The following is a 115,343-nucleotide window of genomic DNA, read 5'->3' as shown; positions in this document are numbered from 1 at the left end:
GTATATCCACAGCAGAATCCAACATGCTGACATGCACGTGTGCCCCCGTCTGTTGCATCGCACGACGATACAGGCAAGCCAATACGGCACTACATAGGTTAGAGCCGGCAAACATGTCCACAATGGAAAGTCCCATGGCCACTGGACCATTATTGGCGTCGCCGCTCAACCAGGTCATCCCAGTAAGCGATTGCAATAATAGATCCTGACCAGGTCGCTTAACCCAGGGACCTTCTTTTCCATATCCCGAGATCTCTCCATAAATCACTGTCGGATTGATCTCTCGGACACCTGCATAGTCAAAGCCCAAACGTTCCATGACACCTGGACGAAAATTGTGCAGCACCACATCTGCCCGCGCGATTAAATCACGTATGATCTGTTTGTCGGATTCGCTTTTCAAATCCAAAACCATACTTTCTTTATTCCGATTAATGGCATGAAACACTGTTGAAGTACCATTCAATATCGTATCAGAGGTATATAATTGCCTGCAAATATCACCCGTCTCCGGTTTTTCTATTTTTATAACCCGCGCGCCTAAGTCGGCTAGCCGTAAACTTGCTAATGGGCCGGATAAAAATTGACTAAAGTCGACTACAGTATAACCTGCTAATGGTAACATATTAATTTTCTAAATAATCGTGAACAATTGATGCGGTATGCTGACCCACTTTTGGTGCAGGTTTGTCCGCATATAAACGCTTTCCATCAATCTGGTAAACACTACGGGTGGTGGTTAGTGCGGTACCGTCTTGTAAACTGACTTCCTGCAACATCCCTGTCTCCTTAAAACCTTGCTCCTCAAAAAAATGATGGTAATCGTTGACTGCACCACACCAGATCCCTTCCGATTCCAAACGGGATACCCATTCGCTAGTGGTCTTCTGGCACAATACCATAGCAAAGGCCTCCAATATTTCATCACGTCGCGAAAACCAGGTTGAAGCATCTTGATAAGGCTCACTAGACAGACCTATTGTTTCTGCAATATGTCCCACGTTGCCCATAGCCAAAGCTAGATAACCATCTAGTGTCTTATAAAGTCCATAGGGCGCACTTAAATAAGCATGGCCTGCTCCTCTGACAGCCGAGCGCTGTGGCAACTTACGTCCATCATTGACATGTGTGGTCAGCATTTCAAACTGCATATCCAACACAGATTCAAGCAAACTGACTTCAACAAGAGCGCCCTGTTGGGTACGGGCACGTTTCAACAATGCCGCCAATATACCTTGTGTCAGATGTGTCGCGCAATACATATCGACCACAGCCAATCCAAAAGGTACTGGTCCATCCTGCGCACAGCCCGATAGCCAAGAAAGTCCCGAAAGCGACTGCACAAGTAAATCCTGCCCTGGTTTTTTTGCCCAGGGACCTTCATTCCCGTAGCCCGTTACTGTGGCATAGATCATCTTTGGATTGATTTTCCGTACGTTCTCATAATCCAAACCGATCTTTTCCATCACCCCCGGACGGAAGTTATGTGTCATTACATCCGCCTGACGGATTAATTTCTTAATATTTTCCAGATCATTTTCGTCTTTCAAATTGGCCGCATACGATTCTTTATTTCTATTAATGGTATGAAACACCAGGCTGCTCTCATCTACAAAAATATTTTTAATCGCAATCTGTCGTCCGCCTTCTCCGGTGCCGGGACGCTCAATTTTGACAACTCGGGCACCGAGATCAGCCAACCGCAGGCCAGCGGTTGGCCCTGCCATAAATTGTGAAAACTCGAGAACTAAAAGTCCTTCCAGTGGTTTATTATCCATTGTCTTCTCTGTCCACTAATGATTCCCTATACATCTTGTTCATCTTTTCTAATACGGCAATTTCATCCCCGCCCTGTCTGAGATAGTCAACTACAATATCACCGGCATGATCCTGAAAATACAGATGACCATCATAACGCGGGCGCAGGTAGGCACGCTCCAATGTAGGCAGGGTATTTTTAAAATAGTCGGCCGTATAGGCGTTGACTTGCTCATCTTCCCAGGCACCTAAATGTCCCGGCTGACCACCATTTTCGACATATAATGTTGCCTGAATTTCTGGTGAAGCAACAAATCGGGCGTAATCCATACCCACAGCAATATGTTTGCTCTGAGAGGATACTGCCAATCCCGCACCACCCAGTGTGCTAATCATTGGCGTACCGTTTAACGACACTAAATCATGAAAATGCAATACTTTACGGGCATAACCAGTTCGCGAATAATTGGAATAACCATACGCAAATGGACAATAAGCAATTTCATCCCGCTGCGTCATTTCTTCGAACACTTTGAATGGATTTTTCTCATAAAATCCAGCATCCAATTCATCCGCAAGTGATTTGAATAATTTTAAGACCTGAACCCCAACAACTTCGCTGATTACTTTTTCGTCGTTTTGGCAAGGTTCTTCGCCCAAAGAACAACAAAGACCATAAAAGTGCATCAAAGAATCAATCGGCAACAGTGAAAATCCAACCCGTCCTGCTGTAGCTAAGGCCAAGACTTCTTCAAAGGTACGAGGGAGCGCCACACCTAGAGAACGTAAAATATCAGGGCGGCTTGCAGCCACTGGTGTCGCCGCATCTGTAGCCAAGGCCCATTGCTTGCCTAGAAAGTTGTAGCTTTCATAAGACTTCCCAACACTATTCGCCTGTTGACCGGCCAAAAACTCCGTGGACAGATAATCATCAAATGGAGCCAACATCCCCTTAGCAGCGGCATGTCCCGTCCACGGATGATCGATCACCAACAGGTCATATTCCTTGGCTAAATCCGTTACCGACTTATCAGCGAATTCCTGCAAAGTACGTTTTGTCCAAACAATCTCTACTTCCGGATGTAATTCTTCATAACGTTGTGCCGTTGCAACCATTGGCACAAAACCTCGCGTATGCCCCCAGGTAATCCCCTTTAACCGGATTTTCTCTGTCATTGTATTTATGTATTATTTTATGTAGTCTTGTTGAGATCCTTATCAACCATTTGATTACCAAACTTCAAATTATTCCAATCTCCAAAAACAGTAAAACATAACATTGTAGTTGTAGCTATTTTTATCCTATTCTTCTTGACTAACCAGGCACGATAATATAGCCTAAGCAGCGCAATACTCTAATCTAATGTTGGTATTAAATATGTTTATAATCTTTTTCCCTTCTAATGCTTTTTCGCAATGAAAAAAGCGGTCTATAATATTCAAATATAAATACAATATTTGAATATAAAAATTTAACCTGTTTTTTTGAGGAGCTAAAACGCCGCTTCAAATACTTTTTCTATCTTTAGCCCGATCATTTGTAAGCAAAACATTTTATGACATCAAATAGCTCCGACAAATATAAAGCGCCAGCGCTCGAAAAGGGATTGCAGATTCTGGAATTTCTGGCCTTACAACCCACTGCACAATCACAATCCGAGATCGCCTTGGGTTTACATCGAAGTCCCAATGAGATCTATCGGATGCTTGCATCGCTGGAGTCCAACGGTTATATTCATCGTGACCCAATTTCATCCAAATATTCGCTTTCACTGAAATTGTACTATCTTTCGCACCGTCATTCCTTTATAGAGAAATTAAGGGCAACGTCTTTATTGCCAATGCAGGAGAGCTCCAACGAAATTAAGGATCCATGTCACCTCTGTGTGATTTACGACAATCAAGTCATGGTAATTGCCTATGCCAAAGGATCTTCCCCCATCAGCATCGTTGTTGAAGAGGGGAAGTTATACAATAGTTCACAAACAGCTTCAGGCAAGCTCCTTCTAAGTTTTTCCGAGACCGAAAAAAGAAAATCCATTTTAGAGGCTGATCCTTATTACCGGAGTTTGAAGAAAGCAGATCGCCAACAATTCGACCGTGATTTGGACGATATTAGAATTAAGGGATTTTATGAGATGCCTAGTGCTTACGCAGAGGGCATCATCGATATTTCTGTCCCTATAGGAACCAGCGAAACAGGCACCATCGCCTGTCTCACTGTTTCAAAACTCATCCGACGTCAAACTGAGCATACCGTGTCTACGGAGGACATTGTAACAAGCCTAAAAAAATGCAGATCACAAATTGAATCCAATCTCGGGTTGAGGTGAAAAGGCTACTTAAACACGGTGTACAACAATACCATGACGACAAACAGCATTCCCCAAGCAATTTTGACCCGATTACTCGGTGTTTCCATCCTGATATCAACCATATCTTGATGTGTTAATTCGTAAGCTGATTTTGGGACGAGCAACGATACACCAATTCCAATAAGCAACAATAGAACAAACAAACCGAATGAAAGCATCAAGTAATGCGGCCAAAAAGTATAGACATCTTTAGGAAATATCCAAAGATAACATATTCCTGTACCCAAACTTAGTAAGGCTCCAAAGGTTAAAATGGTATTGATGGTCGTTCGATTAGTCCGTTTCCATAATACAGCCATCAGGAAAGCGACCGCTAAGGGGGGCGCGATAAATCCAAGGATAGATTGGAACACATCAAAAAGATTAAGTCCTTTAATCTGATCAATCGCCAGTGCGACGAAAACCGAAGTTAAACAGCCCACAATAACTGTATATCGCCCTATCTGCGTAATCTGCTGATTGTTTGCTTTTGGTCGAATATGCTTGAGGTAAATGTCCATGGTGAACACCGTACTCAAGGAATTAAGCGACGAACCTATGGTTCCCACCAATACAGCAATTAACACCACGATTACCAATCCATTCAGGCCTGTAGGAAACAGGTTAGTCACCATCGTCATATAAGCAAGTGATGGGTCTTTAAGTCCCGGAAATAAAACCGAACAGATGATACCGGTTAGTATAAACAGTGGTAGAGAGAGTATCTTTAGCCAGGCGATAAAATTAATTCCTAGTTGACCTTGTTCAAGATTTTTGGCTCCCAAGACGGATTGTACCATGGCTTGATCCGTACAGAAAAAAGCGATCGCTGCCACTGGATATCCTAAGGCGATGGCGTACCAGGGATAATCTGGATCACTCGCAGGTCTAATCAATGACCAATAGCTAGTGGGAGTCTGCTGCACCAAAGCACTTAACCCTCCGATTTTGGACAGTCCCAGAAAAGTCAAAAATGCCGACACGGCGATCAGCAAGATCATCTGAAAGATATTGATTTTAGCAACTGTCTTTAATCCCCCCGTATACGCAAACAGACCAGCTAGGGAGACTAAAACAGTAACCGATTGCCACATTGGAATACCTAAAATCTGCCGCACTAAAAATCCGCCAGCAAACAGTCCCAACGACAACCATGAAATAAGCATTTTTACCAATGAATACCAAGCCAGAATAGTCTGCGTATTTGGACCAAACCGCTTGCCCATAAACTCGGGTAAGGTACGTACTCCAGTAGCAATATAGCGGGGTGCGAACACCACCGCTAACAAAAATAAATAGATAAAAGCATACCAATCAAAATTGACTGCGACGATACCTGTTGTATAACCTACTGTAGCGAAAGCGAGCAGCATAGATGGTCCAACATTGGTCGCCCACATATTGAAGCCAATACTGTACCAGCTTAAGGATTTGCTAGCTAGGAAGTGTTCTGCCCCTTCTACCTTTTTACGAGATGACAAGAGGCCGATTGTCAGTAATGCTAACAAATAGGCTACGACGATGCAATAGTCGTAAATGGTTAACTTGTCTAAGATACTGTTCATCTTCCTAAGCTCAAGTCGACACCATATCTTTCCAGCAGTTCTTTTGGACGGACAGGCTTTCCTGTTGTCAATGATTCATCCATAGCTTGCAATAAAGCTATTGTCCCGATACCTTCTTTCATATCTGGATAGGCTTCCTCTCCAGTACGTATGGCTTTTGCAAAATGCTCTAGGTAATTTTGATACTCACCAGCGTGATGGCTTTTTCCTTCAAAACGGAAATAGTGTTTTAGTTTATGCTCCCAAGTCAACATACGTTCTTCACCGGTTTTATCTGTGATCGCATAACGAAGGTCCATATAGTCAGCCTGGCTCGCCCCCTCTGTCCCTCTTAGAATACAGCTCATTTCGCTATCTCGTGTAACAGGCTGTACAGGACCCGTATACGCCCCGCTCACACGGGCGACCCGTCCATCTTCGGCTTTAAAAATAAAATGCATCGTATCAACATTTTGAAGCCCCCCTTTTTTCCCATTAGCACTCAACATGCCATAGCCCATCACCTCTTCAATATTGGGGAGGTACCAGCGGATGAAATCAACCGGATGGCTCAATCCTCCATAAAGCCATTTGAAAGAAGACTGCAAAGACCAAGGTTTATCCAAAAACCAGCGGTGATCAGCATGATAATAACCTTCGATCGTAATTAAGTCACCAATAAGTCCAGCGTCAAAATCTTCTCTTTGCTTTTTTACCGGTTCAAAAAAACGGGAACTCTGTCCGACAAAAACACGTTTATTTTTCTGAGTTGCGAGTTCCAATAAAGCGTTGGCATCGGCAAGATTATCGATAAAAGGTTTGGTACAGATGACGTGTTTGTCATGCGCCAATGCTAGCTCGATGTGCTTCGCATGTAGATGATCCGGAGTATATATGGCAATGGCTTCAATATTCTCGTCATCGAGCATGACCTGATAATCATTGGTATAAGCATGAAAGTCAAACTCTTTCATCCGCTTGCGCCCAAGCTCTTCATTCAGATCGCAAATCTTGACCAATTCGATGTGAGGGCTTTGCAATGCGGCTGACATCGTACTGCGCCCCTCACCTAATCCTAAAATTCCTAATTTTAACTGCTGTATATTTTCCATTTTACTGTTTATAAAAAATCCATGTTTCATTTTTTTGGGTTCCGGGAATACCTTCCTGATAGGAACTCATGAGTTTGTTCCACTCCACAACTCGTGGATTATCCTTTGTTGTCAACGGATCAATTGTTTTAAAATCCTGTCCTTTTGGAAAAGAAATATATAACATCAGCTGACGCCCATTGCGATAGACGAGCACTTCTTCAAATCCAGCGTTACAGAAACCTGCCGCAACCTCGGGCCATTCTTTAAATTGTGTTTTATGTGCGTTGTAATAGGCCTCCTGTCCTTTCTTATCATCGATCAATTGGGCGGTCAGTAGCACAAAATCTGTATCAATCTCTTTTTTACCAGCACAGCGGCTTCGGTCAAAGTCGTAGAACAGATCGGTAAACAACTTGTATTCAACCTCAGGATAATGAGCAATCCACGCACTCGCTAATTTTTTACCAATCTCATCACTCGTCATCACTAGCGTGTAATCGTTCCATCGATATATCTGTTCAGCACCCACTCCTTCTTTTGCCAAAAATCCTTTGATTGCTTGTGTTGTCAATTTCTGTTGCGGATCATAGATCTGGAAAAAAACAGGTTTGGTAAAAGGAATATAGGCATTGAAAGATGCATTTTTAGGAATTGATCGTTTTTCAGGCAACAAATAGGTATAACGCAGACCGATACCTGCTTCGTCTTTGACCCAGGCATCCGCATCGGGACCATTTTTTATCCACTCAACACTCGGCCCATTGGCATTTTGCAATATTTTATTAGATGGGAACCAGTTGTTGCTGACATTCATATAGGCAGAACCCTCATCGGTATAGAGATAAAACCAATGATCAGGAATATGCGCATAAGGTGACACATAGATGCTATCAATATAATTTTCCTGAATTTTTGTTCCGGGTTGTGCCGATAAAGTGTAAATACCAGCTACATCATACATGTATTTGCCATAACGTGTGATCTTATTTTTTAAAACACGATTATTTCGCATAGCATTGACTGTAGGTGTCCAGCCCCAGCCCAAGCTGATTCCTGTGTACGGAAGATCCAGCAATTCATTGTTCGTAATAGCTACATTGCGGACAAATCCAGCGCCAATCCCCACCGTTCCCCAATCCTCATTTCCAATATCTTGGATTAGATTGTTGCTGACGACAACACCATCGGTCAAGATACGCTCGTTGTTGGGCTGAAAAGGCAAATGTGCTTCCATTTGTTCGTCTGAGAACTGACCGAGCAATATTCCGGATCCGCCAATATCCTGAAATAGATTTCCATTTAAACTATCTTTTAAATTGCCCGCCCGATAGTCTATGCCTGTCGCGGCCAAATGGGCAAAATCGCAGGCAGAAATTTTCGTAAACGCGGTATGACTAAGTAGAACCGCAGCTTGCGGCCGACCCAACCAAGCCTGATTTTCCAGCCCAGCTTTATCAACAGTCCCCGGCTTAGCTAATTTATACGCATCCAAAAAATACATACCTGCCTGTAAAGCAACATGACCGTAATAATGAGGTCTTAACCAGGCACTATGCTGAAATTTCAACCCTTCGATATACACATGGCTAACAGGCGTCTCTAATGTACCTTGCATTGTCAGAATTGTCTCCAGGTAAGGAGCCACAACATCTAACTGGTCTAAATTTTCATCAGGTCTTTTGTAATAATATACCTGATGATTTTCTTCATCTAAATACCATTCTCCGGGTTGATCCAAGAATTCAAGCGCATTCACTAAGCGAAAAGCAGAGTTGCCATGTTCTTTGGATAGCCATGGCTTTGGCCAAGGATGTTCGTTCTGAATTTTCCCTTCCGGTTCATGAAAAAATAGTGTGATACTATCTCTAGTAACAATCGTCTCACGAATACGAAGCTGTGCTATTGCCCACCATTGATGGATAAAAAATTCCATTCCGGCTTTATAGTGAAATTTTTCAGGAAATACGTTAGGAATAATAGCAGCCTGCTTCTTAAAATCCCAATTAATAATCCGTGGCAAATGGGCATCATCATGACTTTCTGCACGAATCGCCTTACGTGAGCCAACCCACAATTGGCGGAAAGAAAGGTATTTGCCACCGACCTGGGGTGCATTTGCCACCATAACATATTTGGCAATAGCAGGATCCAATCGCTTGTCATTTTTTACGGGCAGCCAACCTTCAATAGTAACCCCTCCGGACAATATAGCTTCTCTGCCCACTGATTTTATCCATGTGGGACTTTGGGCAGTCCCACTATCTTCAGGTCGGATAAAAATTGTTTGGGAAGGCACATACTGTCCGTCTTGAATCCAGATTGTGATGCCCTGATGCATGCGTGGATCGTTTAATCGTCGCCATTCCCTAGCCTCACGTAGGGCATCCTCCAAACATGAAAATGGAGCTCCCCGGGTGCCATCCCGTCGTTCCTTGTTGCTTTGTTTACCCACATAGATCTCTCCTCCCTGAGCTGAGAATGCAGCTAGCGAAAAAACTATAAGAACCCATATGAGAATTGTCTGCTTCATCTTTAAATAATTTTAAAATATCATACTATTTCGTTTCTGCTTGGCTTATAACCATATAAGAATACTATTAATAGCCATTATTCTGAAGAAATTCACCGGGGTTACTAATGGCGTCCATCTGCCCTTGCGGAATTGGCCGAAGGCCGTGTACACCATCCTTAAAATATTGTCCGACATCAGGATTGACCGCCATCAAATAAGACCGGTTCAATTTGCCCATGCGTTTCAAGTCATACCAACGTGTATACTCGCCGCACAGTTCACGAGCACGCTCATCAAGTATAAACTGGGCAGTGATATCTCCAGCAGTAATCTGCTTGGCCCCTACCCGGTCGCGTAATACATTGATGTAGTTAGCGGCTGTTCCATTTGCACCATTTAAGTGAAAGGAGGCTTCGGCGGCAATGAGGTATACTTCTCCCAAACGCATAACAGTAGCATAAGCATCGCTGGTAAAGCTGTTTGCCTTAGGACTGATTAACGAGCCTGAATTAAATTTCACCAAGGATGGATAGAAACCAATGAACGGGTTGTCCACCTGCCCAGGCTGCTGATTAGTCCTTGTATACTTCATTTTCACCTTGTTATCAACACCATATACATCTTCCAGGTCAAGCCAAATGTAATGTTGTTGAAATTGCATCTTTTTTTCTTCCGCATAACCAGTCTCACCCTCACGGGAAACTTTAAGCGCTAAGGCTCCTTTTGGGAGATTAGTTCCTACAGCAACAGCATTTGCATCACGATCGAACTGCACAATAGCATCCCTGCTCCAATTGTAATCAGCATTGGAAAGCCACTGCGTCTGGAAAGAAATCGCATATCTTGGATCTAAAGTATTATCATCATTTTTAAATACATCAAGCAGGTATTTAGTCGGCATAAATGTTCCTCCGGACCACCGGCCAATTTCGGTTTGAAATCCAGCGGACTGGATCGCTCCAAATGTTGTCGGCGTACAATAGAACCGTTTAAAATCATTGTTGTGATCGTATACGTTGGTGGACCCATACTCCTGAGAATAAGGAATCTGGTAAAGTGCTTCGGCGTTTTTCTTATTATTTACCGCATTAAAATTGTCTATAAAGGAGGCATACAAACGCACATTATAACTCGCTTGATTATCAATCAATTTTTTTGCCGTCTGCAAAGCTTCCCCTAGGTACTGATTGGTATTATATTCTTTTGTCTGCAAACAAACCTTGGCCAATAGACCCAATGCAGCTTTCTGACTTGGTCGCCCGGCTTCTGTAGGTCCTACAGGCAAGTGCTCTGCCGCAAATCTCAGATCGGGCAGGATACATTTTTCATAAATTTCCAACACAGGTGTACGTATGGCGGCAGTATTGGCTGTAGTTGTCTCCGTGAGATTGAGCGGACAAGGACCAAACTGTTCGACCAAATGGAAATAATACAATCCTCTTAAAAAATAAGCTTGGGCAACTTTTTCCAGTTTTTCTTGCTCACTAGAAAAATCTTTGACCTGATCTACCCTACCGATGACAATGTTGCAGTAATTGATGGCATCATAAGCACCATTCCAGTAATCCTTAGCCATGTCTATGGACATGGAGCCACCGGAAGCATATTTTAAATAATTTTGGTTGTTATTTGAATTGAGATCGGAAGTCCATAAATCTGTTCCTCCTTCGGTAACAAGTAAGAAGTTTCGCCCGTAGAAATAACGTGGCAAATCAAAATAACAGCTATTGATTAGTTTATCGAAACCGGCCTTATTTTCTGCGACTTTATCCACAGTGACCCCTGAGGGATTATATTCATCAAGACCACAGGAATTTAGAAAAAGGCCAGCACATAACAGTATATTAAAATAGTTGATTTTCATAACATATTGGCATTAAAAAGTAACATTCAATCCGACAACAAACTGCTTGGTCAAAGGAAAATTATCCGAACCGTTGGATTCGGGATCCTGATACTTTAACAAGTCGCTTTTCGTAAAGATGAACGGATTGTTAGCGGTTGCATAAAAACGGAAACGTTCCATGGAAAGCCGCTTAATAAATGATTTCGGCAAACTATAGCCCAAAGTGATATTTCGAATCTTGAAATAGGATCCATCCACGTATTTCAACGCATCAAACCCGATATAACCACTGGTCGAGGAATGTAATCCTGGTCTTGGCAAATAAGCGCCTGGATTTTCTGGTGTCCAATAATCTATATCGTCGGGACTATTTCCGACACCTGTTGTCGGATCGTAACGTGTGATCAAGTTATTGGACAGCATCTGTCCCCATCTTGCCGTTAAAAAGACCGAAAGGTCCCAGTTTTGATACTTGAAGTTATTCTGAAATCCACCGGTCCATTTCGGAACCGCAGATCCAAGAATACGTTTATCTTTGGCTCCGTAGGCATGCATACCTTCCTCATCGAAGGTACCATCGGTGGCTAACTTGATATCACCAGGTTTGGAATTGAATAAGGACGCCTGCTCCGCTTCACTTTCCTGCCAAATACCGAGGTATTGATAATCAAAAAACGTTTTGATCGGCTGATTTAGAAATAGGTTATTTGAAATCAGGTCTTTCCCCCCCGGTAGTGAGGTCACACGTTCTTTATTCGCCGCAAAAGTCAATGTTGAATTCCAGATAAAACTATCTCCCTGAATATTTTTTGTATTTAATGCGAGTTCAAAGCCCCTATTGTTTGTTGCACCAATATTCTGCCACATCTTGAAAGGGGCACCCCAGGAGCCGCCCAGTGAAGCTGGCATATCTCTCAGAAAGAGTAGATCCTTCGTTTCAGTATTATACCAATCAATGGTCAGGTTGGCTCGTTGGTTCAAAAATTGTGCATCGAGACCAATATTGGTCGTATACGACTTCTCCCAGCCCAGGTCCCTATTCGCCAGTTGTTGATTCAGAATAAAGGCCGGGCCGAGCGTACTTTCACCAAAACCTACCGGTTTAGGTGCATTATATCCCCCTGCTTGCGTACCGTAAGCCCCTACACCACCAGAATTACCGGTGACACCATAACCAGCGCGTAGCTTTAACTCCGATATTTTGCTTTTCAATGGCGCAAAGAACTGCTCGTCGCTCACACGCCAGGCAAAAGCTCCTGCTGGAAATACATCCCATTTGTTGCCTTCGGATAATCGAGAAACACCATCCCAACGGCTGGAAATGGATAGCAGGTACCGGCCTTGATAGTTATAGTTGATCCGACCTACATAAGACATTGACTGTGAACCAATATAAGAAGAGCGGATTACAGACGTTGTGGCCGCACTCAGGTTGTGGAAAGAATAGGAGTCAAGGTCGAATCCCGATCCGCCCGCATAGGCCTGCTCTGCTTGGTTTTTTGACCATGATGTGACTCCAGTAAGCGCAAAATGATGATCTTCACGTAGGTTAAATTCATAATTCAGGATATTTTCCCAACGGTAGTTGTAATTTCTGTCATTGATGATAACAGCTGCAGGCAATTTGAATCCAGCCTCCGGATTTGCAATTGACTGCGAGCCAAAATATCTTCCCGTCCGTTGAGAGCCAATCGTCGCACCAAAAATTGAACGAAAGGAAAATCCTTTGACCGGCGTAAAATCAAGATAGGCATTGCCCGCAAAATAATTGTTCAGGATATTATTTTTATACTGATCCTTAATCTGATCGGATAAAGGGTTGGTGACTCCGTCCACTGGAATATGATTGATATTACCGTCGGCATCAAAAGCATCACCTAAAGGCAAAAAGGTCAAACTGTTACCGAATACATTTTGTGCAGCCTGGTTATTATCCTTATACGTATACTGTAAATTCGTACCTACTTTAAACAGGTCAGAGAGTTTATGATCAATATTTGCTCTTACTGCGTACTTTTTACTATTATCATTTTTGATAAGGCCTTCTTCATCGTTATAGTTGAGCGACAAAAAAGCTTTTGTTTTTTCATTCCCCCCGTTCACTGAAAAGCTATAGTTCTGTTGGATTCCGTCTTTTAAAACCAGGTCCATCCAGTCTACCCATTTGCCATTTTCATAAGCCTCTAGCTGTGCAGGATTTTTAAAAATATTATTGGCAAATTCCGGATAGTTACCATGCTCACCCCGATAGGCTTCCCTTTTAAGTTTCATATAATCGTCTCCCAGCAATCCATGGGGATATTTGGGGAATCCATTATACCCAAAATAGGAATCAAAATTCACAATCGCTTTACCGGCTTTGCCCTGTTTTGTCGTAATAATAATTACACCATTTGAACCCGCTGAACCATAGATTGCCGTCGACGAGGCATCTTTCAGAATGTCTATGGATTCGATATCGCTGGGATTTAAACTCGTAAAATCCCCTGGAATACCATCAATAATATAGAGCGGATTATTATCACCACTGAAAGACCTATTGCCCCGTAGGCTCGCACCGACATTGGCTCCTGCACGTCCGGATGATTTAGTGATATCTAGGCCGGAGACCTTTCCCTGAAGGGCGTCCATCACATTGGCTGTTGGCGTCATCATAATCTCTTCGGATTTAACGGAAGCTACGGCGCCGGTTAGATCCCGACGTTTGGCCGTTCCATAACCGATGACAACGACTTCCTCCAGTGCTTGTTCATCTTTTCTTAATACAACATTGGCACTATTCCCAACTCTTACTGTTAATAAATTTTCCGAATAGCCCATCGAAGTGATTTTGATGGTGCCACTATCCCCTGTTATTTTAAGTGTAAATTCTCCCATCGCGTTGGAAGAGGTAGACTGCGTCGAGTTGACCACTGTTACAGTAGCGCCAACAATAGGATTTCCCTGCTCATCCGTAACTCTACCTTTTATTTCTTTTTCCTGATCTACCGTGACTTTATAAATCGTAGTGGCATGTAACGCAGCATTGGAAATCAATGGACTTCCGAGTATAAAACTGCTGCAAAAGAGCATTAACATCGGATACTTTGAACCGGAAGCAGGGGCCCCCAATGTCATTTTTCCGAGATTAATCTTGTTTTTGTTCATAGTTGAGTTATTAGATTTAATTTGTTTAATATGGTTATTATTTTACTGTCAATTTAGCTGTTCATTCGTGAAAAATATCTAACTGTGCTTAGATCATAATTTGTTGGTCTCCCAAAGCCGAACGGATTATTACAGTGCAAGGCGTATCAGCTATTTTTTGAATAATTCCTAATGCTTTCCCTTTAAATGTTTTTCTGTTGGGACGATGCAATCCCCTTAGATCGGCCTGAAATCCATTGTCGGTTCCCAGAACTTTCGCATCCCCCTTTACAATGAACTCAATTTCCTGATCATTTAGCAAGACGGAGTTTCCTTCCTGATCCACCAGTTCTGCTGTGACAAAGTATAGATCACGGGATTCCCCTGTGGCATATTTTTCATGTTCTAAGGAGACTTTTACCCTATTAGCATCTCCCGCTGTACGCATACTTGTTTCCTGAACAACTTTACCATCTCGTTTTTTAACGACTTTCAATTCCCCCTTTTCAAAAGGCACCTTCCAGCTGGCGTGCAGACGATCTCCGGTTTTAGCTGAAGTTCCCAGACTCTTGCCATTGAGAAATAGTTCGACATCATCAGCCTTATTATAATAGGCCCATACATCTACACTATCGCCAGCTTTCCAATTCCAATGCGGTAAAAGATGAAGGACATCCTGGTTTGTCCATTCAGACTGATACATGTAGTACACATCTTTGGGAATACCAGCAAGATCAACAATACCATAATAAGAGCTTCTTGCAGGATAAGGGTAAGGAACAGGCTCCCCAAGATAATCGAAGCCGGTCCAGACAAATGTTCCCGCCAAAAAAGGACGGTTCTTAACCGCTAGCCAGGCTTTCTCATGGCTTGTACCCCAATAGGCAGCAACATTATCATAGGCCGAAACCGTAAAATCAGGATTACCATTGACGACATATTTGTCCTTTGATGATGCTGGCCACAGCTGAATCGTATCTTGCAATTTGTCATACACCCCTCTAGTCTGTAAGGCAGAAACAGTTTCTGATGCCAACAGCGGTATATTTTTAAATTCTACAGGTAATTTATCATAATCTTCATGTTTGTAGTTGAAGCCCAGTACATCCAAAGCCTCTGCCTGTGCGATAAAGTTCTTTACATAATTATTTTCGGTCAAGGCGGCTGTAACGGGGCGTGTTGGATCCAAAGATTTTACCAATTTGGCCATTTCTTGCGTTAAGGCAATACCCGTGGAGTCAAATTGCTCCCGGATTTCATTTCCGATGCTCCATAGAATAACCGAAGCATGATTACGATCTCGACGCACCCATGTTTCAATATCCTTAAGGTGTTCCGTAGGAAAGTCAATGTGGTAGTCGAACTTATTTTTTCGCTTTTTCCACATGTCAAATGCTTCGTTATAGACCAAAATTCCCATTTCATCGCAGAGATCGAGTAGTTCTTCAGCCGGCGGATTATGCGCAGTACGAATGGCGTTCGCGCCCATTTCTTTCATCATCACAAGCTGCCGTTTTGCAGCGGACTTATTAAAAGCAGCCCCTAACGCACCCAAATCATGATGCATGCAGACTCCTAAGATTTTTAGGGCTTCCCCATTGAGGTAAAATCCTGTTTTTGCATCAAACCGAATTGTCCGGAATCCAATTCGCTTTTCGATTTGATCTTCAATTGTATTATTTTTATTTAAAAGAGCGAGTTGTACACGATATAAGTTTGGCGACTTTGGATCCCACAACTGTGGTTTTTCCACTTGAAGTGATGCATCAATATATCCATCTTTGTCAACACCTGTTTTTTTCAACAGTATATTTCCTTTGGGATCCCATACTGTAATTTGATATTTATTCCCTGCAACGCCTTTAGGTCGCGCCAACTTCTTCAATTTAGAAAGTACTTTCAACTGCCCCAATTCACCATGTGTCTCGGGCGTGGTGATAAAAGTCTCCTGTTCATCGAGTTGTACTGCACCCGTCTTGATCAGGTAAACATCACGGTAGATTCCGGAACCTGAATACCACCGGGAGTTTGGCTGTTTACTATTGTCCACACGAATAGCGATCCGGTTGGGCTGATTCCCAAATTTAAGATGCGGAGTCAGATCCAGTATAAAAGAGAGGTAACCATTGGGCTTTTTCCCAAAATAAACACCATTAATCCATATTTCTGCATAACGGTAAACTCCGCCAAAGTACAACTGTATATTTTTACCCTGATCTGCGGTCGGTAGCTTAAACTCCTTACTATACCAGCCAATTCCGCCAGGCAATGCTCCACCGGCATTACCTGCTGGGTAGCTAGCGGAAAAATCAGCTTTGATACTCCAGTCATGGGGTAATTCCACCGATTCCCAAACTTGGGTATCCCCGTCGTTCAAGCGAAAACCGAGGTGATCCTGCAACGTAAAATGCCAGTTTTCATTAAAGCTGATTGTGGCACGTCCCTGTCCAGATACAAGTTGAAGCTGCAATAAAATGAGCATGGAAATAAAATAACGTAACTTCATATTTAAATGGTGATTTATAAGCACTACTTTCATTGCTGTCAATGATAGTAGTGCATGTTTCTTTATTCATTAATCTATATTGAGGCATGCATCCTGCCTTCGGTTTAAAAACTAACCTGACTCTTGCCCAGATCCTTGGAAGTTGCCACGGCAATACCACGGTTACCTTTACTATCAACGGCACAATAAAAATGATAAACAACTCCCTCCGTTTTCAGCACAAAAGATTTGTGGGCGTATTGCTGATCAAAACTTTCACTTGATTCAATCAGGTTGGCACCTTCCCAATCGGTCCAGTGGATTAAATCCTTGGATGCCGCAAAGCGATTGAATGCCCCTTTACGGTCTTTCCAGAATGCGCCAAAATAAAACATGACCCAAGTATTATGGATCCGCTGAATCATAGGGTCTCCCGTAATTCCTACCGGATGGTGAACCACAGGGTTCGGCTGGAACCTCTTCCAGTTTTCCATATCATCTGACACAGCCATACCGATACGTTCGTACCAACGAGTGGGTTTGTTGTTTGCCAAGGAGTCCCCTACGGCATTGTAATACATCACGAAGCGATGCCCCGTCTGTTTATTAGGATCCTCAATCACATAGCTTTTGAATAGCTTATGCCGATTTTCCCACCAGGAAACATCCGGATCCGTACTGGTCAACACGGGCTTGGACAACCGTTGCCATTCCACAGGTTGTGTTGGTTTTTTAGTTGTATAAGCCATTCCAATCGCCAGCGGCTCAGGTTCGTAACCAGCTGTGGAACCACCGAAATATGACATCCAGTATTTTCCAGCGTAGCTGTTGAGCTTATACTTCCCGCCCCATTTTGTATCTACCAAGGCATTGTATCCTGCTCGCTGCTTAGCATCCCAGCTGCCATCTGGTGCCACGGAGAGTTGTTTCCCCAAGGTCTTCCAGTTCAAAAGATCCGAGCTCTGCGCCAGCCAGGTCTCATAACCACTTCCATCAAACACAATATAGGTCATATACCAATATTTTCCTTCCTTATAAATGGTCGGACAATCCATCAGCTCACCTTTACGCTTTGGGACCAACACGAGCCCATATTTGTAAGGCGTCTTTACTTCTTCATAAATTTTTGTCATTTCCGCACTGGAAACTGCCGGAGTCTGAGCCTTTAATTTAGGGCCGACCAAAGCAATGGATAGCAATAGCATTAATCTTTTCATCTGTCTACTCTTTTTCTTCGTTAGTACAATCTGAACTATTTACGTTATTGTCTAATGGTATATTTTCCCGAACCCAATTGCAATTCAACATGGTTTTCTTTTACATTGACCGTTTGGGCCTCCATAGCCTTTCCATTGACCTGATAAGTTCCCTTTGGCAATACCAAGGTACATTGGCTATTGACAGGGATCTCCAACGTGTACACTTCCGCTTGTTCCCGGTTAAAATAGATCTTCCCATAAGGGCTTTCAAATCTTATTTCGCAATCCTTCAGCAGGTCCAGCATTTTGGGTTCGATTCGAAAATGTTTAAATGCGGTAGAACCTGCAGCTTGCTGTATGCCACCCAGACCGGTATGAAACCATTCCATCAGGTGTCCGAGCATAAAATGATTATTGGAGACGTTTGAAAGGCCCGCCCAGGACTCGGTCAGTGCCGTGGCACCTTTTCGCAGCTGATAACCATATCCGGGCCTGTCATCACGGTGATGCATGGCATAGATCAGATCATCACGGTTGTGGGCTTGCAACACCTGTAATAGGTAACGGTGACCGATATCTCCGGCTGTCAACGCCGTATCGTTTTGACAGACCGTTTTTGTTAATCTGTCAAAGACTGCCTGTTCGGCCTCCTGGGGTACTAAACCAACGTAGAGCGGCATAGCCAACGCCGTCTGACTACCGGAGCCGTAACTATGCCCCTTAGGTCGATAAAATTGCTGATTGAACGCTTTGAATACAGCCTGCTGTAACGTCTCAAATTTTTTGGCATCTTCTTTTTTTCCAAGCTGCGTAGCAATTTCTTTCATCAGTTTGAGGTCATAGTAATAGATTGCCGTAGCCGTGATTCCCGGGGTAGTCAGCTGGGAAACACCGGGACGCTCTGGTCCCAAATCATACCAGTCACCCAAGCCCTGTGTCAAAATATGCCCCTTCGCCTTTGTGCCCAAATAATCGATGTAACGGGTCATCATAGCATAATTATCGGCAAGAAAAGCCTTGTTTCCATACCAGCGATAGGCATACCAGGCCAGGATAATCGAGCTGCTCCCCCACTCGGGTGAGTCCCTGAACATATCGCCCCCCCAGTCAAACTGTACATATTCGGGCGCTATTTCAGGAACCAGACCATCCTTTGTCTGAGATTGTCGCATATCTCGCAGCGACTTGGCAAACAGGCGTTCAGCATCAAAGTTAAATTGTACCGAAGGCCCCATTAAATGTAGCTGCTCCAGCCAGCCCAATTTTTCGCGGTGTGGACAATCGGTAAAGACACTGACCATATTACTCTTAATGGCCCAATTGATCAATCCATGGATCTGATTAAATAGCGTATCGGAGCTTTGAAAGCTTCCTACCTGCGCCGTACTATTCCGGATATGGGCCAACTGTATCGCATCCATCCGAACCGCTTTGCTACCGGCAGGATGCAACTGAACTTCGGCATAACGAAATCCATAATACGTAAAACGTGGCTGCCAGGATACCGTCCCATCTTTTGCAAAAATATATTGATAATAATAGGGGCTTCCTGAATGTTTTTGACTAGGGCGTCCATCCGCAGTCAGCAATTCGGCCGGATACACTCGTACCGTATCTCCCGCTTGTCCGGTCATTTGCATGGTGACAATGCCTGATGCATTCTGTCCAAAATCATAGGTGATCCGTTTCCCCCCATCAGCCTGCTGTAATCCAACGGGTGCGAAGCGCTGCATAATTTTCACCGGATCGATATCCTGTGCCCGTAGATGTGGTCCATCCGTTATGAGCGCTTGCTGCCAGCTGCGGTCATCGTAAGCAGGAGCTGACCAATGCTCAGGCAAAATCCGTGCATCATAATCCTCGCCTCCATACATGCTGGAAAAAGTAATTGGCGACCGATGTGTTTTCCAGCCGGCATCACTAACAATGATTTCTTGCGTCCCGTCCGTGTAGGTATTGACGATCTTAAGTTTAAGCTTTGGCAGGCCAAAAGCCACTTTATGTTTTTGAAATCGGCCTTTAATTGGTGGAATATAATAAAACCCATTTCCTAATAGGGCTGCGATCGTATTCTTTCCCTGTCGCCAGGCTTCTGTAAGATCGTAAACTACATAATAGGCTTCTTTATCGTATTTCGTCCAGCCCGGCTGTAATACCGCATCATCTACCCGCTTGCCGTTCAATAGCAACTCGTAATGTCCCAGGCCTGCCACATAAGCGATTGACGAACTGATTTTCTTTTTCAGCTGAACCGATTTCCGGAAAACCGGAAGGTCATAACTTTTATCCAGGCGGAGCTTACTGGAGCTTAGTGGCAGTGGATTGACCAACGAATCCGGTAATATATCTTTTGCAATCCACTTTGCATTGCCCCAGTCTTGGGCTTGCAATAACCCTGTGTGGAACCGTTGCACCGCACTTGTGGCCGTCTCCTTTTTATTATCACGAACGTGTATCCTGATGTAATAACTTGTACCTGTAGCTAAAGGATTTCCCTGGTATAACAAATTTAGGGATTGCTCTGCCGCTACCCATTGGGAATCCCAAAGCAAATCCTGCTTCGCAAAACGAGCACTTTTACTGACCTCGATACGATAAGCCTGTTGTTGCACATCAAATTTATCGCTGTGCAATTGCCAGCTAAATGAAGGCTTTAATGTATTTATACCCAATGGGTTTTCGCGTCCTTCTATCAAAACACGCGTTACTGATAACTTGGCCATACCAACTAGGGGCATAGCTAGCAATAACAGGAAAATGCTTCCTAAAACGATTCCCTGTTTTAAAATATTCTTCATTCTTTTTCTTTTTTCCCCGACTGTATTCATAACCAACGATTAGGGCGATTCCGTGATGACACGTACGCGATCTTGTATCAGCCCCAAAACATTGGTTGTTGAGATACTGGTATCTTTACACACAAAAACACTATTTTTAATCTTGATATTTTTAGCATCCTTAATCGACAAATACTGGTCACCACGTCCAAAAACGCGATCAATAGATACGTTTTCCAAAACAGACTCCGGAATACCTTCGATCTTAATACAATTTTTAGCCGCATCAATATAGATATCCTTTATTTGGATATCCGAGAAACGTGGTGTCAGAGCGTTCTTCTGAACTTTAAAATCACGACTAGCCTGATTGCCCACATGTTGGGCTTGTCCCAACATATCCCAGCGTAAAGCTGATTCCACCTCCTGCATCCGGATACGCTCAAAGTAAATATCAGATCCGCCACCACCCCGTGGCCTTCTGGTCTTAAAACGGATACCAACATTGGTTTTTCCAAACACACAATCATGGACATACACGTGCTTGGCCATGCCGGCAGTCTCACTACCGATCGTAAATCCACCATGACCTTTTTCCGAAAAACAATAGCGGACAACAATATCCTGCGAAGGTCTGTTCACCCGAAGTCCATCATACCCACGTCCTGCTTTCACGGCAATGCAGTCGTCGCCGGTATTCAGGGTACAGTACTCCACAAGTACACGGTTGCACGATTCAATATCGATCCCATCCCCACGTGGTATACCCATTGACTGTATATGTACCCCACGGATCACGACATCCTCACAATAAGTGGGCACGATATTCCAAAAAGCGGTACGCTCGAGCGATACACCTTCAATCCAGACCCTTTTGCAGTTAATAGGTGCTATGAGTGCCGGTGGAAAGATAAAATCTGCGGTCCTTCCATCGTAGATCCGCTGCTCGACAGGCCGCTTACTGTCGACAATATTTTCAATGACGTCATGCGTCATGGTTTTATTCCGGACGCTGCCTTCACCGGGGCCAATAATTCTACCGGATCCCGTGATGGCAATGTTTTCTGCCCCATTGGCATAAATACAGGCTCCCAAACTATATAATTCTACCCCTTCGTTCCGTGTAAACACTACTGGAAGAAAGTCCTCAATTTCACTTTCAAATTCTAATACTGAACCCGCATCCAGTTGTAGATTAATATGGGATCTCAGCGTAATCCGTCCGGTATGATGATGCCCTTTCAATATCAAAGTCCCACCACCCTGTGCAGCAAGCTGATTGAGCTTACCCTGAATATCGTCATTCGGCAATACCGTATCTTGTCGCATCGGAAATGTTGGCCGCTGGACATTCCATGTCGTAAAAGGGGATTGCACCTTTTCTGGCTCAGCGGGCATCTGTCCAGCCCCTACTTGATCGGCACGCAAAAGATTCTTATCCAGTTGCTTTTCAACCAGAAGACTTCGACATCCCTGCATGCCCATTACTACTACGACAAGCGATATTATCCAGTTTAATTTCATTGAAACAGCTGTTTTACGTAACGTGTATTTGCACCAAAATTTTCTTTGACGGCACGTGGTGATAGATTAGCATCGCGAGATCGCTCGATCACGAGCCAACCGCGCCAGCCCATACGGTCCAAGGTCCGTTTTACCAAAGGCATATTCAGTCGTTTGTTGTTTTCGAGCCATACACCATCTTCATCCGTACAGTGAATCTGACAGATCCGCTTCTTTCCTAAAATAGTCAGCTCCTGAATCAGATCACGCCCTTCTTTCAACGGATTGGAAAAATTAAAATAGATTTGAATATGTTTGGACCCAATTTCCTTTAAAAGATCAACCTCAGCTTTTGCATCCAATGCTGTTTCAATCCCGATGATCACACCGGCCTTTTTTGCCATTTCACCTACTATACGAAGACGCTCGACGATAGCAGGTCGCAGTTCGGGATATTTAACCAAGTCGCATGTCACGCCTAAGGGCAAAAAAGCCACTTTAATTCCCATTTTCTGACAAGTGTCCAAACAATCCCCTACCATCTGCTGATAAGTCGGCCGCGTAGCAAAAGACTGTGCATAAAAGCCGGTCATGGCCAACGAACAGATCGTTATTCCGGTTTCCTTTGCTTTGTCAAGAAAGGCCTTCCGTTGCGCAGGATCGCCCAACTTACTATCAAAAGTAATCCGGTTGCCCAATCCGCCCATATCAACTTCCAACCCATCCGCTCCTATTTCTTTTGCCAGGTCAAATGCACTTAGTTTTTGCCGCTTTAAAATCATCAGATCAATTACGGCGACATTGTAACGCTGCTTAGGTGCGGCAAAGACAGCAGAAGGCAGCGCTGCTACACCAATTAAGGCCAAGGTATCGCATATAAATTTTTTTCGGTTCATCATAGTTCAATCTGATATGATTTTAACAATGCTTTCAATTGTTCCATCCCACGAATCGCGTTTTTTGGTAAGTTTTCCCCCTTCTTTCCAAAACTGTATAATAATTCCTCCGGCTCGATCTGAATACCGGTCTCCGCGATGATATCGGCAGCTTTAGCTTGATCTAAATGAAAATGATCGAGCAGGAATTTGTAGAGTGCCTGCCTTTTGTTATAGCCAAAATCATGGCCTTCATCGGGGAAATGTGCGTGTTGCACCTGATTTTGCTGCCCATAATAACCATAAATATGTTGCAGGTATGGAAAATCGTTAATAGCGGTCTCCTTCGTCCAATCCTGTCCATCGGAGATGATCAGCTGTGGTTTGGGCGCTGTCATCGCAGCCAGTTCGACATTATTGGTCCCGCCACAGACAAAATGTACGGGCAGTCCACTCTCACAGGGGCAGCCACCAAAGAAGTAGGAGGACATTGCCACGACAGGGGCGACCAACGTAAAGCGATCGTCTAAAGCAGCCATTAAAATACTGTGACTACCTCCACCCGATCCGCCACTAATGCCTATCCTGCTTCGATCGATCTGTGGTAAACCCATGACATAATCTAAAATACGCGCTGCACCCCAGGTCTGCATCAACATAGCCTCACTGCTACGATGATCCGTCGACGCAAACTGTAATAGGGATTCGCCCCAGGCAAATAGGTCATAGCTTACAGCCATACAGCCCAGTCGAGCCAAGGTGATAAATCTCTTCTGCGCGTCCGAACGATAACGCTGCTGCGGCCAATGGCCATCAGGAGAGAGCACCACAGGTATATTTTTCTTTTGCTTGAGCGGCGAATAGATACTGCCATTGATATAGACTCCCGGTATAATTTCTAAGGCAAAATTCTGAACTTGGTAATCCGCATAGCGACGTACCTTGCCCAGGCGAATCGGTTGATTCGGTATACTTTGCAGCTTATCCCAGTACATCGCTTGTCTCAACGCAACACGCAATTGATCTCTTCTCTTTTCCCAACTTGCCTGATCCGTATATTTTTTGGACAGTAAGCTCAAAAAATCCCAACCCTCCTGTGGTTTCCAGCGGTTATATTCGTATGATTTTAATTTATAGGTATCGGGCTTGGCTTCCTCCTGCAGTTTAAAACCCAAGGGATACAGCAAATTGATTTCTGTGCCCACAAGATCTGCCCTAAACTTCCAAGGTGCGTAGTCCACCATAATGTCTTTGACATTGCGTGGATCATATTTGATCTTGACCTGATACCGTTCTTGCATCATTGCCAGAACTTTTTCCAGGGGTTGCTTAAATTTATGTTCATAATTGAGTAAGCTGTCCTGCCCCTGGACAACAAGCGAGACAAAAAACAAGCAGACTGCACAGACGAACTTAATCTTCTTCCTTAACATATGCATTAGGGTCTGGTTTTTTATATCCTTTTTTTGTTGGCCAGATGCCGTCCTCAATTGGGATTAATTTCACTTTCTTCGGATCTACGACGACATGTTTCATTTTCTTTCTACGCCAGGTGTAGCCAAAATGCAGTAGCCCATCTTTCGTTTGAATCACTGCAGGATAAGAATACTGACTGATCGGCGAATCCTCGAGTATAAGTGCGGCCTGCCACTGCTTGCCATCTTTGGAAAAAGCCACATTCAATGGTGTACGCGCCCCTTTGGCTAAGTTACCTTCCGGAAGCACGTGGTTATACACCAATACATGCCGTCCGTCTTTTAGCGTTACGGCATCCGTACCCGAATTATTATTGGGGAGCGTCGTTTTTTCCAGTGGGGTCCAGTGCTCACCCCAGTCCTTTGACCAGGATGTCACAACCGCACGGTTGCGTGTGCGCGCTAATATTTGCAACTGACCATTTCCGTGGTCAAGTATGCTCGGTTGTATGGCATCCAGATTATCCGCGCCACGGGCAATCGGCCCTATTTTACGCCAGGTCTTACCAAAATCCGAACTCGCCTCAAAATGTATGTTCCAACCATTTCCTTCGGTGCTTGAAGGACTCAGCAAGGTGCCATTTTGCAAAAGAACAGGCTTATTTTTCACCGGTCCAATAAAGCCCTCAGGCAACTTTTCGGCAGCAGACCAGGTCTTACCGCCATCTTTGGAGCGTTTGAGCATGCCCCACCATTCCGATGGTTTAGGCCCAATTTTATAGAATAACAAGAGATCTCCGTTAGGTATTTGATATAAAACTGGGTTCCAGGTCGGCAAGCGCTTGCCATCCGGTTGTACACCATCCGCTGCCGACACCGGCGCTAACCAGTTTCCGTTTTCAAATCTACTCACATAGATCTCCACATCGGGATGACGTTCTTTCGTTCCACCAAAAAAGGCATAAACCAAACCTTGATCGGTCTCTGCCATGGTAGCGGAATGACAGGAAGGGAAAGATGCTGTATCATAAATAAACTCATCTTTTATGACCCCTTTTTGCCATTCTTTTAATGTCGGATTTTGTCCGTAAGAACTCAAGGAGCATAAAAACAATAGGGCTGTTGCCAATTTGATCTTTATCTTCATCTGTTTATCGATAATTTATACGTATGCATCTTAACTGGTTTTTCCCCTACCAACGCATACGATGTTTGTTTTTTATTGGAATTGATTTGGTAAACTCAAGTCTATTTCTGTTGCTTTTCTTTTTCGGCTTTTACCTTTGCCACATAATCTTTGAATAATTGACGCCAGTTGCGGCCGTTGGCATTTAAGTAAGCCTCACATTTATTTTTGTAAATTTCAAAAATGGCAGAAACTTGCTTAATCCCTTTATAATCTATTGCTTTTTCGCGGGCTTCTTCTAAATTTTTACGGATGGTCTGTTCCTCAACTGCTGTCAGATCTGGGACAATTGCCTTATATCCTTTTAAGGTGAAATCAACTTTTCCGATCGTGTATTTGTCCAAGATAAAAGCAACCTGTTGCTCTTCAAGCTCTTGACGCAAACCAGCCATCAAGTTGTTGTGTATAGAATCAGGCTGCGCTGAATCTGCAATAATGGAACGGTCCATATCACTTAATTTTTCGCCCGTGTACGGATTTATTCCTGCTGGAACAGTACTAAACGGATGGCTATTGTGCCACTCTTTCACGGCTATCAGATGACTAAAGATCAAGCTTTTGATCTTTTCTTCTTTTGCCGGATTGGCAAGCTTGAGCTCTGCAATCCACTCCTGCGATTTTTTCTGCTCCGTTGAATTGTCCTGCGCATACAGGCTCCTCAGCAGTAGACTTAGTATAAAAATTGATAAGACCTTTTTCATATTGTTATAATTTAATGCTGAACTGGTAATCTCCGGATCCAATCATAAACCAAGTGCCTAATTTTTCCTGTCGTAGGATCTGAATATCTTTATCGTTTTTTAATTTTCGGTTGCTTTCCAGGATAGATGACAGTACCGTTGTGGGCAGATAAATCTCTGCTTTGGTATTGGCCGGAATAGAAATCTGCCATTCAAAAAGCGATTTGCTTTTGCTCCAATTGGATTGAATGGTTCCATAAACACTTTTGTAGCTTGCATCCACATGATCCAACCCTGCTACGACCTGCGGTTTCATGACAACAGTCTGAAAGGCATGCTCCTTTGATTTGATACCCGCCAAATCCTCATAGAGCCATACCAAGAGATCGCCCAACATCATCACATGATTTTGTGAATTCATCTTGGGATGGGCTGTATTGCCATTCCACAACTCCCAAATTGTTGTGGCCCCATTTTCGACCATATAACCCCAGGAAGGATAGGTCTTATTGGTTGCAATTTTATAGGCAAGATCCACACGACCTATTTTGGTCAGCGTGCGCATAATCCATTGTGTTCCGATAAGTCCTGTACTCAGATGCCCCCGATTTTCTTTTTCGACAATTTCCACAATCCGGTTGCTGAGCTTTTCTTTGTTTGTATCTTCGACTAAGCCAAAAGATAGCGCCAATAAATTATCAGTCAATGAATTGCTACCATAATATCCTGCATCGTGATAGAACGCGGCATTAAATGCTACTCTCATCTTCGCTGCACGATCCAAAAAGTTAGCTTGATCCTGTTCGTTGCCGACGAGGACACTAAATCGGCTCATCATTTGTAGCAAATGATAGTAATAAGATGTCGCTATCAATGCGCTTGGATATTTTTTATCGGCGATCTTTCCTCTTCCGGCTTCGACGGTTACCGGTGGAAAGCACCAATCTCCATAACTATCTTTGGTAATGATACCACCATGGCCTGTATAACGGGCCTGCATATAATCCATCCATTTTTTCATGGCCGGATAATGTTTTTCCAAAATGCGCAGATCGCCAGTCTGCTGATAGAGCATATCGGCGATAAATAGGTATGTTCCTGGCCAGCTGATATTATCACTATAGTAGCGCCAGAAGGCCGGTGCAACATCCGGTAACGCACCATCTTCCTTTTGGGACAGCCGAATATCTTCGAGCCATTTATGATAAAAATTGGCGTTATCAAAGAGGAAGTTCTCACCGTATGCACTAACTGGACGGTCCCCCAACCAGGGCTGACGCTCATTGCGTTGTGGACAATCTACCGGAATACCTTTGTAATTGGAAGCGATACCCCACCATGCATTTTGATGGATCTGATTGATGAGTGTGTTGGAAGACACAAAAGTTCCCGCATCGGGTATATCGTCGTAGACAAAGCGGCCAACAAAATTACTTTTTGAAGCTATACCCGGATAGCCGCTGACTTCGACATAACGAAATCCATGATAGGTAAATCGCGGCTCCCAGGTTTCCTTTCCGCCACCTTTTAATACATAATGGTCCGTTGCTTTCGCGTCACGTAAATTGGTCGTAAATAATTCACCTTCTTCCGTCAAAGATTCTGCAAAATGCAGTGTCACCGCAGTTCCACGCGTACCGGACACCGTCATCTTTACCCAACCCGAGAAATTCTGTCCGAAATCAAGGATGTATTTTCCTTCGGACTTTTTGACGATCGAAACTGGTGCCATATCTCGCATCACCTTCATACCTTCCGACTGCGCTTCATAATTGCCACCGGGCTCCTGCACAAAAGCAGCCTTTAACCATGTTTTATCGTCATAATCCGGATTTGCCCAACCCGTTAGTTCTTTTCTGGCATCATAATTCTCACCGTCATATTCGTTATTTGCCGTTATGGGTCCTTCGGTCGTTCCTTTCCACGAATCATCGGTCTTAATGACCTCTGTTGAACCATCCGTATAAGTCAGCATAAGCTGCATCTGCAATTTTGGGAATCCAAAGGTTTTTACTTTATAAGGTTTTGTTTGACGCATGGCATAAAACCGTCCATTTCCCAAAATGACACCAAGCGCATGTTTACCCTGCGAAAGTGATTTTGTTACATCCAAAACATTATATTTAATGCTTTTGGTATAATCCGTAGGCACTGGAGCCAGTACTTGATCCCCTATCTTCTTGCCGTCAAGATATAACTCATAAAGTCCGAGCCCCATCACATAGGCTGTAGCCTGTTTTATCTGCTTGGTTGTTGTAAATTCCTTTCTGAAATAACGGGCAGCCAATTGACCAGTCTTTTCATTGTCTGATGGGAAATACTGATCAAAACCAATCCAGCGTCCTGTCCAATCCTTGTAATACAGCAGTCCCATAGTCCAACCAGCCGGCTCAGACCAGCTACTTTCACCCTTATTCGTATACACTTTTACTTTCCAGAACACTTCCATGCGGCTCTGCAGAGCGCTGCCTGCATAAATAACATACGTGGAATTATTCGAAAGTTGTTTCCCAGAATCCCAAAAATCGCCGATATTCTGATCCAGTTTTTCTTGTGAGGAAGCAACAAGTACCTGATAGGCTTCTTGTCGGATAGACCGCTCACTGCCCTGCAATTGCCAGCTCAGTCTTGGAGCAATGACATCTATACCGATCGGATTCGAACGTAATTCAGTCCGCAGGTTTGCAACAGTGATCTGTGCTGTAGCTTGATGCCACAAGATCGACAAGAAGACCATTACAGTAGATATGACAGTTCCTGCTTTCATTAGTTTTCAAAATCAAAATAGAGGACCATATGCAGCGCCCGGCTCGGTTCCTTCTCAAAATCGTAGTAAACGTGCTTCATGCCCATAGGCCCGGTCGTTTCTGGCTTTTGTGTTTTCGTGCCGATGGCTGAAATACCATTCATAAAAGAAATATCGCCTTTCGGAAAAGTAGGTTCCATGTTTTTCCATTCGGTATCTTGCTGTTCTTTTGGCGTATATAAACGCAGAAACACATCCTCCCGATCTGTAAATACGCGGAAACTTTGATCCTTTCCGATAAATTTGGTCCAGTACATATTGGCATGGTACCCTTTAAATTCGGGATATTCGAATGGCGATTCGCCCGTTGCCGTGTTATTGTACTTCTTTTTCCAAACGCCAAACTGATTCCCTTTCATCCGATTTTTCCAAACCCGATAAGGGCCCATTCCTCGATATTCAACACCTTCGATTTGATCTTCTGGAAAATCGAAATTCACCCCAACAAAACGTGTAAAATAACTTTCAGGAAAATATTGAACATGCATTTTCAACTGTCCCGAAGAAAGGATTTCCCAACGCAAGGTATTGTAACTATCTTTTTTATCAAAAGTAGATGCGATAATCACCTTTCCATCCTCACGGTCCAATTTGAAATTCTTATAATTTGTCGCCGCTTCCTGCAAAACCGGTCCGTTTTTGAAAGGAATTACTCCTTTGGCATTTTGAACCTGCTCCAGCAATCCGCTTGTCTTATTGATTTGATAGCTAATACCATTCGCTTTCACCAGATAGGCATTCGCGGTCTCCTGTACGGCAATCTCCCCTGTTCCATTTGGTTTCAGGAGGCTATTTACCACCTGATTCGGCAATGTAATTGGAAAGCTCCAGGTGAAGAGTTCCTGTTGATGCACATCTTTTGCGGTAATATATAAGACATCAAAGTCTTCCCAACCTGTAGGGAAATCAACTTTTAAAATCCCTTTATCACCGGGGCGGATATTGGGCGCGACAATCGTTCCTCTTTTTGTTTCCTTAACCTCATTATAACCGCCCAACTTTTTGAGTTCGTACGAAAATGCGCACTGACTAACGTTGGTAAATGAATATCTATTTTCAATATGGAACGAACCATCAAACCCTTTGGTAATTTCTCGTTTTTCAAAGAAGATAGGGCTCCATACTTCTTTAATGGTAAAGAAGCTTCCTTCCTTTTCGCCGTGTGGACCAATTATACCATCTGGGCCACGATTTCCGTCAGTATCTATGATACCACCTTTATCCGTCCTGACGATGCCCTGATCACGAAAATCCCACAAGAATCCACCCGCAGCAAGGGGATTGGCAAGCATCGCTTTCCAATAATCCTCCAACCCGGCACCATGCCCACCATCGTACATGCCATGCAAGAACTCAGTCGGCATAATGATATTATGCCCATGATCATAGGTACCAATACCATAGTTATATTCCCGGTAATGGGTTGTTTCAAAACCGTCATGTACGGCCCAAGGATAAATCACAGCACGTTTTTGAATATCCTCTTCTGCGAAGATGGGGTCAAAATCAGGATTATGCCCACCTTCATTCCCATTTGCCCAGAAAACAACAGACGGATTATTTTCGGATACGACCATCATCTCCCGCAATAATTTAGTGCCGACTTCCTTATCGTAGTGTCCGTGCCAACCCGCTATCTCGTTCATGACATATAAACCCAATGAATCACAGACAGCCAGAAAATGATTGTCTGGTGGATAATGGGCCATCCGGACAGCGTTCATATTCATTTCCTTCATGAGCTTCACATCGGCAATGCTAACTTCTTTACTCGTCGTCCGTCCGGATTCCGGAACGAACGCATGCCGATTGACCCCTTTGAATCGGACCTTTACGCCATTGACATAAACACCATCACGTTCTTTGACTTCTATAGTCCGAAAACCAAATTTTTGCTCCAGCTGGTGCTGTACCTTACCATTTTTCGACAAGGTAAATTGCGCTGTATATAAGTTCGGAAATTCTGCAGACCATAATTGCGGAGCTGAAAATTGTCCCTCGAGCCAATTGTTTTTGTCTGACAGCTTTGCTTTCAGCTGTTTTCCAAATTTCTTTCCTTTTGCATCAAGCAGTTGAACCGTAATTTCGTCCGCTTCTCCCGCTGTCGCTATTTTTGCCCGGAATGTACCATCGGCCTTTGCGTCCAATGAAACACGTTCAATATGATGCTGGGGCAAGGCCTCCAAATAGACCGGTCTAAAAATGCCGCCGAAAATCCAGAAGTCACCTTCCCGTTCCGCCGCATTCACCGACTTGTTTGCCGAATGCTTAGCAACATGGACCTCCAATAGATTTTCTTCGCCAAATTTCAATAGCTTCGTAATATCGTATTTGAAAACATAATATGATCCTTGATGGATAGCGCCGGCCAGCTTACCATTGATCTTGACTTCGGTATCGGTCATCGAACCTTCAAAAACTATCCGAACCTGCTTATCTTTCCAGGCATCGGATACATTAAATCTATATTTATAGTGACCGACCTCTTTGCCTTTATCAGCCTCTTTATTGAAGCCGTAATTATATTTCCCAAAACCCTGTTGTTCCCAGTTGGAGGGAACTGGTATTTTAGTCCATTTCCCAGCTTTCAAGCCTTCGGTCACATAAAAATCCCATAACACACCATCATCCTTTCCTGTTCCAGAGAGGTATTGGCTCGCTGTTTTTTGGGCAGATACATGCAATCCCATAGTCCCAAAAAAAAGTAAGGATAACGCTATTTTTGTTTTCAAGTTCATGATCGCTAAAGACTATTTCAATTTAATATGTTGTAATGGATTATTTGTTCTAAAAGGTGCGGCCGGCAGGTCAGCGGTATTCACCAGGTTGGGCTGGGCAGCTTCGTCCCATCCGAACCGGATCTGACGGATCTGTTGTACCTGGTCACTTTCAAGTACAACTGTCTGTCCGTTGATAGCAGCCTGTGCTGGATAAAAGATGCCATCCTCACCCGCAACTTCAAATGATGTTAAGGGCTTGCCGTCTACGGACTTTAATCCGGCAGCATGCCTCAATTTTACCCTCGCTTGTTTGCCTTGATATTTTACGGCCTGTAGTTCAGGACCATCGGCTACAATATTTTTATGATAGACATATTTTAAAGCTTGGAGGGCATGGCGACGGCCGATTTCCCACTTATAGTTTGGATGGAGATCGTGTGGATCATCGACCAGATCTGTCGTAATGATACGGGCTGTATGCGGTAGTTGGAGAACCAGATCCTGGGCTTCTCTAAACTCCGGCAACACTGTTCTCGGCATTCGGACATGACCTTTTTCGTCCAATGAATAATAGAATGGCGCAATCTCTGTAAAATAAAACGGTAATTTGGAATTTCCCCAAATGGTCCGCCAATTTTCGATCAGTGCCTTCATTTTATAACTGTAACTAATATTCTCTTTTAGAAAGGTATTGGATTCCCCCTGGTACCAAACAAATCCCTTTAAGGTATAAGGCGCCAAAGGTTCAATCATTGTATGAAAGAATTTACCGGGATCGCCTTCTTTCTTTTTATCTTTCAGATAAGGTGAACTTGTCCAATATTCTTCGGAGAACCAGGGCTCGATTCTGCTGCCGCTCACAGCTGATGAAATAATGCCTACAGGAACACCTAATTCTTGCTGTAGCGTTTTCCCGAAGAAATAGGCCGGTGCAGAAAATTGACGCAGTGCCGAATCCCGGGCTACAGCCCAGCCCTCATAATGGCCATCCGGCTTGGCCAGAAATTTTCGGCGTACTAAAAAAATTCGAATATCGGGATTGTTTGCTTCGGAAACTTCGTTTTTAGGGAAATATGTACCTCTCAACGGAGCTTTAACTTTCTCAATTTTACGCATTTGGTATTCCATATTCGATTGGCCCGAGCACAACCATACCTCACCGACCAAAACATCTTTAAGCTCAATCGTATTGTTTCCCCTGATGGTCAACGTCTGTCCAACCGCATTTGCCGGCATGGCTTTTAGTTCAACTTTCCAACGACCATTTTGATCGGCTTCTGTCGTCTTCAACTGGTTTTGAAAAGCTACGCTTACCTGCTCGCCAGGGCTCGCTGAACCAAAAATGGCGACCGGTTGGTTGCGCTGCAAAACCATGTGATTCGCAAAAATATTCGGCAATATGACATTCGCCTTTGCCGAAAAACCGGCTACCAATAAAGCTATATGTACAATAAACCGTCTCATTTATTTCAGCTTTTGAGCTTTCAACGAAGTAATCTGATAAGTGGCTTCTTTTACCGAAGCTCCCGCATTTTCGACATCAAAGTCCTGATCTGTTTCCGTATCCGCATTGGGAAACCTTCTGACATCGCCCGTACGGAACGACACTTTGCTCACATTACTGACCGGTTGGAAAAATAACTTTGTCCCTTTATCCTCTCCGTTAATGGCAACTTGATAAGAGCGGGTGCTCACATCGAAAGTCAATGCAAAGTGATACGTTTTTCCCTCCTCATATTTCGTCAACGAAGCATTTCGGTAACCGGCTTTATTTTTTATAATGCCATCTTTATCCATAATAATTCTCGCAGCTGCTAAGCCACTATCATTCACCAACTCAATCTGTAAAGAGCCGTGATCATTTTGTTGTGGCGTTACGGTAAATTCAATGGTGCCTTTTTGTGCCGATTGAATCACACGATCTGCCTTCGCATAGTCAAAAGGATCTTTATCACGCAAGACCAACGCTTTTCCTTCAACCTTGGCACTTGCCCACAATGGACTATAAATATTCCAGTTGTTATAGGCTTGTCCTGCATTTTTCGCAAAATCATCGTTCACGGCCTCTTCTACGGTAGACTTGATCGGAACAGGTACAACAGCAGTCCAAATATCTTCTTTGTTCATACTGTACGTCAACCACATGTTACGATCGGGAACCATGCCATTTCCTTCGACGATACCACGAACATATTGCGGTCCATAAGACTTATAGTTACCGCCATAACGCATTGTGGTGATCTCACCGTTAACCAATAACAAATCGGTATAGTTCAAACCATCATTGCTGGTTGATACGGCTAGGGGCCATCTGAATTCCGATGGGTTATACACTGTTGCGTAGCGTCCGTCGGATGTTTTTTGTCCCCAGATTTTTGCATTGCTGTTCACAAATCCGGGGGCGCGCAACGGCGAGTATTGCCAGGTTTTTCCATTGTCCTTACTCACCGATGTCAATGCATGCTTCCATAAACCGACGACCCTTCCATCATTGAGATGATAAAAGGAAAACGCTTTTACCGGACGCTGCAAAGGAATTAATGGATCGTTTCGATCGGACTCCTCTACCCATTGCTGCATCATGAGTGGCGTGCCCAGCAATTCGTCACAAGCTTGTATAAAGGCCTTATCCGTGCTTTTTTTATAAAAAGGATATTTGGCCCCCTTCTCATCGAAAGAGGCATTGAAGTGAATAAAATAGATTGGCCCAAAGCTACCATCTTTGTGGATCTCCCGGACGACACGTCCGAGACCATTCCCATCATTTGGATCGTCCTTGGCATCCAGGGCTACACCGTAATAAGCAAGCGTCAGCAATTTATCATTCTTTGCATGATAAAAGCCCATACGCTGGTGCATGATTGCATACAGGTTTTTTCCGGCCTTATCAGTTCGTCCCGGCTTGGTAAAGCCTTCTGGAACCAGATAAGTAGGGAATAGATCTATAGGGCTGGACCAATTGCGACCATCTTTTGATGTTAACAACAAGGTTTTTCCTTCCGCGATATGCTCCCCCACAGGATTGCTCAGAAACTGTAAATAATAAGTATCATTCCAATACGCTAAAAAAGGCTGATGGTTATAGGTAAAGGGATGTCCGCCGGCCAATTCAGGAAATTCTCTGTTTGCTCGAAATACCTGGATATTGTGCGTACCCACAGCAGGTGTCAGCTGTCCATGGTGATAATCCACATTGGATAATGTCTTTCCTATATACCGTACCGTATCTTGCTGTGCTACCACCTGTTGCACTGTAGCAGCCAGCGATAGACTGACTAATACTGATTTGATCGTCATATTATTTCTTTTTGGCTTCATCCCGAAGCAAATTTTTTAAATCTTTATTGGACGCTTTGAAGATCGTTCCATGTTTATGCCCTTCTGGAACGGAAATCTTGTCGTTGATTTTTTCGAAGACCTTAAAATCTTTGGTGGACACAGCCTCATAGCTTTTGCTACCATATGAATCGAAATAGATTAACCATTGATCCTTGACTTTAAGCACCGCAGGTCCCTCACTTAAATACGGCGAGAAAGGCTCAGAGATCTGCTGAAATGGCCCCAATGGATTTTTCGCAAAGGCCACCTTTAGATTTCGATTGGGCCGCGTATTATCCTTTAATACAAGCACATAATCCTTTTGCTCTTTTTTGACAATGACCGCATCAATGATACTAAAGCCCGGATCGTTAAATAATTTCGTCTCCGTAAAGGATTTAAAATCCTTTGTTGTCGTATAGTACATGCGGTGATTGTTTTTCTCTTCTTCTACGCCTTTTGCGAAGCGATAAGGAATGGTGGAAGCCCAAATAATAATAAACCGGTCATCTATATCATCATAAAATAACTCTGGCGCCCAAACATTGACGGTGGTTGCTTCTTGTTGCATCACTGGAACGATCTGTTGATTTTCCCAATGGATCAAGTCTTTTGAACGTGCGTAGCCGATTCCTTCATTTCCCTGCCAACCAATGGTCCATACCAAATGATAAATACCTTGTTTATCCCGTATCATCGACGGATCGCGCATGATTTTCTGTTTTCCTAATTTTGGTTTTAAATAAACCCCATTAATCGCATTCCAATGGTAGCCATCTTTGCTATACAGATAGCGCAAACCTTCATTGGCGGGTTCGTGGAACGAGGTAAATAGGTAAACATCCCGCTGACAGGAAGCCAAGATCGATGCCACACTAAATAAAATAAACAATTTGACCAAATTCCTCATTAAATGCTATCTAAGATCAATACCCAGTCGTTTCCATCTTTTTGTCCTCCCTCAGGCACAAAAGTTTGTACACCTTTATTTTCAAACTCTCCGATCACTTTGGTCGACCCATTTCGGGGATCAAACCAGGACGCTTTTACTTTGTCCCCATTGATTTTTCCCATATTAATTTTCATTTCCCTACCGTTGTAATTGTAGATAAATGCGCAATTCCCAGTTCTTGTCGCTAGTAAACGATTGTATTTATCACCATTATCCGCAATTAAAGACTGATCGGGAACACGATCAAAATAATTGTCTCTTGACAGCATAAGCTCCTTCAAAAATTTCATTTGTGACGCACCCGGCGCATTGATTGCCGAACTCCATAGCTCATCCGAACCATAGGCCGAGGTGGAATCTTGCTTCCCATGCATCTGCATGACCGAATTTTGCCCATAGGTATAACCAAATGCACCAGCAAATACAGACCAATAGCCATATCTTCTGACGTCAGCATCTTTCCAGCGCGGTTGGGTGATATCGTGTAATCCCTGTGGGATGCCTTCATAAGAAGGTTCCCCGTCGATCGTTGGTTTAATGGGTTTTATATCCCAGTCGGCTGCCATAAACTTCCAGTTATCCTCGCCATAATGTTTCTGTTCATTCGCGGAAGTATCCTGAGCGTAGGTACGGTGTCCAGATTGCACCATATTGAAATCCAGCCAGGGTCTATCGTGGAACCAATCCGAAGAAGCCGTTCGTCCTCTAGGATGAAAAGTCATTAAATGGTTATGATCGATCGATTTTATTGTTTGGCCGATTTTCTCCCACACTTCCATCTTATCTGATCCCTTAATATCACCACCATTTAACCAAATGATATTCGGACGGTCTTTCCACCTTTCCGCAAGAAACGTGGCATATTTTTCTGCTTGCTCAGCTGATACTTTTCCATCCTTCACCGGTGATCCCCAAACCGGGACCAAAGCAACATAGAGTCCCTTTTCAGCTGCCTTATCAATAATGTAATCGACATGATCCCAATAATCATACGCTGTTGCATTATCCGGATTGTTCCCTTCGGTCACAAGCGGTCTCGAAATATCTTTGTTGACAAGCGAAGAATCACCATAACTATTTACGGAAGGAACGGTATGCAGGACCATGGCCTGGATGACATTGAAACCTTTTTGTTTCCGATCCTCCAGGTATTGCTCCGCTTCCGCCCGGTTCATCTTGTTGAAAAGCAACCAGCCCGTATCGCCAAGCCAAAAGAAAGGTTTCCCATCTTCGGTCATGATATACCTACCGTTTTCCGAAATTTTCAAAAGTGTGGGGTGCTTCGCCTCTTTATTGGACGTACACGAAAAAAGTGCTCCTGCAACTGTAAATAGTATAAGTTTCTTACGAATAGACATGTTGTTATTTCTTATTTAGCCAAATAATTTCTGGCTCTTTTGTATAATTGCTCAAATGAATATGCTTCCCGAGATTGATCTTCTCTATTTTGATAATCGTTCCGTTTTTCGGATTAATGCGTGTCATTTCAAAACCACCTTTATAATCGGATAGATCAATATCTTCTGCATCGGATTTTTCCTTATAAATGATCAGACCTTGGCTACCTTTTAGCAACCAGGCGCCATTGATTTCTGTCGCTTTCATCGCCGATGCTGCACGGTAGAAATCGTTGTTTCCTATCTTAGGTAGGTTTGCCATAGAGCCACCTGCCATAAAAGATGCCCAAGCCATCGTTGGGTAGTTGTCAGCAAAGTATAATACTGCTTTATCCGGATATTTTGTGCGGTATTCGGATACGGCTTTATAAACGGCCTCCATCGATGTTTTCTTTGGTTTCAACAATCGTGCATGCTGACGCGGCGCCAGATTTTGCCCACCTTGGGGAGCATAGCTCTTTCCATCCGCTTGATAATGCCAGTAGCGGATATCAATGACCTGAATTTCTTTAGCACGTTCTTTATCGGCTAAAATAGCATCTTGTACATCTTTTGTTGCACTCAAACCAATAATTGGATTTTTACCTGTCTCCGCTTTCCATTCTTTGATTACGTCGACCCAAAACTGAACGAAATGTAAGGGTCCCGTATATTCGGCGCTGATCATCTGAATGACTCCCGAGTTATCTTTAAAGTTATCCAAGCATTGACGGATATAAGCGCGATGTAATGAACGACGAACAGGGTTATCGATATCGTAGAACTGTTCTGCCATGAAAATTCGTTTATTACCAGCATAAGGAACCGGTTCTGGAAATCCGACATTATTGATATTATTAGCTGCACGCCATGGGAAGTCCGCATAATGTGCACCAGCTTCGATAATATTATGTTGAAAATAATTTTGATGTAGCAATACCAAACCTCTTTGGTCTGCTAGATCTGCATATTGTTTCAAGCGTCCCCAGTAAAATTTGTTGTACTTTGTCAAATCATACTTAGACAGGCCGTCATAGGCTAACCCCTGACCACTACGTGCAAATGGCAATTCATAAAACGGAGGCCACACCTCCCCATTTATCCGACGGATACGCTCGTGGTCGTCCCTGCGGCGGTCATACCACAGTCCGTAGTTGTGATCAATAGCCAATACATTGTTTTGAAGCATGCTATCGGTCATGGCATCCAGGTCATCGGTGAGCCCATTGCCAATTTCTCCAGGGACATAGCGGGTGATATGTGGTTTTGCTTTCTCGGCGCCATATGGGCGAGCGCTACCATTCCACCAGGACACATCCGATTTCGCTCCCACGAGTACTTCATCGCCTCGGACCAACCAACCGTTCACGACACGCATATCAGCTTGTTTTTTCGGAGGAATGAGCTCTTTATAATCAATCTGATCAATGGTTTTTACCTTAGTTGCCGTGGTATTTAAGGTATAACGCTTGTTCGCCTCAGTAATAAAATCAACCAGCTCCATCATTGGGTTTATCGATTGTTTTGTCAACTCCATGGCAACACTGACGGGCGGACTACTGGACGCTTCGGTCAGCACCGGCAACAGTACCGCCCGCTCATCAGCAGCCGCGCCAATCCTTTCGCGCAACTGGGCATAATACAAACTTTTTGGCTTAATGTATTCATTAGATTGCTCCCAATAACCATTTCCCTGAAATTGAGACCAAATCCCAAAAGCCCAATTCTGTGCTGTTGGTGGTTGATAACACTCTACAAGTCCAGCTGTCGACTGCCAAAATACAGAATTTGCTGCCGACCATCCAGCTCCCTGACCATCTTGACCTCGGTTTTTATAGCTTAGTGCCTGCGCATCTATATCTGCATTGTCAAAAAGAACTCCCGACGCCCAGCTGTCTATTCCACCACTGAAACTGAAAGGCTCTACTGCTTGGCATTGGACAAAAGCATTTGGCCCTGCTGCCAGGTAGCCCACTGCAAAATCATGATATCCCTGCTCAGAATAAAGCCGCTGAAATAAGGTCTGTTGTCCCTTTGTGAAAAAAGTATATCTTCTTTGTCCACCGATTTCTGACACCGGGTCCCGAGAAATACAATCCTCAACAGTTAATTTTTGGGTACTTGCTAAAGCGTAAACGGCTGATCCTGCGAAATGCTGAAACTGCATGCGGCGCACCCATACGTTTTCCGCATTTTCAATAGTAATCGCCATCCAGCGATGGTCTTCGTCTTTCGGGTTATTAGCATTGAAAGCAGATTTAAGTGCAATATTTTCTATACCGACATTTTCGATTCGTCCTTTCCAAGTATATCGTTCGACGGTCGCCTGACCGTAATGTTTATCCAAGGCCGTTGTGATTGGGGCGTCGATCTCGATACGATTGCCTTTCACAGCGACAATCGTTCTATCCCAATGAACATCACGTTGCCCAGGCTTCCAACCCAAAGAAGTGATCCCGCCGCCGAAATGATCGGTACCAAGCTGATTAATCCAATCTTGCGTGGAAGGTCTTGTAATCCTAATTTTATCTCCAGCTTTATAGGAAGCTGCATGATCAATATCCAATACCCGCGCGTTGACAGGGACGTAAGCACTTGTTACGTTTGTCTTTTTTGCAAACGTGATATCGTCTTTTCCGAGAATACGGATGAGTGTTTCTCTTGTTGTTCCTTCACCAATGATGACAGTTCCATTTGTTGTGAAACCACTACCACGCAGAATAACACCTGAGGCACTTATTTTTAGAGAACCGGAAACAGAATAAACTCCCGCTTGTAAAAGCACCACTCCTCGTAATCCATCTTTACCCAACGGTAGCATTGACACATAGTTAATGGCAGCTTGTATACGTTGCGTCGCATCACCTGATTTTACAGGAACAACGACAGCAATCTGTCCTGTAGGAATAGCTTCGTTGCCTCCTTTATATCCTGCATAGGAAAAATCAGGAATTTGGTTTCCAAGCGAATCCGCATGGTAAACAAACTTTCCCTCATCCCATACCAAAGGACTATATGCCTTCATTTGTTGTGCATGTGCAGTACAGATGAAGGCATATAGTCCGAGACAAGAAAAGAACAGCATTCTTTTACTCATGGTTATTTTTTATTTTTTGGGCACGACGGCATCTAATGCAACAACCCCATTTAAATAATTCTCAATATTGGCATAGCCATTTTTAGCAATTTTTCTCGAATCGCCGGGATCATTGGGATTTAAACCCATGCTCTTCTCCACATTGTCAGGAATGCCGTCTTTGTCTGAATCTTGATAAGGTTCCCCCACATAAGTTGGATAACCGCCCACCTGCGCGATATCCGATATAATTCCTTGTTTGTAAGAATCTTCTGGGAGGCGTCGCTTAACATATGGTGATACAAATCCATGTTGCGCTTTCGTTGTATCATAATAAACCTTATTCTCCGACACTTGCTTAATGATCCGTTGATCAACAGCATCCTGTTTAGGCAAAAATGCACCAACATTTTTAAGTACATAGCTGTAGGCATCCTGTGCGGATAGTGTGGTCACGGGTGCCATTGGAAAAGCTTTATCCACGCGGATTTCTTTTTCACGGCTACCTACATTCGCTAGGTCTTCGATCTGAATTCCGCCAGCCCAGTTATTTTCAGTAACCTTTGGAAAACCTTCTACTACATTACCATGGGCATATACCTTTCCATACTGATCTTTAAACGCTTTATCTCTTCCAGACTCTGGCTTTAAGATCCGATAGGCAATTGGCTTATCTTTGGGGGTAATCGGCCCGGGTTTATAGTAATTATTGATAAAGTTGAATAAGGATTTATTGTCTCCGCCATCAGCACTTCGATTCCACCAGTTCCAAATGACATTGTTGACAAATCCAAAGTCGCCATACATTCCGATAGATGGATTCCGGCTAATATTTGAAGCCCATAGATTACGCATAAAGGTACTATTCAATCCGCCTATTGTACTTCCGAACGCGTGGTTGTAAGCATCTAATGCTTCAGAAAAAATAGAATTCTGGATCGTAATATTTACCGTAGGTAATTTGAGATTTTTGCCTTCCCGGTCGTATACATGCCTGTAGATAGACATATTTTCATCCAAGCCCCAGCTTGCAGATACGTGATCAATCATAATATTGCCGATTACATTTCCTCCTACAGCATCATCACGACGCGTCACGTCAGTTTCACCGCGACGTAAACGTAAAAAGCGTAAAATAACATCGTGTGTATCAATTAGAAAAGATTCACCAGCAACACACACTCCGTCTCCTGGTGCTGTCTGTCCAGCAATCGTAATATAGGGTGCTTTTACGACAATCGGTTTCTCAAGTCGAATAATGCCAGCAACATTAAATACAACAATACGGGCACCACCGGCTTCACAGGCTTCTCTTAACGTTCCCGGTCCACTGTCCGCAAGACTTGTCACAACAAAAACTTTTCCACCCCGGCCACCGGCAGTGTAAGCACCTCCACCTTCAGCCCCAGGAAATGCCTTAATTTTCGCCTGTGGTAAGTCATTAGGTTTGGCAGCCCAAGGAATATAGGGCTTCCCTTCTTTCTTTATAATTTCCTGTGCTTCCGCCCAGACTTTTTCTAAACGTATGTTTTCCGTACTTTCCCGTTCAGCAGCCAATTTTTTCAAAGAATCTGGAATAACTGGATATTGGGCCAATGTAGCTATTGGGCTTATTAGGCCCAATAGTAACACGGTATTTCGATTAAATAACGATTTCATAGCTTTATTTAGCAGCTAATTTATTAAGATAGATTTCGATATTCGCATAACCTGATGCTGTAATCTTCGCAGAATCGCTAGGATCATTTGGATTCAGTCCCATTTCTTTTTCTACTGCATCCGGAATACCATCATTGTCGGAATCTTTGTAAGGTGTCCCTTTATATACTGGATATCCGCCCACTTGGGATATATCGGTAATAATGCCGATTTTATACGAATCCTTTGGTAATCTCCGATGTTCAAAATCTTTTTCTGGCAGTTTCACATTGCTTAATAGTTTGACTGGCTTACCGTTTTTCACATCGCCAATAACCCGTGTATCGACAGGATCTCTTTTAGGTAAGGTGGCTCCTGCATGTTCAAGAACAAAACCGTAAGTTTCCTGCGCAGACATTACAGGGAAATTAGCATGAGGGAATGGTTCCTTTGCGCTCATTGCTGCAAAGTAAGGCTGAGCTTCAGCATAAGTCATTGCGTCTCCTTTTTTATTTTCCAATTGTACTCCTCCATCCCAGTTGTTTGCAGTTACTTTTGCGTTTCCTTCAACAATGTTACCTTTGACGTGCGCACGGCCAAATACCACATAAGACAATTTACTTCTGCCGGATTCGGGCTTTAAGATGCGGTAACTTACAGGCTGGTCCAATGGGGTCGCTGGACCTGGTTTAAAGTAATTATTCACAATATTATAAGTCGCCTGGTAATCACCGCCATCAATTGAGCGATGCACCCAGTTGTAAACAACGTTATTATAGAAATTGAACAAACCATTCCAGCCAATAGATGGATTACGAGCCGCATTGTTTGCCCAAAGGTTACGCATAAATGTACAATTTTCTCCACCTAAGGTACTACCGAAGGCGTGGTTCCAAGTATCCAGAGCTTCAGAGAAAATTGAATTTTGGATAGTTATATTCACTGTACCTCGTTTTTCCTCTGCTTTTCCCGTGCTGTCATTATACATATGACGGTACATGGACATATTTTCATCCAGTCCCCAGCTTGCAGAAACATGGTCGATCATAATATTTCCTACCGGATTCCCTCCAATTGCATCATCCCGGCGGCCGACGTACGTTTCACCACGTCTAAAACGCATATGACGAATCAAAACATCATGTGTATTGATCCAAACGGATTCACCTGCCACGCAGACACCATCACCTGGTGCAGATTGTCCAGCAATAGTCACATATGGAGCCCGAATAATTAATGGCGTTTTCAGACGAATGATACCCGAAACATTAAATACGATAATACGTGGGCCACCTTTCTCACAGGCTTCCCGCAATGAACCAGGACCATTATCTTCCAGACTGGTCACAACGTAAACCTTTCCACCACGTCCGCCAAAAGTAAATTTACCACCACCTTCCGCTTCTGGAAAAGCCGGAATAGTCGCTTGTGGTAAATCTGCAGGTCTCCCAGCCCAAGGAATATAGGGCTTACCTTGTTTTGCATATTCTTCTATGACAGGCAGCGCTTTTTGCCAAGCTTCATCAGACTGTTTGGTCGCTTTGCGCATCAGCTCATCTGTATTCTTCTTGACGTCTTCTGGAATTTTGGGATACTGACAAAATGCGATTGATGTAATGAGACTCAACAATGCTGTCAGCGTTATTTTATGTAACATGTTTATCTAGTTAGTAGGATTTATAATTCTTATTCAAATATATGTCAGTTGTACATTTATAAAAAACAATGCGTGTCACAATTCACATACATTACTTTAATATTTTTTACAAATGGAATTATTTTAGAGGATCAAAAGTTCCAGCTCCATTCATGCTATCCCAACCTGTTGTTTGTTGTAAATAAGGTGAGGTAGATAAGATCGTCTCGTTTAGTCCAAAGAAATAATATTGTGGATACCAGGTGAAAGTCCATACACCATTTGTGGGATCCAAATCGTCTTTTTCCGCGATAGTGAAGTAATTGTCATATAAATAATCCAAATATTCATCTTGATTTGCAATTCCAGAAGGATACGATGAAGGCTGGCGTTCAATTACTGGCACACCGCCTTTACTATCCCTTAATAACGGATCTAGATCGCCAACATAATCCATTCCATTGTTTTTCACAGTAATTAATAGACCGGTACGCCTTGTGCCATTCAATGGTTTTACTCCTATTCTTTGCGCAGTAGGAGAGTCTGTCTCGAAAAGCTTCCATCTCCTTAGATCATAGAATCGTTTTCCCTCATAAGCGAACTCTAATCTACGCTCATTAATCACAGCCCCAAATAGCTTATTTCTACTTCCCACCGCAGCACTTAAACCATAAGATCCATCCTTATCCTCAAGCCCAGCACGTTTACGAATCTCAATAATTCCAGCAAGCCCCTCTGTTAATTTATCTGAACCAATAGCCGATTCCGCTAAATTCAATATCACTTCCGCAAAGCGTAATTCAATAAAATCAGTTCCACTTTGTTGAAAACCTGCTCCACCATTAGATGTTCCAGAAGCTTTTGGATCAGCACCTTTTTTCAAATAAATACCGCTGGCATTAGCACCTTGGGTTTCAGTAGAAATATAGGCTCCTTTTTTATTCTTCCAATAATAAGTCCACTGGCGATATTCGCTGCCACTCCCATATGGAAAAAGCGCGCCGTTAAAGACAAATGTCTTTGAAAATCGTGGATCCCTATTTTTATAGAACTTTTGTTTATCGTAGCTATAAGCAGATGATGGATCATCTATACTTCTCCCATCTAACATTGGAAATGCATCCAGCATTTGTTTAGTAGGGGAAATAGACCCCGAGCCGGAGAGGGCACGAGGTCTAACCACTTGTTCCCAACCGTTATTTTTAACAGCTCCACTTGTTGAAGTTAAATTGTTAAATCCATAAACTATTACCGCCTCAGGATTTGCACTGCCTTCGGTTAAAAACAGGTCAGCCCAAGCTTTACCATTCGCTGTGCCACCATTCTGAAATAAACCAAAGCCATTTTGCTCCAACAAGTTTTTCGCCTCCAAATTGGCCGTATATGCAGCTTGCCACCGATCACGGGAATCGTTTGGATTAAATTGCGGACTAGCATAGGTTAACAAAACGCGTCCCTTTAATGCAGCTGCCGCCCCACTTGTGATACGACCCCAATTTGCGGCATCCCATTTTCCTGGCAAAAGGCTCTTTGCCATGTCTAAGTCTTTTACAATTTGGGCCACACACTCTGCAGTGCTGCTCCTTTGAATAGAATTCTCTTCATTATTTCCGACAACGGGCATCTGTGAACTTAACACTAAAGGCACACCGCCATACATCCGAACCAGTTGAAAGTACTGAAATGCACGCCAGAAATAAAGTTGACCTTTCATTTGGTTTCGCGTTGCCTCGTCAATTCCCCCTTGATCGATTTTTTCTAAAAAAACATTGATCTCCTTCATTCTGGTCCAAACGTTATTTCCTACGCTCGCTGACATTCGTTGACCAAAATATTTATTAGCATGATTATTAATATAAGAGATCGTATTCCATTTTTTGTTATAATCCGTTTCTCCCGCCAATTCATCTGTAGTTTGGGTAAATGTATTGCTATACCCTCCATTTTCGGACGCATCTTGCGTCGCCACAAATGTTTGCGCATTATTTGGCGGCAAAAACAAACCGTAAACATAATCCACATATGCACGCGCCAAAATGGGATCTTTGAATACATCATCCTCTTTGACAGCGGCTAAGTCCGTTTTCTCTTCTAGAAAATTATCCTTACAAGCTTGATTTGTCAAGAGTAGGCATACTAATGCTATATTCAATATTGATATTTTTTTCATTTGTATATAATTTTATTCCATCATTCGATGGAGCTGACCATTCAAAAATCATCTTGGGTTTTGTCTTGGACAGTTTGTTTTTACGTTATAATGTTACATTCACACCAAAAGAATACGTACGCAAATTTGGATAAGTATCCCAAGCTGCGCCATTACCATCTTTATATTTGAATGGGTTATAGATGGTTAATGGATTCATTGCACTGACATACACACGGGCATTAGATACCTTTAGATATTTCACCAGTTTTTCAGGTAGTTTATAACCTACATTGAAACTACTCATACGCATCTGAAAGGCTGGAATTGACCAAAAACTAGATACTCGGTTATAAATATCAGACCATTGTGGATTCGGCATTGTTCCCGTAGGATTGAGGTCTGGATCGTAGATATTTCCCCAAATCACAGGAAGATTGGTATAAACACGCGAAATATCATTATTCAACTTATTACGTTCAGTGATTTCAGCATACCCCCCAAAGGAACCTGTCAATACGGCCTCCGCACTAAAGCCTTTGAAACCTGCTTTAAAGGTCATTCCAACCGCATAATGGTTTGTACTATTTTTAGCTAATTGGATTTGATCATTTTCATTAATGATTCCATCTGGCCCTGCGAATGTACCATCCGCCTGTAGTGCTCCACGAACATCGCGATAATAAAGCATACCTGGCCTAAGCTTATCAGCAGTCTCTTCAAATACTTGTGTAATATTGTATTGACTTACATAATTATCAATATCTTGTTGCGTTTTAAACATCCCTAAATAATCGTATCCCCAGGCACCATTGTCAGACGGCCCATTCGGATGTGCTTTCCATGGGTATAGAGCGTCAATATCATTAAAATCTCCCAAGATAACCTTATCATTAGACCAAGAAAAACGAGTGCTAATCCCGTAGTTAAACTCATTAACTTTATCTTGCCAACCTAATTCAAACTCATAGCCGAAGGTATTTTTACGTCCATAATTTTCCGCTGCTACAGATCCTCCAACTGAAACAGGAATATTTCCTGTCCTTATTACCAGAAGATCATAACCTTTGTTATAGTAGCCATCGACTGTAGCGGATAATCGACTATCTAGAAACCGCGCATCAATACCAATATTATTTTTATATTCATTGGCCCAAGTCGCATTTCTGTTCGGAGATTTTTCCATTTTTAAGCCAGTACTCGCATCGATGGAATTATTATTTTCACCAAAAACACCACCTTTTCCCTGCTGATAAGTGTAGCGTTGTAACCATCCCCAGGCAGCAGTCTGGTCATTACCTAGCTTACCATGAGACAAGCGTAACTTCAAATAATCAATCGCCTTTGAATGAAAAAAGCTTTCTTCACTGATCACCCAACCTGCAGAAACATTGTAAAAATTTCCCCAGTAATTCTCCGGAGCAAATTTTGTTGACGCATCCGAACGAAACAAAATCTCCCCAAGATATTTATTACCATAACGATAGTTCAAACGTCCCACATAACCTAGTGTTCCTGATTCATAAGCTGCCGTACGACCACTCACCGCTCCAAAAGCGGTGTTAAATTGGCCATTCGTTGTCGCCAAAGGATCGTCTTTCCAAACATCTTCTTGTGAACTATTAGCCTCGGCTTTTTCAACAGAAAATAATCCAGAGAAATTATGCTTTTTCCATTGTTTATCATAGGTAGCGGTAAAATTTACCTGATAGTTGTTGCCTGCCGCATTCGAAAAATAAACTCTGTTGCCATTACTAAAAGTAACTGCTTTCGGATCTGTAGCAAGATCATAGATATGTCCATTGTCACCCGCTCTCGTAAAGGTATAAGTTTGGTATTTTGTACCTATTTGGGTACCTCTATCATTTTTCAAATTTCGATTGTAAGATCCGCGTAAAATCAACCCATCAAGCCATGGAGCACGATATTCTCCATTTAAGTTGATACTGAATTGACGGGTGTCTGACGTTGCCAGATTACCAAGCTTTTGCAATTCAAAATAATGATAGGCTGATAGATCTCCTGATGTCCCTGGTAGTCGAACTGGCAAACCATTCACATAGGCTGGCACATAGGGAGAAGCCAACAACAAATTACGATAATCGTTATCATCATTTTCGCCACCAATTTTGTTAAATGTTTTTTGTAGGTTTCCCGTATTCCCAGACACCTGTATCCCAACTTTAAAGTTACTTGCTACTTGGATATCGCTACCTGCCCTAAAGTTCCAACGATCATAGTCGAGCGTACCTAAATTTCCGTCTTGTTTGCTGTATGCAACATTCGCAAAATAAGTTGCTTTATCAGCTCCTCCTGAAATATTCAAGGAATGTCTGGTCAAATAACTCGATTTCCAAGCATCGTCCAACCAGTTGTAGGAATGATTTTTAAAATAATCGAGCTCATCCTGTGAAAAAAACCATTTATCAAAGCCTGGTTTTGTTGGATCACTATTGCTCCCATTTGGCCCATTCATGATATTGAAGTACATGCCATATTGATAAGCATCCATCATTTTTGTCCGGTAAGCTTCATCATTAATAGCATAGGAACCATTGTAGCTAATTTTAGGCGTACCTACCTTTCCCCTTTTCGTCGTAACCAAAACGACTCCATTTGCCCCTCGCACGCCATAAACTGCAGCTGCTCCATCTTTCAAAAAAGATATACTCTCAATTTCGGAAGGATCTAAATTTCCAAACAATGTTGCATCGGGTTGATTTTGTCCATCAACCTGTACCATCCCGTCAATAACGTACAAAGGATCTGTTGTTCCTCCGTCTTTACTTGGCCCCATCGGTTTTCGTATAGTTAAAGACGCTTTCGTTCCAGGTCGAGTATTGCCGCCACTGACACTTAGTCCAGTAACACGCCCCGCTAACGCAGCACCAATATTCGTCGTCGGTAAATCTTCTATCTCCTCCGCTTTTATTGCCACAACAGAGCCTGTTAAATGTGCTTTTTTCTGCGTGGTATAACCAACAGCGATAACTTCTTCAAGTTCCTGGCTCTCGGCTTCCATCCGTATATTTAAGACATTTTGGTTTCCAACCGGAACTTCCAACTTTTTATACCCAACAAAATTGAGCACTAAAATCTCATTTCCAGCGGGCAAGTTTAGCCTAAACGTACCATCTGCATCCGTTGAAGTCGCAGTTTTTGATCCTTTAATGGAAATCGTTACCCCGGCAAGCGGTTTTCCATTTTGATCAACAACCTTTCCTGTTATATTTTTAAAAAAATTTAAATTGTGTTCACTTAAATTTACTCCATAGGAGTATGACGGAATAATCCCGCCAGTCATTATTCCAATAGCCAGCAGTTGTGCCAACCTTTTAGAGGATTTACTCGGGAATATGAGCTGATTCATAATTTGGGTATTCATTTGATTTACTGGGTTATTTTTTTAATCTCGCAGCCCATTTATCGCCTTCTTCTTTTAGGTTATAGCCATGAGACGCTAAATAGTTATTGATTTTGCCTTTGTATTTACCGAACCAAGCGTGTTTTTTTTCCGACGATTCAGCTTGCATCGCAAAATCGCGCGCCTCATAAAGCAAACTGTCAATCATATGCACTTCGTCTTTTGTAAGCCGAGGAATCATATCTTGATAGGCCTTTACGGTATTCGGATAAACATTATAAGTCATACCGTTTTTAACCGCTTCGACTTCTGAATCTGTTAAAACTTCTTTTAGTCGTTTTACAAAAGCTTGATTTAAATTGGTTGTTTCTTGAAGCGTCTCCCGTGTGATCTGCTCTTTTAAGCTCTTATCCGTATTCTCCTTGATTTTTAAATCACGAAGTGTATAACAAGCATTTAAAAGATAATACTGATCACGAATAATGTGAACTACTATTTCTTGTTTGGTCAGATCCGCTAACCCTAGTTTAGCTACAATTTTTGCAGACCGATCTGTAATAGTTTTCCAATAGGTGTCTTCTGTTTGACTAAATGTCATAGACACACTTAAAAATAAAAATGTGAATAGTGCAAAACGTTTCATAGGCATGAAATGGTTTATCCCTTTTTTGGTTATTAAACATTAAATAAAGCCCTTTAACTTTATTTCCTTTTATAATCCCTCAAAATAAACGTCAAAACGACATAAAAAATTCGAGTACCCAATATAACTGAAAATTTCATGGACAACCGTCATGTACTATCCTGACCTACTAACTATTTAACTTCTAGATTATCAACAATTACACCTTCTGAATCAAAAGAATACAACTTAACATAATAGGTTCCTGCATTAATCATTGTCTTTGTATCAGTATTGATATAATTCCATTTTCCTGAGCGCGTTGGTTCCAATTTTATTGGAGTTTTGGCTACCAACACATGTTTATCTTTGTCTAAAATTTCATAGTAAGCACATCGTACCTCCTTAAATGGATTATGATACTTCATTGATAATGCATATACATCTGCCGCACCGACCTGAAACCGCCAAGCGATATACCCTTTATTACTGTTAAAAGCCAAACGTTTTTGTCCCGCAAATTCGATTTCGGAAACACCTCCCCGCCAAGCGGTTTGATAAGCTTTATAGTTTTTAACTTCTTTCAAGTCATACACTGGCAGAAGACCACTTTGCTGCTGAAAAGCCACAATTTCTCCACGGCGCGCTGTCTTTATAAAAATTTCCTCCCCGGCCTTCAATACCTTACGGAATACTGCAAAATATTTTCCCGTGTTCAATTGAACACTGTCTTTTGTACTTTCAAAATCATCAGGCTTCCTATTTCCTAGATAGAAAACGTTGGTGGCTTCTTTAAAACGTAGCTTATAGGTTTTATTGATATCAAGCTCAAAATATTCCGAACCAAACAAGGGCGATGGCAACGAAAAAAATGACACTACCTTAGTCCCTTCCTTTTCCAATACACTGCCGATATCCAGCCAACCATGAAGTTTTATATTTTGACGCAATAAATCTAGATTATAATAATCTTGATCGTCTGATTCTGAAACTAGGTGAACATGCTCCTTTGTAGCGATGGAAATCGCTTGTAACACTGCTTGTCCAGCATAAACACGTGGGAAATCAATAAAAATCTTTCCGTCAACTACCTTGACAGAATACCTTTTTCTGACTGCACGCTGGAACCCTGCTTCTTTATAAATATCAAACTTATGTTCTACAATTTGACCATTAATAGCAATGTCAAAAATACGATCTCCTTTTCCGGATGAAAACTTCCCATACCAGGGCTCGGCAAAATAGAGTTCGACGAAATAATCTCCATTAGGTAAGTCAAATTGATAGCCCAACTTATCCAGCCCATAGCGGAAGGTCTGAAAAAGCAGCCAATCCCTTGTTCCTTTAATTGGGTCGAAAATTATCCGTTGACTGGCAAAATTAGTGTTCATCCCCTCAAAATGATCCGCCCAAGATTTACTGCCCCAGCCCAATTTGGACCGATAAGGTTGGTCAGCTTTCCACTCTCCCCCGAATTCATCTGTATAATTATCACCACCACAATTAACACGGTAGAGATAGTGATATCCCAAATCTGGTTTTAGAATTTCCGATGGAGTGCTATACAAGTCATCAAAATGTGGACTTTCTGGAAGGTTCTGTAGTATGATGGTATCACGACTAGCGACTACTCCACCTATTCGTCCCTCGGCATATAATATATTATACTTCACATTAACACCATCAAATTCAATATGATGCCCAAACCCAGGATGTCGTTTTTTCCCTAATGATAGGGATCCTAAATCATTAAAAAGTTCAACTTCATCACAATTGGAGAAAATACGAATATTGTCTTTTACTCCGGGAGCCAACCAACGATTTGGCCAAGAATGCATGGCAATATATACCATGGGCTGTTCCTTCTTACCATAATGGGATAGATACATATAATAAGCATCTGTTAGTTCCCCCCAAGGCGTCAATAGGCCTTTATAATTCACTGGACCAATCCGGTCGATATCCCGATTTCCTTCTCCCCCCTGAATACGCCCCGGATTATCATGTGAGTTCCAAAGCCATAAATAATGTCCAATAGCGCTATTTTTAACAGAGTCTGCCAAACGCACTTTCGTTTGTAAAATATCAGCGAAACGCTCCTCGTTGTAGTTATTTTCATTAGGAAGATAAGGTGGTTCGGCATGTAAACCCAAGCTTCGCCAAGCGCCGTACTCGCCTACAAGCTGTTGCTTTATTAGGTCATCGCCATAAGTTTTCTGATCCCCCCCATAAGTACCTGTCCAATTTTGCGGAACATCCCAATCGGTTCCACTGCCACCGTTACAAGTAGTCACTAATCGTTGTATAGAAGCAGTCGGGTCTAATTTCCGAATCAATACCGTACACTCATGTGCAAAATCTTCTGGTAGCGTACTTTCATTTTCAAGACCCCACAAAATTACCGATGGACTATTTCTACGTTCGCGGACCCATTCTGTCAATAATTTTTTAAAATTCTCCCGAAATACGGGGGTATCAAACCAAATATGAGCTGCCAGCTGTGTCCATAATAAAATACCATGTCGATCCCAAGCTTGTTGATAACGCAGATTATGTGGCTGGTGGGCATCGCGAAAGGAGTTGAATCCAAGCGTCCTGATCTGTCTAGTTCGAGCATCAATCTCCTCCTTATCAAGGGCATGCGATTGCCCCAATTTATGTTCATATTCAGCAATGCCATTAATAAATATAGGCTTCCCATTAACCAAGAGGCGTGGATCACCAGAAGGTTTTAAACCTTTTGACCAACGAACAGACCTAATTCCATAAGGTGTTTCTACCTCGTCAATAACCTGACCACCAATTTTGATCTGCATTTTTATACGATACAAATAGGGCGACTCCACAGACCATAATTCCGGATTTTTTAAGATAAGATCTTTCAGCCGAATTTCCTTTATTACGTTCTCCTTTATTTGATCGTTCGATGTTGATCGAATAACTGATTTACCATTCTGATCCAAAACTTCGGTTACAATCTCCAAATCTTTACTTACTCGGCTTTTATTACTCACTTCGACGATTTGATGTAGAATCGCCTTTTTATGATCAGCAGTCTCATCATTCCAATAATGCTCGCCAAAGGGCGTAACAGAAACTTCATTCTTAATCAATAGACTCACTGGCCTAAAGATTCCCATGGGCTGCGATCCCTCAGAAAATCCCCTTTCCGTCGAACAGCCCCCATCTACCCAGGGTAAATCCATAATATGTGCCGGATGGTCTGCTCGAACAGCTAAAAGATTGGGGGTACCATCCAATTTAATTGCATCAGTAACATCCAATGTAAATGTAGTCCTTCCCCCAGCGTGATATCCCACGCATATACCATTTAACCAAACTGTCGCATAGGAGCCTACCCCTTCGAAGAATAAATAGAACCGATTTTTGTTCTTTTGCTGTTTGATCGAGAAATTTTTTCGATACCAGGAATAACCATGTAAATTGCCATGAAGCAATCTACGATAACCCTCGTAGCCATCCCAATTATGAGGAACATCTACTTTCCGCCAGTCCTTATCTGTCTTAAAAGACACATTGTGAAATCCATTGTACCTTGCGGAATCTTTCTGATCCATTATGGTTTCCCATCCAGAATCTAACGAGATCGTTTTACGAACGTTCTGACCAAATGAAAATAGTCCATACCATAACATACAGACACAGCAAAACAGGTTTCTCAACAACATCAATCCAATCTTTATTATTTCTTTAACTTCAATTCTTTATCAAAAGCATAAGATTTGCCTCTTTTTGTTTTCATCTTTACGTCACGACTGCCATAACGCAGATGCAGTTCTTCACCTGAAAGCGATTCAACAGTCAACCCTAATAATTGATTATCTTTCCATTCCATATTGATCTGAAATGCCCCTCGCGCTTTGAGTCCCTTGACGTTGCCTGTGCCGATTTCAGCTGGTAATGCTGGTAATAGTTCAATCCCATCGACATGGCTCTGAAGCAACATCTCGATAATTCCCGATGCTCCACCGAAATTTCCATCGATTTGAAATGGCGGATGGGCATCAAATAAATTAGGATAAGAACCTCCGTCTTTACCCGCGGGCCGCAATAGCATTTTTACCATATGATAGGCATGCTGGGCATCTTTTAATCTAGCCCAAAAGTTAATTTTCCAAGCCAGACTCCAACCTGTTCCTTCATCTCCTCTTAATACCAAAGAGCGTTTTGCCGCTTCAAGCAATTTCGGGGATTGAACCCTGTTGATTTCATCCCCTGGAAATAAACCCCACAAATGGGACACATGCCGATGTTTATTCTCTGGATCGTCCAAATCTGTCAGCCACTCCTGGAGTTGACCATATTGACCAATTTGGTTCGGTGCAATCTGATCCCGCATGGCAATAATTGAATCCCGTAAGATAATATCCTTGTCCAATAACATTGAGCATCTATTGAAAATATCAAACAATGAACGAATAATCTGATGATCCATGGTAGGTCCTTTGACCAAACCTCCATTTTCCGGGGAGTTGGAAGGCGAACTTACCAACCATCCAGTTGCCTTATCTTTGACGAGAAAATCTTTAAAAAATAAGGTTGCGTCCTTAATGATTGGATAATATTCCTTTAAAAATTGTCGGTCTTGTGTATATTGATAATGTTCCCAAAGATGTCTCACCAACCAAGCACCACCCGTGGGCCATATACCATGATTGGAATTATTGATGGGAGCTGTACCTCGCCATAAATCTGTATTATGATGTAAAACCCAACCACGAGCAGCATAATATTCTTTAGCGGTTTCTGCACCCGCCAGATGAAGATCTTTAATCATTTGAAATAAGGGTTGCTGTAATTCCGATAGATTTAAGGCTTCCGTGGGCCAATAGTTCATCTCCAAATTAATGTTGGTAGTATATTTGCTCCCCCAGGATGGTTCCAAAAGTGGATTCCAAATACCTTGAAGATTCATGGGTTGGCTACCTGGTCGAGACGCAGCAATCTGTAAATAACGGGCAAATTGTACATAAAGTGCGAGCAGACCTGGATCATCAAGCATTGCGGACTTTTGTAACCGCCTATCTATTGGAATCGTATCAAGCTGTTTTCCAGCACCAAAATCTATTGCAAAGCGATGATACAAAAGCTGATAATCTCGTTGATGAATTTGATACAATTGATTAAAGTCCAAGGTACATACATTTTTAAATCTCTCCAATGCGACAGCAGCATACTGATCGGTCAGCTCTCGATAAGATTTAAAATTTGTTGCGGCAGTCAGATAAATTTGAGCTTCATCCGCTTGTTGCACGATAAGCTCGTTGCCATTATATGATACCTGCCCCCCCTTCAATTTAAGCTGTAGGAAAGCTGTTCCTCGCATGGATCCATTTTTCACCCATACCTCCAAACGGATTGAAGAATTATCAAGGCGTTCAAGTTTTGATCGCTGGTGTTTGGTGTTCAGGCTAAGTCTAAAAGTAATTTTTTTCTTCTGATCAGCACCTAACAGTATACCAATAAAATTCTGGGGATAACTTGCAAAGTAAGTTCTTTTATAATGAATTCCATTAGCATCATAGTTGACGCGAACCTCGCCTTTATCCAAATCTAGGATTCGCCTATAGTTCTTTGCATCTTTATGATCGAATTGTAAATTTAACGTACCAAAAGGCTGATAGGATGCCTGATAATTCCCTATTTTGGGACTGTTTTGATCTTGAATATCGTATTTCCACTGTCCATTTAACGAGACAAATTTCCCCCTGTTACTTTTTAACCCTATGGATTGTTTAGAATCTTTATACCCTGCTACACCACCTTTTCCTTCAAGATTGATCACCTGAATTGCTATACTATTCTTTCCTTCCCGCAATAAATTCGACGGGATTTGATACAATCTTCTGGTTTCATCTCCCGTCGAATGACCTACGAGTTTACCATTAATGTAAGTATAATCATTAGTTCGGATCTTATTTAAATCCAACGACCAGCGCTCTGATAGCTCATTTTTTGAAAGGTTAAATTCATAACGAAACCAAACAGCCCCGTCCAGTCCTTCCAGCCCCTGACTCTCCCAACCTTCATAATGCGGAACTGTTATAAGGGGCCATTTGCTATCATCAAAAGCGAACTCAAAAGGCCCATGTGCTTGCTCCCGAATGTGTCCAATCTTTTCCAACCAAGCAATAGGATCTTCTGATTCACTTTTAAGGCCCATAAATTCCCGCATCGCCAAAGATTCTGCTTCTTTCTGCTGTCCGCGATCAAGCAAGTCCCGTATAAGTGAAAGATACTTCGATGCATCCTTTTTATTATAATTTCGCGGCCCATCCGTCCATAACGACTCTTCATTAAATTGTAATTCTTCTTTCTCGACTCCTCCATAAACCATCGCTCCCAACCGCCCATTACCAATCGGTAAAGCCTCCTCCCACTGATGGGCAGGATGATCAAACCACACACGTGTTTGTGCTAAAGCGGAACTGAATGGGCACATCGATAAAACCGAGGCAATGAGATACAGGTATAAACGCATTATTTAGTTTCCAAAGGATTTATATTTGATGTGAGCTGACCACTTTTGTAGGTACCACGGAGAATTTGTTTTACTCTTGCTAGATTATTGCTATGAACATAAATATATTCATTCGCAGAACCAACTAAGTCCAAAAATAAAGTTGTGCCTATAGTAGGAAAACAGCTCTGCACATTAACTTCTTTACAGTTTTCTAGCTCGATAAGCGCTTTTTCTGCTGTTGGCGTCGTGTTTTTTAAATTTAATAGATTCAGTTCTTTGCCATTATTGACGGATAATAGGCCACCTTGCTTGATCGATACGTTCACGTTACTCAATGTTAATCCATTCACATTCAGTGCTGAAAAACCAGTAACTCCCTGCATATTAATATCCGAAAATACCACATTCTCTATAGGCATCTCTTCCAAGCCCCTTATATAACCAATACGGTTTGTTGTTCCAGATAAATTGTTAATATAGATATTCCTGAACTTAGGCGTGCGTTCACTAATAGGCTCCTGTTCACTTTTAGCGTACTCCATATCCATGACGACTGCTTGGTCCCTAATGTCGCGCATGACAATATTAGATACTTGAATATTTTCAACCACACCGCCTCTACCTCTGGCGGTTTTTAGACGTATACCGCGATCGGTTCCATCGAAAATACAGTTGGAAATCACAATATTTTTTACTCCGCCGGACATCTCACTTCCGATAACGACCCCGCCATGCCCGCGAAGCATTGTACAGTTTGTAATGGTATAATTCTCTGCTGGGATATTGATCTTTCTTCCCGATCGATCCTTACCAGATTTTATGGTGATGCAGTCATCCCCCACACTAATGTGGCAATTGGCGATGCGAACATTGGAACATGATTCTGGATTAATGCCATCGGTATTAGGGGACGGCGGGTTATCTATAGTCACACCATCCACGGTTACGTTATCACAATATTGTGGATTAATTGTCCAAAAAGGTGAATTCTGAATTTTAATATCTTTGATCTGTATATTTTTACAGTTTAAGAACTGTATAAACGGTGGACGTAAAAATCCTCTTTCGATCCATCCGGGAAGATCTGGAGCCAAAACATCCTTATTGAGGCGTTTAAATTCTTTTTGCCATTTACTGTCTTCAGTCTGTTTCTTAACTTCAACCTCCGAATAGCCCCACCATTTTTTACCGTGTCCGTCAATGATCCCACGTCCTTGAATACTAATATTCTCAAGGTTATTCCCGTAAAATAATGGCGAAAAGTTCGTAACAGCAGTTCCTTCCCACCTGGATTCTACCATAGGTAAATAATCATCAAAATTATCGCTAAAATGTAACTCAGCACCAGCATCAATATGAATCGTAATATTACTTTTCAGATGAATTGGTCCTGTGATATATTTTCCTGCTGGGAAATAAATCGTTCCCCCACCTCTATTTGCAGCTGCTGCAATAGCTTTTTTGATTGCCAATGTATTGCTTCCGGTACTGTCTTTCCTCGCGCCAAAATCCATGACATTTAGCCAAGTTTGGGCTTGCAAACCCAACATGGATAAACAAAGAAAAACAGTTACTATTCCGCAATGATAGCGCTTTCTGATCATATTAATTTAAGTTAATCTTACAATTTTTTAAATCCTTTTGTTGTAAGGACATCTTCCCATCTACATAGATGGTCAATCCTTTTCCTTTGTGATATCTTTCACCTGTAACATCCCAATAAATAGCAATGTTCTTATGGTGATACGTCAATTGGGTTAGTGCAAAGTAATCCCACTTATCTTTCGAAATCAATGGTTTTATCTCAAGCAAAGAATTAGTTTGCGGCTTTAATCCGATTAAATCCTGAATAATGATATCTGCAAATGTCGAATGGTTATAAAATTTACTTCTCGGATTGTCGCCTTTCAACCATTCTCCCGTTTTTTCATCCTGATATTCACCTATATAAGGTTTACCATTCATCACATGGGACTTGGCATATTTATGAATTTGTTCGTATAGGTCGTTAGCATTTATCCCCTTATTTTTTTTATAGTCACTTAAGTAATTAGCCATTCCCCGAATCGTCTGTGAACTCGTAAATGGCCAAATGGCACCATCCCATTCACAACTATGCCCAGTGCCACGCGTCCTAAATGTAGGTTCTCGCCGCTCAGCCGTCGTTATTCCCCAAGGAGCATTAAACCCTGATGTATCCGGCAACTGGAGCCACGCTTTTCCGTAAGTCGCTTTGTCTGGCGGTAAATGAAAGTACCAAGGAACAAAACCAATTGCCTCACGGGTGGGATGTAAGGAACCTTTCTCCAGTTTTGTTTTAAAGAACTGATTCTCTTTGTCCCAGAGTGAATCCAGCACCAATTGGCGCAAAGACTGCGCATAGATGCTGTACTTTTTCTCTAATATTGGATTAGACACCAATTTGGCAATTGCTGCTATCGCTACAGCATTTCCATACATATAGCTATTGATCGAAGGTCGCATATTATGGACTTTGCGTCCACCAGAGACAGACTCTTCCATTCCATCCTGAACATCAAATTGCCAAAAGAGACCATTCTTACCTTTCCTTTCCTGCTCCCACTTTTCAAAATCTAGATCCAGATCAGATAGTCGGTCTTTTAAGTATTGCTTGTCCGGATTGACTTTATAATAAGCTAATAAAGCATCCGGTAGCCAAGAGCTGAACTGATGGAACCTGCGCTTGGACTGACCTTTATCGGCATGATAAAGCCAAAAATCAATGTATTCTTTTAAAAACGCATTGTCGCGAATCCATCTCCCTTCATACAAATGATGACCCAGTGCGCAACTGATCGAATTGTATTTTCCGGCATGTTTTACCGGTTCTATAAATTCTGTCACCAACGTACCTTCAGGGCTCGACTTAATATGCTTTCGATAGGACCACCATCGGAAATAATAAGTTTGCTCAATTTCCCTATCTGGACAGTCCAATAAAGGAATATTCGCCATCATCCAAACGTAGGCATCCTTGTTTGGAATCTTATTGATCACTGCTTCGCTATCGTTATTATTAAACTCTTGAACATAGTCTTGTACTTTATCCACTAATTTTTCCTGTGCCTTTACATAGGAAAGCGTACAAAAAAGAAGCGCAAGAATAGATTTTTTAATTTTCATTCCTTATTTAATATCAAAAAGTTAGTAGACGTTTCTCGTAAAATACTTATTTTGTTTATGTTGTTTGTCCTGTACTATCCTGAGCATTGTTACATTTACAGTTTAGTTCCATGATAATAGCCAAATAGATCGTCCAGATCGTCCCCCTGATTGTCCACATCAGCATTATATGGATTAGGAAGTTCCTTGTCATCCACCATACCCAAAATCAGCACTTCTCCTTTTGGAATTTTTAGTTCATTTGTCCCTATCGGAAAAGAATAGGTATGAATATCAACCATAGGCATGTACTGTATACGGATAGCATTACGTATTTTCGCCTCCGCTTGCCCAAAATCGTTCGCACTTGCGTCAATTTCCAGCACTGGCTTTGGTGCAAAAACTTTGTCTGTGCCATTGAAATAGCCTACCAATATCTTTACGGGTTTTTCATTTTTAAACCGAAGGTGTGTTCCTTGCAGTTTTTGCTTTTCAGCATCAATCTGTATGGCTTGTAGTCCTTCTAATTCATTCGCAATATGTGTCACCACCAACTCCTGATCTGCGTACAATTTTGCTCCCTTTTTCAATGGAATCAATTGCTGATGATCCAAAAACGTGACCTGTTGGGACTTTATTACCACTTTTGAATGAGCAGCATTACCCCCCATCTTTGATAAAGAATCTATTGCATGTTTAAAGTTATTTAACTCGGTTTCGAAGACCGGGAGCATCTCTTTCCAGTGAACGAACGTAGCATCGGCCCCACGCATCGGTATCTTACGTTGTTTAGTCTGCATACTGTTTGCATATAAATAGGTCTTATTTGTGATATCCGTAAGTTTTCGATATTCCGAAACACTTTGTTCCAAATCCGGCACAGCTTTTCGAAGAGCATTTAGATTATGTGAATATTTATATCGAAGTAGCTGAATAGCAGCTTTGACCTTATAACTATAATGATTGGCCAACAATTGATGAATCTGGATATCATTAAGCCAGCGATTAAATTCAGCTACATTTTTAGTCGGTTGTCCCAATTCCTCAATCAGCGTTGCTGCACGTTCTCCATGCTGCACAATTTCTCTTGCCACTTGTGCAGGTGTTTCTCCAACATGGCCTTTATTGTGATAATCCTTCTCTACATAATCAATGATCATCTCCCCTTCTGGAGCCTCGGATTCATAAAGAAGAGTAAATAATCCATAGCGATAAGGATTAATAAACTGCGTCATCAACATTCCCAAAGAAGATGTTTGTCTGTTGCCATCTGTAATACCAAATCGTCGCAGAATTTTAGGCGATATCTCACCAATTTCTTCAATCGCTAATAGTAATTTCTGTGCATCTTTCTCAGAAATCCCATAATATTGTGCAAGTTCATTTGACCAATAAGTTCGCTCTTGTGGTAAATTTCTGTTTTCATCCCAGGCATACCGTGCCCACGCTTTGTACCACATCCAATCCCGATCTAGTTGCAGTAATCTATTATCGACCTTGTCGGCAGCATATGGCCAATCCCAATACGAAGCTTGTGGATAAATATGGATACCATTGGAATGATGAATTTCATGCATTGCTTTCATTGATTTTTGAATAAAATCAGGTGAGCCATATCTAAAAGGCTCCAAGTTCGCCAAAATATGCACGTTTTGCATATGGACCGTACCAATAGCACTTAGAGAGCGGTGTAATTCAGCCCACTTCCCTCTTGGTGTATAAGTAGTCAATGCCTCACCATTATATTTTGCCATGGTATACAAGTTCTTATAAAAAGGTAAAGCGGCCTTCATTACTGCAGGTGCATCGGTATCGTGTGCTCTTAAAATAATAGGCGGTTCAATGCTGATACCTGAAGCATGTACCCCGTCCTGTACCCCCGGGATAATTGTCTTCGTAAACCAGTTGATATCGTCCTGGCCAACACCCTCCATGGCCTCTCCCAACGTAATTAGTAAACCTACATTAGGATATTTAGACACGAAAGCGGAAATACTTTTTCGGGTATAATCGGAAATTAAGGGCGTAATAACCCGATTTCGTTCCTGGGTCTTTAAGCCATGGCGATCGGCGAATGGTTTTGGCAAGATAATGTTATAAAACATCTGGATAATCCAGATCCCTCTCTTATTGGCTTCTTTGGTCAGAAATGTATAAATCTCCTCGTTTTTTCCAAATGTTTCCTCATCCACCTCTAGCGCATATGGATAATCCTTTAATTTTACTAACGAAGAAAAAGGATGTCCATTCCATAGATACAGGGCATTATATCTATTTTCGGCCATCATATCCAGATAGTTTAACCATAACTTCTTATCGTAAAACCAAGGAAACGATTCTGGTGTGTAAGGATACTCATAAATATCATGCCCGGGCAAATAGGTTGTTTTCTGAAGTCCAACACTTGTCCCGCGCATAACCATTTTTGGACCGTCGGCAAAAAAGAATGGTTCCTCTTTCAACCATTGTCTGTGTGCAAGCAATGTCATACATCCGTAAAGCACACCAGATTCGTCCATACCAATCAAGGATATTGCTCCTTTGCTGGATTTTCTATATATAATAAAATGTTCCTGATTAACTAGCTTTTCTTTCAAAGAATCGGGCAAAGAATTATGTTGGACCACTGTACTGACTTCTATCTTCGTGGTTAATGACGAGATCTCCAACTCATGTTGGAGAAATTCAATTGCATACTGAAATCTATCACGATTTATAATCCCATCCATTGTATAGGAAACCGAGGATGTTTTATCTCTTGCGTTGATCTCAACAACAAGGGAACAGACACAGAGTAACGTGCATAATAGCCTTCTGTACATAATTGGTTATTTTAATTCACTAATAAATGTCAATTTTACATATAAAATTTTAAAAATTTAAAAAGTATCTCGTTTTTTACAAAGGTTATCCTTCTACAAGTAAAGATTTATCTATTATTAACTAGATTATTTTAGTATTTTAGAATTCATTCAACTACAATTCATTGAAAAAATATTTGCTATTCCTGGATACAGAAACATCTGGCTTACCGAAAAAATGGAACAAGAGTTATATGGACAGTGATAACTGGCCCCATATCCTGCAATTGGCCTGGATTATTTTTGACGAAGAACAAAATGAGATTAAACGAAGCAATAAATATATCTATGAACCTTTAATACCCATCAGTCCTGCATCGGAACAAATTCACGGATTGACACCACCTTTTCTAATGAAATACGGCGAAAAGAAAAAAGAAGTATTACGCAAGCTTAGTCATGACATCAAAAAATATAAGCCGCAGGTTATAGGTCATTTTCTTTCCTTTGATCTACAGGTTTTAGCGGCCGAATTCTATCGATCCAATTTGGCTATTCCATTTCATAATTTAGCTTATTTTTGCACGCTGTTACATAGCAAAAAATACGTTAGAAATCCGAATATGGTGCATCTTCCCCTTTCGTCACTACATGAAACCCTGTTCGCGAGCCAGGCAACAGACATGCATAATGCTGAAAAAGATGCTGAAATTACCGCTAAATGCTATTTTGAAATGATCCGAAAGGATGAATTATCCGAGCAGGATATACAAAATCAGCAAGCTGAATTCGAAAACATCTGTTAATGTGACTTCCATGAAAAACCCCGACGCTATCCTATCCCTACTGAAATCTACTCAGCCATTTCAAATTCTACCCGAAACCCTACAATTGAGTATTGTCGACAGATTCAATGAACATCGTTTTTCCAAAGACACCTTAGTCTACCGGCAAAACATAACCGACATGGATGGTGTTGATTTAATCTTCGAAGGTGAATATGAAACATTCTTTCTCGACGTTTCAGACAATAAAAGATTAGTAGAAATCCACCATAAACCTTATTGCTTTGGCGGCATATCAGTTTTATTGAACCGAACCAAAGCACTAAAGTCGGTCCTTGCCAAAAAAGGCACAGTTATTTATCGTTTGCCCCGAAAAGACTTTATTGAGCTCTGTAATGCGAATGAAGAGTTTTTCCATTTTTTCACCAATTCCTTTGGAAAAAGAATGTTAGATGAAGAGTTTTCTCATTTTGTTAAGTCACCAGCTTCCTTTGAGGAAAGCTACTTTGCTGCAGATCAACTTTATTCGCGCAAAATTGAGCATATTACCTACAAAGATATCGTGTCCTGTACACCCGATACCCCCATCTTTGAGGCTGCACAAACCATGGCGAAACATAAGGTAAGTTGCATATTTATCAAAAAGGAGGATCATATTCTCGGCTATGCGACCGATATTACCTTAAGAGACAATGTCGTGGCGCAGCAGATTCCAGCAACACAAGCTATTGCTCAGGTAATGGATAACCCCATTGTCAGTATTTCCGATCAGGCTTATCTTTACGAGGCTGTACTGATGATGTTCCGCACGAAATCGAGATACCTCCTTGTTGAGAAAGAAGGCAATTATATCGGCTTCCTGAGCCGAAATCGGCTATTGAGTGAACAAGGGCAGTCTCCCCTCGTATTTATTCAATCGGTTAAACTCGCAGAAACATTGGATGAATTGCGTGAAAAATGGAATAATGTTCCTGAGATTATTCACCAATTGCTCGGTAGGGGGGTAAATGCCGAGATTGCGAACCAGGTCATTACAACCGTTGCCGACAGTATTGCCCTTAAAGTAATTGAAAAAGTGATCGGGGAAATGGGCGAACCACCTGCAAAATTTGTGTTTATGGTAACAGGTAGCGAAGGAAGGAAAGAACAGACGCTCATGACCGACCAGGATAACGCAATTATTTATGAAGATAAAGCAAACGAACAACGTGAGCTTGTACGCGAATATTTTCTCAATTTTGCCAGTCGTGTATCGGATCATCTTAATACAATTGGTTTTAGCTATTGTACCGGTGGATATATGGCCAGTAATCCCGAATGGACACATTCGCTATCGCATTGGAAGAAAAATTACAAAAAATGGATTGAAGAAAGTATCCCCGAGAATGCGATTAAATTTTCGACATTCTTCGACTGTAGGCGATTATATGGCGACCAGGGTATTATTGATCAACTCAAAGAATTTCTTAATATTGAGCTACAAAAACCCAATGAGCGTTTTTTTACGTTTATTGCAAAGAACGCACTGCAATATGAACCGCCGCTCACATTTTTCAAAGCGATAAAAACGCAAACAATAGGATCTTCAGAAGTCTTCAATATTAAGAAAGCGATGACGCCCATTGTTGACTTAGTCCGAGTTTACGCACTGAAAAATAGAATTTATGAGGAAAATACAGGTGGTAGGCTAAAACAGCTTCTTGAGTTGGGCATCTTCACGCAAGAACAGTACGAGGAGTTAAATCAATCCTATTATTACCTAATGTCGATCCGCTTGAAAAATCAGGCCAACCAGATCCGTATCGCTAAATTGGCGCCCAACAACTACGTACCTATCGATAGCTTGACAAATATTGAAAAGGCGACAATTAAAGAAATATTCAAAACAATCAATAATTTTCAACTCGGTATTAAGCTGAAATTTACCAGCAATTTATTTGGTTAAGAATCAGCCCTTCGTTGGCTTTCTGCCCCGGATTAAGGATCTGCAAACAATAAATTCGTAACTTATTGCCTTACATAGACAATAAGTTACGAAGATCAGACCTAAAGATTTTTTGGCAAAGACAAATCAAACTGCCAATGCTTCGCTAATCGCTCCAACTCTTGCTTTGTGATTGGGATGACTGCACCGTGCTTAGGCGAACTGAAATTGGTAGATTTCATCTTTCCTGCATTAAAGTGCCCCAGATCAACAAAATTTTTAAAATCTGTTGTTTCACTGAAGCCAAAATTATGTGGTGATATCTCTATACCCCTGCTTTTGTCCGTAGATATGTAAATCCGTCATGACCATATAAAAATAACCATCCTTTCCGCGCATGACATAGGGATCTCGAATGCCTTTCTGCTGTGCAATACTATCACCGGCAATAATCGGCTTACCCTTATTGACATCGGTGAAAGAATAGCCATCCTGACTGACTGCAACATATAGACCATGGCTTTCATCCTTAAAATAAACCATTAAGTAAGCGGCCAGATCCAATTCCTTTACCTGTGCAGACAAGTTATCCGTAAATAGCATCAGGGCAGTAAAAAAGAGTATGCGAATATTCATCTTATTTCACTGTCAATCTAATCAAGGTCAAGGAATAGGGTTCGAATGTTTCAACAATCCTCTTTCCTTTATAAGTTACCTTATTTTGTTTCGGGCGAATATTCAATGGTTCTTCGAGACTGTTACTTACGTTTAGGTCAGCATTGGCCAAAGTTATTTTCTCTGCCGTCGTCGCCAGCGTCTTCTTCGAATCCACATCAAGCTTCACTTTCACCGGCTTACTATTGTAATTGACAACTTTCAAAATAAGCTGCTGCGAAACTGCATCATATACCGCTGAAGCATATAGGCTATCTTTTCCAGCTACGGATTCGCCATCCCGTTTGATCGGAACAATACTTGTCCCTTTATTGGTTGCATATAATTTTTGTACTTGGTAGCTGGGTGTCCCATATACTTGTAAATTATCAACCCAAATTAAATCCGGTGACCATTGCCAGCCATCGACATGACCAAATAATGGTGCATAAGATGCCATCTCCACCACATCGCCATTTCGTTCTAGACCAGTCATGAAAGCCGCTTCAGAAAGTGCCGCCTCCCAGGTACTTTTCCCTGGACCGTTTGGTCGCGTTGTATGCGAAGCGTATTCCCCCGCGAAAATTTTTACCCCATTCCTAGCGTAATTATCATAACGATTGGCACTCGAAAGAAACCAGGATGGCGGACGGTAATAATGTTCATCAATGATATTGATATTCATCGCCCGCAGCTTATCATTTAAGAAGTCAAAACGATCCCCCTCGGGATCAGTACCCGAACTGGCGATAATTTTGATCTCCGGATGCTTTTCGTTCAACGCTTTCTTGAAGACAGTCAACCTTTCGATATATTGAGGGCCCCAATTTTCATTTCCAACCCCTAGCATTTTGAGGTGAAAAGGTTCTGGGTGCCCCATATCCGCACGTAATTTCCCCCATTTTGTAGCTGTTGTGCCATTAGCAAACTCAATCAGATCCAAGGCGTCCTGAACATACTCATCTAACTCATCTAATGGCACAACTTCACCTGTATTAAATTGACAAGCCATTCCACAATTGAGGATAGGTACCGGAGTGGCACCAATATCTTCTGCTAGTAAAAAATACTCAAAGAAACCTAAGCCGAAAGTCTGGAAATAATCCGGTGTCAACCGCTGTTTAAATTCAGTATTCCACCGGTTGATAATCAGCTCCCGTTCTGTTATTGGTCCAACTGTTTTTTTCCATTGGAACCGATTGGCCAAATCTTTTCCTTCAACAATACAGCCTCCTGGAAAACGGATAAAGCCAGGTTTCATATCTGCAAGCATTTGGACCATGTCTTTACGCAAACCTTTTGGTCTACCTTTCCAGGTGTCTACTGGAAATAACGAAAGCATATCTACGTCTAAAATACCCGCTCCTGTAAACCAAACATTTAACTTGGCTTTATCTGTCGTTTGGTTAACAGGAAATTTGACAGCAGCTTCGGACCATGATGTTACGGCGTCAAGCGGAAGTTCAGCTGCCCCGATAACCTTATTCTGTTGATCGATCAGCTCAACATGGATTTTCATGCCCTGGGTAGCACTTTGATACTGTAAAGAAAACTCATATGTTGCCCCCGCTTTCACGCCCATTCCTCTAAATCCTTCGTTTTGTAGACCTAACTTCAGATTAGCGGCATTGTTTAGCCTTAAATAACGTTTGTTCCCTTTACGCTTACTATCGTTTAGCAACAGATAAGTACCCTCTGAACCATTTTCCAACTTTTTCCAGCCCATCCAAGGCTGATCAAACTCAAATGATCTATTCTTTACTAATTCAGCGTAGATTCCTCCGTCTGCGCCAAGATTGATATCCTCAAAAAAGACTCCCCACATATGTGGCGATATGTTGCCTGTAGGTTTATCTAATTGTATATCTAACTCAATTGGTGACTGCGCAGCAGCTGAAAAGCCTAAACTCGCTAGCACTAGCATCAACGATACAACTTTCTTCATCTGTAATTATTTGTTCATTAGTTTTGAATTATATAGGTATTCACGCCACCTTTAGCTGTATGTTCTGCCCAGATTTTCGATGGTATAAATAAACTCGTTACAATCGGTTACACGTCCCCGAGTTTTAAATCAATCAGGTATTTACACTGTCTTATATTAATTCCAATACGATAACTGAAAATGCCGGAATTTCGACTTCAACAGTACCATTTAAAAGTTTTGCTTTATTGTACACAACCGGTGTAATTGTTGCGGGTTTCTCAAACGAATTATAATCACGTAGATGCGCAGCGGTCAGCATTCTACCTGTTACTTTTCCGGCCTTCACTGCCCCCAAATCTACTTGTATCTTATTTTTCTTTTTTGGATCAATATTCACCAAAGAGATATGTGTACGCCCTTGTTTATCTTGTGATGCAGAAACAGACACTGCAGGAATTTTCTCATTTTTAAACTCCAAATCAGTTGATTGAAGCGTGATCGGAATTAATTTCGCATCCTGATGCACCTTATACATTTCCATCACATGATAGGTTGGCGTTAAAATCATACTCTTCCCCTTTGTCAAAATAACAGCCTGCAACACATTGACAGCTTGTGCCAGATTGGCCATCTTCACGCGACGGGCATGGTTGTTAAAAATATTCAAAGTCATTCCAGCAATCATGGCGTCACGCATGGTATTTTGTTGATAAAGAAAACCGGGATTTGTACCAGGCTCTACCTCATACCAGCCTCCCCATTCGTCTACAATCAAATCCACAAGTCCTTTGGGATCATATTTGTCCATAATGGCAATATTCTTTTCTACCAGCTCATTCATAAACCAAGCTGATTTCATGGTTTTGAAATACTCCTCTTCGGAATAGGCCGTTGCAGAGCCCTTTTTATCCCAGTTGATCACGGCATAGTGATGAAGTCCCATGCCTTTCATCAAACCAGCCGGAATTTTCTTCATCAATGTCTCCGTCCAATTGTAATCAGCACTATTGGCTCCAGAAGCGATTCGATATAAGCCACTCCCATTGGTCCAATCCGACATAAACGTAGCATATTTACGATAGATGTCTGTATAATAATCAGCGGTCATATTGCCGCCACAACCCCAGGCTTCATTTCCCACCCCCCAGAATTTCACTTTCCAAGGTTCCTGCCTACCATTTTTTCGTCGCCAATCCGACATGGGGCTTTCTCCCTTAAAATTCACGTATTGAACCCAGTCGGCAAGCTCCTGCACCTCACCGCTCCCCACATTACCGGCCAGATAAGGTTCTGCACCCAGTAATTCACACATATTGAGAAAATCATGTGTACCAAAGGAATTATCTTCTGTCACGCCTCCCCACCAGTTGTTTACGATAGCAGGGCGCTGGGCTTTGGCCCCAACCCCATCCTTCCAATGATAAGTATCGGCAAAACATCCCCCCGGCCAACGTAAATTGGGAATGTTCAAATTCTTCAGGGCTTCGATGATATCTTTCCGGACACCATCAGCGTGGGGTATCGAGTCATTTTTCTCCCCGACATAAAATCCATCATAAATACAGCGTCCCAAATGTTCGGCAAAATGTCCATAGATATGTCGGCTTATAACCTGCTCCTGCTGTGCTGTTTCCAATCTTACCCTACTCTGTCCATACAGTAATCCAGTGGCCAGCGTAAAAACAATACCTAATTTTAATCTTAGCTTCATCATATCGACTTTATTATTTCACACTAAATTGGTAGGTAGTTTTTGAGCTATATTTTTCGCCAGGTTTTAATACCGTTGATGCAAAATTGGGATGATTTGGCGCATCCGGAAAATGTTGCGTTTCCAAACAGAAGGCAGAACGGAAAGGATATATTTTCCCCTCTTTTCCTTTAGGATCTGAATCTTTCATAAAATTGCCACTGTAAAATTGCAGCCCGGGCTCGGTTGTAAAAACCTCCATTTGGATACCCGTCTTTGCAGCATACACCCATGCTACTTTTTGAAAGCCATCTTTCTTGTTAAGTTCAAAATTATGGTCATAGCCCTTTCCGATCTTCAATTGCGCATTTTCATCTTCTATATGGGCACCAACGAGTGTGGGCTTTGTAAAATCAAATGCTGTACCCGCTACAGGCAAGCTCTTTCCTGTTGGGATCAAAGTATTGTCAACTTCGGTAATTGCCTTTGCATCAATTTGAAGTTCATGATCCAAAATAGAAGAATTTCCGGCCCCATTGAGGTTAAAATAAGCGTGATTGGTCAGATTTAAGACAGTCTCCTTATCCGTTGTTGCCTGATAGCTTATAGCCAGCCCTCCATTTTCCTCCAGCGTATACGTAACCTCCATCTTGACCGTTCCGGGATAGCCTGCTTCTTTATCAGGTGAAGTATAGGCTAATGTGATTGAGGTTTCAGTGCTGCTAACCACATCCCATACTTTGTTGTATACCCCATTGGTACCGCCATGAAGTGAATTCTCTCCATCATTCTTTTCTAGCACATACACTTCGCCATTCAGTTTGAAAGAAGCTTTACCAATCCGATTACCATAACGCCCCACAATTGCGCCGTAAAAATTATTATAGTTATCCTTATATTCTTTGGCTGAATCATAACCCAAAATCACATCAGTTACCTTCCCGTCCTTATTGGGGACGTTTAAACTTACCAAGCGGGCACCATAGTTTGTCAGAGTTATGGCAAGTTTGTCATTTCTGAGCTGGAACAGTTTAACTTCTTTACCATCGATCTGGCTATCGAAAGCTCGGCCGGAAGTAGAATTAGCCACCGTTGCCGCCTGCTTGTTTTGAGTTGATGAAGACTGGCAGCCATAAGCTAATGAAGCACAAGTCAACAAACTAATAATAATTTTCTTATTCATCTGCAATTAAGTTTTGTTCCATCGGTCTGATGGAGGCTTCCTAATTCAATAGGAGTGGTTCATAATTCGTTAATTTCCAATTTCGTTTTACCAGAAACGCACATAAATAGCAGTTACCATGAGTAAAGTCACAACAATTAATGCCAATACAGACGGTTCTACTTTAAACATCGATCGATCCAATACAAAAGCTTTTGGATTGACCTTTGGTCCAAATAAACTCACCGCAATCATGGCCAACATAGTAAATACAAATGCTAATCCCATACAGATCTGAAATGGAATCTCATAAACACCCGCTTTATTTGGATAAGCAGTATACAGCCATGTTTCAGGACCAAGTACTTTTGCCGCAAATTCATTGAAAAACACAGATAACGCAAAACCGGTGACGAGTCCAGTGATCGCAGCAGCTCCCGTGGTCCTTTTCCAAAACATGCCCAACAAAAACATCGCAAAAACACCAGGACTGATAAAACCTGTATACTTTTGAATAAAGGTAAAGCCACCAGCCCCTCCAATTCCTAAGGCATCATTCCAGGTAAATAATACCGACAGTAAAATAGATACAACGATCGTTATTTTTCCTACCCATACCATTTTAGCTTCACTAGCGTCTTTGTTGAGGTATTTCTTAAAAATATCCAATGTAAAAATCGTTGCGATACTATTTGCTTTTCCGGCCAATCCGGCCACTATTGCAGCTGTAAGCGCTGCCAAAGCAAGCCCTTTCATACCATTTGGCAGATAGCCCAATATCGCCGAATATGCATTATCGGCATGAAACACCCCGCCAGGAGCCATTTCTTGTTGCAGCGCACCATTTTTATAGAGCACATAAGCGGCTATCCCCGGAAGCATAACGATAATCGGCATAAACAGTTTTAGAAATCCCGCAAAGAGAATTCCTGTGCGTGCGGTCTTTAGATCAGCTCCTAAAGCACGTTGTGTGATGTATTGATTACAGCCCCAATAATTTAGATTGACAATCCAGATTCCGGCAAGATACATCCCTATTCCAGGCAACATCAGGTACTTATTGATATCTTCCTGACTGGCACCCGGTCCAGGTTTATCGACAAATAGGTTAAAATGCTCCGGAGAGTCTTCCATCAGCTTATTGAATCCAGCCAAAGCATCCTGTCCCAAACCAAAATGTTCACTGACTAACGTCAATGCCACATAGGTTGTCGCTATACCGCCAATAATCAATACAACCACCTGAATAACATCTGTAAAACCAATGACACGCATTCCGCCTAAAGTAATGATGACGGCAAAAACGGCTAAAGCAACTGTTATGGTATGAAAGCTGTCGCCACCGCCGGCCATACTGGAGATTGCAATGGCGCCCAAATATAAAATGGAAGTAAGATTGACAAAAACATACAAAAACAACCAGAAAATCGCCATAATGAGACTCGTCGTTTCATTATATCGGTTGTTCAAAAATTGAGGCATTGTGAAAATCTTATTTTTCAGATAGACTGGTATAAACCAAACCGCAACAATAATTAACGCTACTGCGGCAATAAGCTCATAAGCGGCGACAGCAATACCGACTTCAAATCCATTACCGCTCATGCCAATAAACTGTTCAGCAGAAATATTCGATGCGATCAACGAAGAGCCTATGGCCCACCAGGTCAGTGATCCTTCCGCCAAAAAGTAGTCCTTGCTGCTGCTTAAACTATTCGTTTTCTTACGATAGATCCAGTAGCCATAGCCGGCTACAATAAAGAAGTAAATTACGAAGATGATGTAATCTACCGTTGCAAATTTTTCCATATTTCCCAAATTGGTTATTATCAATAAGCCATTTATACCCGAAGAGCGGGTATAAATGGCTTAAGTTATTATTTACTCAGTAAATAATACAATTCATTCCATTTCAATTGATTTTCGAGTTTCGCTACCGTAGTATCCTCGTCGATCAATACATATTCCAGTCCGGCAATACGTGCAAAATCTTCCAGGTATTCGGGTGTTAAACTCAAGCTGTAGGCGGTATGGTGTGCCCCCCCTGCTACAATCCATGCACTGCAACCTGTTTTCATATCTGGTAGCGGTTTCCATAACACGCGCGCAACAGGAAGCTTGGGTAATTCCTCTTCTACAGAGACACCTTGCACTTTATTCACGATCAAACGAAAGCGCGTTCCCATATCGACCAAAGAGGCATTCAATGCATCTCCACTCTGGCCATTGAAAACCAAACGGGCAGGATCTGCCTTGCCGCCAATTCCTAGTGGATGCACTTCTATGCGCGGTTTGCCCGTTGCTAAAGCCGGATCCACTTCCAACATATGTGAGCCAAGTACCATGGGATTCTGCGGATTAAAATGATAGGTGTAGTCTTCCATAAATGCAGTTGTTCCCGCTAATCCTGCACCCATTACTTTACAAGCGCGCACCAAAGCTGGGGTCTTCCAATCCCCTTCACCGGCAAAACCATAGCCCTCAGCCATTAAACGTTGTACTGCTAAACCAGGGAGCTGTACCATGCCATGCAAATCCTCAAAAGTATCTGTAAAACCTTTAAAATTGCCTTGTTCCAAAAACTTGCGCAGACCAATTTCAATTTTGGCAGCTTCGATTAAGTTCTGGCGAAATTCACCACCAACCTGCACATTTTCCGCTAGTTCATAAGTCGCCTCGTACTCCGCTAATAATGCCGCGATTTCCGCTTCAGTACTTGCATTGATCACCTCCACCAAATCACCAATGGCATAGGTGTTTACAGCGAAACCAAATTGCGACTCTGCCTCCACTTTATCACCATCTGTAACAGCCACATAACGCATATTATCGCCGAACCGTGCAAACTTAGCTCCCTGCCAGTCATGCCACCCTGCGGCTGCACGAGCCCAGACACTGATCCGCTCCAACACCTCTGCATCCTCCCAATGTCCGGTTACTACCTTACGACCTATTTTTAAACGGCTAACAATATGTCCAAATTCACGATCACCGTGTGCACTTTGGTTTAGGTTCATAAAATCCATGTCGATGCTATTCCATGGAATATCCTGATTATATTGGGTATGCAGATGCAGCAATGGTTTTTGCAAGGCTTTTAATCCCCTGATCCACATCTTTGCGGGTGAAAACGTGTGCATCCAGGTAATGACTCCGATACATTTCTCCTCATTGTTGGCGGCAGTCAACGTCGCATAAATCTCATCGGTATTTTTGACGATCGGCTTATATTTTACGGCCACAGGAATCGCCGCCTGCCCATGTAAATAATTTGCGATTTCTTCGGCGTGAACAGCCACCTGTCTTAATGTTTCTTCTCCATAAAGATCCTGGCTCCCAACAACAAACCAGACCTCAAGTTCTTTTAAATTGATATTCATTTTAAAATGTAGTTTTTGCTATAGATTTTTTATTGTTCAGAATTATTGACCATAATAGGCATTGGTCCCATGCTTCCGTTCATAATGCTTTTTGATCAGCGCGGGCTTTAATCGAGGTGCTTGTGGATTGATCTGTTCCGTCAACCAGGCCATTTTAGCCACCTGTTCCAATACTGCACTGTTATAAACAGACTTTATTCCGGTTTTACCCCAAACAAAGGGCGCATGATTACCAACTAAGATCATTTCCACCTCTCTATGATCCAGTTTATTTTCAGCGAAATGATTGATAATTTGGAAGCCCGTTTCATACTCATAGTTTCCTGCAATCATCTCATCACTCATCGGTGGGGCACAGGGAATATCTACCGTCAGATGATCTGCATGAGTAGTTCCGAAAATCGGAATATCGCGTTGACTCTGAGCCCAAGCAGTCGCATAAGTAGAATGTGTGTGGGTGATCCCACCGATTTCCTTCCAATGTTTATACAACACGGCATGCGTTTTCGTATCTGATGAGGGTCTAAGATCACCTTCCACTACATTTCCTTCAAAGTCAACAATCACCATATGTTCCGGTGAAAGCTCCTCATAAGGAACGCCACTCGGTTTTATGGCAAAAACTTCGTGCTGACGATCGACAACGCTCACATTTCCAAATGTAAAAAGCACAAGCCCCAACTGGGGCAATTGCATATTGCAATGGTAGGCTTCCTCTTTAATTGAATTATACATGGTTAAAATTTCGATGATTAAACGGTAATGGACAATAACTCTTTTCCCTCGATGAAAGCTCCCAGAGCTTTGTAACGTTCATAACGCTCGGCATAGAGAACTACCCATTTATCTTCTGGGACATAGGTTCGTTCAAAACCTTGCCCCATGGCTTCCATGGCATCCTCAACACGGTCATACAGCCCTGCCGCAGTCGCCGCGAACATGGCTGCACCAATAGCGCAAGTCTGTTCACTCTTATGGATACGAATTGGCATGTTCATCACATTGGCCATCATCTGCATAATAAAAGGTGATTTTTTTGCCACTCCGCCTAAGCCGATCAAACCTTTAACAGGAATCCCCTGCTCTACAAATCGATCAACAATAGCCTTCGCACCAAAGCATGTCGCTTCAACAATGGCGCGGAAGATTCGGGGAGCATCTGTTCCAAGATGCAAGCCCGTAACCGCACCTTTCAAGGATTGGTCTGCATCCGGAGTTCGACGACCATTAAGCCAGTCTAGGGCTAATTCTGAATTTGTTGCTACAGGCAAAAGTGCTGCCTGCTCACTTAAACTAATCAGTAGCTTTTCTTCCAAAGTCGCTAGAATTTGTTCCCCCATTGCCGCTGTGATTCCTTCAACTCCTTGAATCAGGTGTTTCGTTGGCCACAATAAAATTTGTTTCAACCAGGCATAAGCATCTCCAAATGCGGACTGACCTGCCTCCATACCAATCATTCCCGGAATGATCGAACCATCCACTTGACCGCAGATGCCTTTGACTAATGTATGCTGCACCTCTTCTTTAGGTGCCACCAACATATCACAGGTTGAAGTCCCCATGACCTTACTCAGATAATAGGGCTCAATTTGCCCACCAACGGCCCCCATATGACAGTCAAATGCACCTATTCCAACAACCACCGATGTTGTAAGACCCAACCGTTGCGCCCATTCTTCTGAAAGCTGGCCCGCTGGCTTATCTGAAGTATGAGTCTCAGAAAACAAGCGATCCACAAAGCCATCCAGCAAAGGGTCTAGGGCAGAAAAAAATGCGTTCGGAGGTAATCCATCGAATTCTTCAGCCCAAAGCGACTTATGCCCTGCCGCACATACACCTCGTTTGATCGCGGAAGCATCTACACCACCTGTTAATAAAAAGGGAATATAATCGCAATGTTCAACCCAACTGAATGTTGCATCCCTTACCTGCTCATCCACTCTAAAAACATGAAGCAATTTGGCCCAAAACCACTCTGAGGAGTAAACACCGCCCACATACTTCAGATAATCTATTGCACTATTTTGATTATGAAGATTAATTTCTTTAGCCTCCTGAACAGCTGTATGATCTTTCCATAAGACAAACATCGCATTAGGATTATCTTTAAACTCATCAAGCAGAGCCAAGGGAACTCCTTGCGCATTGACGGCCACTGGAGTCGATCCCGTTGTATCCACGGAAATTGCTTTTACAGCAGCCCCGATATTATTCAACCCCGATTTGAGCAAACAATCCTTTATTGTCGCTTCCAATCCTTCGATGTAATCCAAAGGGTGTTGCCTGAACTGACTGGAAGCGGCATCACAATACTCACCTCTTTTCCATCGAGGATAATAAAATACGGAAGAAGCTATTTCCTCGCCATTGTTAGCATCGACCAAGACCGAACGGACTGAATCACTTCCATAGTCCACGCCAATGACATACGATTTATTCATTTTTGCTGAATTTGGTTTATAACTTATAATTGTTTCTAACGTCTTATTTTTCAATACCCCTCTCGTAAAGTTAGCACTTTAAAAATAATTAGTGTCAAATAAACATTTAATTTTTTGAATATGAAAGAAAATTTTCATATTTAAAAAATTGAGCTAACTTCATCCCAGCAAATTATGGTGAACCCAAGTCCTTTTAATTGGCATACAAGAGCATTTTAGGAGGACATATCAGACAATTATTATACTTATTTTTAGCTATTTACTTTTTTACATAGTTTTGCTCAGTGAATAAACGGGATGAAGTCAGATAAAAAGATAAAACGATAGACGATGGAATATTATAAAAAAGATTCAGGGATCCTTTTGGCGGTAGACTGTATCATATTTGGATTTAACGGCGAATCCCTGGAAGTGCTTTTAATTAAACGAGATTTCGAACCAGAGAGAAATAAATGGAGTCTCATGGGCGGTTTCGTTCAATCGGACGAAAGTCCGGAAGAGGCTGCGAGCAGAGTGCTCAGACAGTTAACCGGGCTTGAAAATGTATACATGGAGCAGTGTAGCGTATTTGGAGAACCTAAACGCGAACCGAACGATCGGGTTGTCAGCATCTGTTATTTTGCATTGATTGATACACAACAATACAAACATATCCTCAGTGACGATTACGAAGCTCAATGGTTTCCATTACAGCAGCATCCAGCATTGATTTTCGATCATGACCAAATGATCTCCTCTGCACAGCATCGTCTACGTATGAAGGCTGCCATGTATCCGATTTTATTCGAGTTGCTACCTGAAAAATTCACGATTCCCCAGATTGCTGCACTATATGAGGGCGTATACAATATCGAATTGGATAAACGCAATTTTAGCCGAAAATTGCTTGCTTCTGATCTCATTATCAAACTGCAGGAAAAGGATAAAGAAAATTCTAAAAAAGGAGCCTACTATTTCAAACTGAATACAGCTATCTATAAAGAAAAGATCATGTCCTTCTTACGTTATTTACCCAGCTGGTCTATCGAATCATGAGAAAATGACCGGAAATTAAGGGAAGGAATAAGAATATATTTCACTTTCCATTTTCGTTTTTTCAATAATTCCTTATATTTATCACAGCCATATCCTAATTTTAGAATGCGGATATGTGGAATAAACGTATTTTTATAAAATAAACAACTATGAGCAAATTGAGATTAGCATTTATATTCTTTACAGTTTTATTTATTTCATCCTATACACAATTACAGGCACAAACTCCTGCGGTGACACCGGCTACTGCAGCGACACAACAGGATAATGCCTTCAAATACAGTCCAGATGGATTAAAAAAAGGAAGTTTGGCAAATCAATTTGACCACCTTAATTATATCTCGAAAAACAACTATGATTTCAAGATGGTGCGTAAAACCAATCTTGATATTGTTAAAAGAAATGTAATTGATACTGTAGCAAAACTTCACAAAGAGATCAGCTCCTTGAAATCATCTTCCAGTAACTATACGTCAAATACTAAAACTTTACAAGATTCTATTCAGGTTTTAAAAGACCAGCTGGCACAAGAGAAGGAAAAAACAGAGAGTTTCTCGTTCTTAGGAATAAACACCTCAAAAACATTTTATAGTACTGTGGTCTGGACGATCATTGCGGTATTGGCAGTAGCAGCATTTATCTTTTTATTTTCTTATCGGAAAGCGAAAGTGGACACGGTCGAGTTTCAAAAGACTGCAGAGCAATCCCAAGAAGAATTTGCTACTTTCCGCAAAAAGTCGATGGAGAAAGAACAACTGCTCAAACGCCAATTGCAAGATGAATTAAACAAAAAAATATAGCGTCGCGTTCCAACAAAATAGCAGGCGCCTCTGGATCGACCTGTAACGAATCATCAAAGCATTTCGTTACAGGTCGATTTCATTTAGCGGCTAGCGGCTCCCCATCCAGAAAAGAGCACAAAAGATTCCCCGAAACAAAGCGGTAATCTTTAAAAATCTATAGCAGGATAAAAGAGAAAAACTATATTTGCAGGTATAAGAATCGGAACAGACAGAATTACAATCGATAACATTTTGACCTACATTAATAAAATTGTAATTTAATTGCAAATTCTATTTGTTTTTAAAAACGAATAACCTTATTTTTGCTGACCAAAAAAGAGGCCTTTTATGTCTCTTATATAAAATTGATTAATAAATATTTAGTCCCTATAATATGCCCAAGATTGGTAAAATAGCGCAGATTATCGGCCCAGTTGTTGACGTCAACTTCGCCGACAGTGAAAATCTACCTAAAATTTACGATGCATTGTACATTCAAAAAGAAAATGGACAACGTGTTGTATTAGAAGTTCAACAACACTTAGGTCAGGATCGTGTACGTACAATTGCCATGGACGCAACTGAAGGTTTAGTTCGCGGAATGGAAGTTGTCGATACTGGTGCTCCTATCAAAATGCCTGTTGGTGAAGAAATCAAAGGTCGTGTATTCAATGTAGTTGGTGATGCCATAGACGGGATCCAAAATTTGAATAAAGAGAATGGTCGTCCTATCCACAACGTACCTCCTAAATTCGAAGATTTGTCAACTGAATCCGAAGTACTTTTTACTGGTATCAAAGTTATTGACCTTTTAGAGCCATATGCTAAAGGTGGTAAAATTGGTTTATTCGGTGGTGCCGGTGTAGGTAAAACTGTATTAATCCAAGAATTAATCAACAACATCGCAAAAGGTCACGGTGGTCTTTCTGTATTCGCCGGTGTAGGTGAGCGTACGCGTGAAGGTAATGACTTATTGCGCGAGATGTTGGAATCTGGTATCATCAAATATGGTGAGCATTTTATGGAAGGCATGGAAAAAGGCGAATGGCCTTTAGATACTGTTGACCACGAATTAATGAAAGATTCAAAATGTACATTCGTTTTCGGTCAGATGAATGAGCCTCCTGGTGCACGTGCACGTGTGGCCTTATCAGGTTTGACAGTAGCGGAATATTTCCGTGACGGTGATGGCGAAGGTCAGGGTCGTGACGTATTATTCTTCATCGATAACATCTTCCGTTTTACACAAGCAGGTTCTGAAGTATCAGCCCTTTTAGGTCGTATGCCTTCAGCGGTAGGTTACCAACCAACATTGGCAACGGAGATGGGTTTAATGCAAGAGCGTATTACTTCAACTAAAAATGGATCTATCACTTCAGTACAGGCTGTATATGTACCTGCCGATGACTTAACTGACCCTGCTCCAGCGACAACTTTTGCTCACTTGGATGCAACAACAGTATTGTCTCGTAAAATTGCTGAGTTAGGTATTTACCCTGCTGTAGATCCTTTGGATTCTACTTCACGTATTCTTTCTCCTGCCGTTTTAGGTGCCGAACATTATAATACTGCACAACGTGTAAAAGAAATTCTTCAACGCTACAAAGAGCTACAAGATATCATCGCCATCTTAGGTATGGATGAGTTGTCGGAAGAAGATAAATTAACTGTACACCGCGCACGTCGTGTACAACGTTTCTTATCTCAACCTTTCCACGTTGCAGAGCAATTTACAGGTTTAAAAGGTGTATTGGTAGACATCAAAGATACCATCAAAGGCTTCAATATGATCATTGATGGTGAAGTAGATGAATACCCAGAAGCTGCCTTCAACTTAGTAGGTAACATTGATGATGCTATCGAAAAAGGTAAAAAATTATTAGCAGAAGCAGTTTAATTTAGATTATATCTAAGAATAATGAAATTAACAATTATCACTCCAGACAAATTAGCATTCGAAGGCGAAGTAACATCTGTTACTGTACCTGGCTCTGCAGGCTCTTTCCAGATTTTGAAAGACCATGCTGCCATTGTTTCTACTTTGGAAGATGGAAAAGTAATTATTCAACAAGGTAAAGGTGAACAAGAAGTGTTCATTAAAGGTGGTGTTGTGGAAGCAAAAGACAATGTCATTACCGTGCTTGCTGAAGGAATTATCGGAGATTAAATCAAATCGATTTTATAAAATTTAAAAGCTTCCGATAGAAATATCGGAAGCTTTTTTTTTAAAGTTTTTTTGACATTTTCTTCATTTTAGGAAGAAAATTGGCCATTGTAACAAAAAATAATTTTCTGACCTTGTAGACCAATTTTAAATACGGTATACGACTAACAAAATATAAAACCGAAAATAAGCATAAAATTAAAAATAAAATTTTGAATAAAAATAAATAATAAAATTTTATTCTAAATGCAAAATTAGCACTTTACCTATTGCCAATTATTGTAATTCCTGCTACCTTGAGGAAATGAAAATCGAAAGTTTTTATAGAAACTTGAGATAGCATGATTTACCACCAAAACCAGAACAAAGGGAACTATTATACTAAGGTAAATTTTGGGTTATGAAATATTACGACAAAAACACATTGATTTATTTGGATGGAGCTTTCAAAAAAGCTTCAGAGGTTGCATTAGATCCCTTTGCTCAGTCGCTGCATTATGGATATGCCGTGTTCGATGGTTTACGCGCGTACAACACCCACAATGGCCCTCGTATTTTTAAAGCCGATAAGCATTTCGATCGCTTAAAGAAATCATGTGAAGCGGTTAATATCCCCTATCGCTGGAGTAACCGGGAACTAATCGACACTTGTTATGAGCTCTTGGCCATCAACAACCTAAGAGAAGCCTACATACGTCCGTTGGTATTGACAGGTTCGAATATGCACCTCACCTCATCAACCGAAGCAAACATCATGATTGCCGCATGGGAATGGGGACCATATCTTGGCCAAAACTTATTACGCGTATGTATTTCCGACATCAAAAGACCTAATCCAAAGTCGTTTAAAATTGATTCGAAGATCTCTGGACAGTACGTTAACTCTATTCTTGCTACAACAGAAGCCATCAAAAAAGGTTATGACGAAGCATTAATGCTCGACCATGAAGGTTACGTTGCCCAAGCGTCCAGTGAAAATATTTTCATCGAAAAGGATTTCAAAATCTATACACCGCCCACGAAGAATATCTTCCCGGGCATTACACGCCAGACCGTAAAAAACATCTGCAAAAAACTGAATTTCGAAGTCGTTGAAAAGCAACTGACCGTAGAAGATATTTATACTGCAGATAGCGCCTTCTTATGTGGGACCGCCGCAGAAATAATCGGAATCAAACAAGTCGATGATGTCATCTATAAAGAAGCGTGGGAACATAGCATCGGTGCATCAATCCAAAGAAGATATAAAAATTTAGTATTAGAGAACGAAAATTATGAAGTCATCATCTAACGGCGAAAACACAATGAACAAATACAGCCGTACATTTACACAAGACGAAACGCAACCTGCTGCAAAAGCAATGCTTTACGGTATCGGTCTTACGGATGCCGACATGGAGAAAGCACAGGTCGGTATTGCCAGCATGGGATATGATGGTAATACGTGTAATATGCACTTAAATGATTTGGCACAAATCGTCAAAAAAGGCGTTTGGAACAATGATTTAGTGGGTTTGACCTTTGGAACCATTGGCGTCAGCGACGGTATGAGCAATGGTACAGACGGTATGCGTTATTCGTTGGTAAGCCGTGACGTGATTGCCGATAGCATCGAAACGATCTGTGGCGGACAATATTATGATGGCTTGATCTCTATTCCTGGCTGTGACAAAAACATGCCTGGTGCAATTATGGCAATGGCCCGTTTGGACCGCCCTTCTTTGATGGTATATGGAGGTACTATTGCTCCAGGCCACTACAAAGGCGAAGAATTAAATATTGTGTCTGCCTTTGAAGCATTGGGACAACGCATCTGCGGAAATCTTTCTGACGAAGACTATGAAGGCATCATCAAACATACTTGTCCTGGCGCTGGTGCGTGTGGTGGTATGTATACAGCCAACACCATGGCTTCTGCCATCGAAGCTTTGGGAATGAGTCTACCTTACTCATCTTCCAACCCTGCGATCTCCGAAGAAAAGAAAAATGAATGTTTAGACGCAGGTAAACATATCCGTACCCTGCTTGAGAAAGATATCAAACCATCTGATATCATGACACGTAAAGCATTTGAAAACGCGCTACGTACCATTGTTATCTTGGGTGGTAGTACCAATGCTGTACTTCACTTCATTGCGATCGGTAAAGCTGTCGGTGTAGACATCACGCAAGACGACTTCCAACGTATGAGCGATGAAACCCCTGTATTGGCTGACTTCAAACCATCTGGTAAATACTTGATGCAAGATCTTCAGCAATTTGGTGGAACTCCGGCTGTCATGAAATATCTTTTAAATGAAGGTTTACTTCATGGTGACTGTATCACGGTAACAGGAAAAACGGTCGCTGAGAACTTGGCTGATGTTAAATCAATCATGGAATATGATCAACCAATTATCAAACCATTGAGCGATCCTATTAAGGCTACAGGACACTTACAGATTCTTTACGGAAACTTAGCAGAGAAAGGTTCTGTTGCCAAGATCTCCGGCAAAGAAGGTGAAAAATTCACTGGTCCTGCACGCGTATTCGATGGAGAGCATGATTTAGTAGCGGGCATCGCATCTGGTAGAATCAAACCAGGAGATGTTGTCGTGATCAAAAATGAAGGCCCTGTTGGAGCCCCAGGCATGCCTGAAATGCTTAAACCAACCTCCTTGATTATTGGTGCCGGCCTTGGTAAATCTGTTGCTTTAATCACCGATGGCCGTTTCTCGGGTGGAACACATGGTTTTGTCGTAGGACATATCACACCAGAATCTTACAAAGGTGGATTGATCGGTCTTGTAAATGATGATGACATTATCGAGATCGATGCCGTGAATAATAGCATCAATGTGCTGCTTTCCGATGAAGAGATCGCGCAACGCCGTGCCGCTTGGGTACAACCAGCGTTAAAAGTTAGCAAAGGAGTTTTATACAAATACGCTAAAACTGTTGCCGATGCCTCAGAAGGCTGTGTAACGGATCAATAGAAAATAAAAAACAGAGACATTAAGCAAATAGAGACCTAAACAATCGACGCTTAATGTCTCAGATCTAATATCTAAATACTAAAAAGACTGAATAATCAACAATAAAAAAATCAACGTAATGAGTACACTGGAAATAACAGAAAATAAGGCCGCTACAGCGCAGCAAACTCCGACACAAATTTCGGGATCGAAAGCTGTATTGGAGGCCTTATTGAGCGAAGGAGTTGATACCGTATTTGGTTATCCTGGAGGCGCAATTATGCCAATCTATGATGCCCTTTATGATTATACGGATCGTCTGAAGCATATTTTAGTGCGCCATGAACAAGGTGGAATCCACGCGGCGCAAGGTTATGCAAGAACTTCAGGTCGTACAGGCGTCGTCTTTGCGACAAGTGGTCCTGGAGCAACAAACTTAGTTACTGGACTGGCTGATGCCATGATCGATAGTAACCCTATCGTCTGTGTTACCGGTCAGGTCTTTGCTTCACTATTGGGAACAGATGCTTTTCAGGAAACAGATGTCATCAATATCACGGCACCGGTCACCAAATGGAACTACCAAGTCACCGACGCAACTGAAATTCCAGCTGCACTCGCAAAAGCATTTTATATCGCTAGCACTGGTCGTCCAGGGCCGGTATTGATCGATATTACCAAAAATGCACAGCTACAATTGTTCGATTACTTCGGTTATGAAAAATGCAACCACGTACGTAGCTACAGACCTGCACCACAAGTTCGTAAAGAATATGTTGAGCAAGCAGCCGAGTTAATCAACAATGCAAAAAAACCGTTTGTTCTTTTTGGACAAGGAATTATACTTGGAAAAGCAGAGGAAGAATTCAAAGCTTTTATCGAGAAAACTGGCATTCCTTCAGCATCCACTGTCATGGGCTTAAGTGCACTTCCAACGGATCATAAACTTCACGTGGGCATGTTAGGGATGCATGGTAACTATGCGCCGAATGTCATGACCAATGAATGTGATGTTTTAATAGCCATCGGTATGCGTTTCGATGACCGTGTAACAGGTCGTTTGGACAAATATGCCAAACAGGCAAAAGTAATCCATTTGGATATAGACCCGGCAGAGATTGACAAAAACGTACAGACAACCGTACCTGTATGGGGCGACTGTAAGGAGTCACTTCCAATGCTGACGGAATTGGTTAACGCTACAGATCACTCCGCTTGGTTGGAACAATTCCGTGAACTTGAAAAAGAAGAAATCAAGGAAGTCATCCAAAATGAACTCCACCCACAAACCGATATTATGACCATGGGTGAGGTCATCAATGTGTTGAATGAATTGACGGGTGGTGATGCGATCATTACAACGGACGTCGGTCAACACCAAATGGTAACCTGTCGCTATGCTAAATTCAACAACAGCAAATCGAATGTAACCTCAGGAGGCTTAGGTACAATGGGCTTTGGTCTTCCAGCAGCAATCGGTGCCTGGTATGGCGCGCCAGAGAAAACTGTCGTAGCAATCATCGGTGATGGTGGTATACAAATGACGATCCAAGAGCTCGGAACGATTATGCAATTTGGTGCAAAAGTCAAAATCATGATCCTCAACAATGAATTCTTGGGCATGGTACGCCAGTGGCAGCAATTGTTCCATGACAGACGTTATTCATTCGTGAATATCACGAGTCCTGACTTTGTTGCTGTAGCGAAAGGCTATTACATCGACGGTCAGAAGATTTCGGAACGTAAAGACTTACGTAATGCCCTGAAAACCATGATTGATCACGACGGAGCATATCTATTGGAAGTGATGGTAGGTAAGGAAAACAATGTATTCCCAATGGTTGCACAAGGAACATCGGTATCTGAGATACGTTTAAAGTAGAATTTAACATGGAAAAACAAGAATATACCATCACCTTATATACAGAGAATTCAATCGGTCTTATCGGTCGGATCTCAACAATTTTTTCAAGAAGAAAAATCAATATTGAAAGCTTGAATACTTCCCCTTCTGAAGTAGAAGGAATACATCGTTTTACCATCGTAATCACGGAGGCTGAAGATGTTCTACGTAAGCTTTGTCGTCAACTGGAAAAACAGATTGATATCCTTAAGGCCTATTACAACACCAATGATGAAGTGATCTGGCAAGAACAGGCGCTGTATAAAGTACCTGCGGATGTGGTCAATGAAAAAGTATATGTAGAACGTTTATTACGTCAATATGGTGCCAATGTTGTTGTGATCCGCAACGACTACATCGTCTTTGAAACTGCAGGTCACCGCGAGGAGATCGATAAGTTGACAGAAGAATTGACCAAATATGGTTTGATCGAATTTGTCCGTGGCGCACGTATCGCTATCATTAAAGATAGTGCAGGTTTCCATTCCAAATTGGTTCAGTTTGAAGCCAAGGAACCATCGCTAGAAATTGTAGAAAACGAGTATCTCGACAAAAGAGATGATGTATTTACAATGTAAGCTTTAATAGTATTATGCAAGAGACATTTAAATTTATCTTAAAGTCACGTCAAAAATTCATTGAATTACTTGACGGTCTTTCCATTGAACAGCTTAACAAAATTCCCGCGGGATTTAACAACAATATCATTTGGAATTTTGCGCACATTGTCGTCAGTACACAGACCTTGGTCTATGTCCGTACGGGAATCAAGGCCGATACGACTTGGGTGAACTATAACGAAGATTATAAAAAAGACACCAAGCCAACCCGCTTTGTTGAACAAGCAGAGGTTGATGAATTGAAAGAAATCGCAATCCGCAGTATTGAGCAAATTGCTGCTGACTATGAGAACGGTGTTTTCGGAGAAATCACCTCCTTTTCAACGGCGACCTATGGTTATCCGATGGACACGATCGAAGAGGTCATTGCCCTGACATCAGGACACGACAACGTTCATTTCGGTTACGCCATGGCACAACGCAGATTAGTACAAGAATTAAAATAAATAATCAACAACCCATAACAGAAAGAAAGTAAAACAATGGCAAATTATTTCAACACCTTACCGCTTAGAGAGCAGTTAGAACAATTAAGTCACGCTGAATTCATGGATAACACCGAATTCACGGATGGTGTAAATGCTTTAAAAGGTAAAAAAATCGTAATCGTAGGATGTGGTGCACAAGGCTTGAACCAAGGTTTAAACTTAAGAGATAGCGGATTGGACGTTTCTTATGCTTTACGTAAAGAAGCTATTGAACAAAAAAGAGATTCTTGGAAAAATGCTACAGACAACAACTTTAACGTAGGCACTTACGAAGAATTGATCCCATCTGCGGATTTAGTTATCAACTTGACTCCAGATAAACAACATACTTCAGTAATCAACGCTGTCATGCCTTTGATGAAAGAAGGCGCTACATTATCGTATTCACACGGTTTCAACATCGTTGAAGAAGGTATGCAAATCCGTAAAGATATTACTGTCATCATGGTTGCTCCAAAATGTCCAGGTTCTGAGGTTCGTGCAGAGTACCTTCGTGGTTTTGGTGTTCCTACTTTGATCGCTGTTCACCCAGAGAATGATCCGCAAGGAAAAGGCTGGGCTGAAGCAAAAGCATACTGTGTAGGAACAGGTGGACACAAAGCTGGTGTATTGAAATCTTCATTCGTAGCTGAGGTAAAATCAGATTTGATGGGTGAGCAAACGATTCTTTGTGGATTGTTGCAAACAGGTTCGATCTTATCTTTCGACAAAATGATCGAGAAAGGCATCGAAGCTGGTTATGCATCCAAATTGGTACAATACGGTGTAGAAGTTATCACTGAAGCCTTGAAACATGGTGGCGTAAGCGGTATGATGGACCGTTTGAGCAATCCTGCTAAAGTGAAAGCATTTGAGATCTCTGAAGAATTGAAAGATATCATGCGTCCTTTATTCCAAAAACACCAAGATGATATCATGTCAGGTCACTTTAGCAAGACGATGATGGAAGACTGGGCAAACGGTGATGCAAACCTATTGAAATGGAGAGCCGAAACTGGCGAAACTGCATTTGAAAAAACGCCAGCCGGTGATGTTAAAATCAACGAACAAGAGTATTTCGACAACTACACATTGATGGTTGCTTTCATCCGTGCAGGTGTGGAATTGGCATTCGAAACAATGGTTGAAGCAGGTATCAAACCAGAATCAGCCTATTACGAATCATTGCACGAAACACCATTGATTGCTAACACAATCGCTCGTAAGAAGTTGTTCGAAATGAACCGTGTCATTTCTGATACAGCAGAATACGGTTGTTACTTATTCGACCAAGCTTGTAAACCTTTGTTGGCAGACTTCATGAAAACTGTTGATACGGATTTAGTAGGTAAGAACTTCAATGAAGGTAGAGACGCAGCAGTTGACAATGCACAATTGGTTGTTATCAACGAAATTTTACGTGATCACCCCGTAGAAATCGTTGGCCGCAAATTACGTAAAGCGATGACGGCTATGAAAGCAATTAAAACTGTTTAGAAAGTTCAAACGAAATTATACATGCGCCAAAAATCATGAATATTTCGTAATTTAGAATATTGAAATCGGGGTGATATTGAGACATTTACAATATCACCTTGATTTATATGAAAATAACATAAGAGAGAATAAAAAATGTCAAAAACATTAGTAGAAAAGATTTGGGATGCTCACGTCGTCAAACGTGAAGAAGGGTTTCCGGATATTATATATATCGATACCCACTTGATTCATGAGGTTACTTCACCTCAAGCTTTTGATGGCTTGCGCAAAAGAGGAATCCCAGTTTTTCGTCCAAAGCAAACGGTAGCTACTGCCGACCACAACGTACCGACACTCAACCAACATTTACCGATCAAAGAAGAGCTATCCCGTTATCAAGTTGATATGCTCACCAAAAATTGTGCTGAATTTGGCATTGAATTATATGGTTTGGGGCATCCATACCAAGGGATTGTACACGTTATTGGTCCGGAGCTGGGTATTACCCTACCGGGTAAAACAATGGTGTGTGGCGATAGCCATACCTCCACGCATGGTGCTTTTGGAGCTATTGCTTTTGGTATCGGAACCTCTCAAGTTGAACAGGTCTTCGCTACACAATGTTTATTGCAGTCGAAGCCAAAAACAATGAAAATCGAAGTTAACGGCACCCTTCAAAAAGGTGTTGGAGCAAAAGATATCATCCTATATATCATCTCCAAAATTTCTGCTGCGGGTGGTACAGGTTACTTTATAGAATATGCTGGTTCAGCAATCCGCTCATTAAGCATGGAAGCGCGTATGACCATCTGTAACATGAGTATAGAAATGGGAGCTCGCGGAGGCTTAATTGCTCCGGATCAAATCACTTTTGACTATGTGGAAGGCCGTGAATTCGCACCGAAAGGTGAAGAATGGGACAAGGCTCTTGCCTACTGGAAAACATTATATTCTGACGAAGATGCCATCTTTGATAAAGTATTGACTTTTGACGCAGCTGACATTGCGCCAATGATTACGTACGGTACTAATCCTGGCATGGGTATGGGTATCGCAGAACATATCCCTGCTACTAACGCACAACCGGAATCAGAAAGACCATCGTACCAAAAAGCATTGGATTACATGGGCTTTAAAGATGATTCTGTCGTACTAGGTAACCGTGTTGATTATGTTTTCATCGGAAGTTGTACCAATTCCCGTATTGAAGATTTACGTGAAGTAGCTTCATTCGTCCAAGGCAAACAAAAAGCTCAAGACGTTGAAGTATGGATTGTACCAGGCTCAAAACAAGTAGAAAAACAAGCTAAAGAAGAAGGCTTGGATAAAATATTTGAAGCGGCAGGATTCCAGCTACGTGAACCAGGATGTTCGGCATGTTTAGGTATGAACGAAGATAAGATCCCTGCTGGTAAATATTGCGTTTCGACTTCAAATAGAAATTTCGAAGGGCGTCAGGGACCGAATGCCCGCACCATGCTGGTATCTCCTTTGACAGCAGCAGCAGCGGCAGTAACAGGTAAAGTAACAGATGTAAGAGAGTTGATCTAAGCAGAAAAAAATGAAAAAATTTGAAACTTTAACGTCCCAGGTAGTCCCTCTACCTATCGAAAATATTGATACTGATCAAATTATTCCCGCACGTTTTCTAAAAGCGACTACGCGTGAAGGTTTTGGTGATAATTTATTCCGCGACTGGCGTTTTGATACCGACAATCAGCCTAAAACTGACTTTGTATTGAACAACCCGACCTATACAGGGAAAATATTGGTTGCCGGTAAGAACTTTGGTTGTGGTTCAAGCCGCGAACATGCCGCATGGGCTATTCAAGACTATGGTTTTGATGTGGTCATCAGCTCATTCTTTGCCGATATATTCAAAGGAAATGCCCTTAACAATGGTGTATTACCGATTCAGGTACCGGAAGAATTTTTAGGAAAAATCTTCGAATTGGTACAGCAAAATCCTAAAACAGAAATCATCGTCGATCTGGAGAAACAAACAGTCATGTTGACAGAAACAGGCGATCAATTTGAATTTGAAATCAATCCATACAAAAAATCATGCTTGATCAATGGATATGATGACATTGATTTTATCCTTAATCAAAAAGATTCAATCGAAGCATTTGAAGCAAACAGACAATGGTAGATCCTGTCGTCCATATTGCCAATTTAACCATTCAGTACGGTAAAGATACCGTACTGCAAGACTTAAATTGGCAAATTTTTCCTGGCGAGCAATGGATCTTAGGCGGTCCGAGCGGTACAGGAAAAACCACACTTGCAAAAGCGATTGCCGGGCAATTGAAGTATGAAGGCGAGATCAAATTCCACCTTGACCCAACGAGCCTATTGCCGGCAAAAATTCATTACGTTTCCAATTGGTTTCAGTTTACCAATCTTGAAGGCGATCGCAATTTCTATTATCAACAGCGCTACAACAAATTTGCAAAAAACGATACATTAACAGTTTTCGCCGAGTTGAAACATTTTGCACAGGAAGAACAGCTTTCTTTTGAAAACGTACGTTCTTACCTGAACATTTTTGGATTCGAGAATTTCAAAGATCAGCAATTGATTGAACTTTCGAGTGGTGAACACAAAAGACTGCAATTGATCAAAGCCTTGTGGCTTCAACCTCAGGTGCTCATTATTGACCAGCCTTATACAGGACTAGATGCACAGTCTAGAAAAGATCTCAATCAGATTTTCGATCAGCTTGCGGATAAGGGTGTCACCTTGTTGTTGATCAGTAATGATGACGAACAGCCCAACTGCATCAATCGTTTTGCAGAGATTCAGGAAGGGAAAATCGTGACTCGCCAACGTAGTGAAGAGCTATCCAAAGGTTTGCCCCGAACAAGAAAGGCGCTGCCTTATTTTCTGCAACAGGCTCCTCAAGTATCCTCCCAGGTCATGGTAAAAATGAATAAGATCAATATTTCATACGGCGAAAAACAAGTCTTAAAGAATATTGACTGGGAAGTAAAAGCCGGCGAAAAATGGTTGCTACAAGGACATAATGGTTCAGGAAAATCTACGTTGCTCAGCTTAATCAACGGAGATCATCCACAGGCTTACGCCAATGATATCCATCTTTTTGGCAAAAAAAGAGGATCTGGAGAAAGTATCTGGGACATCAAAGAACACTTGGGAATCATATCTCCTGAATTACATTGGTATTACGATATGAATGCCAATGTTGGCCAGACTATCGCTTCGGGATTTTTTGACTCCATGAGCCTCTACCAACGATTAGGATTTGAACAACAGCAAAAGCTGGAGCAAATTCTCCATTTTTTTGATCTCAAGGAGGTTAAACACAAAACATTGGGATCTTTACCTTTAGGCCAACAACGTTTGGTTCTATTGGCTCGCACGATTGTGAAACATCCTGAGTTGCTGATTTTGGACGAACCCTGTCAAGGGCTGGACAAAGAGCAAACCCAATATTTCAATGACGTCATTGATGATCTCAGTAAAAGCGGTCAAACCCTTATATATGTAGGCCACTTCCAAACCCAGTTGCCAACTTGTATTGACAATAAAATTGTGCTGGAAAAGGGAGAAGTAAAGGCTGTACGCGAAGTTATCCACAAAAAAGAGGCTTTATCAACATAAAAAATGTGGAAAACTTCAATTAATTTGAAAATAAGAACAAAAAAAATAAAAAGAGCATTAAGATATCGGCAAAACATTGGAAATCAAAAGTCAAAAATAAAGACAATTCAATAGGTCGTATACCTATCTTCCAAAGTTTCCATATACCTATCTCTGATAGCTCAATACTAAAAATACAATGAAGAAAAATATTTTAATCATACCTGGAGACGGCATCGGCCAAGAAGTAACAACTTGGGGTAAAAAAGTTTTAGAAAAAATCGGTGAAAATTATGGTCATGAATTCAGCTTTGATGAAGCTATCATGGGCCATACTGCGATTGAGGCTACGGGCAACCCTCTTCCTGATGAAACATTAGCGAAAGCAAAAGCTTCTGACGCGATCCTTTTCGGCGCCATTGGCCATATCAAGTATGATAATGATCCTTCTGCTAAAGTAAGACCTGAACAAGGCTTGTTGAAAATCCGTAAGGAACTAGGTCTTTACGCAAATCTTCGTCCAATCCTTTTATTCGATGAGTTATTGGATGCTTCAAGTTTAAAGCCTGAAATTCTTCAAGGAACAGATATTCTTTTCTTCCGCGAACTGACCGGAGACGTCTATTTTGGTGAGAAGAACCGCAACGAAGACAACACCTTCGCTTCAGATTTGATGAACTACCACCGTTACGAAGTTGAGCGTATCGCACGTAAAGCTTACGATGCAGCACGTACACGTAACAAAAGGCTATGCTCTGTTGATAAAGCCAATGTATTGGAAACATCCCGCCTGTGGAGAGAAGTTGTACAGGAAATCGCAAAAGAATATCCGGATGTTGAAACCGAGCACATGTTTATCGATAATGCGGCCATGCAATTGGTGAAAAATCCGAAGAAATTCGATGTGGTATTGACAGCCAATCTTTTTGGTGATATCTTGACAGACGAAGCATCACAGATCGCAGGCTCAATGGGTATGTTGGCCTCTGCTTCCGTAGGTGATGGCACAGGCTTCTTCGAACCTATTCACGGCTCTGCACACGATATCGCTGGTCAAAATAAAGCAAATCCACTGGCTTCAATTTTATCTGCAGCCTTGATGCTTGATATTAGCTTTGGTCTACAAGAGGAAGCTAAAGCTGTTACCAACGCTGTTGCTGAAACATTAAAAGCAGGTTGGAGAACTGGTGATATTGCCAATAGCAGCACAGAGACTTCAAAAATCTTAGGTACTCAGGAAATGGGTGAAAAAGTATTGGAGTTTATTAAATAGTATACCCTTTTTAATTTGTAAATCTTTTTGAATTAAGAAATTATGTTACACGATCCTAATCATCTTTACATTTTCGACACCACCTTACGTGATGGCGAACAGGTACCAGGCTGCCAATTAACTACTCCAGAGAAAATTGAGATCGCTAAAGACCTGGAAAAACTAGGGGTGGATATTATCGAAGCCGGTTTCCCAGTGTCTAGCCCTGGTGATTTTCAATCGGTGGTAGAATTATCTAAAGCGGTAAACGATGTCATTATATGTGCATTGACCCGTGCCAACCAAAACGATATTGACGTAGCTGCCGAGGCATTAAAATATGCCAAACGCCCACGTATCCATACCGGTATTGGTTCTTCGGACATGCATATCAAATATAAATTCAACAGCACAAGAGAAGAAATTTTAGAACGTGCCGTTGCGGCTGTAAAACATGCCAAATCCTATGTGGAAGATGTGGAGTTTTACGCAGAAGATGCCGGTCGAGCAGACTTGGAATTTCTAGCTAAGATGGTTGAATCGGTGATTGCTGCCGGCGCTACCGTAGTCAACATCCCTGATACAAATGGTTATTGTTTACCAGATCAATATGGTTCAAAAATCAAATACCTCAAGGAAAATGTACGCAATATCGATCAGGCCATTATTTCAGCACATTGCCATAATGACTTGGGACTTGCAACTGCAAATTCTATTGCTGCGATACAAAATGGTGCCCGTCAGGTAGAATGTACCATCAACGGTATAGGTGAACGTGCAGGAAACACATCCCTTGAAGAAGTGGCCATGATTCTGAAAGTGCACAACCAAGCATTTGGAAGTTTAACATCAAATATTGATAGCCGCATGTTTACGTACTTATCCCGCAAGGTAAGTGACATGATGAACATGCCTGTACAACCGAATAAAGCGATTGTTGGCCGCAATGCCTTCGCTCATAGCTCGGGTATACATCAGGATGGCTTCTTAAAACACCGTGAAAACTATGAGATCATCAGACCTGAAGATGTCGGTCTAGTTGAAGCTGATATCATCTTAACGGCCCGTTCGGGAAGACATGCACTTAAACATCATTTGGAACGTTTAGGCTTCCATCTTGAAAAAGATGATTTAGCAGATTGCTATCAACGCTTCTTGGTTTTGGCCGACGAAAAGAAAAATATTTGTGATGATGACCTAAAAAGCCTCATCCAGGAAAAAATATAAAAAAAAGGAAGGCTGCAGATGCAGCCTTTTTTTATCATAAGTACATTTTTTAAAAGGATCCACAGGACGCATAGCTGATTATTATTTTAGCATGTGTTCAGACGGTCTTCTATTCAAAATCAATTCAATTTAAACACTGTATAGGTAGAATCTATCATATAACAGCGAATATCTGCGTTTTATTTGCTACCTTAACTAGGCAATCATCTAACAATGAATCTATCAACCTTAAACATTAATTCAGAAGCTACACTTGAGCGCATCAAGTCTGTGGTCAACAGAACACCGCTTCAATATAATCGGCATCTGTCCGAAAAATACGGTGCCGAAGTCTATCTCAAACGGGAAGATTTACAAGTCGTACGTTCCTATAAATTACGCGGTGCCTACAATAAAATTATCTCCTTAACAGCGGAAGAGCGACAACGCGGCGTTGTATGTGCGAGTGCAGGTAACCACGCCCAAGGCGTTGCTTTCTCCTGCAATAAACTCGACATCAAAGGTGTGATATTTATGCCCGGTCCTACACCACGCCAAAAGATTTCACAAACAGAGATGTGGGGCAACGGTAACGTCGAAATCATCTTGACCGGCGATACTTTTGACGACTGTCAAAAAGCGGCGCTAGCTTACACACAGGAGCATGGCATGACTTTTATCCCACCATTTGATGACCTCAAAGTTGTGGAAGGACAAGGTACCGTAGCCGTTGAAGCTTTACAAGATCTTCCCGATATGGATGCTATATTTATTCCTATCGGTGGTGGCGGTCTAGCTGCGGGCGCGAGCTATTACCTGAAAAGCAAAAACAAAGCAATCAAATGTTACGGTGTAGAGCCTGAAGGAGCACCTTCCATGCAAGCGGCCCTGACACATGGCGCACCGATCGAACTCGAGCATATCAACAAATTTGTTGATGGAGCCGCAGTAAAAAAAATCGGTGCAACGACCTTCGAAATTGCCAAACAATTGTTGGATGACACACGTTCGATTCCTGAAGGAAAGATCTGTACCTGTATCCTAGAGCTGTACAATAAGGATGCAATTGTTGTTGAGCCCGCGGGTGCTTTATCCGTAGCTGCGCTTGAATTTCACAAAGATGAAATTAAAGGTAAGAAAGTCGTCTGCATCATATCCGGTGGAAACAACGATATCGACCGCATGAGTGAAATCAAAGAATTGTCTCTACTTTACGAAGGGTACAAACATTATTTTATCGTTCGTTTCCCACAACGCCCTGGAGCATTAAAACTCTTTGTTTCTGAAGTATTGGGACCCAAGGATGATATTACCCGTTTTGAGTTTATCAAAAAAACCGAACGCGAAAGAGGTCCAGCGCTAGTCGGTATCGAGCTCAACAAACCTGAGGATTACGAGACGCTGATCGAACGCATGAAAGAATATAAGTTTGATGTCATTGAAATCAACAAAGACCAAACGCTGTTTGAATACCTTGTATAAGTAAAAGCGTATAAACAGAAAAAAGCTCGTGCACAAATCACGGGCTTTTTCTGTTTATAAGAATACAATTGCCATTCCCCAAATATTCAAAAAAAACTAACAATTCCATCACCTAAAAATCTTATATTTAATTGTTTAATCAAAAATACACGAAAAATGAGAGTACTAATTTTAACAATTCTGACCTTAATTGGGCAACTTACCTTTGCGCAGACGGACAAAAGCAAACGTCCAAGTCCTCCAGACAATACCAAGGTAACCACGACTGACGGTGTCACAATCGATATCAATTACAGCCGTCCTTCTCTGAAAGGCCGTCAGCTCGGTGTTGATATTGCCCCTATCGGCATTGTATGGCGCACAGGTGCAAATGAAGCCACCACCATCGAATTCAATAAAGACGTATTGGTTGAAGGCAAGAAATTAGCCGCTGGAAAATATGGTCTTTACAGCATCCCGGGAGAACATGAAACGACGATCATGTTCAATAAAGTGTGGAATCAGTGGGGAACAAAATATGATGCCAACGAAGATGCCCTACGTGTTTCTGTTAGCAATGCCACAGCAAGCAATTCACAGGAACAATTTAAGATCAATGCAACTCCGCAAGGAACCGTCTCTTTAGAATGGGGACAGTATGTCGTTCCGTTTACGGTTAAAGCGAGCAACTAAACGCATAACACATCGTCAAGGTAATCGGTACGGTACGATCGAACCATTTTTTAATCAAACGACAGGCCGTCCGATTACATGATCCCTTTCTCAGTCCTTTCTTATTTTACAAATTTTTGATCCGTTTTATTCATTCCATATTTTGTCATAAAAGCATCGTAATCAACCTCATCTTGACACATCTTATCATACCAGTTCTTTTTAAGAACGAGTGTGGTAATACCCAAAATTAGTATGCTGGTCATTAAACCCTGCCCTTGTTGAATGACAATGTACATGGGTATCAAGGTCAAACAGCACTGCCATATAATTCCCACACCTACATTAAATAGATCGCGCTTAAAATGATTGTTCCTTTTAAGATCAGGATATTTTTCCAACGCTTTTTGATGGATTGGCCCCCAAAATCCCCATGGGCGAACGCGGATATAAAAATCGACAAGCACGTTGTCTTCAGTAGGTTTGGATACCCAGGTCCCCATCAGACAACCCAGCAACGATAGGACAAACAAAAAGGGGAAATAATAAAGCGGCAAAGTATGGGGGAAAAACTGGGGCAGAATAATCGCACCGAATATACCAGTCAACATTCCCCAAAAAAATCCGGTCCCATTAAATCGCCACCAATGCCATTTGAGCACATTCGCAGCAATATATCCACCATAGAGTGCTGAAACGATCCATTGCAGTACCGAATTGATGTTTTGGACATATAATCCGATGATCGTGCTGCAGACAACCACAGAAACAGAAACAATATAACTCAACCGAATCTGTTTTTTAGGCGAAGCCGAACGATAAAAAAATTTCAACAAGACATCATTGACCAAATATGCTTGCGCAGCATTTATCGTTGAAGCAAAAGAAGACATAAAAGCAGCAAGAAGTCCCGCCAATAGTAAACCAGTCAAGCCAACCTTTCCAAAACGGCTGATCGCTTTAGGCAAGATGATCTCAAAATCCATATGGTTTCCCATCGCGCTAAACTCATCCCTAAAGAAGACAAGAGCCAATACCGTAAAGCCCATAATCATCAGATAACGTGGGATCAGTAAGATAACAGATACCGATCCACTCATTAATGCAGCTTCTTTTGGCGACCTACAGGCTAGAATCTTTTGCATATCATAGTTGGCCGCGGGCCCGGCCATACTCATAAAAATACCTTTGAAAAGCATCATCATCACAAATACCGTAAACAGATTATATTGATCATCGGCTATTCGGTCCATAATGGAAGGGAGTAAGTTGCTCCAGTCCATATCCAAGTGCCAGCCAAAGAAAGGAGAATCCCATCCCGCAGGTGTATTGGCAGCCAACAATTCGGGACTCACCTGCTGCATCGCAATCACGGCAATAGCAATACCGGATACGATCATGATAGCAAACTTCACCATATCTGCCCAAACAATACTATGCATACCGCCAAGCATCACATAAAAAGTCGTGATTGCTGTGAAAAATATGCCATAAAGTTGGGGAACATGCATAGGGTCAATGGTCAATGGAACAAATCGTGACAGCTGTTCCCAGGGGAAAAACACCTCCATAAATTTACCGATTCCGATAAACCCATAACATAGGAAACCCATTACCGCTACAATGGCGTATAAAATCACGATTGTATAAGCCCCATCTGCCCCCTTACCATGTCCAAAACGGGTGCGAATCCATTCAGCACCTGTCAGCACATTGGAACGGCGCAGCCAGATGGAAAGGTAAACCATCAGGAAAATCTGATTAAAGACCGGCCATAACCAAGGAATCCACATACTCTTGAGACCATAGACAAAGGCAAGATAAACCATCCACATCGTGCCCGAAATATCGAACATCCCCGATGCATCGGAAATACCCAACATATAGTAAGGAAGGGATTTCCCCCCTAAAAAATAGGAATCGAGATCCTTTGAAGCTCGTTTTTTAAGAATCAGGCCAATGACAATCATCGTCAACAAATAGCTGACGATGATAATTATATCTATTACGGAAAGTTCCATGAATATTCTTCTCGTGGTCAACCGCAATCTACAATTATATTTCTATTTCTCCAATTGGCCGATCACGACTGAAACTGGATAATGATCTGATATTCCTTCAAGATCAGGGCCATTATGGACCTCGACCTCCTTGGCCAAGGGTGACAACGATTCCGACAACAAAATATAATCAAGCCTTTCAGCCACCGCTGTTATCCGACTGTCGCCCCAATTCCAGCCATAAAGTGTTGCTGTCGGAAAACTGACCCGCTTATTTTCTGGAAATACCATACGTCCAATACAATCATCAAAACCCGCTGCCATAAAAGTCGACAGTACACTATAATCGAAACGCTGTCCACGCATATTGCCATATTCCGGATGTGCCAGATCCCAATTCAGCAAGTTCTTCCTTAAGTGGTCTTTGCGTTCCAGCCAAATTGCATCTAACGGAGAATAAGCATTGAGATCACCCATAATCATACAGTTGTCGAGGTGATTATTTTTTATATAATCCACAATCTGTTGCGCTTCCTTTAAACGATACTTCCAGGAAAAGGGACTGAGATGTGTGACTATAATGTCAATATCTTTAATTTTAACATGCAGCATGCCATGCCAAAACTCACCCTCCTGGGCTTTGATCAGGGTAATCGGATAGCGAGATGTGATCCCTACCGGATAGCCCTTCTCTTTGAGTAAAATGCTATAATGATGTCCATAGGACCTGGCTAACTGCTGAAGATCGGCTTCTTTAAAATCTACCAGTTCTTCCAAAGCGACAATATCTGGCTGTTGCTGCCCGATCCAATGGACAAATTTATCTGCCTTTGCCTTCGTATGTTCAAATCCGTTCCAGATATTATAGGAAATGATCTTCATCCGATGATTCACCTGCGATTTCGCTGTAAAACATAGAAAAAGCAAAGCAATAGTCCAATAAAACTTGATCAAATTTCTCATTTGTGTATTCCTAAATATCGATTTTTTAACTAACAATAAGTTTTATATAACTAACGACAAGCCGAGCTATGCGATCTAAAATAGAAGGTCGGCTTTCAATTTCGCATCCTATTATCAAGCCTGTTTCACATTGTCTGGTGAACAAATTTCGGATTCTCCCCTTGCATATAAAGCATTTCGGCCAATAAGCTGCAGGACATTGTCAACCGAGGTTGCCGAACGAAGGCCGTCGGATGCTGTGTTTAGACAGTAATCCAAAAGCCGGTCGACCGAAGATACGGCGACATGCATTCGTGTGTCACTCGATGCGTAGTAGATATAAACTATACCGTCAGCATTCATGATCCAACCGTTGGAAAATAACACATTGGAAACATCACCGATCCGTTCCTCTCCCTCCGGGGCCATCAGATAACCTGCAGGCTCGGCGATCAATTGGCTTGGATCATCCAGACTGGTCAGATAAATATACAGCACATAACGTAAGCCTGCAGCTGTCCCACGCACACCATGGGCGAGGTGTAACCATCCCTTTGCTGTTTTTAAAGGTGCTGGACCTTCACCATTTTTCAGTTCCTTAATTGTGTGATAAAAACGCTTATTTATAATCTGTTCTTCAACAACAACAGCATTTTTAATATCATCAATCAATGACCATCCAATTCCACCACCGCGTTTTGCCAGGATAAAATCATCCTGCGGTCGTGTATACAAAGCATATTTCCCCTGTACAAATTCGGGATGTAATACGACATTTCGCTGTTGACTACTCGCCTTCAAATTGGGCAAACGCTCCCAGTGCTTTAAATCTTTCGATCGAATGATGCCTGCTGAAGCAACTGCACTGGAGAGATCCCCAGGAGCTGCTGCTGCATCTCGTTTTTCACTGCAAAAAATACCATACACCCAACCGTCTTCATGAGCAGTCAGCCGGATATCATATACATTCGTTTCCTCTTGATCCCAATCCGGAAGAGATAAAGGCTGATCCCAAAAACGGAAATTATCCACCCCATTTTCACTTTCTGCTATCGCAAAAAATGATTTTCGATCAGCACCTTCAACACGAACAAATAAAAGATACTTGCCTTGCCAATAGAGTGCCCCCGCATTCATTGTTGAATTGAAAGCGATCCGTTCTAAAAAAAGAGGATTTGTCAAGGGATTAAAATCATAACGCCAGGTCAACGGGATATGTTCTTTAGTAACAACAGGATATAGATAACGCTTAACAATTTTCCCTGGATTGGACAGTTCGACATTGGCTCTTTCCAATAATAAACGTTGTGATTCGATAATATAAGCTTGCTGACGTTCAAATGATTCGGCCATAAATTTAGTTCAGTTCAAAAAAGTTACTTTACAAGTTTTCGGGATAAAGTGGCATCCGTGTCACACGATGAAATGCAGTACCGCTGCCTGTGGCGATCTCAAGATCGAATATCACTTCCTTGGTATTCGGATCAATCTCCACAACACGTCCGCCCGAACCAATAGAAGTGGCTACCCCCATACCCGGACAAAATAAAACGTGTCCAGTTTGCCCCAAATATTGTACGCCGGATATGGCCTGCGAAAAGCCTTGCGCTCCGCGATCCCTGCCATAAGACCATACTTGTTGCACTGTTCTATTCGCCAGGTCAACTTTGTATTCCACGACCCGGCTATAGCTGTTCACCCCCGGGGCAAAATTAGATTTCCATTGCCGATTATACCCATTGTCAAAAACTAAAATGCGATCCTTGCTCAAGGCTACAGGAGTATGTGGCCCCCAAGGCCAATCAAAACCAGCAACCGCAGCATCGCCATTGATCGCCGCTGGGTCTGTAATTGCAGTACCGTCTTCCGCTATTGGCTTTAACAACAAGTTCTGATATTTGGCGCCCCAATTTTTATGCGGCGATATAATCCATTGCGTCGTTCCCGAATGATTATAGCTAAAGATTCCCTGATAACGTGCCGTAGCCAGTAAATCTTCTCCTATTTCTGTAATCGAATTATTATGCGCCCAGTTATTTGGGCTCTGCGAAAAAGCTGGCGGTGTAATACCATCAGGCTTGATGTAACGCGTCGTGTCTAGCTGCTTGGCCAGATCCCACTCGTTAACCAACACCCCTGTTTGCGGATTCAATTCGATGATAAAGTCATTAATGCGAGGCTCTCCATTGTTTAACCGTGCACTCGCTTTGGTTACATTGATCAGGAAATTCCCATTGGCAGCCTCGGTAATTTCATGGTGGAATCCATAGCCCAGTTTGGCGAGATCCCATTGATTCACCAAATTTCCGAATAGATCCATTTCAACGACACGCTGTTGTGACTGATCACCGGAAATAAAAGTTCCTTTTTTGGTTCGCTTAAGACCTATTGATCCGGCAAACTTTTGTAAATCTGGTGATTTTTTCAACAGCAGCAGCCAGCGCAATTCGCCTTCATTATCGAGCATATACGGCAACGAGGTATCCAGCTCACTCATCCCAGGATAACTCACCAAATTGACCCCAGGTTCCATTTTATCGGTTTGTCCTTTGACGATCTTCCATTTGGGAAAATCTTGTAATGTGACCGCCTGCGTACGGATATGAACAGTTGTACTACCGCGTTCATTACCTTCCCGATCTGTAAATGCAAGATCGACTACATTATCGTAGTCGGCATACAAACCCAATATAGGTACGCCTTGACGAGGAGTCTCCTCATGGCACAAATGGGTAATCGTGCCTAATGGGCCATGTTTACCATGTACCGTTACCCGCACACGTCCATAAGTAGGTAACTCCACGTTCACCATTGCTGCCAACGGATTATACCCCGAAGGATCCAGTTTAATATTTTCAACAATAAAATCGAGAGCAGTGCCCTTGGTAGGTATTGCTAACTCCGAACCATCGCTAAATGTAAAGTTTGTACGCCAATGGGCAAGATCGGTATTCATCTTTAAGATATCCACTGCCGGCACATTTACGGTTCCTTTCTCAAAGTTGAAGATATATTCTTGTGCATGCTGATTGACATCAAGTAATAATTCCCCTGCATCGATTTTGGATATTAAGACCAGCTTAGAAGACAATTCCTTCGTTGTTTCCCTGTCCTTTTTACAAGAAAACAACATTAAAAACAAACAGCACATAGTGGGAAAAATCGCAACGAAGCGCATACTATACATTCGTTGTACTGCAATCATACTTATTATTGTTTAAAAGAATTTTTAAAAAGTATTCCGGCAGAGGCATCTACTCCCCTACCGGAAAAAACTAACACTCAACTGTGGAATCGAGAATAAATTTTTATTTGTGTACTCAGCTCTTAGTAATTTGCAGGGAACACGCCCTCCATATTACTTTATCGCCACAACGGATGCTGCTGAATTTTTGTATTTGTATTGATTTCCCCCTCCGGGATCGGCAAATAATAATGTTTAGGCTGAAAGTTATTAGCACCCTGCTTTTTATTATTCACAAAAATTTGTTTCATTTCTGCAGGTGTATACCAACGCTTTAAATCAAAAAACCGATGACCTTCAAAGAAAAATTCCAATTCGTTTTGATGAATGACCTCCTTCATCAATTCATCTGCATTTGCCCAAGTTTTATTAGCCAATCCCGCACGGTCACGAATTCGTTTTAAACTGGAAGCAGCTCCTGCCATATTACCATTCTTTGCACATGCTTCTGCATGTAGCAGTAATACCTCTGCGAAACGGAAGACACGAAAATCATTATCTCGATTTGATGCATCATACATGCTATTAGCTCCCGATACATTTCTAAAGAAATTGGTATATTTTTTTATTAAAAAGCGACCTTCTTTCCCATTAATATTTGGATAGATAAGATCAGGGTTCGCTGAAATCTTAGCCATGGATTCGCTCCACAATTTATCGAAAGAAAGATTGCCAAACCAAGCTCCATCCGTTAAACCCGTTTCATAATCCGAATATTTCCAGAAAAAACTGGTATACATACGCTTATCAAAACGACTATCAGATCCCGCAGGGCGTTCTTCCGAGATAAAGTCACGCACAATAGAAATCCCTGGAGTCAGTTTAAACCAAGCCCCCGTGCCTGCCGGCCCTGCAAAGTTTGGAATAACAAATCCCATTACACTATTCGGTTCCTCCTGCCCCCAAGGGTTATCCGAACCAAATTTACTATCGTATACTAATTCCCAAACAGACTCTTTATTAAGCTTGGTGTTATTTTTGAAATTATCTTCAAAATTTTCTACTAAATCGTAAGTGTATGGTGCTGTCAACAACGCCTTTAGCTCTGTTTCGGCCTCAGCATATTGCTTTGTATATACTAAAGTCTTTCCCAAATATGCAATTGCTGCTCCTTTGGTTACCCTGCCAGCCTCAGCTGCTGGTCTCGTGACCGGTAAACCATCTTTGGCGACTTTAAAATCACTTATTGCTTGTTTCCATACCTCTGCCTCAGGAGACGAACCTTTATTGGTTCCTTCTGGATCGTCTCCTGCCGGAACTAGTAATATTGGAGCATCGCCATAGTTGGCCGCCAATAAAAAATAATACATACCCCGAAGAAAACTAGCCTCCGCAATTAATTCTTTCTTTTTGTTCCCATCCATCGGTACTTTATCTATATTCTGGAAAAGGACGTTAGCTCTATTTATTCCTTTATATAAATCACCGAAATTACTTCCCCCCGTACCTGCTGAGTTAAGAAAATTGATTAACTCCCAAGTAAAAGGCTCTTCTCCAATGAGAAACCAAACATCATCAGCCCGATTCATTGTTTGCCAGCCCGAATAACCACCGTAATAGCCATCCATCTGTTTACGGATAGGTGAATAAATCGTGGCCATCGCTGCCTGAGCATCTGCTTCTTTAGTCCAAAAAATATTTTCTACAGGCTTATTGGGATTAACGCGATCTAAAAAATCCTTACTACAGCTTCCCATAAGCAAAAGAACTGTAGCTGCCATCGCATATTTTTTAATTGAAATATTCATCTTTGTCATGTTAAAATTAATGCTAAAAACCTCTGGTCGTTTATTAAAAATTAGCTTGTATACCGAACATTATAGTTCGTGCCAATGGAAAACGACCATAGTCTGTTCCTGCCGTCAATACACCTGTATAGTCACCGTTCGCGCCATTGCTCTGGCCTAAATCTGGTGTGTATCCTTTATATTTGGTCACTATAAACAAATTATCAGCAGCAAAGAAAACCCGTGCATTTTTCAAAGTAGCTTTACTTAACCACTGAGCGGGCAATGTGTAACCTAATTCCACCGTTTTAAGCCTGAAGAAAGAACCGTTTTCAAGCCAGCGTTCGCTAACACGACGCTTATTGTCATTTGGATCCTCGCGGGTATAACGCGGGATGTCAGTATTCGTATTGCTTGGCGTCCAAGAATCCAATAAGCGAGCAGAGTGATTATTCACCTCATTTGTCTGTTCCATTCGTGCCCGTGTATAATTATAGATTTTATTGCCATACATACCATCAAAAAAGAACGCAAAATCAACACCTTTATAATCCAAGCCTCCTCGAATACCATAGGCTAGCTTAGGGAAAGGGCTACCCATGTATTGACGATCGTTGTTGTCAATTTTCCCATCACCATTATAATCGATAAACTTAATATCCCCCGCTTTGGCCGTAGGCTGGATCACCGTACCGTTCGCAGATTTATAAGCCTGTGCTTCAGCATCTGACTGGAACAACCCATCGGTTTCGATGAGCCAAAAACCACCAATGGGATAGCCAACTTTGGCCCAGCTGACAACCCCTTCTCCACGAGGATTAAAGCCTTCAAACTCTTGTTTTCCACCGATAGTGATCGCTTTGACGTTATTCTTTACAGTAGATGCATTGACACCAATATTATAATTTACTTCACCAATTGCATCTCGATAACTTGCTAGAAACTCAAAACCGTTATTAGTAATCGTGCCCGCGTTCATCATGGGAGTACCTGCTAATCCAGTCGAAGGAGGCTGATTAATACCTAAGAGAATGTTCTTCGTATTGCGTTGATAATAATCCGCACTGATATTTAATTTCTTTTGCAAAAAAGCTAGGTCGACGCCGATATTGCTCGTCTCGGTCTCTTCCCAAGTCAAATTTCGGGGCGATACCCAGTTATTACCGGGAATTGCTCCCTGCCACCACATTCCGCCTTGTATAGCATTTATACCATACTGAGTAACATTTTGTGTCGTATAATCACCGATTTCCTGATTTCCCAATCTGCCATAGGAAGCACGAACCTTAAACTCGTTAACTGTATTTTTTGCATTCTCAAAAAAACGCTCATTCATGATATTCCAACCAAGAGCGACGGAAGGGAATACACCATATCGCTGCCCATCAGCAAAGCGTGAAGAACCATCGCGACGTATTGTAGCCGTAAGCAAGTAACGGTTATCGTAGCTATACATCAAACGGCCAAACTGTGATACCAATGCCGATTCATAGAGGTCCCCCGAAGTTGTTTGTTCTGCCGGTGACGCCGCACCGATAACGTCCGTTCCCACTGGGATATCCTTCCGACCCGCACCAAAACCCCTTCTCGAATTTTCTTGCGCGGAGTAACCCGCGAGCAATGAAATCGTATGCTTATCAAAGGTATTGTCGTAATGTAAAGTATTTTCGATCAACCATTGGTTATTGAAAAAAGCACTTTCATTAAGAGAAGATTGTATCACGGCGGTACCATCAGGTCGTTCATCTGCCTTGTTATAATTTCGTCCGGAGGTCCGGTTTATGCCGACGTTTAACTTATACTTCAGCCCTTTTACAAATAAATCTACTTCTGCGTAACCATTCAGCATAATATCTGTCTGATAGACATGGTTATTGTACAAATTTAAGTTGCCTACTGGGTTGTCTAGATTCTTCATCCAAGGCGCCCAGGTAGAATATCCGCCCACAACGTTTTCATCATAGATCGGTAACAAGGGGTTCTGGCGCAGGATATCAGTAATAGTCAGGTCTGAATATTTACGATCTCCCGATTTTAACATAAATGTATTCCCCATTCGGAAATGATCATTGAAAAAGCTAAATGTATTTTTTGAACGAACGTTGAATGACTCATAACCGGTAGTTTTTAGAATGCCCTTTTGGTTCAGATAGCCTCCAGAAACGCTATAAGTAGATCTTTCTCCTCCTCCAGTAATATCCAAATTAACTTTATTTATTGGCGCTGTTTCAAAGACTTCATCCTGCCAATTGGTGTTGGCATTAAAACTTTCCGCTTGAGGAGGTAAATATTTATATTCTTTCTGGAACGCTTTCCATTGTGGGCCATCCATCAAATCCATCTTCTTAGGCAAACGCTGAATACCAGTGTACGCATTTAAACTTAAGGCTGCAGGAGTTGCTCTTTTACCACCCTTAGTCGTGATAATTACAACACCATTGGCAGCGCGAGAACCGTAGATCGCCGCCGCAGAGGCGTCTTTCAATACCTCCAACGAAGCAATATCATTTGGATCCACCATATTGATATCGCCAAATACCCCATCAATCACATACAATGGTGCATTATTGCCCATCGAACTTAACCCTCGGATATTTATACTCATCCCAGCCCCCGGCGTTCCGCCGGCATTTGACACGTTCACCCCGGCAACACGCCCCTGCAAAGCACCCGCTGCACTTTTTGCCAAATTAGATTGTAGATCTTTTCCTGTTACGGACGCCACAGCACCGGTCAAATCGCTTTTCTTCACCGTACCATACCCAATCACAACAACCTCATCTAATTCCGTACCCGACTGAAGCACGATACTATAAGTCGATGCATCATTGACAAGCACCTCTTGCTCCTTCATGCCCACATAAGTAATTTTTAAGGTTTTGCCTTTCGCAACGTCAAGTGTAAAAGAACCATCGGCATCCGTTTTAGTTCCGCTGCCGCTGCCCTTGATATTGACCGTAGCTCCTGCCACTGGCTTATTATCCGCATCGAGGACTTTGCCCCTCACCTTTTGGGATTGCTGTGCAAAAGCTAAACTCCCATAAGTGGAAAGTAAGAGTAGTAAAGCTGTTTTTCTCATATTTTGTGTATTAAAGGTTTACAATAAATAGATGATTTGTATAATATGTCTATACTTAATTGGTATTCTTATATTGGTTTGTCTGACGAAATTAGAGAAAAGGAGGAGCCGTAAATAGCAAGATCAACTCAATTGTATTGTACTTTTCATTCATATTTCCGTTGGAAAAATCGAAAAAAAATAAACACAAACGATTGCGCAAAATCGAAATGACAACAAAACAGGTAAAACAATGGCGTATTGGAATAAAATAATAAACAACTGAAAAACAATATATTAAAGAACAAATCGAGTCATTTTATTGAACTTTGGACTCACATATATTGAATTATCAAGTAGAGAAAAGGGAGCATCTTCTCTATTTTATCGGGCATCCTCTTGTATCCTGAAAAAATTAGACATAGGAGATCTTTTCACTTTGTGGAAAAGCGAAATAGGAAATGAAAAAAGAAAAACTAGATAATCATTTGCTGTTTACGTAAACTATTTCTGTACTCGACTGGAGTAAGGTCTTTTCTCTTTTTAAATACACGATAAAAATACGAGACACTGTTAAAACCACACTGTTCGACAATATCGGCAATCAAAGTCTCTTCTTTGAGTAACCGCACAGCCATATTGATCCGAAAATCGAGCAGATAATCCGTAAAGTTCATCCCCGTAGACGATTTTAGAAAACGGGAAAATGTTGATTTGCTCATGTTCATCACCGCAGCAACCATCGGAAGGCTCAGTTCTCTATTTACATGGGCGACAATATATTCCTGCAATCGTCCCATTAATAATTCGCTATTGCTCAGGACCGTATTGGTCGCAGTAGATAACACTCGGATATCCTCACCTTTGGACAATTCATACAATAATACCAAGAGTTTCATAACAGAATAAAATCCATCTCTTTCCAAGGTCAGTATCCGTAACAAAGGTAATACGCGGTCTACAGTGTCCTTACCGAAGACCACACCACGGGCAGCTTTCGATAATAATTGCTGTATACTCGCAAACTGCTTTTTATCCAGATACTGTTCAATTAAGGAAGGATGGAACTGAATCGTGATCTCATGAATGTCATTTGATTGGCAATCGCCATCTTTCCATGCATGCTCAAGTTCTGGACTTGCTATAAGCACAAGGTCCCGCTCGCCAATAGACTCTACCGAGTTGCCAATGATACGTTGTGCCCCCTCGGCCCCTTCCACATAATTGAGCTCATATTCAGGATGAATATGCACAGGAAAAGTAAAAGATGATTTTCTCCGATCGAAGACTACAAAACAGTCATCGGAAGATAATGGCGATTTCTCTCTAAATATATCAGGTCTCATAATCGGATCTTTCCCTTTGGTAAATTACCCAAACTTAAAAAAATAATATGTATAATCCATTGGTACTTCAGAACATTTGCGCAGTCAAGCAGAAGCTTTCCAGAGTTGAATCCTGACTTCGTGGTTCCCACATCAAGTTAACACAGATCAAATCAGGTGTACTAACCCGTCTAAAAGGAATGAGCCCGATAAAATATCGAGCTCATCACAGGAATCATTAATTTCTAACTTTGTAAAACTTTTTGGCTGCACTTCATTTTACAACCTCTTTATATCCATATCAATTTTTACCCTATTTTTTTAGGTATTTTTCCAAAAATTGATCCTGTTCCCAGAGTAAATGGAAGATATTTTCTTTGGCAACATACCCATGTGCTTCACGTGGTAAAATCACCATCCGTACCGGAGCTCCCAAGTTTTTCAAAGCCTGGAAATAGCGTTCTGTCTGCAGGGTGAACGTTCCGGGATTATTATCGGCTCCGCCATGAACCAACAAAAGTGGGGTTTTCATCCGGTCAGCACTTACAAAAGGTGACATGGTCATATACAATGCTGGATCGTCCCAGAAATTACGCTGCTCGCTCTGAAACCCAAATGGTGTTAATGTCCGATTGTATGCCCCCGATCGTGCTATTCCTGCCGCAAACAATTTCGAATTGGACAATAAATGTGCTGTCATAAAAGCCCCATAGGAATGTCCGCCCACAGCAACTTTTTTTCGGTCGATATAACCTAGCTGGTCTACTGCATCGATTGCTGCTTCGGCATTCGATACAAGCTGCTCAATAAAGGTATCATTCGGTTCTTTTTTCCCCTCTCCAACAATTGGGAAAGCGGCATTATCCAGTACTGCATACCCTTTAGAGACCCAGTATATAAAGGAGCCATAACTTGGGAAGGTAAACTCCTTTGGATTGGCCGTACTTTGTCCTGCGGTATTTTTATCCTTATACTCCCGTGGATAAGCCCACATCAGCAAAGGCAACTTTTCCTTCTTATTAAAATCGTAACCGGCAGGCAGATATAATGTTCCTGAGAGTTCGACTCCATCTCTGCGCTTGTAGTTTAAAATCTCCTTATGGACCTTTTCCAAAGATTTAAAAGGGTTCTCCAAAGCGGTTAATGTGATCTGTTTCCCAGACTTCATATTTTTCATAAAATAATTCGGATAGACCGAAGCGGATTGAAGCGAAATAAGAAGATCACCTGTTTTAGGGTTTACAATTTGCGTGATCCGTTCCTGCAGTTCCGATGCTGGTGCCGTGTAAATACGTTTTTTCTTCAATGAATGCAGATCGAGCTCATCCACAAAAGGGAACTCACCATTTTTAGTAAATCCCTTGCCCACAAACAACGCTTTATCCTTATCCACATACATCGAATACGTGCCCAGGCTATTTTTTTCCATATACACGTCTCCCGGATCGTTGTACACATCCTGACTGTTCCGATCATGCAACAGTTTGGATTCTCCGGTAGACGGATTCACCACAAAAGTCTTTGTATTTCTTGTATCATACCACTGCGAATTGATTAAAGCATACTTATCATTCCCCCATGTTACGCCTGCATAACGGTCTTTGGTTTTAAAAATAAGTTTGCCCGCACCTGTATAAGGATATGATAAGGTATATAAGGCATCACGAAATTCGGCAGGCTTAGTTGCATCGCCACCATCCAAAGCTTCTACATAAGCCAATGTCGCAGATTGATCACTGCGCCAATGCCAGGCCCGTTTACCTGAGCGTGTCGACGAAAATCCTTTTGGCATGACTTCATTTAACGGCACCTCGTTTACAAGTGCGATTTCCTTACCTGAGCGGTCATATATACGGACTTTTTGTGGAAAAGAGTAGACCGGAACCACATACGAGTAAGGTTTTGTGATCGTTGTGACCATCACATATTCTCCATCCGGTGAGAAGCTGATCCCTGTATAAATGGCTTTATCTTTAAAGGATGTAATCTTACCCTCGAGGTCTACAAGCTCCAGATTTGATTGTACCAATGTTTCAAAGTTAGTCTCATCCTGTGGATTTTTCAGCAAGTCCTGATAAGTTCTTAATTGAGAGACTTTTCCGTCACTTGTTGAAACAACAGGTCCAGCTGGTAAATCTTTGGACGGATCCAATAGCGCAGCCCTATTCTTTGGCAGGCTTGTAATTAGTAAACTCGAAGAATTTTTTAACCATTGAAAAGGGGCCGTCAATGTTCCATTCAAATTATAAGGAGTCAGTTGTTTGACCTTCCGCGTAGCGAGATCAACGACAAATAAAGCTGTACCGCCATCATTTGTATTGCTAAATGCCAAATATTTATTATCTGGAGAGAATAAAAAATTGGATAGCGCAGGTTTATCTGGCATTCCCACAAAGTCAGTATATTCAATATTTTGACCTATTCTCTTTAGGGCTATCTTATCGTAAAAGATAGTTGAACTTTCCATGTTGGTCTTTGGATTGATCCGTAATCCCGCCAACTTCATTTCTTCCTGCCCCAGTTCAGCTAGACTTTTATACGTAGGCCTGAACGTGAACAGCATCCAATTTTTATCGCTAGAAATTTTTATCTGCGGTGGACGTACATAGTCGGCTAAAGCCAAAATTTCAGTAGAGGGTTTTTGAAAGGTAATGTTTTCTTGCGCCTGCGTCTGTAGGGAAGCTAAAAACAAGAGACCATAGAATAGTTTCTTCATAAATTTATTTTTCAAATTAAGGCAAAATAAGATAATAAAATTTTCATAAAAAAACAAGTTTTGTAGCTTTTTTATGACACTAAAATTAAACTTAAATCATTTGTAAAATCGTGGTAAAAATTACTAATTTAAAGTTATCCACATTTGTAAATCAAAGAAAAACAACAACTTACAAACACGAATCATCAGCAAACGCATTCTCTGACAAACTTTTGCCCAAAATGTGGAAAAGTCAAACTACCGCATCGAAAGAAAATATAAGATATTTGTTAAGCTAATGAAAGAATTGGCAACTCAACGAAGTTTTTAAGTATCAAAATACAGACCTTTCCTTTTGAAGAATTGTCTATTTTAAACGGCCAGACTAACCTGACATCTGGCTCCCCTATTAAAATTGATACCATTAACTTCGTCCGGGGATTTCTATAAAGATTGGAATAAAAAAATAAACAAGTAAACATGGCAAGAATTATCAAATTTGAGAAAAACGATTGTGCTCCTTGTGCACAAGTATCGGCTTATTTGGATCAAAAAGGTATCCAATATGAAACGGTTAATCCTTTTGATGAACCAGACTTGGCCGCACGATTCAAAATCCGCACAGTTCCTACGGTAATTGTGTTGGAAAATGAAGAAATTCAACACCGTATCATTGGCTTTAAACCAGAAGAATTGGCTGCCATTGCACTTTAATAAATTCAGCGTATCATTAAAACCAAACAGCAACATGATACACATTTATTATGACTCCAGAACGGGAAACGTACAACGTTTTATGGATAAAGTAGCTCAGATAACGGGTTGGCAAATCCATAAGATCACCGTCGATTTAACGGTTAAAGAGCCCGGCCATTTGGTCACTTTCACCACAAATTTTGGACAGGTGCCCGAAAACACACAAGAATTCATGAAACGCGAAGCTAAAAATATCTATTCTGTTACTTCCAGCGGCAACCGCAACTGGGGACCGAATTTTGGTCTAGCAGCTGATCGCATTTCACAGGATTTCGACATTCCACTGGCGTTCAAATTTGAACTGTCCGGAACAATGGAAGATATTAATCAATTTATTGACATCTTAAAGAACTTTTGCGATGGTAGCAAACGAAGTAGCAAAAAACTGGATATTGCTTAATAATGAAATCATGATTAAGCATGATGACGAATTCAGCTTACATAAAGATAAGGAAGCGGTTCGTGCATATTTCTTGGAATATGTAAACAAGAACACAGTGTTCTTTTACACATTGAAAGAAAAAATAGACTATTTGGTAGAAAACAACTATTATATTGACTTTTACCAATGGTTTACATTTGAAGAAATGGAAGAGGTATTCAACTATGTATACGCTAAAAAATTCCGTTTCGAATCTTTTATGGCAGCCTTTAAATTCTTCCAGAGCTACGCTTTACGTGACGATTCTGGTGAAAAGTTTCTTGAACGCTATGAAGACCGTGTCGTTGCTGTTTCCCTATTCTTGGCAAGAGAAGAAGGTGTTAAAAAGGCAATTGAATACGCAGAAATCATGATCAACCAAGAATACCAACCCGCGACACCTACATTCTTGAATGCAGGAAAGAAACGCTCGGGTGAATTAGTATCTTGTTTCTTGGATGAAATCGGTGACAACTTAAATGGCATTGGTTACGCTGTTGATTCCGCAATGAAGTTATCTTCTATCGGTGGTGGTGTATCCTTCAATATTTCCAAAATCCGTGCTCGCGGCGAGGCTATCAAAGGCGTGGAAGGTCGCGCCGGCGGTGTACTTCCAATTATGAAAATTATGGAAGATACTTTTTCGTACGCGAATCAATTGGGTCAACGCCCAGGTGCTGGGGCAGTATACCTCAATATTTTCCACTCCGACATCGAAGAATTTTTAGATTGTAAAAAAATCAACGTTGACGAGAAAGTACGGATCAAATCATTGTCGATCGGTATCATCGTGCCTGATAAATTTATGGAATTAGCAGAAAAAGATGAACCTTGCTATTTGATCTACCCACATACCGTGATGCAAGAGTATGGACAATTCTTGGATGAGATGGATATGGACAAGATGTACGACGAATTGATCACGAATCCAAACGTGAAAAAGAAAAAAATCAATGCCCGTCATCTTTTAGTGAAAATTGCACAAACACAAAAAGAATCAGGATATCCTTATATTTTCTTCAAAGAGAACACCAACCGTGTCCATGCGTTGAATGAAATCGGTCAGGTGAAATTCTCTAACCTGTGTACTGAAATCATGCAGGTATCTCAAGTATCCGATATTGAGATCTATGGCAAACAAGACACTATTCGTTACGGAATTTCATGTAACCTCGGTTCGTTGAACATTGCTACAGTGATGGACAATAAACGTATCAAAGAAACCGTAAAAACGGCTATGCGTGCTTTGACTGTCGTTACTGACGTGACCAACATCGACATGGTTCCATCCATTGCAAAAGCAAACCGCGAATTGCATTCTGTAGGACTTGGCGCAATGAACCTCCATGGTTACCTTGCAAAAAGCTTCATCATGTACGAATCGACCGAAGCATTGGATTTTGCCAATACCTTCTTTATGATGATGAACTACTATTCATTGGAAGCATCCATGGAAATTGCAAAAGAACGTGGCAAAACATTTGTTGGCTTTGAAAAATCAGCCTATGCTGATGGCAGTTATTTCAACAATTATATCAACCGCGATTACGTCCCTAAAACAGCGAAGGTAACAGAACTATTCGAAGGTATACATATTCCAACGGTTGAAGATTGGCTAGAATTAAAAGCTAAAATCAAAGAACATGGTATTTACCATGCTTACCGTTTGGCTATTGCGCCAAATCAGTCAACTTCATACATTATGAATGCGACAGCATCGGTTATGCCAATCGTCGATATCATTGAAGTACGTGAATACGGAGATAGTACAACTTACTATCCAATGCCATACTTGACAAACGATAATTATTTCTATTTCAAATCGGCTTATGACATGGATCAATTCAAAGTCTTGAAATTAATCTCCGTTATCCAACGTCATATTGATCAAGGTGTATCGACAATCTTGCATACCAACTCAAAAGATTCGACAAGAGATTTGTCTAGATATTATATCTATGCACACAAATTGGGATTGAAATCCCTTTATTATACACGGACAAGAAAATCGACCATCGACGAATGTGTCTCTTGTTCAGCTTAATTTTGAGATTTTAGTATTTGGATATATAATGGAAGAAAGTCAAAAGTTGCCTACGCCATTGGTAGCTTTTGGCTTTTCTAAAAACAGTAATCCAAATACATGATAATAAATGCCTAATACTTTAAACTAAAAATGAGTAAAACATATAAAGCTGTCAACTGGAATACCCCCGAGAACGATTATGTATTGATGTTCTGGGAACAAAATATCCGTCAATTCTGGATCGACACGGAATACATTCCATCAAAAGATATCGATAGCTGGAAACGTATCAGCCCAGAAATGAAAGATGCGTATAAGAAAGCTTTAGGGGGATTGACCTTATTGGATACCCTTCAAAGCCATACAGGGATGCCTAAAATCATTGATCATATCGACACCTTACAAAATAAAGCTGTATTGTCATATATGTGTATGATGGAAGCTATCCATGCAAAATCGTATTCTACTATTTTCACGACAGTTTCTACAACCGCCGAAATAAACGACATTTTCGAATGGGTTCAGCAAAATAAATATCTTCAATATAAAGCCGAAACAATCGATGGTTATTATCGCGCGATTGATAAAGAAGATGCTTCCGACGAAGAGATTTATATGGCGATGGCTGCTTCTGTATTATTGGAGTCCTTCCTATTCTATTCTGGATTCTTCTTACCATTGTGGTTATGCGGACAAGGTGAAATGGTTGCTTCTGCCGATATCATTAAGAAAATTATTGCTGACGAATCTATTCACGGTGTATTCGTTGGATTAATAGCCCAAGATCAATTCAAAAAATTAAAAAATCAAGATCAGGTAAAAGCTCGTTTCCTAGCCTTGCTTTATAATTTATATGAAAATGAGCTGAAATATACAGAAGAGATTTATACTGAAGTTGGTTTAACAGCTGAAGTAAAAGAATATGTTCGCTATAATGCCAACAAAGCATTGATGAATTTGGGCTTTGATCCGATCTTCGAAGTAAAACAAGTCAACCCAATCGTATTGAATGGTTTGAATACTGAAACGACACAACATGACTTCTTCTCCAAGAAGTCAACTAACTACGAAAAAGCGACTGAGATTGTCCATCTAAAAGATGATGACTTCAAAATGGATGCGGTGGTAGATATATAATATTGACGATCCCGTCAAAGACAAAGCCCCAA

The 115,343-nt window shown here is 41.7% G+C and carries 73 protein-coding genes (1 of these 73 only partly in view); 24 read left to right on the top strand and 49 right to left on the bottom strand.

Annotated elements, in window-relative coordinates:
* The 3 genes in view from B3C94_RS07595 to B3C94_RS07585 are tightly spaced (at most 1 nt apart) and all read right to left on the bottom strand, a layout consistent with a single transcriptional unit that may run on beyond the window.
* Nucleotides 1-625, bottom strand: partial view of a CaiB/BaiF CoA transferase family protein gene (locus B3C94_RS07595; protein ID WP_293901415.1) — the 5' portion only. 518 nt of this gene lie to the left of the window's left edge; the window shows 625 of its 1,143 coding nt (coding positions 1-625); the start codon lies at nt 623-625; the stop codon falls past the left edge of the window.
* A gap of 1 nt (nt 626) precedes the next feature.
* Entirely contained in the window at nt 627-1,778 is a 1,152-nt protein-coding gene (locus tag B3C94_RS07590) for a CaiB/BaiF CoA transferase family protein (protein ID WP_293901412.1), read from the bottom strand.
* Complete coding sequence (locus tag B3C94_RS07585; protein WP_293901409.1) at nt 1,771-2,934, bottom strand: ABC transporter substrate-binding protein; 1,164 nt, start codon at nt 2,932-2,934, stop codon at nt 1,771-1,773. The genes B3C94_RS07590 and B3C94_RS07585 overlap by 8 nt, the downstream gene beginning before the upstream one ends.
* A 380-nt stretch (nt 2,935-3,314) precedes the next feature.
* On the opposite strand from B3C94_RS07585, the gene B3C94_RS07580 reads away from it, so the two are divergent.
* Complete coding sequence (locus tag B3C94_RS07580) at nt 3,315-4,091, top strand: IclR family transcriptional regulator (protein ID WP_293901406.1); 777 nt, start codon at nt 3,315-3,317, stop codon at nt 4,089-4,091.
* Nucleotides 4,092-4,096: 5 nt separating this feature from the next.
* On the opposite strand, the gene B3C94_RS07575 is transcribed toward B3C94_RS07580, so the two are convergent.
* The 30 genes from B3C94_RS07575 to B3C94_RS07430 all read right to left on the bottom strand — a co-directional run bounded on the left by B3C94_RS07575 (nt 4,097) and on the right by B3C94_RS07430 (nt 62,440).
* A complete protein-coding gene (locus B3C94_RS07575; protein ID WP_293901403.1) occupies nt 4,097-5,677 on the bottom strand; it encodes a sodium:solute symporter family transporter in 1,581 nt (526 codons plus the stop codon).
* Nucleotides 5,674-6,768, bottom strand: coding sequence for a Gfo/Idh/MocA family protein (locus B3C94_RS07570; protein WP_293901400.1), 1,095 nt, complete (start codon nt 6,766-6,768; stop codon nt 5,674-5,676). The genes B3C94_RS07575 and B3C94_RS07570 overlap by 4 nt, the downstream gene beginning before the upstream one ends.
* A 1-nt stretch (nt 6,769) precedes the next feature.
* Entirely contained in the window at nt 6,770-9,280 is a 2,511-nt protein-coding gene (locus B3C94_RS07565; protein ID WP_293901397.1) for an L-rhamnose mutarotase, read from the bottom strand.
* A gap of 67 nt (nt 9,281-9,347) precedes the next feature.
* Entirely contained in the window at nt 9,348-11,126 is a 1,779-nt protein-coding gene (locus B3C94_RS07560; protein ID WP_293901394.1) for a RagB/SusD family nutrient uptake outer membrane protein, read from the bottom strand.
* Nucleotides 11,127-11,138: 12 nt separating this feature from the next.
* A complete protein-coding gene (locus B3C94_RS07555; RefSeq protein ID WP_293901391.1) occupies nt 11,139-14,255 on the bottom strand; it encodes a SusC/RagA family TonB-linked outer membrane protein in 3,117 nt (1,038 codons plus the stop codon).
* 88 nt (nt 14,256-14,343) lie between these two features.
* The gene (locus B3C94_RS07550) at nt 14,344-16,740 is read right to left on the bottom strand and encodes a glycoside hydrolase family 2 TIM barrel-domain containing protein (protein WP_293901388.1); all 2,397 of its coding nucleotides are present in this window, start codon (nt 16,738-16,740) and stop codon (nt 14,344-14,346) included.
* A 104-nt stretch (nt 16,741-16,844) separates the two neighbouring features.
* The gene (locus B3C94_RS07545) at nt 16,845-17,936 is read right to left on the bottom strand and encodes a glycosylase (RefSeq protein ID WP_293901384.1); all 1,092 of its coding nucleotides are present in this window, start codon (nt 17,934-17,936) and stop codon (nt 16,845-16,847) included.
* A 44-nt stretch (nt 17,937-17,980) separates the two neighbouring features.
* Nucleotides 17,981-20,716, bottom strand: coding sequence for a family 78 glycoside hydrolase catalytic domain (locus B3C94_RS07540; protein ID WP_293901381.1), 2,736 nt, complete (start codon nt 20,714-20,716; stop codon nt 17,981-17,983).
* 39 nt (nt 20,717-20,755) lie between these two features.
* A complete protein-coding gene (locus B3C94_RS07535; RefSeq protein ID WP_293901378.1) occupies nt 20,756-22,219 on the bottom strand; it encodes a glycoside hydrolase family 28 protein in 1,464 nt (487 codons plus the stop codon).
* On the bottom strand, nt 22,216-23,097 hold the full coding sequence (locus tag B3C94_RS07530) for a sugar phosphate isomerase/epimerase family protein (protein WP_293901375.1): 882 nt from the start codon (nt 23,095-23,097) through the stop codon (nt 22,216-22,218). The genes B3C94_RS07535 and B3C94_RS07530 overlap by 4 nt, the downstream gene beginning before the upstream one ends.
* Nucleotides 23,094-24,506, bottom strand: a complete 1,413-nt coding sequence (locus B3C94_RS07525) for an acetylxylan esterase (protein WP_293901372.1) — start codon at nt 24,504-24,506, stop codon at nt 23,094-23,096. The genes B3C94_RS07530 and B3C94_RS07525 overlap by 4 nt, the downstream gene beginning before the upstream one ends.
* Entirely contained in the window at nt 24,487-25,635 is a 1,149-nt protein-coding gene (locus B3C94_RS07520) for a sialidase family protein (protein WP_293901369.1), read from the bottom strand. Before B3C94_RS07520 ends, B3C94_RS07525 begins: the two co-directional genes overlap by 20 nt.
* Nucleotides 25,636-25,736: 101 nt before the next feature.
* Complete coding sequence (locus B3C94_RS07515; RefSeq protein ID WP_293901366.1) at nt 25,737-26,375, bottom strand: DUF3826 domain-containing protein; 639 nt, start codon at nt 26,373-26,375, stop codon at nt 25,737-25,739.
* 4 nt (nt 26,376-26,379) lie between these two features.
* Nucleotides 26,380-29,121, bottom strand: coding sequence for an alpha-L-rhamnosidase (locus B3C94_RS07510; RefSeq protein ID WP_293901363.1), 2,742 nt, complete (start codon nt 29,119-29,121; stop codon nt 26,380-26,382).
* On the bottom strand, nt 29,121-31,898 hold the full coding sequence (locus B3C94_RS07505; protein WP_293901360.1) for a glycoside hydrolase family 2 protein: 2,778 nt from the start codon (nt 31,896-31,898) through the stop codon (nt 29,121-29,123). Before B3C94_RS07505 ends, B3C94_RS07510 begins: the two co-directional genes overlap by 1 nt.
* A 12-nt stretch (nt 31,899-31,910) precedes the next feature.
* Entirely contained in the window at nt 31,911-33,344 is a 1,434-nt protein-coding gene (locus B3C94_RS07500; protein WP_293901357.1) for a sialate O-acetylesterase, read from the bottom strand.
* The gene (locus B3C94_RS07495; RefSeq protein ID WP_293901354.1) at nt 33,345-35,177 is read right to left on the bottom strand and encodes an exo-alpha-sialidase; all 1,833 of its coding nucleotides are present in this window, start codon (nt 35,175-35,177) and stop codon (nt 33,345-33,347) included.
* 1 nt (nt 35,178) lies between these two features.
* Nucleotides 35,179-36,108, bottom strand: coding sequence for a glycoside hydrolase family 43 protein (locus B3C94_RS07490; protein ID WP_293901351.1), 930 nt, complete (start codon nt 36,106-36,108; stop codon nt 35,179-35,181).
* Nucleotides 36,108-37,508, bottom strand: coding sequence for a glycoside hydrolase family 140 protein (locus B3C94_RS07485; RefSeq protein WP_293901348.1), 1,401 nt, complete (start codon nt 37,506-37,508; stop codon nt 36,108-36,110). The genes B3C94_RS07490 and B3C94_RS07485 overlap by 1 nt, the downstream gene beginning before the upstream one ends.
* 4 nt (nt 37,509-37,512) lie before the next feature.
* On the bottom strand, nt 37,513-40,623 hold the full coding sequence (locus B3C94_RS07480; protein WP_293901345.1) for a DUF6298 domain-containing protein: 3,111 nt from the start codon (nt 40,621-40,623) through the stop codon (nt 37,513-37,515).
* A gap of 9 nt (nt 40,624-40,632) precedes the next feature.
* On the bottom strand, nt 40,633-42,261 hold the full coding sequence (locus B3C94_RS07475) for a pectate lyase family protein (protein ID WP_293901342.1): 1,629 nt from the start codon (nt 42,259-42,261) through the stop codon (nt 40,633-40,635).
* Between the two features lie 4 nt (nt 42,262-42,265).
* On the bottom strand, nt 42,266-43,897 hold the full coding sequence (locus B3C94_RS07470) for a polysaccharide lyase (protein WP_293901339.1): 1,632 nt from the start codon (nt 43,895-43,897) through the stop codon (nt 42,266-42,268).
* 118 nt (nt 43,898-44,015) lie between these two features.
* Nucleotides 44,016-46,046: a RagB/SusD family nutrient uptake outer membrane protein gene (locus tag B3C94_RS07465; RefSeq protein WP_293901336.1), complete on the bottom strand. Its 2,031-nt coding sequence runs from the start codon at nt 46,044-46,046 to the stop codon at nt 44,016-44,018.
* An 85-nt stretch (nt 46,047-46,131) separates the two neighbouring features.
* Entirely contained in the window at nt 46,132-49,395 is a 3,264-nt protein-coding gene (locus tag B3C94_RS07460) for a SusC/RagA family TonB-linked outer membrane protein (protein WP_293901333.1), read from the bottom strand.
* A 28-nt stretch (nt 49,396-49,423) separates the two neighbouring features.
* Entirely contained in the window at nt 49,424-50,032 is a 609-nt protein-coding gene (locus B3C94_RS07455; RefSeq protein WP_293901330.1) for a DUF3826 domain-containing protein, read from the bottom strand.
* A 173-nt stretch (nt 50,033-50,205) separates the two neighbouring features.
* Nucleotides 50,206-53,700, bottom strand: coding sequence for a malectin domain-containing carbohydrate-binding protein (locus B3C94_RS07450; RefSeq protein ID WP_293901328.1), 3,495 nt, complete (start codon nt 53,698-53,700; stop codon nt 50,206-50,208).
* Nucleotides 53,701-53,714: 14 nt separating this feature from the next.
* Nucleotides 53,715-56,513, bottom strand: a complete 2,799-nt coding sequence (locus B3C94_RS07445) for a glycoside hydrolase family 95 protein (protein WP_293901325.1) — start codon at nt 56,511-56,513, stop codon at nt 53,715-53,717.
* A complete protein-coding gene (locus B3C94_RS07440; protein WP_293901322.1) occupies nt 56,513-58,045 on the bottom strand; it encodes a glycoside hydrolase family 28 protein in 1,533 nt (510 codons plus the stop codon). The genes B3C94_RS07445 and B3C94_RS07440 overlap by 1 nt, the downstream gene beginning before the upstream one ends.
* Nucleotides 58,046-58,100: 55 nt before the next feature.
* Nucleotides 58,101-59,639: an MGH1-like glycoside hydrolase domain-containing protein gene (locus B3C94_RS07435; RefSeq protein WP_293901319.1), complete on the bottom strand. Its 1,539-nt coding sequence runs from the start codon at nt 59,637-59,639 to the stop codon at nt 58,101-58,103.
* A 95-nt stretch (nt 59,640-59,734) separates the two neighbouring features.
* Nucleotides 59,735-62,440, bottom strand: a complete 2,706-nt coding sequence (locus B3C94_RS07430) for an alpha-d-galacturonidase (RefSeq protein WP_293901316.1) — start codon at nt 62,438-62,440, stop codon at nt 59,735-59,737.
* Between the two features lie 164 nt (nt 62,441-62,604).
* Here B3C94_RS07430 and B3C94_RS07425 point away from each other — a divergent pair, with 164 nt between their 5' ends.
* Together B3C94_RS07425 and B3C94_RS07420 are read left to right on the top strand one after the other, a co-directional pair.
* On the top strand, nt 62,605-63,225 hold the full coding sequence (locus B3C94_RS07425; protein WP_293901313.1) for a 3'-5' exonuclease: 621 nt from the start codon (nt 62,605-62,607) through the stop codon (nt 63,223-63,225).
* A 10-nt stretch (nt 63,226-63,235) separates the two neighbouring features.
* The gene (locus tag B3C94_RS07420) at nt 63,236-65,149 is read left to right on the top strand and encodes a DUF294 nucleotidyltransferase-like domain-containing protein (protein WP_293901310.1); all 1,914 of its coding nucleotides are present in this window, start codon (nt 63,236-63,238) and stop codon (nt 65,147-65,149) included.
* Between the two features lie 288 nt (nt 65,150-65,437).
* Here the strand turns inward: B3C94_RS07420 and B3C94_RS07415 are convergent, their stop codons facing one another.
* The 8 genes from B3C94_RS07415 to B3C94_RS07380 form a co-directional block, all read right to left on the bottom strand.
* Nucleotides 65,438-65,764, bottom strand: coding sequence for a hypothetical protein (locus tag B3C94_RS07415; RefSeq protein ID WP_293901307.1), 327 nt, complete (start codon nt 65,762-65,764; stop codon nt 65,438-65,440).
* Between the two features lies 1 nt (nt 65,765).
* Complete coding sequence (locus tag B3C94_RS07410; protein WP_293901305.1) at nt 65,766-67,727, bottom strand: alpha-L-arabinofuranosidase C-terminal domain-containing protein; 1,962 nt, start codon at nt 67,725-67,727, stop codon at nt 65,766-65,768.
* 151 nt (nt 67,728-67,878) lie between these two features.
* The gene (locus B3C94_RS07405) at nt 67,879-69,423 is read right to left on the bottom strand and encodes an alpha-N-arabinofuranosidase (RefSeq protein ID WP_293901303.1); all 1,545 of its coding nucleotides are present in this window, start codon (nt 69,421-69,423) and stop codon (nt 67,879-67,881) included.
* Between the two features lie 10 nt (nt 69,424-69,433).
* Nucleotides 69,434-70,582 (bottom strand): aldose epimerase family protein, encoded by a 1,149-nt coding sequence (locus tag B3C94_RS07400; protein ID WP_293901300.1) that lies wholly within the window; start codon nt 70,580-70,582, stop codon nt 69,434-69,436.
* A gap of 87 nt (nt 70,583-70,669) precedes the next feature.
* Complete coding sequence (locus B3C94_RS07395; RefSeq protein WP_293901297.1) at nt 70,670-72,370, bottom strand: sodium:solute symporter family transporter; 1,701 nt, start codon at nt 72,368-72,370, stop codon at nt 70,670-70,672.
* A gap of 68 nt (nt 72,371-72,438) precedes the next feature.
* Nucleotides 72,439-73,941 (bottom strand): L-arabinose isomerase, encoded by a 1,503-nt coding sequence (araA, locus tag B3C94_RS07390; protein ID WP_293901294.1) that lies wholly within the window; start codon nt 73,939-73,941, stop codon nt 72,439-72,441.
* Between the two features lie 42 nt (nt 73,942-73,983).
* A complete protein-coding gene (locus B3C94_RS07385; protein WP_293901291.1) occupies nt 73,984-74,676 on the bottom strand; it encodes an L-ribulose-5-phosphate 4-epimerase in 693 nt (230 codons plus the stop codon).
* Nucleotides 74,677-74,693: 17 nt separating this feature from the next.
* Nucleotides 74,694-76,382, bottom strand: a complete 1,689-nt coding sequence (locus tag B3C94_RS07380) for a ribulokinase (RefSeq protein ID WP_293901289.1) — start codon at nt 76,380-76,382, stop codon at nt 74,694-74,696.
* A gap of 330 nt (nt 76,383-76,712) precedes the next feature.
* Here B3C94_RS07380 and B3C94_RS07375 point away from each other — a divergent pair, with 330 nt between their 5' ends.
* The 17 genes from B3C94_RS07375 (at nt 76,713) to B3C94_RS07295 (ending at nt 96,001) form a co-directional block, all read left to right on the top strand.
* Nucleotides 76,713-77,417, top strand: coding sequence for an NUDIX hydrolase (locus tag B3C94_RS07375; RefSeq protein ID WP_293901286.1), 705 nt, complete (start codon nt 76,713-76,715; stop codon nt 77,415-77,417).
* 149 nt (nt 77,418-77,566) lie between these two features.
* Entirely contained in the window at nt 77,567-78,217 is a 651-nt protein-coding gene (locus tag B3C94_RS07370) for a hypothetical protein (RefSeq protein ID WP_293901283.1), read from the top strand.
* Nucleotides 78,218-78,593: 376 nt separating this feature from the next.
* The gene (atpD, locus tag B3C94_RS07365) at nt 78,594-80,096 is read left to right on the top strand and encodes a F0F1 ATP synthase subunit beta (RefSeq protein ID WP_293901280.1); all 1,503 of its coding nucleotides are present in this window, start codon (nt 78,594-78,596) and stop codon (nt 80,094-80,096) included.
* Nucleotides 80,097-80,117: 21 nt separating this feature from the next.
* The gene (atpC, locus tag B3C94_RS07360) at nt 80,118-80,366 is read left to right on the top strand and encodes an ATP synthase F1 subunit epsilon (RefSeq protein WP_293901277.1); all 249 of its coding nucleotides are present in this window, start codon (nt 80,118-80,120) and stop codon (nt 80,364-80,366) included.
* Between the two features lie 397 nt (nt 80,367-80,763).
* Nucleotides 80,764-81,654, top strand: a complete 891-nt coding sequence (locus tag B3C94_RS07355; protein WP_293901274.1) for a branched-chain amino acid transaminase — start codon at nt 80,764-80,766, stop codon at nt 81,652-81,654.
* The gene (gene ilvD, locus B3C94_RS07350; protein ID WP_293901271.1) at nt 81,638-83,338 is read left to right on the top strand and encodes a dihydroxy-acid dehydratase; all 1,701 of its coding nucleotides are present in this window, start codon (nt 81,638-81,640) and stop codon (nt 83,336-83,338) included. Before B3C94_RS07355 ends, ilvD begins: the two co-directional genes overlap by 17 nt.
* 118 nt (nt 83,339-83,456) lie before the next feature.
* The gene (gene ilvB, locus B3C94_RS07345) at nt 83,457-85,199 is read left to right on the top strand and encodes a biosynthetic-type acetolactate synthase large subunit (protein ID WP_293901268.1); all 1,743 of its coding nucleotides are present in this window, start codon (nt 83,457-83,459) and stop codon (nt 85,197-85,199) included.
* A gap of 8 nt (nt 85,200-85,207) precedes the next feature.
* A complete protein-coding gene (gene ilvN / locus B3C94_RS07340) occupies nt 85,208-85,798 on the top strand; it encodes an acetolactate synthase small subunit (RefSeq protein WP_293901266.1) in 591 nt (196 codons plus the stop codon).
* Nucleotides 85,799-85,812: 14 nt separating this feature from the next.
* Nucleotides 85,813-86,286, top strand: coding sequence for a DinB family protein (locus B3C94_RS07335; RefSeq protein WP_286832216.1), 474 nt, complete (start codon nt 85,813-85,815; stop codon nt 86,284-86,286).
* A 36-nt stretch (nt 86,287-86,322) separates the two neighbouring features.
* Nucleotides 86,323-87,804, top strand: coding sequence for a ketol-acid reductoisomerase (gene ilvC, locus B3C94_RS07330; protein ID WP_075994367.1), 1,482 nt, complete (start codon nt 86,323-86,325; stop codon nt 87,802-87,804).
* Nucleotides 87,805-87,939: 135 nt separating this feature from the next.
* Complete coding sequence (gene leuC / locus B3C94_RS07325) at nt 87,940-89,337, top strand: 3-isopropylmalate dehydratase large subunit (RefSeq protein WP_293901257.1); 1,398 nt, start codon at nt 87,940-87,942, stop codon at nt 89,335-89,337.
* 10 nt (nt 89,338-89,347) lie between these two features.
* On the top strand, nt 89,348-89,938 hold the full coding sequence (leuD, locus tag B3C94_RS07320; protein WP_293901254.1) for a 3-isopropylmalate dehydratase small subunit: 591 nt from the start codon (nt 89,348-89,350) through the stop codon (nt 89,936-89,938).
* Nucleotides 89,932-91,410 (top strand): ATP-binding cassette domain-containing protein, encoded by a 1,479-nt coding sequence (locus tag B3C94_RS07315; protein ID WP_293901251.1) that lies wholly within the window; start codon nt 89,932-89,934, stop codon nt 91,408-91,410. Before leuD ends, B3C94_RS07315 begins: the two co-directional genes overlap by 7 nt.
* A gap of 178 nt (nt 91,411-91,588) precedes the next feature.
* Nucleotides 91,589-92,662 (top strand): 3-isopropylmalate dehydrogenase, encoded by a 1,074-nt coding sequence (gene leuB / locus B3C94_RS07310; RefSeq protein WP_293901248.1) that lies wholly within the window; start codon nt 91,589-91,591, stop codon nt 92,660-92,662.
* A gap of 42 nt (nt 92,663-92,704) precedes the next feature.
* Entirely contained in the window at nt 92,705-93,868 is a 1,164-nt protein-coding gene (locus B3C94_RS07305; RefSeq protein WP_293901245.1) for a 2-isopropylmalate synthase, read from the top strand.
* 213 nt (nt 93,869-94,081) lie between these two features.
* Nucleotides 94,082-95,329, top strand: coding sequence for a threonine ammonia-lyase IlvA (gene ilvA, locus B3C94_RS07300; RefSeq protein WP_293901241.1), 1,248 nt, complete (start codon nt 94,082-94,084; stop codon nt 95,327-95,329).
* A gap of 156 nt (nt 95,330-95,485) precedes the next feature.
* On the top strand, nt 95,486-96,001 hold the full coding sequence (locus B3C94_RS07295; protein ID WP_046673725.1) for a DUF2911 domain-containing protein: 516 nt from the start codon (nt 95,486-95,488) through the stop codon (nt 95,999-96,001).
* A 101-nt stretch (nt 96,002-96,102) separates the two neighbouring features.
* Here B3C94_RS07295 and B3C94_RS07290 read toward each other — a convergent pair whose 3' ends face one another.
* The 8 genes from B3C94_RS07290 to B3C94_RS07255 all read right to left on the bottom strand — a co-directional run bounded on the left by B3C94_RS07290 (nt 96,103) and on the right by B3C94_RS07255 (nt 110,992).
* Nucleotides 96,103-98,001, bottom strand: a complete 1,899-nt coding sequence (locus tag B3C94_RS07290; protein WP_293901234.1) for a sodium:solute symporter family protein — start codon at nt 97,999-98,001, stop codon at nt 96,103-96,105.
* 42 nt (nt 98,002-98,043) lie between these two features.
* Entirely contained in the window at nt 98,044-98,943 is a 900-nt protein-coding gene (locus tag B3C94_RS07285; RefSeq protein WP_293901231.1) for an endonuclease/exonuclease/phosphatase family protein, read from the bottom strand.
* Nucleotides 98,944-99,057: 114 nt separating this feature from the next.
* Nucleotides 99,058-100,275 (bottom strand): glycosidase, encoded by a 1,218-nt coding sequence (locus B3C94_RS07280; protein ID WP_293901228.1) that lies wholly within the window; start codon nt 100,273-100,275, stop codon nt 99,058-99,060.
* A gap of 28 nt (nt 100,276-100,303) precedes the next feature.
* Entirely contained in the window at nt 100,304-102,127 is a 1,824-nt protein-coding gene (locus B3C94_RS07275) for an aryl-sulfate sulfotransferase (protein ID WP_293901225.1), read from the bottom strand.
* Between the two features lie 158 nt (nt 102,128-102,285).
* Nucleotides 102,286-103,914: a RagB/SusD family nutrient uptake outer membrane protein gene (locus tag B3C94_RS07270; RefSeq protein WP_293901222.1), complete on the bottom strand. Its 1,629-nt coding sequence runs from the start codon at nt 103,912-103,914 to the stop codon at nt 102,286-102,288.
* 43 nt (nt 103,915-103,957) lie between these two features.
* A complete protein-coding gene (locus B3C94_RS07265; RefSeq protein ID WP_293901219.1) occupies nt 103,958-106,972 on the bottom strand; it encodes a SusC/RagA family TonB-linked outer membrane protein in 3,015 nt (1,004 codons plus the stop codon).
* 455 nt (nt 106,973-107,427) lie between these two features.
* Nucleotides 107,428-108,297, bottom strand: coding sequence for an AraC family transcriptional regulator (locus B3C94_RS07260; RefSeq protein ID WP_293901216.1), 870 nt, complete (start codon nt 108,295-108,297; stop codon nt 107,428-107,430).
* 292 nt (nt 108,298-108,589) lie between these two features.
* The gene (locus tag B3C94_RS07255; protein WP_293901213.1) at nt 108,590-110,992 is read right to left on the bottom strand and encodes a S9 family peptidase; all 2,403 of its coding nucleotides are present in this window, start codon (nt 110,990-110,992) and stop codon (nt 108,590-108,592) included.
* Between the two features lie 459 nt (nt 110,993-111,451).
* Between B3C94_RS07255 and B3C94_RS07250 the strand changes: the two genes are divergently transcribed.
* The 4 genes from B3C94_RS07250 (at nt 111,452) to nrdF (ending at nt 115,311) form a co-directional block, all read left to right on the top strand.
* Nucleotides 111,452-111,685, top strand: coding sequence for a thioredoxin family protein (locus B3C94_RS07250; RefSeq protein WP_046673718.1), 234 nt, complete (start codon nt 111,452-111,454; stop codon nt 111,683-111,685).
* Between the two features lie 34 nt (nt 111,686-111,719).
* Nucleotides 111,720-112,127, top strand: coding sequence for a class Ib ribonucleoside-diphosphate reductase assembly flavoprotein NrdI (gene nrdI, locus B3C94_RS07245; RefSeq protein WP_293901210.1), 408 nt, complete (start codon nt 111,720-111,722; stop codon nt 112,125-112,127).
* Nucleotides 112,087-114,192 (top strand): class 1b ribonucleoside-diphosphate reductase subunit alpha, encoded by a 2,106-nt coding sequence (gene nrdE / locus B3C94_RS07240; RefSeq protein ID WP_293901207.1) that lies wholly within the window; start codon nt 112,087-112,089, stop codon nt 114,190-114,192. Before nrdI ends, nrdE begins: the two co-directional genes overlap by 41 nt.
* A gap of 132 nt (nt 114,193-114,324) precedes the next feature.
* Nucleotides 114,325-115,311: a class 1b ribonucleoside-diphosphate reductase subunit beta gene (nrdF, locus tag B3C94_RS07235; protein ID WP_293901204.1), complete on the top strand. Its 987-nt coding sequence runs from the start codon at nt 114,325-114,327 to the stop codon at nt 115,309-115,311.
* Nucleotides 115,312-115,343: the final 32 nt, after the last annotated feature.

This window comes from Sphingobacterium sp. UBA5670 (assembly GCF_002420705.1).
Classification (GTDB): Bacteria; Bacteroidota; Bacteroidia; order Sphingobacteriales; family Sphingobacteriaceae; genus Sphingobacterium.
Note: the sequence above shows the minus strand (reverse complement) of the source record. Positions and strands in the feature narration are given on the sequence as shown.

Coding starts and splice junctions, on each gene's coding strand:
- B3C94_RS07315 (WP_293901251.1), top strand. CDS start 89,932: ATGGTAGATCCTGTCGTCCATATTGCCAATTTAACCATTCAGTACGGT.
- B3C94_RS07405 (WP_293901303.1), bottom strand. CDS start 69,423: ATGATGAAGCTAAGATTAAAATTAGGTATTGTTTTTACGCTGGCCACT.
- B3C94_RS07335 (WP_286832216.1), top strand. CDS start 85,813: ATGCAAGAGACATTTAAATTTATCTTAAAGTCACGTCAAAAATTCATT.
- B3C94_RS07395 (WP_293901297.1), bottom strand. CDS start 72,370: ATGGAAAAATTTGCAACGGTAGATTACATCATCTTCGTAATTTACTTC.
- B3C94_RS07280 (WP_293901228.1), bottom strand. CDS start 100,275: ATGGCCGAATCATTTGAACGTCAGCAAGCTTATATTATCGAATCACAA.
- nrdI (WP_293901210.1), top strand. CDS start 111,720: ATGATACACATTTATTATGACTCCAGAACGGGAAACGTACAACGTTTT.
- B3C94_RS07505 (WP_293901360.1), bottom strand. CDS start 31,898: ATGAACTTGAAAACAAAAATAGCGTTATCCTTACTTTTTTTTGGGACT.
- B3C94_RS07565 (WP_293901397.1), bottom strand. CDS start 9,280: ATGAAGCAGACAATTCTCATATGGGTTCTTATAGTTTTTTCGCTAGCT.
- B3C94_RS07275 (WP_293901225.1), bottom strand. CDS start 102,127: ATGATTGCAGTACAACGAATGTATAGTATGCGCTTCGTTGCGATTTTT.
- B3C94_RS07515 (WP_293901366.1), bottom strand. CDS start 26,375: ATGAAAAAGGTCTTATCAATTTTTATACTAAGTCTACTGCTGAGGAGC.
- B3C94_RS07430 (WP_293901316.1), bottom strand. CDS start 62,440: ATGTACAGAAGGCTATTATGCACGTTACTCTGTGTCTGTTCCCTTGTT.
- B3C94_RS07455 (WP_293901330.1), bottom strand. CDS start 50,032: ATGAAACGTTTTGCACTATTCACATTTTTATTTTTAAGTGTGTCTATG.
- B3C94_RS07495 (WP_293901354.1), bottom strand. CDS start 35,177: ATGACGATCAAATCAGTATTAGTCAGTCTATCGCTGGCTGCTACAGTG.
- B3C94_RS07525 (WP_293901372.1), bottom strand. CDS start 24,506: ATGTTAAGGAAGAAGATTAAGTTCGTCTGTGCAGTCTGCTTGTTTTTT.
- B3C94_RS07285 (WP_293901231.1), bottom strand. CDS start 98,943: ATGAGAAATTTGATCAAGTTTTATTGGACTATTGCTTTGCTTTTTCTA.
- B3C94_RS07550 (WP_293901388.1), bottom strand. CDS start 16,740: ATGAAGTTACGTTATTTTATTTCCATGCTCATTTTATTGCAGCTTCAA.
- B3C94_RS07465 (WP_293901336.1), bottom strand. CDS start 46,046: ATGAAAAAAATATCAATATTGAATATAGCATTAGTATGCCTACTCTTG.
- B3C94_RS07470 (WP_293901339.1), bottom strand. CDS start 43,897: ATGTTACATAAAATAACGCTGACAGCATTGTTGAGTCTCATTACATCA.
- B3C94_RS07460 (WP_293901333.1), bottom strand. CDS start 49,395: ATGAATCAGCTCATATTCCCGAGTAAATCCTCTAAAAGGTTGGCACAA.
- B3C94_RS07585 (WP_293901409.1), bottom strand. CDS start 2,934: ATGACAGAGAAAATCCGGTTAAAGGGGATTACCTGGGGGCATACGCGA.
- B3C94_RS07355 (WP_293901274.1), top strand. CDS start 80,764: ATGAAATATTACGACAAAAACACATTGATTTATTTGGATGGAGCTTTC.
- nrdE (WP_293901207.1), top strand. CDS start 112,087: ATGGTAGCAAACGAAGTAGCAAAAAACTGGATATTGCTTAATAATGAA.
- B3C94_RS07540 (WP_293901381.1), bottom strand. CDS start 20,716: ATGAAGAATATTTTAAAACAGGGAATCGTTTTAGGAAGCATTTTCCTG.
- B3C94_RS07510 (WP_293901363.1), bottom strand. CDS start 29,121: ATGAAAGCAGGAACTGTCATATCTACTGTAATGGTCTTCTTGTCGATC.
- B3C94_RS07290 (WP_293901234.1), bottom strand. CDS start 98,001: ATGGAACTTTCCGTAATAGATATAATTATCATCGTCAGCTATTTGTTG.
- B3C94_RS07490 (WP_293901351.1), bottom strand. CDS start 36,108: ATGAGGAATTTGGTCAAATTGTTTATTTTATTTAGTGTGGCATCGATC.
- leuD (WP_293901254.1), top strand. CDS start 89,348: ATGAAAAAATTTGAAACTTTAACGTCCCAGGTAGTCCCTCTACCTATC.
- B3C94_RS07445 (WP_293901325.1), bottom strand. CDS start 56,513: ATGCGTTTATACCTGTATCTCATTGCCTCGGTTTTATCGATGTGCCCA.
- B3C94_RS07420 (WP_293901310.1), top strand. CDS start 63,236: ATGAAAAACCCCGACGCTATCCTATCCCTACTGAAATCTACTCAGCCA.
- atpC (WP_293901277.1), top strand. CDS start 80,118: ATGAAATTAACAATTATCACTCCAGACAAATTAGCATTCGAAGGCGAA.
- B3C94_RS07380 (WP_293901289.1), bottom strand. CDS start 76,382: ATGAATAAATCGTATGTCATTGGCGTGGACTATGGAAGTGATTCAGTC.
- nrdF (WP_293901204.1), top strand. CDS start 114,325: ATGAGTAAAACATATAAAGCTGTCAACTGGAATACCCCCGAGAACGAT.
- ilvB (WP_293901268.1), top strand. CDS start 83,457: ATGAGTACACTGGAAATAACAGAAAATAAGGCCGCTACAGCGCAGCAA.
- B3C94_RS07450 (WP_293901328.1), bottom strand. CDS start 53,700: ATGTTGTTGAGAAACCTGTTTTGCTGTGTCTGTATGTTATGGTATGGA.
- B3C94_RS07295 (WP_046673725.1), top strand. CDS start 95,486: ATGAGAGTACTAATTTTAACAATTCTGACCTTAATTGGGCAACTTACC.
- B3C94_RS07415 (WP_293901307.1), bottom strand. CDS start 65,764: ATGAATATTCGCATACTCTTTTTTACTGCCCTGATGCTATTTACGGAT.
- B3C94_RS07590 (WP_293901412.1), bottom strand. CDS start 1,778: ATGGATAATAAACCACTGGAAGGACTTTTAGTTCTCGAGTTTTCACAA.
- ilvD (WP_293901271.1), top strand. CDS start 81,638: ATGAAGTCATCATCTAACGGCGAAAACACAATGAACAAATACAGCCGT.
- ilvC (WP_075994367.1), top strand. CDS start 86,323: ATGGCAAATTATTTCAACACCTTACCGCTTAGAGAGCAGTTAGAACAA.
- atpD (WP_293901280.1), top strand. CDS start 78,594: ATGCCCAAGATTGGTAAAATAGCGCAGATTATCGGCCCAGTTGTTGAC.
- ilvN (WP_293901266.1), top strand. CDS start 85,208: ATGGAAAAACAAGAATATACCATCACCTTATATACAGAGAATTCAATC.
- leuC (WP_293901257.1), top strand. CDS start 87,940: ATGTCAAAAACATTAGTAGAAAAGATTTGGGATGCTCACGTCGTCAAA.
- B3C94_RS07435 (WP_293901319.1), bottom strand. CDS start 59,639: ATGAAAATTAAAAAATCTATTCTTGCGCTTCTTTTTTGTACGCTTTCC.
- B3C94_RS07385 (WP_293901291.1), bottom strand. CDS start 74,676: ATGTATAATTCAATTAAAGAGGAAGCCTACCATTGCAATATGCAATTG.
- B3C94_RS07410 (WP_293901305.1), bottom strand. CDS start 67,727: ATGAAGAAAGTTGTATCGTTGATGCTAGTGCTAGCGAGTTTAGGCTTT.
- B3C94_RS07375 (WP_293901286.1), top strand. CDS start 76,713: ATGGAATATTATAAAAAAGATTCAGGGATCCTTTTGGCGGTAGACTGT.
- B3C94_RS07440 (WP_293901322.1), bottom strand. CDS start 58,045: ATGTTGGGTTTGCAAGCCCAAACTTGGCTAAATGTCATGGATTTTGGC.
- B3C94_RS07575 (WP_293901403.1), bottom strand. CDS start 5,677: ATGAACAGTATCTTAGACAAGTTAACCATTTACGACTATTGCATCGTC.
- B3C94_RS07535 (WP_293901378.1), bottom strand. CDS start 22,219: ATGAAATTAAACTGGATAATATCGCTTGTCGTAGTAGTAATGGGCATG.
- ilvA (WP_293901241.1), top strand. CDS start 94,082: ATGAATCTATCAACCTTAAACATTAATTCAGAAGCTACACTTGAGCGC.
- B3C94_RS07570 (WP_293901400.1), bottom strand. CDS start 6,768: ATGGAAAATATACAGCAGTTAAAATTAGGAATTTTAGGATTAGGTGAG.
- B3C94_RS07265 (WP_293901219.1), bottom strand. CDS start 106,972: ATGAGAAAAACAGCTTTACTACTCTTACTTTCCACTTATGGGAGTTTA.
- B3C94_RS07555 (WP_293901391.1), bottom strand. CDS start 14,255: ATGAACAAAAACAAGATTAATCTCGGAAAAATGACATTGGGGGCCCCT.
- araA (WP_293901294.1), bottom strand. CDS start 73,941: ATGAATATCAATTTAAAAGAACTTGAGGTCTGGTTTGTTGTTGGGAGC.
- B3C94_RS07545 (WP_293901384.1), bottom strand. CDS start 17,936: ATGAAAAGATTAATGCTATTGCTATCCATTGCTTTGGTCGGCCCTAAA.
- B3C94_RS07475 (WP_293901342.1), bottom strand. CDS start 42,261: ATGAAATCGTTATTTAATCGAAATACCGTGTTACTATTGGGCCTAATA.
- B3C94_RS07270 (WP_293901222.1), bottom strand. CDS start 103,914: ATGAATATTTCAATTAAAAAATATGCGATGGCAGCTACAGTTCTTTTG.
- B3C94_RS07370 (WP_293901283.1), top strand. CDS start 77,567: ATGAGCAAATTGAGATTAGCATTTATATTCTTTACAGTTTTATTTATT.
- B3C94_RS07400 (WP_293901300.1), bottom strand. CDS start 70,582: ATGAATAAGAAAATTATTATTAGTTTGTTGACTTGTGCTTCATTAGCT.
- B3C94_RS07305 (WP_293901245.1), top strand. CDS start 92,705: ATGTTACACGATCCTAATCATCTTTACATTTTCGACACCACCTTACGT.
- B3C94_RS07560 (WP_293901394.1), bottom strand. CDS start 11,126: ATGAAAATCAACTATTTTAATATACTGTTATGTGCTGGCCTTTTTCTA.
- B3C94_RS07530 (WP_293901375.1), bottom strand. CDS start 23,097: ATGATGAACCGAAAAAAATTTATATGCGATACCTTGGCCTTAATTGGT.
- B3C94_RS07520 (WP_293901369.1), bottom strand. CDS start 25,635: ATGAAGATAAAGATCAAATTGGCAACAGCCCTATTGTTTTTATGCTCC.
- B3C94_RS07480 (WP_293901345.1), bottom strand. CDS start 40,623: ATGAGTAAAAGAATGCTGTTCTTTTCTTGTCTCGGACTATATGCCTTC.
- leuB (WP_293901248.1), top strand. CDS start 91,589: ATGAAGAAAAATATTTTAATCATACCTGGAGACGGCATCGGCCAAGAA.
- B3C94_RS07255 (WP_293901213.1), bottom strand. CDS start 110,992: ATGAAGAAACTATTCTATGGTCTCTTGTTTTTAGCTTCCCTACAGACG.
- B3C94_RS07485 (WP_293901348.1), bottom strand. CDS start 37,508: ATGTCTATTCGTAAGAAACTTATACTATTTACAGTTGCAGGAGCACTT.
- B3C94_RS07580 (WP_293901406.1), top strand. CDS start 3,315: ATGACATCAAATAGCTCCGACAAATATAAAGCGCCAGCGCTCGAAAAG.
- B3C94_RS07260 (WP_293901216.1), bottom strand. CDS start 108,297: ATGAGACCTGATATATTTAGAGAGAAATCGCCATTATCTTCCGATGAC.
- B3C94_RS07500 (WP_293901357.1), bottom strand. CDS start 33,344: ATGAGACGGTTTATTGTACATATAGCTTTATTGGTAGCCGGTTTTTCG.
- B3C94_RS07250 (WP_046673718.1), top strand. CDS start 111,452: ATGGCAAGAATTATCAAATTTGAGAAAAACGATTGTGCTCCTTGTGCA.